This is a genomic window from Pseudomonas sp. LAP_36 (genome assembly GCF_019456785.1).
Taxonomy (GTDB): Bacteria; Pseudomonadota; Gammaproteobacteria; order Pseudomonadales; family Pseudomonadaceae; genus Aquipseudomonas; species Aquipseudomonas tritici.
Genome location: NZ_JAHZMS010000003.1, coordinates 1 through 114,652, shown reverse-complemented (window position 1 = coordinate 114,652; position 114,652 = coordinate 1). Strand labels below are relative to the sequence as shown.

Here is a 114,652-nt window from a genome sequence, read left to right as displayed (position 1 = left end):
TCAAGGAAGCCCAGGAGCCTGGCTTCAAGGTCTACCAGCAACAGGTGATCGACAACGCCCAGGCCATGGCCGAGGTGTTCATCAAGCGCGGCTACGACGTAGTGTCCGGCGGCACCGACAACCACCTGTTCCTGGTCAGCCTGATCCGTCAGGGCCTCACCGGTAAAGAGGCAGACGCTGCTCTCGGACGCGCCCACATCACCGTCAACAAGAACGCCGTGCCGAATGACCCGCAGTCGCCGTTCGTGACCTCGGGCCTGCGCATCGGCACCCCGGCGGTGACCACGCGCGGTTTCAAAGTGCCGCAGTGCATCGAACTGGCGGGCTGGATCTGCGACATCCTCGACAACCTCGGCGACGCCGATGTCGAGGCCAACGTGGCCAAGCACGTGTCTGCCCTGTGCGCTGATTTCCCGGTTTATCGCTGAGCGCGGTTTTGGAGTAATGACTATGCAACGCTACTCAGGCTTCGGCCTCTTCAAGCACTCACTCAGCCACCACGAAAACTGGCAGAAGATGTGGCGCACGCCGACCCCTAAAAAGGTCTACGACGTAGTCATCGTCGGCGGCGGCGGGCATGGTCTGGCGACCGCTTACTACCTGGCCAAGGAGCACGGCATCACCAACGTGGCCGTGGTCGAGAAAGGCTGGCTGGGCGGCGGTAACACCGCGCGCAACACCACCATCGTGCGTTCCAACTACCTGTGGGACGAGTCGGCGCACCTTTACGAACACGCGATGAAACTGTGGGAAGGCCTGTCCCAGGACCTGAACTACAACGTGATGTTCTCGCAGCGCGGCGTGTACAACCTGTGCCACACCCTGCAAGACATCCGTGATTCCGAGCGCCGCGTCAGCGCCAACCGCCTCAACGGCGTGGACGGCGAGCTGCTCAACGCCAAACAGGTAGCGGACGAGATCCCGTACCTCGACTGCTCGAAAAACACCCGCTACCCGGTCCTCGGCGCCACCGTGCAACGTCGCGGCGGCGTGGCCCGCCACGATGCCGTGGCCTGGGGCTTCGCCCGCGCGGCTGACGCGCTCGGTGTGGACTTGATCCAGCAGACCGAAGTGATCGGCTTCCGTAAGGAAAACGGCGTGTGCATTGGCGTGGAAACCAACAAGGGCTTTATCGGCGCCAAGCGCGTCGGTGTGGTCACGGCCGGTAACTCTGGGCACATGGCCTCGCTGGCCGGTTTCCGCCTGCCGATCGAATCCCATCCGCTGCAAGCGTTGGTGTCGGAGCCGATCAAGCCGATTATCGACAGCGTGATCATGTCCAATGCCGTGCACGGTTACATCAGCCAGTCCGACAAGGGCGACCTGGTGATCGGCGCCGGTATCGACGGCTACAACGGCTACGGCCAGCGCGGTTCGTACCCGGTGATCGAGCACACCATCCAGGCCATCGTCGAGATGTTCCCAGTGCTGTCCCGCGTGCGCATGAACCGCCAGTGGGGCGGCATCGTCGACACCACGCCGGATGCGTGCCCGATCATCTCCAAGACACCGGTTCCGAACATGTTCTTCAACTGCGGTTGGGGCACCGGTGGTTTTAAAGCGACTCCGGGCTCAGGCAACGTGTTTGCCGCCAGCCTCGCCAAGGGTGAAATGCACCCGTTGGCTGCACCTTTTTCCATCGACCGTTTCCACAACGGTGCGTTGATCGACGAACACGGCGCTGCGGCCGTCGCCCACTAACAGGAGAAATTCCCTATGTTGCATATCTTCTGTCCTCACTGTGGCGAACTGCGCTCCGAAGAGGAATTCCACGCGTCCGGCCAAGCGCACATCCCGCGCCCGCTGGACCCGAACGCCTGCACCGATGAAGAGTGGGGCGACTACATGTTCTTCCGTGACAACCCGCGCGGTCTGCACCACGAGCTGTGGATTCACGCCGCCGGTTGCCGCCAGTATTTCAACGCCACACGCGACACCGTGACCTACGAAATTCTTGAAACCTACAAGATCGGCACCAAGCCGCAATTCACCGCCAAGGCTGCTGGAGAGAAGGTATGAGCCAGACCAATCGCCTGTCCAACGGTGGCCGGATCGACCGCAATAAAGTCCTCACGTTTACCTTCAACGGCCAGAGCTACAAAGGCTTTGAAGGCGACACACTGGCCGCGGCCTTGCTCGCCAACGGCGTCGACATCATCGGCCGCAGCTTCAAGTATTCGCGCCCACGCGGCATCTTTGCCGCGGGCGCCGAAGAGCCGAACGCGGTGCTGCAGATCGGCGCCACCGAAGCCACCCAGATTCCCAACGTGCGCGCCACGCAACAAGCGCTGTACCAAGGTTTGGTCGCCACCAGCACCAACGGCTGGCCAAACGTGAATACCGACGTGATGGGCATTCTCGGCAAGGTCGGCGGCAAGCTGATGCCACCGGGTTTCTACTACAAAACCTTCATGTACCCGCAATCGTTCTGGATGACGTACGAGAAGTACATCCGTAAGGCGGCTGGCCTTGGCCGCTCGCCGACCGAGAACGACCCGGACACCTACGACAACTTCAACCGTCACTGCGACGTGCTGGTGGTCGGCGCAGGCCCTGCGGGTTTGGCCGCTGCACTGGCTGCTGCGCGCAGCGGTGCACGTGTGATCATCGCCGATGAGCAGGAAGAGTTCGGTGGTTCGCTGCTCGACTCGCGCGAAAGCCTCGATGGCAAACCCGCTACTGATTGGGTTGCCAGCGTGATCGCTGAACTCAAAGCCCTGCCGGACGTGGTGCTGCTGCCCCGCGCTACCGTCAACGGTTATCACGACCATAACTTCCTGACCATCCACGAACGCCTCACCGACCACCTCGGTGACCGTGCGCCGATTGGCGTGGTGCGTCAGCGTATTCACCGTGTGCGTGCCAAGCGTGTCGTCCTCGCGACCGGTGCGTGCGAGCGTCCATTGGTGTACGGCAACAACGACGTGCCGGGCAACATGCTGGCCGGCGCAGTTTCCACCTACGTGCGCCGCTACGGCGTGGCACCGGGCAAGAAACTGGTGCTGTCGACCAACAACGACCACGCCTATCGCGTTGCGCTGGACTGGCTCGACGCCGGCCTGCAAGTGGTGGCCGTGGCCGATGTGCGCCATAACCCACGCGGCGCGCTGGTTGAAGAAGCCCGTGCCAAAGGCATTCGCATCCTCACCGGCAGCGCCGTGATCGAAGCCCGTGGCAGCAAGCATGTGACCGCTGCCCGCGTGGCCGCGATTGATCTGAAAGCACACAAAGTCACCAGCCCAGGCGAATGGCTGGACTGCGACCTGGTGGCCAGCTCCGGCGGCTACAGCCCGGTGGTCCACCTGGCCTCACACCTGGGCGGCAAGCCGACCTGGCGTGAAGATATCCTCGGTTTTGTACCGGGCGAAGCACCGCAGAAACGCGTGTGCGTCGGCGGTATCAACGGTGTCTACGGCCTTGGCGATTCCCTGGCGGATGGTTTTGAAGGCGGCGTGCGCGCGGCCAGCGAAGCCGGTTTTGCGCCGGTGGAAGGCACACTGCCAAAAGCTCTGAGCCGCCTGGAAGAACCGACGCTGGCTGTTTACCAAGTGCCGCACGACAAACCCACCGCACGGGCGCCAAAGCAATTTGTCGACCTGCAAAACGACGTGACTGCCGCCGCCATCGAACTGGCGACCCGCGAAGGTTTCGAGTCGGTTGAGCACGTCAAACGCTACACCGCGCTGGGCTTCGGCACCGACCAGGGCAAGCTGGGTAACGTCAACGGCCTGGCGATTGCCGCGCGCTCGCTGAACGTGACCATCCCGCAGATGGGCACCACCATGTTCCGCCCGAACTACACGCCGGTGACGTTCGGCGCGGTGGCGGGCCGTCACTGTGGGCACATCTTCGAGCCGGTGCGCTACACCGCGCTGCAAGCCTGGCACGTGAAAAACGGCGCCGAGTTTGAGGACGTCGGCCAGTGGAAACGCCCCTGGTATTTCCCGCGCAATGGTGAAGACCTGCACGCCGCAGTAAAACGTGAATGCCTGGCCGTGCGCGACAGCGTTGGTCTGCTCGATGCGTCGACCCTCGGCAAGATCGATATCCAGGGCCCGGATGCCCGCGAGTTCCTCAACCGCATCTACTCCAACGCCTGGACCAAGCTCGATGTGGGCAAGGCGCGCTATGGCCTGATGTGCAAGGAAGACGGCATGGTCTTCGACGACGGCGTAACCGCCTGTCTCGCCGACAACCACTTCCTGATGACCACCACCACTGGCGGCGCCGCCCGTGTGCTGCAATGGCTGGAAATCTACCAACAGACCGAGTGGCCAGACCTCAAGGTGTACTTCACCTCGGTCACCGACCACTGGGCCACCATGACCCTGTCCGGCCCCAACAGCCGCAAGCTGCTGGCCGAAGTGACCGACATCGACCTGGACAAGGACGGCTTCCCGTTCATGACCTGGAAGGAAGGCCTGGTCGGCGGGGTACCGGCTCGCGTGTTCCGGATTTCGTTTACCGGTGAGCTGTCGTACGAAGTCAACGTGCAGGCCGACTACGCCATGGGCGTGCTGGAAAAAATCGTCGAGGCCGGCAAGAAGTACAACCTGACCCCGTACGGCACCGAAACCATGCACGTACTGCGGGCCGAGAAGGGCTTCATCATCGTCGGCCAAGACACCGACGGTTCGATGACCCCGGACGACCTGAACATGGGCTGGTGCGTAGGCCGCACCAAGCCATTCTCGTGGATCGGCTGGCGCGGCATGAACCGTGAAGACTGCGTGCGTGAAGAGCGTAAGCAGCTGGTTGGGCTCAAACCGATCGATCCGACCGTTTGGCTGCCGGAAGGCGCGCAGCTGGTGTTCGATCCGAAGCAGTCGATTCCGATGAAGATGGTGGGTCACGTCACCTCAAGTTATGCGCACAACTCCCTGGGTTATTCGTTTGCCATGGGCGTGGTGAAGGGCGGCTTGAAGCGCGTCGGCGAGCGGGTCTTCTCACCGCAGGCGGATGGCAGTGTGATCGAGGCGGAGATTGTGTCTTCGGTGTTCTTCGACCCGAAAGGCGATCGTCAGAACATCTGATCGACGGCATCGCAGGCAAGCCAGCTTCCACACTTGAATGCATTCACCCTTCAAGAATGTGGGAGGGGGCTTGCCCCCGATGACGTCAGTAGCCGCACAACAGAATTCAGGAAAGGTGCTTTATGACAGCAGCCAACGTTTACCAACAACGCCCCACTACCGGCGCCAAGGCCGAGTCGTCGCTGCACCATGCCGACCTCGCCAGCTTGGTCGGCAAGGGCCGCAAGAACGCCGGTGTGACCGTGCGTGAAAAGAAACTTCTCGGCCACCTGACTATCCGCGGCGACGGCCATGACGCTGCTTTTGCCGCCGGCGTGCACAAGGCTCTCGGTATTGAGCTGCCAGCCGCTTTGACGGTGATCGTCAAAGGCGAAACCAGCCTGCAATGGCTCGGTCCGGATGAGTGGCTTTTGATCGTGCCAAGCGGTGAAGAATTCGCCGCCGAGCAAAACCTGCGTGCCGCCCTGGGTGACCTGCATATCCAGATCGTCAACGTCAGCGGCGGCCAGCAGATCCTTGAGCTCAGCGGCCCGAACGTGCGCGAGGTGCTGATGAAGTCCACCAGCTACGACGTGCACCCCAACAATTTCCCGGTGGGCAAGGCAGTGGGCACGGTGTTCGCCAAGTCGCAACTGGTGATCCGCCACACCGCTGAAGACACCTGGGAGCTGCTGATTCGTCGCAGCTTCTCGGATTACTGGTGGTTGTGGTTGCAGGATGCCTCGGCTGAATTCGGTCTGAGCGTCCAAGCCTGAGGAGTGACCCATGAGCCGCGCACCTGATACATGGATTTTGACCGCCGACTGCCCCAGCGTGCTCGGCACGGTGGACGCGGTCACCCGCTACCTGTTCGAGCAGGGCTGCTACGTTACCGAGCACCACTCGTTCGATGATCGGCTTTCCGGGCGATTTTTTATTCGCGTCGAATTTCGCCAGCCCGACGGTTTTGACGAGCAAGGTTTTCGCGATGGCCTGGCCTCTCGCGGTGAAGCCTTTGGCATGATCTTCGAGCTGACGGCGCCGAACTACCGGCCAAAAGTAGTAATCATGGTCTCAAAGGCCGATCACTGCCTGAACGACCTGCTGTACCGCCAGCGTATCGGTCAACTGTCGATGGACGTGGTGGCGGTGGTGTCCAATCACCCCGATCTGCAACCTTTGGCCGACTGGCACCAGATTCCCTACTACCATTTCCCCCTCGACCCCAACGACAAACCGTCCCAGGAGCGTCAGGTGTGGCAGGTGGTGGAAGACACCGGCGCCGAATTGGTGATCCTTGCGCGCTACATGCAAGTGCTGTCACCGGAGTTGTGCCGCAAGCTGGATGGCAAGGCCATCAATATCCATCACTCGTTGTTGCCGGGGTTCAAGGGCGCCAAGCCGTATCACCAGGCGTACAACAAGGGCGTGAAATTGGTTGGCGCCACGGCGCATTACATCAACAACGACCTGGATGAAGGCCCGATCATTGCCCAGGGTGTGGAGGTGGTGGATCACAGTCACTACCCCGAGGACTTGATTGCCAAGGGGCGTGATATTGAAGGGCTGACACTGGCCCGTGCAGTGGGGTATCACATTGAGCGAAGGGTGTTCTTGAACGCCAATAGAACTGTGGTGCTCTGACTGACGCTATCGCAGGCAAGCCAGCTCCCACATTGGGAGTATGTAAACCCAATCAAATGTGGGAGCCGGGCTTGCCCGCGATGAGGCCCTCACTAGCAACGCAAAAACAGCATCTGTACCCGAGCACTTAAACGCGCTGCCCACCCAACGGGCAACGCGGTTCCATAAAAACAACAGCGAGGTGAAAGCATGTCTGGTAATCGTGGTGTCGTGTATCTCGGCAACGGCAAGGTCGAAGTACAGAAAATCGACTATCCCAAAATGCAGGACCCCCGTGGCAGGAAGATTGAGCACGGCGTCATTCTGCGCGTGGTCTCCACCAATATCTGCGGCTCCGACCAACACATGGTGCGCGGCCGTACCACTGCCCAGACCGGCCTGGTGCTTGGTCATGAAATTACCGGTGAAGTGATCGAGAAGGGCAGCGACGTCGAGAACCTGAAGATCGGCGACCTGGTTTCCGTTCCCTTCAACGTCGCGTGCGGCCGTTGCCGCTCATGCAAAGAACAACACACCGGCGTGTGCCTGACCGTCAACCCGGCCCGTGCCGGTGGCGCCTACGGCTACGTCGACATGGGCGACTGGACCGGCGGCCAGGCTGAATACGTGCTGGTGCCGTACGCCGACTTCAACCTGCTGAAACTGCCGGACCGCGACAAGGCCATGGAGAAAATCCGCGACCTGACGTGCCTCTCCGACATCCTCCCGACCGGCTACCACGGCGCCGTCACTGCCGGTGTTGGCCCTGGCAGCACCGTCTACATCGCCGGCGCTGGTCCGGTCGGCCTGGCCGCTGCCGCTTCTGCACGCCTGTTGGGCGCTGCGGTGGTGATCATCGGCGACGTCAACCCAATCCGCCTGGCCCACGCCAAGGCACAAGGGTTCGAGATTGCCGACCTGTCCACGGACACTCCGCTGCACGAACAGATCGCTGCGCTGCTGGGTGAGCCGGAAGTGGATTGCGCCGTCGACGCCGTAGGCTTCGAAGCGCGCGGCCACGGCCATGAAGGCGTCAAGGCGGAAGCCCCGGCCACCGTACTCAACTCGCTGATGGGCGTAGTGCGCGTGGCGGGCAAGATCGGTATCCCGGGCCTCTACGTAACTGAAGACCCGGGCGCCGTGGATGCCGCTGCGAAAATGGGCAGCCTGAGCATTCGCTTCGGCTTGGGCTGGGCCAAATCCCACAGCTTCCACACCGGCCAGACCCCGGTGATGAAGTACAACCGCGCTCTTATGCAGGCGATCATGTGGGACCGCATCAACATTGCCGAGATCGTGGGCGTGCAGGTGATCAGTCTGGATGACGCGCCACGCGGGTATGGCGAGTTCGATGCGGGTGTGCCGAAGAAGTTTGTGATTGATCCGCATAAGCTGTTCAGCGCGGCATAACGTTCAAGGCTGAAAAAAATGGCGACCCGGAGGTCGCCATTTTTTATGGGTCACTGATGGTTGAAAGTCGCAGATAGGGATCGGCCACCTCACCGTTTTTGATCAGGCGCTTGCCACCGTAGTCGCAATAGACCTTGCCGTTGCGCTCACTGAACTCCTCGGCCTTGAGCGCGTATTCCGGGTCCAGATAGTCGTCCTTGGTGGCTGCCGTTTGCCCTGTCCACGCCTTGTCGTTGGTCGTGGCAGTGTACTGACAACCCTTGCCATAGGGCGCCGGAAGGTCAGGGTCTGTATAGGGTTTGGATTGAAGGTCGCGAGTGGCCGGGCATTGGTCGAGGCCCGTGGCCTGGTGCGGTGAGGCCTGGTCTCGCGTGCGAGAATGCAGGTTGTTGATTGCGCTGAAGACAGCATAAAAATTGGGTATCAATCCGATCATGATCGTTACAGCTCCTTGTTTTGTGGCCGAGCCTCTCCGTTGAAAGTGAATGGGAAGGCTGCCTTGAGTGGGCTGTCTGGATGGATGAGTTCCGCCACAACCTGGTCCGCTGACTGTGGGTTTGTGGGCGGTAACTGTAGGAATGTCTCGGTAGCGTTTTTCACCGATGCGTAAATGAGCACTTGGCAACTTCCATGGCTTCGCAATACGTGCCTTTCCAATCGCCTATCGGGAGAAGGTTCCAATGGAAGACAGGTTTGAGCGTGACCGAAAAGCTCGCGTCGTTGTTCATTGGCCCTTTGTAGGTGCAGGTGACGGATTGGTCGGTTGCATCGTAGCGGGCATCGTGAAACGTCGAATCAATAAGGTACGACGCTGTCGCCTGCGGGTTTGCGCCTACCCAGGTGCGACCATCGGGATATGACGCTTCATAGCGGTAACCTCCATTGGCCATCTCCGTTTGTTTGATGTCTTGGATCGGCGGGCAGGTGGAAGTCGCCGCGTGGGTACTGTCCATCAGTGACACCATGGCTAACACGCCTGCAAGCAGTGCACTTTTCATAGCCCACCTCCTGTGGGGCGTGGAAGGCCCTATGCTGCAGGTGGTGTGCGGGCGGCAGCTACTGTTAGAAGTGACAGTGATTTAGAAGAAATCGAGATTAAGGTGCGGTTTTTTATTGCCAGATATGAAAAAACGACGCGCGTACAGGTGATCAGCCTGGATGACGCACTACATGGTTTGCGTGTCAGCGATTGGCCAGAGCGCCTTGGTACACCGTCGGGCCGGTTGGCTGCTTGCTCAACGATCCACCCTTGGTCTCCGAGCTCACCATCAATTCCACTGGCTTGCGAATGCTGGCTTGCTGGCGTGGGTTCAATCCAATGATGCCCTTGCCATCTTCCGGTAACAGCCCCAGGGAAACCGGTGCGCCGTCTTCTGGCATGGCCCACAGTTCCAGGCTTCGGTCGGGTTCAGGCGCCGCCGCGGCAATGGGTTCAACTTCGAGGTAATCCTTGTGCGCCATGACCTGCGCTGCTGGCTGCTGGGTGGTGGTCACCAGGGTCGCGGCGGATTTGACGGTGTCCTGAGTGTAGAGCGCGCCGCCGAGCCCGGTGACGATGGCCACGCACACGCCGATGAACACGCGCGGGCGGCTCCAGAACGGGGGTTTTTGTTCAATCACTTGGGGGCGGCTGGCGCTCATACGGCTGTTCCTGGCATTTTTTGAATTCATTCCATGGACTGCCACCCTGCCATTGGGTTCCTCGGCCGGCCCGGAACAATGGGCTGGATGCCCAGTCAAACGCCTGCTTTCACCCCTACACCCAGAGGTTGTTTCGATGAAGATTTCACGCGGTTTCGCCCTTTCCTGCCTGATGACCCTGGCAGCCGGCCCGGTGCTCGCCGCAGGTTTCAGCCTTGGCGACGCGGCCAATGCCATTTCCGGTATGCAGGGTGGCAACAACAAGGCTGCCGCTGCCGCACCGTCTTCCGAGACGGCCGGTTTGCTGAGTGCATTGACCTCTCAACTGAACATCACCCCCGAACAAGCGGTCGGCGGCACTGGCGCCATGCTGGGCCTGGCCAAGAACAAGCTGAGCGGGAATGACTACTCGCAACTGGGCAATAGTGTGCCGGGCCTCGACCAGTTGTCGGGCAACAACGCATTGGGCAGCCTCGGGGCCTTGAGCGGGATGCTCGGCCAGGCCGGTGGCAGCAAGACCAGTGGCCTCGACGGCCTGCTGGGTAACGTGAAGAACACCAATGACCTGAACACCGCGTTCAGCGCCCTGGGCATGGACAGCGGCATGGTTAGCCAGTTTGCGCCGGTAATCCTGCAATACCTCGGCGGGCAGGGTGCCAACAGTTCCTTGCTGGGCAAGTTGGCCCAGGCGTGGGGTACTGGCAGCTAACGACTTTGTGCGCGCAGTTGTTCGATGCGCGCATCCTTCTCCTTCCAGAGCTGGTTTACCCAGTTCTGGACGGTCTGGCGAAAGGCCGGATCGTTCTCGTAATCCCCTTGCCACAATGCCGGGTCCAGCTCACGGGTACGGATATCGATGATCACCTTTGGCACTGCGCCACTGATCAAATCCCAGAACCCAGGGATTTTTTGCTGCGGATAGACAACCGTCACGTCGAGTACCGCATCCAGCTGTTCTCCCAGGGCTGCCAGCACAAACGCCACGCCACCCGCCTTGGGTTTGAGTAGCCGGGTAAACGGCGAATCCTGTTGCCTACGCTTGGCTTCGGTGAACCGCGTGCCTTCCAGATAATTGACCACCGTCACTGGCTGGCGCTTGAACAGCTCGCAAGCCTCTTTGGTGATCTTTAAATCCTGCCCGGCCAGTTCCGGGTGCTTGGCGAGGAATGCCTTGGTGTAGCGCTTCATGAACGGATAATCCAGCGCCCACCAGGCCAGGCCGAGGAAGGGCACCCAGATCAGCTCTTTTTTCAGGAAGAATTTGAAGAACGGCGTGCGACGGTTGAGGGCTTGGATCAGCGCCGGAATATCCACCCAGGATTGGTGGTTGCTGATGACCAGGTAGGAGGTATCACCGCGCAGGTCTGCGCCACCGCGAATGTCCCATTGGGTCGGGATGCACAGCGCGAAGATCAGCTTGTCGATCTCGGCCCAGGTTTCGGCGATCCACATGACCGCCCACGACATGGCGTCACGAGCGCGACCAGGGGCCGCCACCTTGAGCAGGGCAAACACCATCAGCGGGCCGATCAGGACCAGGGTGTTGAGCAATAACAGCAATGAGACAAAACAGCCGGTGAGCAGGCGGCGCATAAGCAACTCTTGCAATCGTGTGGGCGGGTCATGATAAGCAGCTTGAGTCTAGAGGCCAAATCGCAAATGGCCGGACGAATGTTTCACAATGTGCCGGGTATGCTGGGACGAGCTAACTAAGTGCTGCCTTTGCGGTCTAGAATCCGCCTACTTCTTTCCGAGGAAATCACTTCGTGAAACTGCTCCTTGCCTCCCTCGCCCTGGCTGCCCTGCCTGTCATGGCCGCCGAACCGACCCTTTACGGTCGCTACGAATACATCCAATTGCCGGAGATCGGCGAAACCTTCAAGGCCAAGATGGACACCGGCGCGTTGACCGCCTCGCTGTCGGCGCGTGATATCGAAACCTTCACCCGTGATGGCGACGACTGGGTGCGCTTCCGCCTCGGCGGCAAGGATGCCTCCAACAAAGTCTACGAACACAAAGTCTCGCGCATCAGCAAGATCAAGAGCCGCGCCGACGAAGACGAGGACAAGGATGAAGCCAGCGTGGCCAAGCGCCCGGTGATCGACTTGGAAATGTGCCTGGGCAACGTCAAGCGTACCGTCGAGGTTAACCTCACCGACCGCAGCAGCTTCAACTACCCGTTGCTGATCGGTGCCAAGGCCCTGCGTGAATTCGGCGCTGCGGTAAATCCGGCCCGTCGTTACACTGCTGACAAACCGGACTGCTGACGGAACACCATGGCGCATATCCTGATTGTCGAAGACGAAGCGGCGATAGCCGACACGCTGATATTCGCCCTGCAAGGCGAGGGCTTTACCACCACCTGGCTGAGCCTTGGCCAGGAGGCGCTGGCCCACCAGCGCCAGACGCCGGCTGACCTAGTCATCCTCGACATCGGCCTGCCGGACATCACGGGGTTCGAAACCTGCAAGCAACTGCGTCGCTTCAGTGAAGTACCGGTGATGTTTCTCAGCGCGCGGGATGGCGAGATCGACCGCGTGGTGGGGCTGGAGATCGGCGCCGACGATTATGTGGTCAAGCCCTTCAGCCCTCGGGAGGTGACCGCGCGGGTCAGGGCGATCCTCAAGCGGATTGGCCCAGGGGCTGCGCCCACGGTGTTCCAGGTTGATCTGGAACGCATGCAGATTGCTTATCGCGGCCAGCCCTTGAGCCTGACGCGCCATGAATTCCGCCTGCTGCAGAGCTTGCTGGAACAACCTGAGCGTGTCTTCAGCCGCGAGCAATTATTGGACGCGGTCGGTGTGGCGGCGGATGCCGGCTACGAGCGCAATATCGACAGCCATATCAAAAGTCTGCGCAGCAAATTGCGCAGCGTGGCTGCCGATGCCGAGCCGATCCAGACCCATCGCGGCCTCGGCTACAGCTACAGCCCGAGCAATAGCTGATGCGCCTGGGGCTGCGGATTTTCCTGGTGTATGCGCTGTTTATCGGCCTCACCGGCTACTTCGTGCTCAGCACTGTCATGAAGGAAATCCGTCCCGGTGTGCGCCAGTCCACCGAAGAAACCCTGGTGGACACCGCCAACCTGCTGGCCGAGATACTGCGCGATGACGTCAAGAACGGCACCCTCGGCCAAAGCCACTGGCCGGCCTTGCTCAAGGCCTACGGCAGTCGCCAGCCGGGCGCGACCATCTGGGGTCTGCCGAAAAACCAGGTCAACCACCGCATCTATGTGACCGACGCCAAGGGCACCGTGTTGCTCGACTCCACGGGCGACGCGGTGGGCCAGGACTATTCCAAGTGGAACGACGTGTACCTGACCCTGCGCGGTGAATACGGCGCCCGGTCCACTCGCAGCGCAGCGGATGACGCCACCTCGTCGGTGATGCACGTGGGCGCGCCGATCCGTGACAACGGCCAGATCATCGGCGTGGTCACCGTGGCCAAACCGAACAGCTCATTGCAGCCCTATGTCGACCGCACCGAGCGGCGCCTGCTGTGGTACGGCGCGGGCCTGGTGATTCTGGGTCTGCTGCTGGGCGCACTGCTGTCGTGGTGGTTGAGCGCCGCGCTGCGCCGGTTGACGGCTTATGCCGAAGCGGTCAGCGAAGGCCGGCGTGCCGAGTTGCCGCATTATAGGGGCGGCGAACTCAAGCAGTTATCCACCGCCGTGGAGCACATGCGTACGCAGTTGGAGGGCAAGGCCTATGTCGAACATTACGTGCACACCCTGACCCACGAATTGAAAAGCCCGTTGGCGGCGATACGCGGCGCGGCGGAGTTGTTGCAGGGCGATATGACCCGCGAACAACAACAGCGTTTTGTCGGCAACATCGACAGCGAAAGTGCGCGCCTGCAGCAGTTGATCGAGCGCTTGCTGAACCTGGCGCAAGTCGAGCAACGCCAAGGCCTGGAAGAGCAGGCGAGTATCCCGTTGGCCGCGATGGTCGATGAGGTCATCAAGGCCCAATGCGCGCGCATTGAAGGCGCCCAATTGTGCGTTGAACAGACGATTGCGGCGGATGTGCAGGTGTGTGGCGAGCCCTTCCTGCTGCGTCAGGCCTTGGGCAATCTGCTGGACAACGCCCTGGACTTCACACCGCCCGGTGGCCAGTTGAAATTCAGCGCGCAGACGCGTCACAACGACGTGCAGGTGAGTCTGTTCAACCAGGCCGCGCCGATTCCCGACTACGCGCTGCCACGCTTGAGCGAGCGTTTCTACTCACTGCCACGCCCGGCCAGCGGGCGCAAAAGCACCGGCCTGGGCCTCAACTTTGTCGAGGAAGTGATGAAGCTGCACGGCGGCGCGTTGCAGATCGGCAATGTGCAAGGCGGCGTGCAAGTGGTGCTGCATCTCCACACAGTCTCCACATTGCCCACATAAATCCCCCACACATGCTGCCCAGACTCTCCCCATCAAAACAGGGAGAGACCCATGAACCGCAGCCTGCTTTTCAAACTTGGCGCGATTGCGCTACTGATCCTGCTGTTGCTGATTCCGTTGCTGATGATCAACGGCATCATCAGTGACCGCCAGCAATTGCGCGACGGCGTACTGATGGACATCGCCCGCAGCTCCAGCTATGCCCAGCGTCTCACCGGCCCGGTGATGGTGGTGCCGTATCGCAAGACCGTGCGCGAGTGGAAGCTCAATGAAAAGCTCAACAAGCGCTACGAAGTCATCCGCGAAGAGCGTGGTCGTCTGTATTTCCTGCCGGATCGTTTTGAGCTCGACGGCAAAGTGCAGACCGAACTGCGTGCGCGGGGTATCTACCAGGCGCGGCTGTTCCATGCCGATAACCGCATCAGCGGGCGTTTCGAGCTGCCTGCGCAGTTGGGGATCACCGAGAGCTTTGCCGATTACCGTTTTGAGCCGGCATTTCTGGCGGTGGGTATCAGCGATATTCGCGGCATTGAAAACGCATTGAAGCTTGAGCTGGGCAGCCAGCAGCTGGAGTTCGAACCGGGCTCCCAGGTCGACTGGCTCGGTGAGGGCGTTCACGTGGCGCTGCCGGAGCAGGACACTAAAAAGCCCTACGTGGTGGATTTCGCCTTTGACCTGCGCCTGCAAGGCACCGAGCAACTGCAAGTGGTGCCGGTGGGCAAGACCAGCCAAGTGTCACTCGCGTCCAACTGGCCGCACCCAAGCTTTATCGGCAACTTCCTGCCGGCGCAACGCGAGATCAGCGACAAAGGCTTTAGCGCCAACTGGCAGACTTCATTCTTCTCCACCAACCTCGAGCAAGCCCTGCAGACCTGCCTGGACGGGCAAGGCTGTGACGACTTCAACAACCGCAGCTTCGGCGTGAACTTCATCGACCCGGTGGACCAGTACCTCAAGAGCGACCGTGCGATCAAATACGCGTTGCTGTTTATCGCCCTGACCTTTGCCGGTTTCTTCCTGTTCGAAGTGCTCAAGAGCCTGGCGGTGCACCCGATCCAGTACGCCTTGGTGGGCTTTGCGCTGGCGTTTTTCTACCTGCTGCTGTTGTCGTTGTCCGAGCACATAGGCTTCGCCATGGCCTACCTCATCTCCGCCAGTGCCTGTGTGTTGTTGATTGGTTTCTACGTGTGCCATGTGCTGCGCAGCGTGGCCCATGGGTTGGGTTTCTCGGCGGGGTTGGCGGCGTTGTATGGCTTGTTGTACGGGCTGTTGAATGCCGAAGATTATGCGTTGCTGATGGGGTCGTTGCTGCTGTTCGGCTTGTTGGGCACGGTGATGGTGCTGACGCGCAAACTGGACTGGTATGGCGTGGGCAAGCGCAAAGCGGCCGAGCCACTGCAGTTTGACCTGGAGGCAGTGCAATGATCGGGTTGCGCGAGGACCAGCAAATGAAGGCGAGGATGGTCGACTTCCTCAATAACGCCGCCGCACAATGTGGGAGCGGGCTTGCTCGCGAAGGCGGTATGTCAGCCACAGATGTTTCAACTGAGCCACCGCATTCGCGAGCAAGCCCGCTCCCACAGGGGAATGACGGTGAATCTTAGATGGGCGGCTGGGTGTCCAGCATCGAAGGCCGCTGGCTGACTTCGGCGTACCACGCGGCAAGCTGCGGGTTATCCGAGCGCCATTGCATATCCGGATGACGGAAATCCAGGTAACCCAAGGCGCAGGCCACGCTGATGGCGGCGATGTCGAAGTGGCTGGTCAGTTCGGCGATCGCATCCGCTTCTAACTCAGCGAGGCTGCGACGGATCTTGTTGCGCTGCTCATCGAGCCATTGGCCCCAGTGTTTTTCCGCTGGGCGCAGCGCGGTCTCGTAACGCACCAGCACGGCGGCATCCATGATGCCGTCGGCCATCGAGGCCAGGGTCAGGCGGCGCCAGCGGGCCGAGCCGTCGCGAGGGATCAGCGGGTTGCCGACGTGCTGGTGGTCGAAGTAATCAAGGATCACCCGGCTGTCGTGCAGCACCGTGCCGTCGGCCAGGCGCAGGGCCGGGATCTTGCCCACCGGGTTGCCTTGCACCACGTGGGCGTCCGGGTTGACCGGGGTCGGCATGCACCCGTGCAGGGCCACGCGATCTTGCTGGCCGGTTTCGGCCAGCAGCACACGCACCTTGCGCACGAACGGTGAAGCAGAGTTGTGGAACAGGGTCATGCTGGGAGCGGACATGGGCATTCCTCAAGATGGGCAGTGGCTAGCCTAGAGGGTTGCAAGACGGCTGGCGAGGCCCTTAGCCGCGCCGTTTGAACAACGCGTACACGCCTATAACTGCTGGCAGCCCTAAACCCACCCAACTGAGCGAATCCCACAGCCCATCGCCGAGCAACGCCGCAAACAACCCGGCGGCGCTGAGCACGCCAATCCCCAGGGGAATGCCAAACACCTTCCAGAAATTCGACCGGCGCGGCTTCATGCCTTGCCCGCCTTGCGCCGCACGATCCACAAATAAATCCCGCTCACCAGCACGATGATGGTCAGCACATCCAAGACGGCCCAGAGGATTTTCATCGGCATGCCGCCGTAGTCGCCAAAGTGCAGCGGTTGGGACATGCCCATGGCGTCCATGTACCACGGCCGTTCGGCGATGGCGGTGACGGCCAGGGTACTGGCGTCGATCAGCACCGGTGTGAGCAAGTGCGACGTCAGGTGGGTGCTGCCCTTCATGAACACCGCGTAGTGGTGCTCACTGGAAAAGCGCGTGCCGGGGAAGGCGATAAAGTCCGGCTGCATGCCTGGCGCAGCCTTTGCTGCGATGGTCAGTAACTCGGTGGCCGGGGCGCGTTGGGTCAGGGGGGGCGCGCTTTTATAGGGCTCGATCATCGCGCTGAGGCTGTCCTGGCGCCAGGCGGCGATGATCAGGTCGGCGCAGGCGCTGATCACGCCGGTCACGCCCACCACCAGTGCCCAGGTCAACGTGACCACACCGATCAGGTTATGCAAGTCGAGCCAACGCAGACGGGTGGACTTGTCCTGGCGCACGGTGGCGAATGTCAGGCGGCGCATGAACGGCAGGTACAGCACCGTGCCGGAGATAATCGCCAGCACAAACAGAATGCCCATGAACGCCAGCAGCAACTTGCCTGGCAGACCGGCAAACATATCCACATGCAAACGCAACAGGAACAGGGTGAACCCACCGTTGGCCGCCGGGGTTTCCACCGCTTCACCGGTGCGCGCATCCAGCATGAAAGTGTGCGACGAGTTGGGTTCGGTGCCGGCGGTAGCGGCCATGATTGCGATCACGCCGTTCTGGTCGTCTTCGTCCCAGGCCAGGTACTGCATGGCTTCGCCGGGGCGATGAGCCTGAGCTTTAGCCACAAGCTGCTCGAGGTTGAGCCGTGGCGTATCGGCGGGCATCTGCGCCAGTTCAGGCTCATTGCCCAGCAGGTGGTCGATCTCATGGTGAAACACCAGCGGCAGGCCAGTCAGGGCGAGCAGCAGCAGGAATACCGTGCAGATCAGGCTGGTCCAAGTGTGGATGAAGGACCAGCGGCGGATGGTCTTGCTTTTCATTTTCTAACCTTCAGACACACCCAAGCCGCTCAAGGGAGCGGCCTGGTTGTTGGCTCAGCCGATTACCACTGGTAGGTGGCGCTGGCGACTACGCTGCGTTGGTCGCCGAAGTAGCAGTAGTTGCCGTCACAGGTGGACAGGTAGTCCTTGTTGAACAGGTTGGTGGCGTTCAGTTTTACCGATGCACCTTTGAGACTGTTGTCCAGGCGGCCCAGGTCGTAATGCACCGAGCCGTCGAACACGGTGTAGGCGTTGGCTTTGCCCAACCAGGTGTTGGCCTGGTCGCCGTAGGTGTTGCCGGTGTAGCGCGCACCGAAGCCAATACCGAAGCCATCAAGCGGGCCGGTGTGCCAGGTATAGTCCGTCCAAAGCGAGGCTTGCTGGTTGGGCATCAGTGTCAGTCGGTTGTCTTTGTAAATGCCTTTTTGCACCTCGGATTTCGCCAAGGTGTAGGCGGCGATGACCTTGAGGTTCTCTGTGACGTCAGACACCGCTTCCAGCTCCAGGCCCTTGACCTTCACTTCGCCGGTCTGGCTGTTGATTTGCTGGCCCCCGGCGCCGAGTGTGGTCACCTGGACATTTTTCTGCGTCAGATCGTAGACCGCTGCGCTCAGCAGCGTGTTGGAGCCGGGCGGCTGATACTTGACACCCATCTCCCATTGTTGGCCTTCCGTCGGTTTAAACGTCTTGGTGGCAGTTGTATCTGCGTTGCTCGCCGGCTGGAAGGATTCTGCGTAGGACAAGTACGGTACGAAGCCCGAGTCGAACACATAGCTCAGTGCTGCGTTGCCACTGAAGTGCTTGATGCGGTCAGTGTTGGTCGCATCGCTGTCGTTGAAGTAGGTAGTGCCCTGATGCACCCAGTCTTCACGGCCACCCAGGGTCAAGCGCCACTTGTCCAAGGCCATCTGGTCCTGCACGTAGAGCCCAGTCTGGACGGTTTTCTGGTTGTAGTCGTAAAAAGGCCGGACGCCGGTTGGGCGTAGAGTCGGCTGAGTGTTGATCGGGTTAAAGATGTTGATGTTTGACGCTGTACCGTAAATCGCGCGATAGGACGTGTCGGTGCGTTGATGATCCAGCCCCAGCAGCAGGGTGTGGGTGATGTCGCCCGTGGCGAAGTCAGCCTGGAAATTGTTATCCACCGCGAACTGGCCAATGCTTTCGTTAACATTGGTGGTAGACCGGCTGATATCGCCTGCTGCATTAGCTTGGGAGAATGCATAGGAGCCCACGGTCAACTGCTGGAAGTCCAGTTCCGACTTGGTGTAACGCAGGTTCTGTTTGAACTGCCAAGTGTCGTTGAAGCGATGCTCAAACGCATACCCCAGCGCGTAGTAGGTGCGGTCATAGAACTCGTAATCCGGATCACCCAGGTTCTTATGGTGTGACACTTCGCCCAGCGACGATTTGATCTTCGTGCCCTGGATCGGCATGAACTGGCTGGTTGTACCCGTATCGTCACGCGTGAACTGCGAGAGCAGTGTCAGCTTGGTGTCGGTGTCGATGTTCCAGGTCAGGCTCGGCGCAATGTTGTAGCGCTTGTTGTCGATGTGGTCGACTTGGGTGCCCGCATCGCGTACCACACCGCTGACGCCATACAGGAACTGGCCTTCATCATCGATCTTGCCGGTGCTGGCGAAGTTGATCTGGCGGTAGTTGTCACTGCCGTATTGCACTTGGATGGCATGACTGGACTCTTCGCTGGGACGCCGGCTGACCATGTCCAGCAGGCCGCCCGGTGGCGTCTGGCCGTACACCGATGAGGCCGGGCCGCGCAGCAGGGCAAGGCGGTCGAGGTTCCAGGTTTCGGCTTTCGGGTTGGCGTACACACCGCGTGGCAGCGGCAGGCCGTCGAGGAACTGGGTCGGTTCGAAACCGCGCACGCGCATCCAGTCGTAGCGGGTGTCGCTGCCGTAGCTGGCAGACACGATGCCCGGCATGTATTTGACGGCGTCATCCAGGTTCTGCACGTTGCGGTCCTGCATCTGCTCGCGGGTGGCGACAGAGATCGAGCGCGGCGCTTCAACCAGCGCAGTGTCGGTCTTGGTGCCGGCGGCAGTGCGCGTGGCCAGATAGCCTTGCACCGGGCCCCAGGCACTTTCCTGGCTGCCGTCTTGGCCAGTGATGTTGGTGACCGGCAGCGCCATCACGCCCTCCGGAATCGCCACCAAGGTGTAAGTCCCCGCGCTGCTCTGCTCCAGTTGCAACCCCGTCCCACGCAACGCTTCACGCAGCGCACCCGGCGCATCGAACTGGCCCTGGACCGGTGCCGAGGTCTTGCCGGCGGCGAGCGCCGGGCTGAGGGTCAGCGCCAGGCCGCCCTGGCTGGCGATCTGGTTCAGGGTGCTGGCCAGTGGCGCCGCCGGCAGGTTGTAAGCACGCACGCTGGACGCCTGCTCGGCGGCGATCAGCACAGTGCTGGTCAGCGGGGCGCTGAGGGCGATGGCCACGGCTAACAGGCTGGGGCGCAACAAGGTGTCTAGGGTGCGGGACATAGGGCGGCTCCTGAATGGAAATATTTCTCAATTGCTTAGGTGCCGAACGAGAATCGAAAAGTGATAGGGCGGGGTGAAAATATTTTTCCAGGGTGTTCTTGAGGGCCTCATCGCAGGCAAGCCAGCTCCCACCTTGGAATGCATTTCAACGGTGGGAGCTGGCTTGCCTGCAATAGCGATAGCACGGGCACCGCGAACCTAAGGCTTGCCCTTCACCGTCACCCACCACGGCGTGTGCTGCTCAATCTGCACCGGCAACGTCGGCAGCAGCGCATTCAGCGCCAGCGTGGTGTCGTGCAACGGGAAACTGCCGGTGATACGCAAGTCGGCCACATCTTTATCCACACCCAGGTAACCGGTGCGGTAGCGGCCGAGCTCCTCGACCACATCCCCCAGGCGGGCGTTGTCGACCACCAGCATGCCGCGGGTCCAGGCGTCGGTGGCGGGGGTGACAGCCAGCAGCGGGCCGAGGCCGTCGCTGCGCATCAGCACTTGCTGGCCTTCCTTGAAGATCTGTTCCTGGTGCAGTGCCTCAGGCTGTGCGGCCACGGCGGACTGCAACACGCTCAAGCGCGTGGCGTCGTCTTCACGCTTGACGATAAACCGCGTGCCCAGCGCCCGCAGGCTGCCGTCGCGGGTTTGTACATAGAACGGGCGCGCATCGTTGTGGCCGGTCTCGACGAGGATCTCGCCTTCCTGCAACACAATCAGCCGGCGTTTCTGATCAAAACGCACGTCGATAGCACTGTGGGTATTGAGGTTGATCAGCGTACCGTCCGCCAGCTTCAGCGTGCGCTGCTCACCGGTGGCGGTACGTTGGTCGGCCAGCCAATAGTGGATCGGCACATAGCGCTCACCGGCAAACAACGCCACGCCAATGACCAGTGCAATGCTCGCCAAGCCGCTGCCCAACTTGCGCACGCGCTGGCGAATGCCTTCCCGCGATTGCAACAACGCCACCCGCGCCGGGCCCGAAGCGGCGCTGAAACGCTGGTCGAGCATGCCCAGCTGGCGCCACGCGCGGGCGTGTTCGTCATTGCTGGCCAGCCATTTGCTGAACTCTTCGCGCTCAATAGCGCTGCCGTCTCCTGAATCAAGGGACAGTTGCCAGGCAATGGCTGCATCCAGCACACGGGCCGAGACCGGTCTGGAACCGTTCACAGCGGCTCGCCATACAGGGCGATGTAGCACTGGCGAATACCCTGGGCCAGGTACTGGCGCACCCGCGGCACGGACACGCCAAGGCGCTGGGCGATTTCTGCATGGCCCATGCCGTCGAGGCGGTTATAGAGGAAGGCGGCGCGGGCCTTGCTCGACAGCTTGCCGAGCAGGCGGTCGATGGCCTTGAGGTCTTCGAGGATCAGTTGCTGCTCTTCCGGCGAGGGGTGCTCGCTTTCCGGGATCAGCATCAGTTCGGTGAGGTAGGCCTGTTCCAGCGCGGCGCGGCGGAAGTAGTCGAACAGCAAGCCCTTGGCGATGGCGACCAGGAACGCCCGAGGTTCGCGGGGTTCGCGCAGCTCGTCACGGCCCAGCAAGCGCATGAACGTGTCCTGGCTCAGGTCTTCGGCGCGGCTTGGGCAGGCCACGTTGCGTCGAAGCCAGGCCAGCAGCCAGCCACGATGGTCGCGATACAACGCGCCAACAAGCTCACTGTGTGGGTTCTGGACCGACGACAAGGCATCACCGAATAAACAAGAGGTTTAAACTAACGAGAATTATTCGCGATTGTGTCAGAGCCGTGGGGTGGGTGCAATTGGCGTCTGTCGGGAGATGGTATTAAAACGATGGCGCGTGTTTACGCCGCTTCCATTGGCTCAAGCGCTCTTGCAGCGTGTGGGGGGTGTCGATCTGTTGCTGGCGTGCGCGGCTGAACAGGATGAGCATCAGCTCCGCCGTGGCCAGGGCATCGGCGCTGGCATGATGGCGCTCGCCCACGTGCAGGTTGAAGTGGTTGATCCAGTCGTCCAGCCCGGCTTCGCGTATATGCGCCTCGGGGCACAGCAGCGGGGCGATGTCGGCCACATCAAGAAACGGATGCGTCAGGCGGTAACCCAGACTGTCCTTGAGCGCCCGACACAACATGTGTTGATCGAACGGTGCGTGGAAGGCCAGCAATGGGCTGTCGCCGACAAACGCCATGAAGTCCAGCAACGCCTCGGCCGGGTCGCTGCCGGCAGCAATGGCACTGGGGCCGAGGCCGTGGATCAATACGCTGGGGCTGAGTTTGGTGTCGGCGCGTTGCAGCGTGCGCTCGAACAATTGAGAAAAGTCCACCGCGCCGTCTTCGATCACCACCGCACCGATGGACAGCACCTGATCACGGTTAAGGTTCAGGCCGCTGGTTTCCAGGTCCACCACCACCCAGCGCTGACAGCGCAAGGAACCGCCGCCCAGCGCGGTGGGCTTGCGCAGTTGCTCCAGGCGTTTTTGTTGCGCGGTATCCAGCCCAGGCTTTTTCGTACGCAGCCAGCTGAACAGGCTCACAACTGATACCGCAACGTCAGGCTGCTTTGCAGGCGTTGAGCCTGGCGCAGGGACTCACGCAGGATGCGCCGGTCCAGGTGGTTGAGGCTGTCCGGGTCGACGCGGTTGGAGTACGGCTGGTTCTCGCGGGTTTGCAGTTGGTGCTGCTGCATGCGGGTTTGCTGGATGAAGTGGTAGGCCTCTTCATAGGCGGCGCCGTCCAGGGGCTCGATCACTTCCTTGACCACCAGTTGGCGCAAGCGCTCCAGGGTGTTATTGGCGTGGATGCCGTTGGCCAGGGCCAGCAGGCGCGCGCCGTCGACAAACGGCGTCAAGCCTTGCACCTTGAGGTCGAGGGTGGCTTTTTCGCCGCCTTTACGCGTCAGCACAAACTCGCGGAAACGTCCCACAGGCGGCCGCTGGCGCAACGCGTTCTCAGCCAGCATGCGTTGAAACAAGCGGTTATCCGCGACCTGGTCAAGAATGCCCTGGCGCAATTGCTCGCAACCGCGCTCATCGCCCCACACCACGCGCAGGTCGAAATAAATGCTGGAGCCCAGCAGATTCTCCGGCGTCGCCTCGCGAATGAAGGCTGCAAACCGCCGCGCCCATTCCGCCCGCGACAGGCAAAGCTCTGGATTGCCGGCCATGATGTTGCCCTCGCACAGGCTGAACCCGCACAACGCCAGGCTCTGGTTGATCTGCTGTGCCAGCGGCAACAGGCGACCACGGATCTGCGCCGCTTCGGCGATGTCCTTGGCATCGAACAGAATGCCGTTGTCCTGGTCGGTGTACAGCGTCTGCTCGCGACGACCTTCGCTGCCAAAACACAACCAACTGAATGGCACGCCGGGGTCGCCTTTTTCAGCCAGCGTGAGTTCGATCACCCGGCATACGGTGTGATCGTTAAGCAGCGTAATGATGTGGGTGATCTGGGTAGACGACGCGCCATGGGCCAGCATGCGTTCGACCAACTGGCCGATCTCGCCGCGAATCGCCACCAGGTTTTCCACGCGTGGCGCGTTACGGATGGTGCGCGCCAGGTGCACCAGGTCCACCCGTTGCAGGGAAAACAGATCGCGCTCGGACACCACGCCACACAGGCGTTGGTCTTTGACCAGGCACACGTGGGCGATATGCCGTTCGGTCATGGCGATGGCGGCGTCGAAGGCGCTGTGGTCCGGGGTCAAGAAGAAGGGCGCCTGGGTCATGTGGCCTTCGATGCCCTGGGTGAAGTCGCTGGTGCCATCGGCCACCACTTGGCGCAGGTCGCGCAGGGTGAAAATTCCCAGGGGCGCCTGGCCCTCATCGACGATCACAATGCTGCCCACCTGTTGTTCGTGCATCAGCGTCACCGCCTCGCGCAGCGGCGTGGTTGGGCTGCACATCACAGGGTGGCGCATGGCCAATTCGCCGAGGCGGGTGTTCAGTGAGTATTGAGTGCCGAGGGTTTCCACGGCTTTTTGTTGAACCTGTTGATTAACCGTGTCCAACAGGCTGCTGACGCCACGCAGGGCGAAGTCGCGAAACGGACTGGAAAGCGCGAACAGTTTGATAAACGCCGGTTTGTTCAGTTGCAGGCAGAAGGTGTCTTCGGCCGCCTTGTGCTCGGTGCGGGTTGCCCGTTCACCTAACAGTGCCGCGAGGGGAAAGCACTCGCCCGTCGCGATTTCAAACGTGGTTTCTGCGCTGTCCGGGCGCTCACCCACGACCCTGCCCTGCTTGACGATATAAAAATGTTCAACCGGCCCGCCCGACGGTTTAAGGATGCTGTCGCCGGGGCCGTAAAAGCGCAGCTGGCACTGTTCCACCAAAAACGCCAGGTGTGCGTTTTCCATTTGGTTGAAGGGCGGGAAGCGCTGCAAGAACTGCAGGGTGCCGTGAATGTTCTGCAACACAGCAGTTTTCCCCGCCTGGGCGAAGGCATCAGCTTTACTCATAACAGTGGCCGCGTTTTTTGTCGTTATCGTCCCTCATGGTCGACTCCCGCGCGGCGGGTGCCCATTGGACGTAAGTCTAGGTCGATACAGACCGCACAAACCTAGGGAAAAACCTTACATGACTATCGTCCAAACCCCGTAGAACGCCCACTAGTCAAACTTTCCGACGAAGTGCACATTGTTCGACCCTCCTGTGATGTCTGACGTCTGAGCGGAGGGGATTGATGAGAACTGCTGAGAACCGTATGTCCGACCACGATATTTTAAGCGATGCCGAGCGCGAGGCGCTGAGCGCCGTGATGCTGGAGCCTGATTTACCGCCACAACGCGTTTTGATTGTTGACGACGACAAGGACGCGCGTGAATTGTTGGCGGAGATCCTGGGGCTGGACGGTATTCGCTGCATGACTGCCGACAGTGGTGAGGCGGCGTGGGATTTATTGAAGTCCAGCAGCTCCATTGGATTGTTGATCACCGATCTGCGCATGCAGCCGAGCAGCGGCCTGGAGCTGATCAGGCAGGTACGCGAATCCACTCGCGCGGCTTTGCCGATCATCATCATGTCGGGGGACGCGGAAGCGCCGGATGTGATCGATGCGATGCATTTGAGTGTGGTGGACTTTTTGCTGAAGCCGATTGATAGCGTGAAGTTGGCGAAATTAGTGAAGCGGGAGTTGGGGATGGGGCAGTAGGGACCGTTGGTCGAGACTGTCATTTATGACCGTAGGCGTTAAGAGGGAATTTTTGTTCAGTGGTCTGGAGAGCATTGTGTGATGACCGTGCCTCGAAACCCTATGAACAGGAGTTTGTCATGAGTACTGAGCCATTATTGATTTGGCCGTTTTGAAAAAAGCCCTGATCTTACGACCAAGGCTTTTCATATCCGCGATTAATTACAGACCATTCCTGGCCTTGAACTCCCGCCGCCGACGATGCAACACCGGCTCGGTATATCCATTTGGCTGCTTGGTCCCTTCAACCACCAACTCCACCGCCGCCTGGAACGCGATATTGCTATCGAAATCCGGCGCCAACGGACGGTACAACTTGTCCCCCGCATTCTGACGGTCCACCACCGGCGCCATGCGCTTGAGGCTTTCCATCACCTGATCCTGAGTGACGATGCCGTGGCGCAGCCAGTTAGCGATGTGCTGGCTGGAGATGCGCAGGGTGGCGCGGTCTTCCATCAGGCCCACATCGTTGATGTCCGGCACTTTCGAGCAGCCGACGCCCTGGTCGATCCAGCGCACGACATAGCCAAGGATGCCTTGGGCATTGTTGTCCAGCTCGTTGCGGATTTCTTCGTCGGACCAATCGGTATTGCTGGCCAGAGGAATCGTCAGGATGTCGTCCACCGAGGCGCGCTCGCGCTTGGCCAGCTCGGCCTGGCGGGCGAAAACGTCGACCTTGTGGTAGTGCAACGCGTGCAATGCGGCTGCCGTTGGCGACGGCACCCAGGCAGTGTTGGCACCGGCCAGTGGGTGGGCGATTTTCTGTTCGAGCATCGCGGCCATCAGGTCGGGCATGGCCCACATGCCTTTACCGATCTGCGCGCGACCTTGCAGGCCGGTGCTCAGGCCGATATCGACGTTCCAGTTCTCGTAGGCGCCGATCCATTTTTCCGCCCTCATCGCGGCCTTGCGCACCATCGCGCCGGCTTCCATGGAGGTGTGGATTTCATCGCCGGTACGGTCGAGGAAGCCGGTGTTGATAAACACCACACGCTCGCTGGCCGCCTTGATACAGGCCTTGAGGTTGACCGTGGTGCGGCGCTCCTCGTCCATGATCCCGACTTTCAGCGTGTTGCGCGGCAGGTTCAGCACCTCTTCGATGCGCCCGAACAGCTCGTTGGTGAACGCCGCTTCTTCGGGGCCGTGCATTTTCGGTTTAACGATGTACACAGAGCCGGTGCGGCTGTTCTTGCGGCTGCTGTTGCCGTTGAGGCTGTGGATCGCGGCCAGGCTGGTGAGCAGGCCGTCGAGGATGCCTTCCGGCACTTCGTTGCCGTTTTTGTCGAGGATCGCGTCGATGGTCATCAGGTGACCCACGTTGCGTACGAACAACAGCGAACGGCCGTGCAGGGTCACGTCCTTGCCATCCACGCCAGTGTAGACGCGGTCGGCGTTCATGGTGCGGGTGAAGGTCTTGCCGCCCTTGGCTACTTCTTCGGCCAGGTCGCCCTTCATCAGGCCGAGCCAGTTGCGGTAGATCACCACCTTGTCATCGGCATCGACGGCGGCGACGGAGTCTTCGCAGTCCATGATGGTGGTCAGCGCGGCTTCCATCAGCACGTCTTTGACGCCGGCGGCATCGGTCTGGCCGACCGGGGTGCTGGCGTCGATCTGGATTTCGAAGTGCAGGCCGTTGTGTTTCAGCAGGATCGCAATCGGCTCAGCCGCAGGGCCTTGGAAACCGATCAACTGCGCGTCGTCACGCAGGCCGCTGTTGCTGCCGCCCTTGAGGCTGACGATCAGCTTGCCATCGGCAATCTTGTAGCCGGTGGACTCGGCGTGGCTGCCGGCGCTGAGCGGGGCGGCCTCATCGAGGAAAGCGCGGGCGAAGGCGATGACCTTGTCGCCGCGCACTTTGTTGTAGCCCTGGCCCTTCTCGGCGCCATCGGCTTCACTGATGGCGTCGGTGCCATACAGCGCGTCATACAACGAACCCCAGCGCGCATTCGAGGCGTTTAGTGCGAAGCGCGCATTCATCACCGGCACGACCAACTGCGGGCCGGCCATGCGGGCGATTTCGTCATCGACGTTTTGGGTTGTGGCCTGGAAGTCTGCAGCTTCTGGCAGCAGGTAGCCGATGTCTTGCAGGAAGGCTTTGTAGGCCACCGGGTCGTGAGCCTGGCCGGCGTGGGTCTGGTGCCAGGTATCGATGCGCGCCTGGAAATCGTCGCGTTTGGCGAGTAGGGCTTTGTTCTTCGGTGCCAGGTCATGGATGACCTTGTCGGCACCGGCCCAGAACTGGTCGGCAGTGATGCCCGTACCGGGAATGGCTTCGTTGTTCACGAAGTCGAACAGGACTTTGGCGACCTGCAGGCCACCGACTTGAACGTGTTCAGTCATTGCTTGCCTCACTCTGCGGAGCTAATGCGCTTTTTCAGATTTTCATTATGTAGTGCACGGTTGGGCATACTACATGATGACTTGCGGTTGTGAAAATTAGACTAAATACGTCGTTTAGCGACCCACTTTGGTCGTACGGTCACAGCGGAGAATCGGATGTTCTCAAAAAACTATTGGATTGTTCCAGATAAATATAAAAATGGTACACGATTTGTTTTCAAGGGCTTCCGGGTCCACCTTGTAGATTGAATTCCAGAGGGCTTTGCCATGGACCATCTTGTACTCACAATTATCGCCGCCGACAAACCCGGGCTGGTTGAACGCATTGCGCAGAACATCGCCGCCCACGGCGGCAACTGGCTCGAAAGCCGCATGGCGCACATGGCCGGGCAGTTTGCCGGGATCCTGCGGGTCAGTGTGCCGGCGGAGAGCCGTCAGGCTTTGGTGGGCGCGCTCGAGGATTTATCCACACACGGCATTCGCGTGCTGGTGGGTGAGGGCAGCACTGGCCAGGCTTCAGCATCCAAATCGATTGTGATGACGCTGGTGGGTAACGACCGTTCGGGCATCGTGCGCGAGATCACGGCGCTGCTGAGCCAGCAGGGGGTCAACCTGGCGAGTCTGAGCACTGACGTTCGCCCGGCTCCCATGAGCGGTGACCCGTTGTTCACTGCCGAGGCGCTGTTGCAGGTGCCGACAGCATTATCCCTGGATGTATTGCAGTTATCCCTGGAAACCCTGGCGGATGACCTGATGGTGGAGCTGCACTACGAGGAATAATCTTTCCACGAGGTTATGCATGGAAATCTTGCATGGGCCTGTGGATAACCTGTAGAGACCCGGCGCCAGGCCAGACCGGCCGGGCTTCTCCGTAAACTGAGTAAAAAACGAGCAGTTTCAAGGGGTTGTGCACAAATGGCGGGGATCAGGTTGTGGATAACCTTGGGATGGGTGTCTGCAAGTCACGCCGACCGTGCCTTGCAGAGGTTTGTACGTTATTTGATCAGCGTTTGCGCACGCTCAGCCAGATATCCACGCTGTACACCACCAGGCCCGCCCAGATGAAGGCGAAGGCAGTCAACGTGCTCGGCGCCAGGTGTTCGCCGAACAGCAGCACGGCTTCCAGCAGCACCAGCGTCGGCGCCACATACTGCAGGAAGCCCAGCGCGGTGTAAGGCAAATGCCGTGCGGCGGCGTTGAAACACACCAGCGGGATCAGCGTCACCGGGCCCGCAGCTACCAGCCACCAGGCTTCTGAGGTGCTCCAAAACGCCAGCTGCGCACTGTGGGCCGTTGGGTTGAACAGCAGCCATGCGAGAGCAATGGGCACCAGCATCCAGGTTTCTACCACCAGCCCCGGCAATGCTTTCACCGGCGCCTGTTTACGGATCAATCCGTAAAAGCCAAAGGTCAACGCCAGCACCAGCGACACCCACGGCAAGCTGCCCACCTGCCACACCTGTTGCGCCACACCCGCTGCAGCCAGCCCGACGGCGACCCATTGCAGACGGCGCAGGCGTTCACCCAGGATCAGCATGCCCAGCAGCACATTGACCAGCGGGTTGATGTAGTAACCCAGGCTCGCTTCCAGCATGCGCCCCGTATTCACCGACCACACATACGTCAGCCAGTTGGCCGCAATCAGCGAACCGCTGAGGGCCAGGATCGCCAGGCGCTTGGGGTTGTCACGCAGTTCGCGGAACCAGCCGGGGTGTTTCCACACCATCAGCAGCAAACCGCCGAACAGCGCTGACCACAGCACGCGGTGCACGATGATCTCGGCGGCGGGTACGCTGGCGATGGCTTTGAAGTAGAGCGGGAACAGACCCCAGATGACATAGGCGCTCAGGCCTAGAATGTATCCCTTGCGGGGGTTGGCGGCTTGCATGCGGAATCCTTGCTTAGGCAGCTAACAAAGCGCAATTGTAGGGATATTTCTCAGGCATTGGGATCTGCTTTCTGTGGGAGCCCGGCTCCCACAGAGAAGCCGTCAGAAGAGTTTCAGGGGTTCTTCGTTCAGGGCCGAGAGTTGTTCGCGCAATGCCAGCACCTGGTCGCCCCAATAGCGCTCACTGCCAAACCAAGGAAAACTGTGGGGAAACGCCGGGTCATCCCAGCGCCGTGCCAGCCAGGCGCTGTAGTGCATCAGGCGCAGGGCGCGCAACGGTTCGATCAACGCCAGTTCGCGCGGATCGAAGTCATGGAATTCCTGATAGCCGTCCATCAATTCCGACAACTGTCCCAGACATTCCTGACGGTCTCCGGCGAGCATCATCCACAGGTCCTGCACCGCCGGGCCCATGCGGCAGTCATCCAGGTCGACAATATGGAACATCTCGTCACGGCACATCATGTTGCCGGGATGGCAATCGCCGTGCATGCGGATGTTCTTGTGCGGCGTGGCCGTGTACACCTCTTCCACGCGTTTGAGCAGGTCGCGGGCCACGGACTCGTAGGCCGGCAGCAGGCTCTTGGGAATGAAGTTGCCTTCCAACAGCGTGGTGAGGGAATCGTGACCGAAGTTCTTCACGCCCAAGGCTTCACGGTGTTCGAACGGGCGGGTGGAACCCACCGCATGCAAACGGCCAAGCAGTTGCCCAAGGCGATACAGCTGATCCAGATTGCCCGGCTCCGGTGCACGGCCGCCACGGCGTGGGAACAAGGTGAAGCGGAAACCGGCGTGTTCGAACAGGCTTTCGCCATTGTGGATCAGTGGTGCCACCACCGGCACTTCGCATTCGGCCAGTTCGAAGGTGAAACGGTGTTCTTCAAGGATCGCCTCGTTCGTCCAACGCTGTGGGCGATAGAACTTGGCGATCAACGGTTCTGAGTCTTCGATGCCCACTTGGTAGACGCGGTTTTCGTAGCTGTTGAGCGCGAGAATGCGCGCATCGCTGAGGAAGCCGATACTTTCGACAGCGTCGAGCACCAGGTCGGGGGTGAGTGTTTCAAACGGATGGGCCATGCGAACTCCTGCGCGCAGCAGGTCGCCGCGTCCGGCCGGGTATGGTAACGCACACGGCTTGAGATAGGGGGCGGCAGTGCAGACGCCATCGCAGGCAAGCCAGCTCCCACATTTGGTCCGTGTCAGTCATGACAACGCGGTCAAGTGTGGGAGCTGGCTTGTCTGCGATGAGGCCCTATCAGGCGCCGACGATACCGCCGTCATCCCGTCGAATCGCCATCACTGACGAACGCGGCTTGCCATTCGGCAGGTGCTCCGGCCAGGTGGAGCCGCCGGTCTCACCCGGATGCTGAATCCCCACAAACAACGTTTTCTGATCCGGCGAGAAGCTGATGCCCGTTACTTCACAGGCCACAGGGCCAACCATGAAACGACGGATTTCCCCGGTGGTCGGGTCAGCGCAGAGCATCTGGTTATTGCCCATCCCCGCGAAATCACCCGCGTTGCTGTAGTCGCCATCGGTCAGAATCCACAGCCGCCCGGCCTTGTCGAAACCCAAGCCATCAGGGCTGTTGAACATATTTTGCGGGTTGATATTCGACGAACCGCCCTTCGGCGTGCCGGCGTGAACGCCAGGGTTGCCGGCCACCACAAACAGGTCCCAAGTAAATGCCATGCTGGCGTGGTTATCGGCGTCGGCTTTCCAGCGCAGGATCTGGCCGTAGACGTTTTTCTCACGGGGGTTGGGGCCGCCGACGGGCTGGCCGTCTTCACCGCGCTTGGCGTTGTTGGTGAGGGTGCAATAGACCTGGCCATCGGTGGGGCTGACCACGATCCATTCCGGGCGGTCCATGCGCGTGGCTTTCACCACACTGGCGGCGAGGCGTGCGTGGATCAGCACTTCGGCCTGGCTGTTGAAACCGCTGCTGGCGTCGATGCCGTTTTTGCCATGGGTCAGCTCGACCCACTGGCCCTTGCCTTTGGGGTGGTCGGCATTGCCGTCGCCCGCGTCGAAGATCGCCACGTACAGGGTGCCGTGGTCGAGCAGGTCTTTGTTGGCCTTGGGGTTTTTGTGGTTGATCTTGTCGCGGCTGACGAACTTATAGATGAACTCACCGCGCTCGTCGTCGCCCATGTACACCACGGCGCGGCCGTCGCGGGTTTCAGCGAGGGCGGCGTTCTCGTGTTTGAAGCGGCCCAGCGCGGTGCGCTTGGCAGGGGTGGATTGCGGGTCGAACGGGTCGATTTCCACGACCCAGCCATGGCGATTGAGCTCGTTGGGGTTCTTGGCCAGGTCAAAGCGCGGGTCGTGCTGGTGCCAGTTGATGTCTTTGCTGGCGGCGACGGCGCCGTAGCGTTTCTGCCCGGCATCAAACGTTTGCTGTGGGTTGCTGCTGCCAAAGCAGTCGGTGAAGTTCTCTTCACAGGTCAGATAAGTGCCCCACGGGGTTTTACCGTTGGCGCAGTTCTGGAATGTACCAAGGGCTTTCTTGCCGGATTTGTCGGCGCTGGTTTTCAGCCATTCGTGACCGGCGGCGGGGCCGCTCAGGCGGATCGGCGAGTTGCCGTGGATGCGTCGGTTGTAGCGCGAGTCCTGCACGAACTGCCAGGTGTCGCCCTTGCGCCGCACTTCGATCACCGAAACGCCTTCGCTGGCCAGCGCCTTGCGCACGTCTTCGGCCGATTGCGGCGCGCCGCCGTGGGCGAAGAGATAGCGGTAGTTGGTGTATTCGTTGTTGATCGCCATCAGCGCGCGGTTGTCGTCGCCGGGGAAGGCGAACAGGCTCATGCCGTCGTTGTTGTCACCGAACTGCTGTTCCTGAGCTTTTGCCGTGCCGTTACCGGACGGGTCAAACGCCGGCGCGCTCTTGCTCAACGGCTGGCCCCAGCTGATCAGCACCGACGCGCTGTAGCCCGGCGGCAAAGTGATAGCGTCGCTGGTAGCGGCGGCGATGCTGGTAAAGCCCAGCAGCGGGCTGGCGGTGGCGGCGTTGACGGCCAGGGCGCTGCGGGTCAGCAGGTTGCCGCCCAGGAACATCGCGGCACCGCATAAAGCACCGGCGCCGATGAAACGGCGACGGGTGAGGCCGACCATCTGTTCAAGGTCGGTGGCTTGGTTTTCTTCTAATAGGCTCATCTCAGGCTCCCTGCGGTTTTTGCAGACACCTTAAGGAGCGGGCGTGACGAAATTGTTGCAGTTAAAAGAAGGTGGCGACTTACACCGGTGTTCCCAGCAGCACATTGCTCGGCGCGAACTGCACCTGGATCGCCTGGCCTCTGGCGGCGCCGATGGCGTTGAGTGCGTCGGGCTGCGCCAGGGCGCATAGAACCTGGCCGTTGGGCAGCACGATGCGGACTTCGCTGGGGCCGTCGTCGGCCTCGAGAATGGCGTCGACGGTGCCGCTCATGCAATTGTGTCCAGTTGTTGCGGAATCCTCGGGCGCCAGCAATTCCAACCAGCCCGCCTTGATCAGCGCAACCACTTCCACGCCAGTTTCCAGCTCCAGTCGCTGCGTGCTGTCGTGGGTGATTTGCGCATCCAGGGTCAGCCCGCCAGCCAGTTGCAGGCGCACCAGATCATTGCGGCCATGTTGCTCGATGGCGATGACTTGACCATGCAGTTGATTACGCGCGCTGGTGCGCAGCATCAAGCGGCCGAGCAGATTGAAGTCACTGGCGGCTTCATCAGAGCCCAGTACTTCGGCTTGTAACACTTGCAGGCGCTGGTAAAGACGCAACACGCGCTCACCCTCGGCCGTCAGCTTGGCACCGCCGCCGCCCTTGCCGCCGACGCTGCGTTCCACCAGCGGTTTTTGCGCAAGGTTGTTCAACTCGTCGATGGCATCCCATGCCGCCTTGTAACTCAAACCAGCGCTTTTCGCCGCGCGAGTGATGGAGCCCTGTTCGGCGATATGCGCCAGCAAAGCAATGCGCTGGGGGCGACGGATGATGTGCTGGCTGAGGGAGGCTGGCAGAGACATGTGGGTACGCTTCGATGAGATGGGCAGAACGTTGCGGGCAAGGTTGGCTGGAGTCAAGTCAGCTGCCCGGTTTGGGCGTGCGCGCCAGGCAGTACACATCGACCTGTCGCGCGCCGGCCTTCATCAACAGCTGCGCCAGGCTGTGGGCGGTGGCGCCGGTGGTGAGTACGTCGTCCACCAAGGCAAAGTGCCGGCCTTGCACCTGGGCGCCGGGTGCCAGGGCAAAGGCGCCGAGCAGGTTGCGTTTACGGGTCTTGGCGTCGAGGGCTTGCTGGGCGACCGTATCATGAGGGCGTAACAACAGATGTTCATCGTGGGGTAGGTTCAGCTCGCTGCTGAGCCAACGCGTCAGCATCAAGGCCTGGTTATAGCCGCGCTCGCGCAGGCGTTTGCGCGCCATGGGCACCGGCAGCAAACAATCCGGGCGTGTGAGTTCAGTGTTGTCCAGGCGGTGTTGCAGGTGTTGCGCCAATAGTCGCGCGAGCATCTGACCGAAGGGCCAGCGCGCCTGGTGTTTGAAGCGGCTGATCAGGCTGTCGATGGGAAAGCTGTAGGTCCAGGGGGCGATCACCTGTTTAAAGGCCGGTGGTTGTGTCTGGCATTGGCCGCATATCAAACCCTCCATCGGTAGCGGCAGGGCGCACACGTCGCAGTGTTCCAGCAGCCAGGGCAGCTCGGTTTCGCAGACGTTGCACACACAATGGGTGGATTCTGTCGCTTCATCGCAGATTAAACAGGTTTGTACGGTTTTTAACCAGATGTAAACCTGGTGTTTGTGCTCTGGTTGACAGTGCATGAATCTTCCTTAAATATGCCGAGCATCCGTGTCGTGCCTGTGGGTATTGCCCTTCCCACAGCGTTTGCCAAAGCATAATCAAGGAATCGCCCATGAGCGCCAGCACCACCGCCACTTTGCGTCACGATTGGTCCCTCGCCGAAGTCAAAGCGCTGTTCGTGCAGCCGTTCAATGACCTGTTGTTCCAGGCGCAGACCGTGCACCGCGCGCATTTCGACGCCAACCGTGTGCAAGTGTCGACGCTGCTTTCGATCAAAACCGGCGCCTGCCCGGAAGATTGCAAATATTGTCCGCAGTCGGGCCACTACAACACTGGCCTCGAAAAAGAAAAGCTGATGGAAGTGCAGAAGGTCCTCGAAGAGGCCGCTCGCGCCAAAGCCATCGGCTCGACGCGTTTCTGCATGGGCGCCGCCTGGAAGCACCCGTCGGCCAAAGACATGCCCTACGTGCTGCAGATGGTCAAAGGCGTGAAGGCCATGGGCCTGGAAACCTGCATGACCCTCGGCCGTCTCGACCAGGACCAGACCGAAGCCCTGGCCCAGGCCGGCCTCGACTACTACAACCACAACCTCGATACCTCGCCGGAGTTCTACGGCAGCATCATCACTACCCGCACCTACAGCGAGCGTCTGCAAACCCTGGCTTATGTGCGTGATTCGGGAATGAAGATCTGCTCCGGTGGCATCCTCGGCATGGGCGAGTCCCTCGACGACCGCGCCAATTTGCTGATCCAACTGGCCAACCTGCCGGAGCATCCGGAGTCGGTGCCGATCAACATGCTGGTGAAGGTCGCCGGTACGCCGCTGGAAAACGCCGAGGATATCGACCCTTTCGACTTCATTCGCATGCTCGCCGTGGCGCGGATCCTGATGCCGCAATCCCACGTGCGCTTGTCGGCCGGCCGTGAGGCGATGAACGAGCAGATGCAGGCCCTGGCGTTTTTCGCCGGTGCCAACTCGATTTTCTACGGCGACAAATTGCTGACCACCGCCAACCCGCAGGCTGACAAGGACATGCAACTGTTCTCGCGCCTGGGCATCCTGCCGGAAGCGCGGGAAGAGCACGCGGATGAAGTGCACCAGGCGGCGATTGAGCAGGCGCTGGTCGAGCAGAAGAGCAGCGAGCAGTTCTATAACGCAGTGGTTTGATGCCTATCTCTCTATTGGAATGCAATCCAGTGTGGGAGCTGGGTTGCCTGCGATAGCGGTCTTTCAGGCACATTGATGCTGAATGTGCCACCGCCATCGCAGGCAAGCCAGCTCCCACATTGAGACTGTGCTCATCCAGCTATATCCGAGGCCAGCATGTCTTTTGATCTCGCCGCGCGCCTCGCTGCCCGCCGTGCCGAACATCTTTACCGCCAACGCCCCTTGCTCCAGACCCCCCAAGGCCCGGAAGTGGTGGTGGACGGCCAGCCGCTGCTGGCGTTTTGCAATAACGATTACCTGGGCCTGGCCAATCACCCGCAGGTGATCGAAGCCTGGCGCGCCGGTGCGTCCCGTTGGGGCGTCGGCGGTGGGGCTTCGCACTTGGTGGTCGGGCATGCCACGCCGCACCATGAACTGGAAGAAGCCCTGGCGGACCTGACCGGGCGCCCGCGCGCGTTGCTGTTTACCACCGGCTACATGGCCAACCTCGGCGCAGTCACGGCGTTGGTGGGGCGGGGCGACACGGTGCTGGAAGACCGGCTTAACCACGCCTCGCTGCTGGATGCCGGCCTGCTGTCCGGTGCGCGCTTCAATCGCTACCTGCATAACGATGCCGATAGCCTGGCCAAGCGCCTGGAGAAGGCGACCGGTAATACGCTGGTGGTCACCGACGGTGTGTTCAGCATGGACGGCGACCTGGCGGATTTGCCCGCGCTGGCCCGTGCAACCAAGGCCAAAGGCGCCTGGCTGATGGTGGACGACGCCCACGGTTTCGGCCCTTTGGGCGCCCACGGCGGCGGGATCGTCGAGCATTTCGGCCTCAGCCAGGACGACGTGCCGGTGCTGGTCGGCACCCTCGGCAAGGCCTTCGGTACGGCGGGGGCCTTTGTGGCCGGCAGCGAAGAACTGATCGAAAGCCTGATCCAATTCGCCCGGCCCTACATCTACACCACCAGCCAACCGCCCGCCCTGGCCTGCGCCACCTTGAAAAGCCTGGAGCTGTTGCGTACCGAGCACTGGCGGCGCGAGCACCTCAACAACCTCATTCGCCAGTTCCGCCAGGGCGCGGAGCAGCTCGGCCTGGACTTGATGGACAGCTTTACGCCGATCCAGCCGATCCTGATTGGCGACAGTGCCAAAGCCATGCGCCTGTCGCACATGTTGCGCGAACGCGGCTTGATGGTGACCGCGATCCGCCCACCTACCGTGCCGGCCGGCAGCGCGCGTTTGCGCGTGACTTTGACGGCAGCCCACAGCGAGGCGCAGGTGCGGCTATTGTTAAATGCATTGGAAGAGTGTTTCCACTTGTTAGGCGCCTCGGAGCCCAGCCATGCGTGATCGACTGATACTACTGCCCGGCTGGGGCCTTGGCGTATCGCCGCTGGAGCCTTTGGCCGCCGCCTTGCAAGGCCTGGACGAGCACCTGCGGGTGCAGATCGAGCCGTTGCCGGCGCTGGACGCCAGTGACCTGAATGAATGGCTCGACGAACTCGACGCCACGCTGCCGGACAACGCCTGGCTGGGCGGTTGGTCGCTGGGTGGCATGCTGGCTTCGGAGCTGGCGGCGCGACGCGCAGAGCGCTGCTGCGGCCTGCTGACCCTGGCCAGCAACCCCTGTTTCGTTGCCCATGACGGCTGGCCGAGCGCGATGCCCGCCGAGACCTTTGACGCCTTCCTCGCCGGCTGCCATGCCGACTCCCAAGTCACCCTCAAACGCTTCGGCCTGTTGTGCGCAAAGGGCGCGGAAGATCCACGCGGGCTGTCGCGCCTGCTGGTCAGTGGTGCGCCGAACACGCCTTCGAGTGTGTTGATGCCCGGGCTTGAGTTGCTCGCCCAACTCGATACGCGCGACGCTTTGCTGGCTTTCCGTGGCCCGCAGCTGCACCTGTTTGCCGGTATGGATGAACTGGTACCGGCCGAAGCCGCCAGCGCCCTGCTGGCCCTGCTCCCCGATGTTGAAATCGGCCTGATTGAACAGGCCGGCCACGCTTTTCTTCTGGAAGACCCCCACGGTGTAGCGGGGGCCATCCAGGCCTTTTTGCATGAGTGCGTCGATGACTGATTTATCCCACGCCCCGTTGCCGGGTGGCTTGCCGAACAAGCGCCAGGTGGCGGCCTCCTTTTCCCGTGCGGCGGCCAGTTACGATAGCGTTGCCGAGTTGCAGCGGGCGGTGGGCAGCCAATTGCTGACGCGTCTGCCAGCAGGCATTGCGCCTCAACGCTGGCTGGACATGGGCTGCGGCACCGGTTATTTCAGCCGTGTGTTGAGTGAACGGTTGCCCGCCAGCCAAGGCGTGGCGCTGGATATCGCCGAAGGCATGCTCAAGCACGCGCGGCCGTTGGGTGGCGCCGGACATTTCATTGCGGGGGACGCCGAGCGTTTACCGCTGCAAGACGCCAGTTGCGGGCTGATCTTCTCCAGTCTGGCGGTGCAATGGTGCGCGAACTTCGAGGCGGTGCTCAGTGAGGCCTATCGTGTGCTGCGACCGGGGGGGGTGTTGGCGTTTGCCAGTCTTTGCGTGGGCACCCTGGAAGAACTGCGCGAAAGCTGGCGCGCCGCGGATGGCTTGGTCCACGTCAACCGCTTTCGCACCTTCGAGGCTTATCAGCAGCGGTGCGCGGCCAGTGGCCTGCGAGTAGTGAGCCTGGAGCGCCGCCCCCATGTGTTGCACTACCCGGACGTACGCAGCCTGACCCACGAGCTGAAAGCGTTGGGCGCGCACAACCTCAACCCCGGCCGGCCGGGAGGCTTGACGGGGCGTGCGCGGATTGTTGCACTGGTGCAAGCGTATGAGCAGTTCCGTCAGGCCCAGGGCCTGCCGGCGACTTACCAAGTGGTGTATGCCGTACTGGAGAAACCGCTATGACTGCCGCTTACTTCATCACCGGCACCGACACCGATGTCGGCAAAACCACCATCGCTGCAGGCCTGCTCCATGCAGCCCGACAAGCCGGCAGAAGCACCGCCGCCGGCAAACCGGTAGCCTCCGGCTGCCAGGTCACCCCCAAAGGCTTGCGCAACGCCGATGCATTGGCACTGTTGGCCGAATGCTCATTGCCCCTGAGTTATGCCGAGGTCAACCCGGTGGCATTCGAGCCGGCCATCGCGCCCCATCTGGCGGCGCGGGAGGCGGGTGTCTCGCTCACCGTTCACTCTTTGCTCAAACCTATGCAGCAGGTTCTGGCCAGGCAAGCGGATTTCACCCTGATCGAAGGCGCCGGCGGATGGCGTGTGCCATTGGCCGATCAGGCGAATTTGTCGGACCTGGCCATGGCGCTCAAACTGCCCGTGATCCTGGTGGTGGGCGTGCGGCTAGGGTGCATCAGCCATGCCTTGCTTACCGCCGAAGCCATCGCGCGAGACGGTTTGCAGTTGGCCGGGTGGGTGGCGAATATCATCGACCCCAAGACCTCCCGTCTGGAAGAAAACCTCGCCACCTTGGCAGAGCGGTTGCCTGCGCCATGCCTGGGCCGTGTGCCGAAACTTAAGCATGCGGGGGCTGAAACGGTGGCGGAGTACCTGCAATTAGACCTGCTTGACTGATTTTGGCTATCGCTAAGGCATTATGCCATTAGGGTTTTTGTCGGGCGTTTTGTGGGCAACTCTGCTTCAATCACCGCTCACGATTCTCTAAAGGCAGGCTTACGCCATGGAAATCTCTGGAAGCAGCGCGTTTTACTCGGGGCTGAGTACTATTCAGGCCGGGCAGAACCGTGTCGACCAGGCTGCGGGCAAGATTGCCAGCGCCGCGACGACCCAGCCATCGGATGCGCAAAGCGACCGTCTGCAAGCCAACGACCGCGCCCAGCCGTCCAACTCGGCCAGCAACATGGTGGAGATGGCCCAAGGCAAGTTCCAAGTCGAGCTCGGCGTAAAAGTCGCCAAGGCTTCGGATGAAATGCTCGGCACGTTGATCGATACCTACGCTTAACTCCCTCTAGCAAGGTATGCCGGCTCTTATGTGGGAGCTGGCTTGTCGGGTCGCCGCATCACTGCGATAGCATCTACCCAGTTATCCTGATACACCGCGGCGCCTGTATCGCAGGCAAGCCAGCTCCCACATTTGCCCTGCGTTCTCCTTTTGAACTTCTACTCTCTTCTAATCATGTGGCGTCTTGCCGCAAGCGTTGCCGTGCGCGCCATTGACCCACGTCATGACAAACGGCATCCGGACGACGCTTGACATCCCTAGGTGGTAAACGTATGTTTCAAACACCTGTTTGACCGCCACAACACATCCACGCGGTTGTTCATTCCAGATACATCAGCAGAGGTTTATCGCTATGCCTGACTACAAGGCCCCCTTGCGTGATATTCGCTTCGTTCGTGACGAACTGCTCGGCTATGAAGCGCACTATCAGAGCCTGCCGGCTTGCCAGGACGCTACCCCGGACATGGTTGACGCCATCCTTGAAGAAGGCGCCAAGTTCTGTGAGCAAGTGCTGGCACCGCTGAACCGCGTGGGCGACATCGAAGGGTGCACCTGGAGTGAGTCAGGCGTTAAGACCCCTGCTGGTTTCAAAGAAGCCTACAAACAATTCGTTGAAGGCGGCTGGCCAAGCCTGGCCCACGACGTGGAGCACGGTGGCCAAGGCCTGCCGGAGTCCCTGGGCCTGGCAGTCAGCGAAATGGTTGGCGAAGCCAACTGGTCGTGGGGCATGTACCCGGGCCTATCCCACGGTGCGATGAACACCATTTCCGAGCACGGCACCCCTGAGCAGCAAGAGGCCTACCTGACCAAACTGGTGTCGGGTGAATGGACCGGCACCATGTGCCTGACCGAGCCACACTGCGGCACCGACCTGGGCATGCTGCGCACCAAGGCCGAGCCTCAGGCTGACGGTTCCTACAAAGTCTCCGGCACCAAGATCTTCATCTCGGCCGGTGAACACGACATGGCCGACAACATCGTCCACATCGTACTGGCCCGCCTGCCGGACGCACCGGCTGGCACCAAAGGCATCTCGCTGTTCATCGTGCCGAAATTCATGCCAAACGCCGATGGTTCGGTGGGTGAGCGCAACGCAGTGACCTGTGGCTCCCTGGAACACAAGATGGGTATCCACGGCAACGCCACCTGCGTGATGAACTTCGACGCGGCCACCGGTTTCCTGATCGGCCCGGCGAATAAAGGTCTGAACTGCATGTTCACCTTTATGAACACCGCTCGCCTGGGCACCGCGCTGCAAGGCCTGGCCCACGCCGAGATCGGCTTCCAGGGCGGCCTGAAATACGCCCGCGACCGTTTGCAAATGCGCTCGCTGACTGGCCCGAAAGCGCCGGAAAAGGCCGCTGACCCGATCATCGTGCACCCAGACGTGCGCCGCATGCTGCTGACCATGAAAGCCTTCGCCGAAGGCAACCGTGCGATGGTGTACTTCACCGCCAAGCAAGTGGACATCGTCAAATACGGCACCGACGACGAAGCCAAGAAACAGGCTGACGGCCTGCTGGCCTTCATGACCCCGATCGCCAAGGCGTTCATGACCGAAGTCGGTTTTGAGTCTGCCAACCACGGCGTACAGATCTACGGCGGCCACGGCTTCATCGCCGAGTGGGGCATGGAGCAGAACGTTCGCGACAGCCGCATTTCGATGCTGTACGAAGGCACCACCGGTATCCAGGCGCTGGACCTGCTCGGCCGTAAAGTGCTGATGACCCAGGGCGAAGCGCTCAAGGGCTTCACCAAGATCGTGCACAAGTTCTGCCAGGCCAACGAAGGCAACGAGGCCGTTCAGGAGTTTGTTACTCCGCTGGCCGCGCTGAACAAAGAGTGGGGCGAGTTGACCATGAAGGTTGGCATGGCCGCGATGAAAGACCGTGAAGAAGTGGGTGCTGCCTCGGTGGACTACCTGATGTACTCCGGTTATGCGTGCCTGGCTTACTTCTGGGCCGACATGGCGCGCCTGGCTGCCGAAAAACTGGCTGCCGGCACCACCGAAGAGGCGTTCTACACCGCCAAGCTGCAGACCGCGCGCTTCTACTTCCAGCGAATCCTGCCGCGTACCCAGACCCATAAAGCCACCATGCTGTCGGGCGCCAACAACCTGATGGACATGAAAGAAGAAGACTTCGGCCTGGCTTACTAAGCCTCACCGGGTTCACTTTCACAGCCGCTGCTCCGTGACAGGAGCAGCGGCTTTTTTGTGCGCGATAAAAAACCGCAGCACAGCACTCAGGGATTGCTGCCGGCTGCCGTTACAGTGATGGCAATGTGATACATGCACGACGGGTTGTGCTTAACTGTCCGGGTAGAGGCACATTGCCATTATTTTTTGCGGGTCGGAGTTTTACCCTTGTCGCGCGTGTCCGCTGTCAGTTTCAGTCATTTCCTCCCTTCGTTACTGCTGTTGCTGGCCGGGCTCTCGGCTGCATATATCAAAGACCTCAGCGTTTTCTTCACGTCACTGTTCAATGTGTTGCCGACCTTGGTGCTGTTGCTCGGCGGTTCGTACTGCGCGGTGTACCGCCGTCAGCGTGAACTGTTCCTGATGATCACGGTGTATATCGCCTACTTCCTGCTCGATACCCAGACCGACTTCTACCGCGACCACGGCCGCGTGCGCGAAGACGCGGCCGTGGTGTTTCACCTGTGCTGCTTGTTGCTGCCGTTGTTGTTCAGCATTTACGCGCTGTGGCAGGAGAAGACCCACCTGTTCCGTGATTTCGTCGCCCGTGGCGCTGTGTTGCTGGCGATAGGCAGTGTGGCGCTGGCACTCGAGCAGAGTTTCCCCGTGGCGGTGCTGAACTGGCTGGCGGAGATTCGCTGGCCCGTGCTGCATGGCGCCTGGATGAGCCTGATCCAATTGTCGTATCCGATGTTCCTGATCGGCTTCCTGACCCTGGCCGCACAGTACTGGTACCAGCCGCGCCCGCTGCACGCCGCGCAACTGGTGGGTTTGCTGGGGTTGTTCTGGATGTTGCCGCAGACGTTCATCCTGCCGTTCACCCTGAATATCATGTGCAGCCAGGTGATGCTGATGATCGCCGCTGGCGTCGCCCACGAGGCCTATCAAATGGCCTTCCGCGATGAGCTGACCGGCTTGCCGGGACGACGTGCGCTGAACGAGCGTATGCAGCGATTGGGGCGCAACTATGTGCTGGCGATGAGTGACGTCGACCACTTCAAGCGCTTCAACGACACCCATGGCCATGACGTCGGCGACCAGGTGCTGCGCCTGGTGGCAAGCAAGCTGTCCAAGGTCAACGGCGGCGGGCGCGCCTACCGGTATGGCGGTGAAGAGTTTGCCGTGGTGTTCGCCGGCAAGACGGTGGAGGAATGCTTGCCGCACCTGGAAGAAATCCGCGAGATCATCGCCGATTACGCTATCAAATTACGCAACCTGGACCGCCCTCAAGACGACCACCAAGGCCGTCAGCGGCGGGCGGGCAGTGGCGCCTCGAGTGTTTCGGTGACCATCAGTATCGGCGTGGCCGAACGCCAGGCTGAGCAGCGCACACCGGAGGAAGTCCTCAAGTCTGCCGACCAAGCGCTGTACGCTGCCAAGGGCGCCGGGCGTAACTGTGTGGTCGCGGCTGGCCAGACTCGCCGTGGCGCGGTGCGGGAAAGCGCTGCCGGTTGAGTAATGGTGCTGTATTCAGCAGCCCTACAGTGATTGTCGAGGGCCGTGGCCGGCAGTAGGTTTAAACCATCTGCTGCCGGAGACATCGCCATGCCTGACTACAAAGCTCCCCTGCGCGACATGCGCTTTCTGATCGACAACGTATTTGATTTCCACGGCCACTACGTCGCGTTGGGAGCAACCGACGCCAGCCCGGACATGGTCAATGCGATCCTCGAAGAAGGCGCCAAATTTTGCGAGAACGTGCTGTCGCCGCTCAACCGCAGCGGTGATGAAGAAGGCTGCCATTTCGACAATGGCGTCGTCACCACGCCGAAGGGCTTCAAGGAAGCCTTCGCCCAGTACGTGGAAGGTGGCTGGCACGGTGTGGCGGCGGACCCGGCGTTTGGCGGCCAAGGCTTGCCGCAGTCGCTGGGCCTGGTGCTCAGCGAAATGATCGGCTCCAGCAACACCTCCTGGGGCATGTACCCAGGGCTGACCCACGGCGCAATGTCGGCGATCCATGCCCATGGCACCGCCGAGCAAAAAGATACGTTCCTGAACAAACTCACCGCCGGCGAATGGACCGGCACCATGTGCCTCACCGAAGCCCACTGCGGCACCGACCTGGGCCTGATCAAGACTCGCGCCGTGCCCCAGGCGGACGGTAGCTATGCGGTTACCGGCAGCAAGATCTTCATCTCGGCCGGCGAACACGACATGAGTGCCAACATTATCCACTTGGTGCTGGCCAAGCTGCCGGATGCGCCGGCGGGCACCAAGGGCATCTCGCTGTTTATCGTGCCCAAGTTCCATGCCGATTCCGGCGAGCGCAACGCGGTGCACTGCGGCTCCATCGAACACAAGATGGGCATCAAGGCCTCGGCCACCTGTGTGCTGAATTTCGACGGTGCCAGAGGTTTCCTGATCGGCGAGGCGAACAAAGGCCTCAACTGCATGTTCACCATGATGAACCATGCGCGCCTGGGCACCGGCATGCAGGGCCTGTGCAATGGCGAGGCAAGCTTCCAGGGGGCGATCAAGTACGCCAACGATCGCTTGCAAATGCGCTCGCTGACCGGCGCCAAGGCTCCGGAAAAAGCCGCCGACCCTATCATCGTGCACCCCGATGTGCGCCGCATGTTGCTGACCATGAAAGCCTTCAACGAAGGCAACCGCGCGCTGACCTACTTCACCGCGCAATTGCTCGACACCGCACACCTGAGCAGCGACGCCGCCCAACGCCAGGACGCCGAAGACCTGTTGGCGTTCCTCACGCCCATCTGCAAAGCCTTTATGACCGATACCGGGTTGGAGGTGACCAACCACGGCATGCAGGTCTTCGGCGGCCACGGTTACATCCGCGAATGGGGCATGGAGCAACTGGCCCGCGATGCGCGGATTGCGCCGATCTATGAAGGCACCAACGGCATCCAGGCCCTCGACTTGCTGGGGCGCAAGGTGCTGGGCAGCCAGGGCAAGTTGCTGCGCGGGTTTACCAAAATCGTGCACAAGTTCTGCGCCGCGCATGCCGAGCATCCGCAACTCAGGGCCTATGTAGCGCAGCTCAATCAACTGAACGGGGAATGGGGCGAACTGACCACCCAGGTCGGTATGGCCGCGATGAAGAACCCCGATGAAGTCGGTGCGGCGGCAGTGGATTACTTGATGTACAGCGGCTACGTGGTGCTCGCTTACCTGTGGCTGCGCATGGCGATTGCTGCCCTTGACCAGCAAGACGCTTATTTCGCCAAGGCCAAGCTGGCCACTTGCGACTTCTACTTCAAGCGCCTGCTGCCGCGTACTGCCACGCACCGCGCGGCGGTGGAGGCGGGCAGCGAATGCCTGATGAGTCTGCCTGCGGAGGCATTTGCGCTGTGATGACTTAAAAATACCTATCAGTCACAAGTGGACCCTATGTGTCTGAAAAGTTGTTCGGGTACACTCGGAGCCTGTAAAACCGATCCTACCGAATCACTTTTCACGTTCTTACGAGGTTTGCCATGGCTGATTACAAAGCGCCGCTGCGTGATATGCGCTTCGTCCTCAACGAAGTCTTTGAGGTCGCCGACACGTGGGCCCAATTGCCGGCATTGGCAGACACCGTTGACGCCGAAACCGTAGAGGCCATCCTCGAAGAAGCCGGCAAGGTCACCGCCAAATCCATCGCCCCGCTCAGCCGCGGTGGCGATGAACAAGGTTGCCGCTGGGACAACACCGCGGTGTTTACGCCGGACGGTTTCCCGCAGGCCTACAAAACCTACGCCGAAGGCGGTTGGGTTGGCGTAGGCGGCGACCCTGCCTTCGGTGGCATGGGCATGCCCAAGGCCGTGTCAGCCCAGGTCGAAGAGATGATCAACTCGTCAAGCCTGGCATTCGGTTTGTACCCGATGCTGACCTCCGGCGCCTGCGTGTCGATTGCCACGCACGCCGGCGAAGCACTCAAGGCCGCCTACCTGCCGAAGATGTATTCCGGTGAATGGGCAGGCTCCATGTGCCTGACCGAATCCCATGCCGGTACCGACTTGGGGATGATCCGTACCAAGGCGGAGCCGCAGGCGGACGGTTCCTACAAAGTCAGCGGCACCAAGATCTTTATCACCGGTGGCGAACACGACCTCACCGACAACATCATTCACCTGGTGCTGGCCAAACTGCCGGATGCGCCGGCCGGTCCCAAGGGCATTTCGCTGTTCCTGGTGCCGAAGTTCATGGTGAATGCCGACGGCAGCCTGGGCGCACGCAACCCGGTGAGCTGTGGCTCGATCGAGCATAAAATGGGGATCCAGGCGTCCGCGACCTGTGTGATGAATTTCGACGAAGCCGTGGGTTTTCTGGTGGGCGAACCGAACCGTGGTCTGGCGGCGATGTTCACCATGATGAACTACGAGCGTTTGGGTGTGGGTATCCAGGGCCTGGCATCCGGCGAGCGCTCTTACCAGAATGCCATTGAATACGCGCGTGACCGCTTACAAAGCCGTGCGCCGACCGGCGCGCAGGCCAAGGACAAAGCGGCTGACCCGATCATCGTGCACCCGGACGTGCGCCGCATGCTGCTGACCATGAAGGCTGCGAATGAAGGCGGGCGTGCCTTCTCCACCTACGTGGCGACGCAACTGGATATCGCCAAGTTCAGCGACGATGCCGCGGCCCGCGAACGTGCGGATAACCTGGTGGCGTTGCTGACCCCAGTGGCCAAGGCGTTCTTGAGCGACCTGGGCCTGGAAACCACGGTGCTTGGCCAGCAGGTGTTTGGCGGCCACGGCTACATTCGCGAGTGGGGCCAGGAGCAACTGGTGCGCGATGTGCGCATCACCCAGATCTACGAAGGCACCAACGGCATCCAGGCGCTGGACCTGATGGGGCGCAAGATCGTCGGCAGCGGCGGGGCGTTCTACACCTTGTTTGCCGATGAGATCCGCGCGTTCATTGCCTCGGCCGGTGCCGAGCTGGCTGAATTCACCACACCGCTGAGCGCGGCGGTGGATAACCTGGATGAACTGACCGCCTGGGTCCTGGATCGCGCCAAGACAGACCCGAATGAAATCGGCGCGGCGTCCGTTGAGTATTTGCATGCATTTGGATACATGGCCTACGCCTATATGTGGGCGCGCATGGCCAAGGCGGCGCTGGGCAAGGAGTCTGAAGAAGACTTCTACGCCAGCAAGATGGGCACTGCGCGCTTCTACTTTGCGCGCCTGTTGCCACGTATCCATTCGCTGAGTGCGTCGGTAAAAGCCGGCAGCGAATCGCTGTTTCTGCTGGATGAAGCCCTGTTCTAAGGGAATGGAGGGCGTGTAAGCATTCTCTTACATGACGTGCTGCTATTCGTCCTCTATCGCCATATTGGATCCACGGATAATCTACTTCACATGGACGTCGCGCAGGAAGCGCAAAGCAACAACACGGACACGTAGGATTCTGCCAGGACGGCGGAGTGAAATGGATGTCAGGGAAACAGTCTGCAAAGCCCCGCTTCGGCGGGGTTTTCTTTTGCCTGCGAAAAAGTCATGCCGGTGCCTGCGGTGCATTCATCACGTCTTCCAGCAAGGTGCGCAGTAACGCCATTGTCGCTTGCTGACGTTGCACGTCGCGACACACCAAGCCCACTTTCAGCGGCACCCTGGGTTCACTCAAGGGTTTCCACAACAGCGACTGGCTGTTGTGTTCGTCCTGGGAACGCCCTGGCAGTACTGTCGCAAGCTTTGTGTGAGGCAAGCTGTCGAGAATCCCCACCATGGTATTGAGCTCGGCCTGCACTTGCGGGCGACGGCCGAGGTTGGCCAGTTGGCCCTGCCAGATCTGCCTCACCTGGAACTCCTCGCCCAGCAGCAACATGGGTAACTCCGCCGCCTGTTTCAGCGAAACCTTCTTGAATTCCCGCAGGGGATGATCCTCCGGGAGGACCACCTTCAATTCGTCTTCATACAACAACACGCCGTGCAACCCCGGCTGGCGGGGCGGCAGGTAGCTGATACCGATGTCCAGCGAACCGTTGAGCAGGCGCCGTTCAATTTCAATCCCGGTCAACTCGTAGATCTGCACCACCAAGTGCGGCTGGGCCTTGCGCACGCGCTCGAGCATCTGCGGCACCAGGCTGGTGTGCACGGTTTGCAGCACACCGATAGCCAACGTGCGCATTGCCTGGCCCTTGAAGTTACGCAACGCCTCGACCGCCTGTTGCAAGCCATCAATCAGCGGCAGGGCATGGTTGTACAGCGTGTGCGCCGCCAGTGTCGGTAATAGCCGCTTGCTGCTGCGCTCGAACAGGCTCACATCGAGGTTCTGTTCCAACTGGCGAATCTGCTGGGACAGTGCCGGTTGGGAGATCGACAGGCGTTCCGCAGCACGGCCTACGTGGCCTTCCTCATACACCGCGACGAAATAACGCAGTTGCTTGAAATCCATAAGGCTTACTTATCGAAAAAGCTGAAAAAACGAAATGGCCGGTGGCCCCCGAGCCGCCTAGTCTAGCGCCTATTCGCAGGGCTTACAGGGCCGGATCGGGCAATGAACAGTGTTTATGTTGATGGCGTTTACATAGGCAAGGCTAACAATCTTCAACCAGGTTACACGGCGAGTACCGACCAAGGTCCGGTTGCCAAAGGGGGTGGCTTGTGAACCTGTTCACTCTGCGCCGCCCCGTGCCGAGCCTGGACGACCTGATCCTCGACGCCCCGCGCGACAGTCTTTCCAGCGCCGCTCTGATGCCCACGGTGGCCCGGCCGCCTCAAGTATTTGTGCGCGGCCAAGGCTCCTGGTTGTGGGACAGCGACGACCGTGCCTATCTGGATTTCAGCCAGGGCAGCGCCGCCAACAGCCTCGGCCACAGCCCGCAAGTGTTGATCAAAGCGCTGGCCGACCAGACTCAGACACTGATCAACCCTGGCAACGGCCTGCACAACCGTGCCCAACTCAACCTCGTCGACCGCCTGTGCCATCGCACCGGCAGCGATCAGGCGTACCTGCTCAACAGTGGTGCGGAAGCCTGCGAAGCCGCGATCAAACTGGCGCGCAAGTGGGGCCAGCTGTATCGCGGCGGTGCCTACCGCATCATCAGCGCCAGCAGTGCCTGTCACGGTCGCAGCTTCGCGGCAATGTCGGCCTCGGCGGGTGCCTTAGAAAACCGTTTCGAACCGCAGTTGCCGGGCTTCAGCCATGTCCCCTTCAACGACTTGCCAGCCCTGCACGCCGCAGTCGACGCGCAAACCGTCGCGATCATGCTCGAGCCGATCCAGGGCGAAGCCGGGGTGATTCCCGCGACGGAGCACTATCTCAAAGGTGTAGAACGTTTGTGTCGCGAACTGGGGATCCTGCTGATTCTCGACGAAGTGCAAACCGGCATTGGCCGCTGCGGCACGTTGCTCGCCGAACAGCAATACGGCGTCCGCGCCGACATCATCACCCTTGGCAAAGGCCTGGGCGGCGGCGTCCCCCTCGCAGCGCTGCTGGCACGCGGCAAAGCGTGCTGTTTTGAAGTGGGCGAGCTGGAAGGCACCCATCATGGCAATGCGCTAATGGCCTCGGCGGGGTTGGCGGTGCTCGATACGGTGCTGCAACACGGTTTTCTGGAGCAAGTGCGTGAGTCCGGCGTCTATCTCGGCGAAGGCCTCGCCCGCCTGGCCTACCGCTACGACCATGGACAACTGCGCGGCGATGGCCTGATGTGGGGGCTGATGTTGTCGGATGATTGCGCAGATGCTGTCGTAAAAGCAGCACTGCACGAAGGGCTGATCCTTAACGCCCCACAACCCAACTGCCTGCGATTCACTCCTGCTTTAACCGTGAGCAAAAGCAACATCGACGAAATGCTCCTGCGCCTGGCCCGCGCCTTCTCCCGCGTGCGCACCGCGCAACTGCAATGCCGCAAGGGCATCGCCGTTTAACCCCCTATTTTCCTGAACCGTCTCGCGGCATACGCGGCGCCTCCGGCCTGATTATTTTGGCTGGGGGCATTTTTTTGGTTCTTCATTTCAAGATGGCTCAACGCCAGAATCCACTGAACCCTCACGAACGCCCAAGGTCGATTAGCTACACGGCTCGCACGAGCCGATTTTTTGGAGCTTACCCATGGACATCATTCGTATCATCATCGCCATTCTGCTGCCGCCACTGGGTGTGTTCCTGCAAGTGGGTCTCGGCGGCGCGTTCTGGCTGAACATCCTGCTGACCCTGTGCGGTTACTTCCCTGGCGTTATCCACGCGGTGTACATCATCGCCAAGCGCTGAGGCCGTCAGCCTTTTGCGATGAGCCGTGAGTTGCGCTCATTGCGAAAGGCCAGCTGCTCGATGGTCTGGGTGGCGTGTTCGGCTTCTTCCCGCGCCTGCAGGATGATGCCGTGCTGATCAGACTTGCTGCACACCGGGTCGGCATTGCTCGCATCCCCCGTGAGCATGAAGGCCTGGCAACGGCATCCGCCAAAGTCCTTTTCCTTTTCATCGCAGGAACGGCACGGCTCGGGCATCCAGTCGTAGCCGCGAAAGCGGTTGAAGCCAAACGAGTCGTACCAGATGTGCTGCATGCTGTGGTCACGCACATTGGGAAATTGCACCGGCATCTGTCGGGCGCCGTGGCAGGGTAGGGCGGTGCCGTCTGGCGTGACTGTCAGAAAGATACTGCCCCAGCCGTTCATGCAGGCTTTCGGACGCTCCTCGTAGTAATCCGGGGTGACGAAGATCAGCTTGCATGGGTGGCCTTCGGCTTCCAGCTTGGCGCGGTATTCATTGGTGATGCGTTCGGCGCGCACCAGCTGTTCCCGGGTCGGCAGCAACCCCACACGATTGAGCTGCGCCCAGCCGTAGAACTGGCAGGTGGCGAGTTCGACAAAGTCCGCTTCAAGCGCAATGCACAACTCGATGATGCGGTCGATCTTGTCGATATTGTGCCGATGGGTGACGAAGTTCAGCACCATCGGGTAGCCGTGGGCTTTCACCGCACGGGCCATTTCCAATTTTTGCGCGAAAGCTTTTTTTGAGCCGGCCAGCAGGTTGTTCACCTGTTCGTCGCTGGCCTGGAAACTGATCTGGATATGGTCCAGGCCAGCCTTCTTGAAATCGCTGATCTTCTGCTCGGTCAAGCCGATGCCGGAAGTGATCAGGTTGGTGTAGAAACCCAACTTGCGCGCCTCGGCGATCAGTTCGGCGAGGTCCTGGCGCACCAGCGGCTCACCGCCGGAAAACCCCAGTTGTGCGGCACCCATCTCGCGAGCCTCACGAAACACCTTGATCCACTGCTCGGTACTCAGCTCCTTGCCCTGCTCGGCAAAATCCAGCGGGTTGGAGCAGTACGGGCACTGCAACGGGCAGCGGTAGGTCAGTTCAGCCAGCAGCCACAGCGGCAGGCCGATGGCTGGCTTCTCAGGCAAGGGTGATCCAGTGCTCAGCACGGGCGACCTCCATGAATTGCTCAATGTCTTCGCCGAGCTCGGGCACGCCGGGGAATTGTTTATCCAGCTCGGCGATGATCGCGGCCACGTCGCGCTCGCCGTCGATCAAACCACCAATCAGTGCGGCGCTGTCGTTGAGCTTGATCATGCCCTCGGGATACAGCAGCACATGGCCTTTTTGCGCAGGCTCGTACTGGTAACGATAGCCCTGGCGCCAGGTGGGTTTTTTGCTGCGATCAAAGCTCATAGGGCGATCCCTTTATGCCACACCCGCTGCTCGGTGACGCTGTGATACGGCGGGCGTTTCAGTTCATAGGCCATGCTCATGGCATCCAGCATGCTCCACAGGATGTCCAGTTTGAACTGGAGAATTTCCAGCATGCGCGCTTGGCCTTCACGGGTGGTGTAGTGCTGCAGGGTGATCGCCAAGCCGTGCTCCACGTCGCGCCGGGCCTGGCCCAGGCGGGTGCGGAAATACTCATAACCGGCTGGGTCGATCCACGGGTAATGCTGTGGCCAACTGTCGAGGCGCGACTGGTGGATCTGCGGCGCAAACAGCTCAGTCAATGAACTGCTGGCGGCCTCCTGCCAACTGGCACGGCGGGCGAAGTTGACGTAGGCATCCACCGCAAAACGCACGCCGGGCAACACCAGTTCCTGGGAGCGCAGTTGGTCCGGGTCGAGGCCGACTGCTTGGCCCAGGCGCAGCCAGGCTTCGATACCGCCGTCCTCACCCGGTGCGCCATCGTGGTCGAGCAGGCGCTGGATCCACTCGCGACGGATTTCACGGTCCGGGCAGTTGGCCAGGATCGCGGCGTCCTTCAGCGGGATGTTCACCTGATAGTAGAAACGGTTGGCGACCCAGCCTTGGATCTGCTCGCGAGTGGCGCGCCCTTCATACATCGCCACGTGGTACGGGTGATGGATATGGTAGAAGGCGCCCTTGGCGCGCAGGGCTGCTTCAAATTCGGCGGGCGTTAGCGGTGCGTCAGTCATATTGTCTGCTCCTACAATTCAATGCTCATGCCGTCGTAGGCCACTTCGACATTGCGCCGCACCAATTCCGCTCGCTCGGGGGAGTCTTCATCGAGGATCGGGTTGGTGTTGTTGATATGGATAAGCACCTTGCGCTGCTCGGGCAATTGCTCCAGCACCTCGAGCATGCCACCGGGGCCGTTCTGTGCCAGGTGGCCCATCTCGCGGCCGGTGCGGGTGCCAACACCACGGCGCTGCATTTCATCGTCATCCCACATCGTGCCGTCCACCAACAGGCAGTCGCTGCCGGCCATGATTTCCAGCAGTGGCGCGTCGACCTTGCCCAGCCCTGGGGCGTAGAACAGTTTGCCGCCGGTGCGCAGGTCTTCGACGATCAGGCCGATATTGTCACCGGGGTGGGGGTCGAAACGGTGCGGCGAATAAGGCGGTGCGGCGCTGCGCAGTGGCAGCGGGGTGAAACGCAGGTTGGGGCAGGCCGGGATGCTGAAGCTGGCGTCCAGCTCGATGCGGTTCCAGGCCAGGCCGCCGTTCCAGTGGGTCAGCATGGTGAACAGCGGGAAGCCGGTGCTCAGGTCTTCATGGACCATGTCGGTGCACCACACCTGGTGCGGACAACCCTCGCGCAGGCTCAACAGGCCGGTGGTGTGGTCGATCTGGCTGTCCATCAGGATGATCGCGCTGATGCCGGTGTCACGCAGGCCGCGGCCCGGTTGCATCGGCGCGAAACCCTGGAGTTGCGCGCGGATATCCGGCGAGGCATTGCACAGCACCCAGTTCACGCCATCGTCGGAGATCGCAATGGATGACTGGGTACGCGCTTGCGCCCGCAGGCTGCCATCGCGGAAACCAGCGCAGTTCACGCAGTTGCAGTTCCACTGCGGGAAACCACCGCCGGCGGCGGAACCTAAGATCTGGACAAACATGGTCGCTCCATCAAGCTCAAAACAAAAACGCCCCGGGCGAACCGAGGCGTTGTATTACCCAGCGGATTAACGGCTGGCGAAGTACATGGTGACTTCGAAACCGATGCGCAGATCAGTGTAAGCAGGTTTGGACCAAGTCATGTTCTTACTCCTACGAAGGGATGGGACGTTCACTACCAAGTAATACATATAGTCCACCTCCAGTCGGAGATGTTCAGAGGTGTGCGTGGGAATGTTACGCAATTATTTTCAAGTTAGCGCTGTCTTGGTGGAAAAAGCCTTTTGCAGGGGCGGCAATGATCAGTCTGCCGCTTGCCAGGTCGCCGAGATGCGCGCGCCGTTGGCGACGCAGCGCCAGCCGCCTGTGGCGTCGTTCAATTGCTGGGCGGCGTGCTGCAGCATTTCGCGGGAACAGGCTTGGATCCTGGATTGAAGCTGCTCCAGGTAACCCGACGAATGGCCAGCCAGATGGGCATGCCAGAGCAGGTCTGCAGCTTGAGCGTTGGGCAGTGCCTGGGCTGAAAACTGTTGCGCCAGATCCAGGTTGCCGAGGTCGTCGCAGCCATTGATCAGTGCTGGCAGTTGCGCCAGGAAGGTTTGCAGGTGATCTGCGATGCCTTCCAGGGAAACGCTGGGGGACTGTACGCCGAATAGCAGGCCGGTCTGGCCGTTTATCTGTCGGATGCCGCTGAACACGGCGTAGCCGATTTGCAGTTCTACCCGCAGCTTTTGGTAGAACGGCCCTTGGAGCAGATGGCCGAGCAGTCGCCACGCGGCTTCGTCTGCCAGGGATTGGCTGGGTGTTGGGCAAAACAACAGCAACGCAGCTTCGTCAGAGCCGATTTTCACCTCATGCCACACGCGTTGACCGCTGAGGGACGGGAGTACTTGATCGAGGCTCGCAGGCTGCCCTGGCAAGCGGGCCGCTGCTGTTTTGATTGCGGATTCATACGTCGCGGGGAAACCCATCCCCAGGCCTTTCCAACGTGCGGTGGCCCACGATTCAGAACGAGGAGTGCTGGCGGAGCAGCAAGCGGGCAGGGCCTTTAGCAACTCTCGAATGGCGATCATCGGCGGTGAGACAGGTTGCGCCTCTTGCGGTTGAGTCAGACTCTGCGCCAAAACCTCCAGCACGGCGGGTATGGGTTCCAGCAGCCCTATCATTTTTACCAGCGCGTCATTGCCCAGGCTTTCGAACGACAATTCGACACCCGCCTGACGCGCATTTTCACACAACGCCTGCAATGCGCTCTCCAGGCCGGTGGGGGCCGACTGCCATTGCACATACAGGGCACCTTCACCACTGTCGTCCGCCAGCGCCTGGCTGAAGTTCAATGCCGACACCTCCCGACGCCCGCGGGAGCGATCCTGGGCGAAGGTGCGCAACCCCCGGTGGGCGCTGGTCTGGCCGCGAATCAGGCCGGCGCGTTCTTCCTTGACTGATGGTCGTAGGAACGGGTTGTTCGGCGGCAGTTGCCAAGTGTGCGCGGAGGGCGGCAGGCGCAGGGAATCAAGCATGGTTTTGAGGGCGACGACATCCTGTTCCGAAAGCGCCTCGCTGTCGTGTCTAGCCAATGCCAGCGCGCCTTGGACCTGTTGTTGGCGAACTGCCAACAGTGCGAATTCTTCCCGCAGAGAGGTCCAATCGCTCTGTGCGAAAAAGCTTAGCCAGTCGTGCAGCAACGTCTCTATTTGCGTAGCCGATTTATCTTGGCCGCTGAGCGTAAAGTCGATATCCAAAACGGCTTGCCCGGCGAAGTGATAAAGCACCGACGCCTGCAGTGCACTCGCCAGTTGTCGCGTTTTCAGTTCATCCAGTAACCCGCCGGGTGCCGAGGCGTTAAGCCAGGTACAGAGAAAATCCAGCGCTTCACGCGGCGCGTCACACGTGATGACGTGGTGCAGGTGGTTATTGGCGATGTGCTGATAGCTCCGCGCTTGCCCCTCCATCAATGCAGGTGGCGCGGGTTGTGGGCGTAGCGGTCCTGAGGTCAGTTGTTCACTGAACCGCTGTGCCAGGGTTTTCAGTTCTTCCAGCGGCAGTGGGCCGGCCAGGCTCAGCGTCATCTGCCCGCTTTGATAGAAATGCGCGTGGAATTCCCGCAATGCCTGCTGAAATGCCTCACGCTCCACCGGCAAGCTGTCACGGTTGCCTGCATGAAAACCCCGCAGCGGATGGTCCGCGGCCAGGCCTTCCAGCAACGCGATCTGCTGCTGCGCCCCTGCATCCTGGGACCAGGCGACGAACTCTGCGTGCAACACCTCGCGTTCGCGTAGCTGATCCTCCAGCGCCAAGCGTGGTTGGGACAGCATGTCTGCCAAGCGCTCCAGGCCACCGGTAAACGTTGACGCCGGCAGCTCAAAGAAGAACGCCGTGGAGCGCGCACGGGTGCTCGCATTGACTTGGCCCCCATGACGTTGCACGTAGGCCATCAACCCCTCTGTGGTGGGAAAACGCTCGGTGCCGAGAAACAACAAATGTTCCAGAAAGTGCGCCAACCCCGGCCAGGCCAATGGCACGTCATGGCTGCCGGCCGACACCCGCAAAACGGCAGCGCAACGCTTCAAACGCGGGGCATGATGCAAGGAAACCCGCAAGCCATTGGCCAGGGTCAGGTGAAGGTGATGAGGGTGGGCCGGCGCAGGCATGGGCACTTCCGAAACATAGGAAGTGGCTATGTTAACAAACCGCTACCCAACCCGCCGGGTCAGGGCTTGTACAGCGCGCTGTACAACTCGGGGCGGCGGTCTTGCAGATAGTGATTGGCGGCGCGCGCATTGATGATCGATTGGCGCTCCAGCGTACCGACAATCAAGGCTTCATCCAGGCCAGCCTGGGCTATACGCTCGCCGTTCGGTGCAGCGATGCTGCTTTGCCCGCAGTACTGGATCTCGCCTTCGTGCCCGCAGTAATTGGCGTAGGCCACATAACATTGGTTCTCGAAGGCCCGCGCCCGCACGGTGACATCGGCCACAAAGTCGAACGGCACCATATTGGCGGTAGGCACCAGTATCAACTCGGCACCAGCAAGGGCCAGGCGCCGGGTGTTTTCCGGGAACTCCAGGTCGTAGCAGATCAGGAAGCCAAGCTTCCACCCATTCAATTCCACCAGCGGGAAATCGTCGTCGCCGGCACTGAACATCGAGTGGTCCAAATCGCCAAACAGATGCGTCTTGCGGTAGTTGCACAGGCGCTGGCCGTGGGCGTCGATCAACTGCACGGTGTTGTAGATCTGGCCGTCCTCGGCACGTTCCGGGTAACCGTACAAGATTGCCAGCCCGGCGGCTTTGGCCAGTTCGGCAATCGCCTGTGCGGACGGCCCGTCTTGCGCTTCAGCTAACGCGCCCACCGCTTCAGCGCCGATGTTGTAGCCGCTGAGAAACATCTCCGGCAGCACCAGCACATCGGCGCCGGACGCTTCATGCGCCAGTTGGTGCAGGCGCTTGAGGTTGCCGGCCACGTCCAGCGGCAGTGGTGGGCATTGGTACAGGGCAACGCGCATGCTCAGCTCCTTATTCGGCCAGGGCGATCGGCCCGATTTCGTCGAACACATCACCAGGCCCTGGGTTTTCCGGATGAGTACTGCCGCCGAAGTGGGTCATGATGCCCCATACCGCGTTCAATGAGGTTTGCACCGCGCCTTCGACCCAGGCCGGGGTCCAGGAAACGTCGTCACCCGCGATAAAAATCCCACGTTGCTCGGCGGGCATGTCCTTCTGCATGAAGTGCGCATACATACGCTGGTTATAGCGATAGTGGCCGGGCAATGCACCTTTGAAGGCACCGAGGAAATGCGGGTCGGCTTCCCAGGACACCGTGATCGGGTCGCCGATGATGCGTGCCTTGATGTCGACTTTCGGGTAGATCTTGTTCAGCGCGTCGAGGGCCAGTTTCACGCGTTTATCGATGGGCTGCGGCAGCATCTTCAGCGCATCGCTCATCCACGAGTAAGACAGGCAAATCACACCCGGCTTATCGTCACCATTGTCGAACAGATAAGTGCCACGGGTCAGGCGATCCGTGAGGGTCATGCTCATCAGGTCGCGGCCGGTTTCCGGGTCTTTGTCTTTCCAGAACGGGCGGTCAACCATCACGAAAGTTTTTGATGACTGCATGTAGCGGGTGCGGTCCAGGGCCATCCACATCTTTTGCGAGAACAGGGTTTCGTCGCATTCGATCTGGGTGGTCAGCAGCCAGCTTTGGCACGTGGTGAGCACGGCGGCGTATTCGCGGGTGTCACCGTAATTGTCGGTGACGGCAAAGCGGCCATCGGCGGCGTGTGCGATGCGTTTCACCCCGGCCCGCGGCGCACCACGGTGCAACGAACTGAGGCTGGTGCCGGCCGGCCAGTGGGCGCAACGCTCCGGCACATGGCGCCAAATGCCCATCGGCACCTGGGCCACGCCGCCGACGACCAAGTGTTGGTGATCGTCGCAGTTGGTCATCACCACGCGGAAGATTTCCAGCATCGAGTTGGGGAAGTCCGAATCCCAGCCGCCAGTGCCGAAACCGACCTGGCCGAATACTTCGCGATGGTGAAACGACAACTTGGCGAAAGCCTTGGAAGTGGCAACGAAGTCGTAGAAGGTGCGGTCGTCCCACAGTGGTACCAGCTTATTCCACAGCGCTTTGAGGCGTGGCACGTCACGGTCGCGGATGGCTTGCTGGATATCGCCGAACTGCGAGCCGGCTTCCAAGGCGTCGGCCCAGGCGTCGGCGACTTCTTGAAACAGTGCAGGAAGATCGGACAGTTTTTGTGCGTAGTGAGTCTGGCCTTCCAGGTCAATCACCGTGCTGCCGGAGGCTGGGGTCAGCGGGTTGGGGAAGGGTTTGGTTTCCAGGCCGAGTTTGTCCACGTAGTGGTAGAACGCGGTGGACGACACCGGGAAGCGCATGCCACCCAGCTCGGCGATGATGCCTTCGGCGCCTTCGAAGGCTTGGGAGCGCAGGCGGCCGCCCATTTTCGAAGCTTCATACACCACCGGCTTGAGACCCAGTTTCATCAGTTCGTAGGCGGCAACCAGGCCAGCGATCCCTGCGCCGACGATCGCCACTTCGGCGCCATGGTTGGCGACGGGAATGCTGCCCAGGCCGGCCGGGTGCTCGATCCAGTCATCAAAGGCAAACGGAAAATCCGGGCCAAAGATGGTGATGGGTTTCTTACCGTCTGCAGGGTGGCGATTGGTCTTGCTGATGGTGCTGGACGGAATGCTCATGGCTGACCTTACTGGCGACTGGGCGGACGTGGCCCGCTGAGTATAGGAAAAGATGGCAGCCAGTTTAGGGAGCGTAGCGTTCGTTAATAAGACGCAAAGTGTCGTCGGATTGGATTGTTTTTAGTCATAATGACGAAGTTGGTGGTCAAATTGGCTGTCCGCGATCCAATTTGTTACTCAAGATGATTGAGGTCGTGGTTTTCTCCACGCCGTCCACACTGCCGATCTGGTCGAGTAATTGGTCCAACTGCTCCGGCGAGTCAGTGCGAAGCCAGGCCACGTAATCGAACTCGCCACTGACCGCGCACAATTGTTGCACCTGCGCGATGGCACTCAGCCTGCGTAACACTTCTTTACCCGAGCGTGCCTGCACGGTGATGCCAACATACGCCTGCAAACCACCATCCACCACCCGCTGGCCGAGACGCACACCATAACCGGTGATCACCTGGGTTTTCTCCAGGCGCGCCAGGCGCGACGTTACCGTGGTGCGCGCGATGCCGAGCTGCCGGGCAAGCATGGCCACGCTTTCGCGCGCGTTGATTTGCAGGGCGGCTATTAGCTGGCGGTCGATTTCATCTAGGGCGGGCAAGGGGGGGCTCCGATAAGGGCGGCGATGGGAGCATATTACAGTCTTCCAGACACACAAAAGCCGCGCATTGCGCGGCTTTCTAGTTTGGTGGGCCCAGTAGGACTCGAACCTACGACCAAGGGATTATGAGTCCCCTGCTCTAACCAACTGAGCTATAGGCCCTCAGTAGGTCGCGGATTATAGCGATGGTTTCCCCGCTGTGCTATCCGAAAAATCCTCAATGCTCATACGAAGAAAAGTCGCGGCAAAAAGCTCGGGCGGTAGCGGCAGGCTGACGATGTAGCCTTGCATCTGTTCGCAGCCTTCGGCAGCCAGGAAGGCTTGCTGTGCGGGGTTCTCCACGCCTTCGGCGATGATGGTGAATTGCATGCTGTGGCCCAGGGCGATAATGGCGCGCACGATCGCTGCGTCGTGGGGGTCGTCGGGCAGGCCGCGGACGAAGGATTGATCGATCTTGAGGAAGTCCAGCGGCAGGCGTTTGAGGTAGCTGAGGGATGAATAGCCGGTGCCAAAATCATCGATGGCCAGTTGTACGCCCAAGTCTTTGAGCTGGTGCAGTACCTCCAGCGCTTCTTCGGCCTGGCTCATGATGAAGTTCTCGGTGATCTCCAGTTGCAGGCAGCCTGGGTCGAGCCGGTAGTCGCGCAATAGCTGTTCGATGCGAGCCAGCAAGCCGGGGTGACGCAGTTGGGCGCCGGCCAGGTTGACCGACAGGGGGCCGAATTCGTCGAAAGTGCCTTGCCAGGCATGCATTTGTCGGCAGGCCTGTTCCAGCACCCAGTCACCGATCTGCAGGATCATGCCGTTCTCTTCGGCGAGGGCAATGAAGTGTTCGGGCGGCACGTCGCCAAAGGTGGGATGGCGCCAGCGGATCAGCGCTTCGGCGCCGATCAGTGCTTGAGTATTCAGGCTCAGTTTTGGCTGGTAGTACAGGGTCAGTTCATCGCGCTCGATGGCGCGGCGCAGTTCATGTTCGAGTGCCACGCGTTCGTTGGCCTGCGCAGTCAGGTCGCGGGTATAGCTTTCGACCCGGTTACGTCCCTTGGCCTTGGAGCGGTACATCGCAGCGTCGGCATTTTTGACCAGCGTCGCGACGTCGGTACCGTCCTGCGGGTACAGGCTGGTGCCGATGCTGGCGCTGATGAAGAACTCGTGTTCACCTGCCTGGAAGGGTGGGGTGAAGCAGGCCAGCAGTTTATTGGCCAGGTATTGGGCATCGCTGGGGTGCTGCAAGCCGGGGAGCAGGATGATGAATTCGTCGCCGCCCAGGCGAGCAACGGTGTCGATGTCGCGCAGTTGTTCCTTGAGGCGCACCGCGATGTCCTTGAGCAGCAAGTCGCCGATCGGGTGGCCGAGGCTGTCGTTGATGTGTTTGAAGCGGTCCAGATCGAGAAACAGTACGGCGCCCTGTTTGCCGGTTTCTTGATGCCCATTGAGGGCGGCCTGCAGTCGGTTTTCGAACAAAGTGCGGTTGGGCAGGCCGGTCAATGGATCGTGATGCGCCTGGTAATCTAGGCGGGCCTGGGCCAGTTTGAGGCTGGAGATGTCGGCAAACACCGCGACGAAGTGCGTGATCAACTGATCGCGATTACGCACTGCGCTGATCGTCAGCCAGCTGGGGTACAGCTCGCCGTTCTTGCGTCGGTTGGAGATCTCGCCCTGCCAATGCCCTTGAGTTGTCAGTTGGTGCCACATCGCCGCGTAGAAGGCGCTGTCATGCAGGCCGGAGGCGAGCAGGCGCGGCGTATGGCCAAGGGCTTCGGCCTCGCTGTAGCCGGTTATCTCGGTGAAGGCGCGGTTGACGGCGCTGATGTTCTGCCGGATATCAGTGATCAAGACGCCTTCGGCCGTGCTCTCGAACACCGTGGCGGCCTGTTGCAGTTTTTCCTGCATCAGTTGGCGTTCGGTGATGTCCCGCGCAATGGTCAGCATGCAGTCGTCGTCGCCGATAGGCAGCGGGCGGCTGGACAATTCGCACAGGCGAATCTGCCCATCGTTGCGACGAATATGGCAGATGAAATCACGCACAAAGCCATCGCGCTGCATCAGTTCCAGCATGTCTTTGCGTTCGTTGAGGTCGACCCAGATGCCCAGGTCCAGGGTTGATTGGTCGAGGGATGTTGCGCTAGTGAACCCCGTGATTCGGCTGAAACCATCGTTCACTTCAATCAACAGTCCATCATGCTGTCGGCTCAGCAGCAAGCCGTCGGGGGAGGCGTGGAAGGCCTTGGCGAATTTCTCTTCGGAGGTTTGCAGTTGTTGCTGGGTTTCCTTGAGTTGAGTGATGTCTCGCACCGCCACCACGATGGCCTCGGTGGTGTCCAATTGGAACGGCTCGGCGGAAATCAGCCCGGTGAAGGCTTGGCCATTGCTGCGCAGAAAGGGCATTTCGAGATTGCGGATGCTGGTGGTCTGCACCTGTTGCAGCAGGTCGGGGCCGACACCCTGGATGCCCCAGATATTCAGTTCGGTGGCGGTTTTGCCGACGACCTGTTGCGCCGTCAGGCCAATCTGGTCTTCGAACGCCTTGTTCACCTCCAGCAAGCAGCCATCAGACAGCCGTGCGATCACTAGCATGTCTGGGCATTGCTGGAACACCGAGGCAAATTTTTGCTCGGACAGTTGCAAGGCTTCTTCAGTGCGCTTGGCCTCGCTGATATCGATCATCAAGCCGCGCAGTACGGGCTCATGGCCGTGCTCAATCAGGCTGACGATGTCGCGCACCCATAAGCAGCGCCCGTCGGCGGTGATCACCCGGTAGTCGATGCTGTGGTCGCGATTGGCGCGGGTTTCCCGGTAGCAGTAGGCCTCGGTGCGGGTCAGGTCGGCGGGGTGAATGATGTTGCGCCAGAACCCCGGGATCAGCCAGTGGGCACGCGGATAACCCAGTAATTCCTCCGCGTGGGGCGAAACATAGCTGTAGGTGAAATCGGTGATACTGGCTTCCCAGGCGATGGCGGACAGGCTTTCCACCAAGCCGCGGTAGTGATATTCGCTGCTGCGCAGTTCCTGTTCGAGGGCGCCGCGGCGGGAAATTTCCGAACTGAGCCGGCGGTTGATCCGAATCACCACGGCCAGCACGGTACTCAGCAACAGTACCGCAGGCAGGCCGTAAGTCAGCAGATCCCTCCAGAAGGTGCGGTGATCGGTAAGGCTGCCAACCCAATGTTGTTGGATCGCATCGGTTTCTTCCGGGCTGAGGTCGGCCAGTACCTTATCGAGGATGCCCACCAGTACTTTGTTGTCGCGCGGTACGCCCATCGCCAGTTGGTAGCGGTAGGGCGTTTCACCGCTGACGTACAAACCGTCGAGCTTGAGTTGGCGCAGGTTCCAGACACTTGAGGCCAGGTCGCCGACCACCGCATCCACCTCATCGGTGGCCAAGGCTTGCAGGGTCGAGCTGACATTCGGCATGGCCACCAGATTGAGGTCGGGATGGTGGGTGCGGAGCAACTCATGGGGCGCGTAGTTTTCCACCACGGCAATCTTCAATCCGTAGAGGTCCTTAAGGGTGCGTGGTTTCGCGCCGCCTTCGTGGGCCAGGATGACGATGGGGAAATCAAGGTACGGGCGGGTAAACGCCATGTAGCTCTGGCGTTCCGGCGTGGACATGATGCCAGGCAGCAGGTCGATTTGGTTGTTCCGGGCCAGCTCCAGCACGGCGCCCCAGTTCGCCGGCTCGATCAACTTGACTCGCACGCCGAGGCGATCCTGGATCAGGCGCACGTAATCCGCCGCCAGGCCTTGGTAGCGGCCATCTTCGTCACGGTATTCAAAGGGTGGCCATGACGCGTCCACTCCCAGGCGCAACTCCTGATGGTCCGCCAGCCAGCCGCGCTCATCATCGCTGAGACTCAACGCGCCAGCCGTTGCGGTCCAGGTCAGCAGCCACAGTAAAAACACAGCCGGCAGTCTGGGCATAACGGTCTCGTTATGGCACGGGGAATGTTTCGAGTGTAGACGGGCATTACGGGGGGAGGGGTGTTGCGGAAGGTTTTATCGATACAAAACAAAACCCCCGGCCTGGGCCGGGGGTTCTGGTATCACTCGTCGAGGAAGGAGCGTAGATGCTCGCTTCGCGTCGGGTGGCGCAACTTGCGCAGCGCCTTGGCTTCGATCTGACGGATCCGTTCACGGGTCACGTCAAACTGCTTACCGACTTCCTCAAGGGTGTGGTCGGTATTCATGTCGATGCCGAAACGCATGCGCAGTACCTTGGCTTCACGAGCAGTGAGGCCGGAGAGTACGTCACGAGTCGCTTCTTTAAGGCTCTCAACGGTGGCGACATCGATTGGCGACTGCATAGTCGAGTCTTCGATGAAGTCACCCAGATGGGAGTCTTCGTCATCACCAATCGGCGTTTCCATGGAGATCGGCTCTTTAGCGATCTTCAATACCTTGCGGATTTTGTCCTCAGGCATTTCCATGCGTTCGCCCAGCTCTTCCGGGGTCGGTTCACGACCCATTTCCTGCAACATCTGCCGGGAAATGCGGTTCAGCTTGTTGATGGTCTCGATCATGTGCACCGGAATACGGATGGTGCGGGCCTGGTCGGCGATCGAGCGAGTGATCGCCTGACGGATCCACCAGGTGGCATAAGTCGAGAATTTGTAGCCACGACGGTATTCAAACTTGTCCACAGCCTTCATCAAGCCGATGTTGCCTTCCTGGATCAAGTCGAGGAATTGCAGGCCACGGTTGGTGTACTTCTTGGCGATGGAAATCACCAGACGCAAGTTCGCTTCGACCATCTCTTTCTTCGCGCGGCGGGCCTTGGCCTCACCGATCGACATGCGACGGTTGATGTCCTTGATCTCGGCAATCGTCAGACCGGTTTCGGTCTGCAGTGCGATCAGCTTTTGCTGGCAGCGAATGATGTCCGGCTGCAGGCGACCAATGGCTTCGGCGTATTTGCCTTTGCCTTTGGCGAGGCCGTCGGACCAGCTTTCGTCAACTTCGTTGCCCGGGAACTGGCGCAGGAAGTCGGCACGCGGCATGCGCGCATCACGGACACAGAGCTGCATGATCGCACGCTCTTGTGCACGCAGACGCTCAAGGGCACTGCGAACACGCTCAACCAGGCCTTCGAATTGCTTCGGTACCAGCTTGATCGGCATGAACAGTTCGGCCAGCGCCACCAGCTCGGCAATGACCAGCTTATTGCCGCGACCGTGCTTTTTCAGCGCCTTGCGGGTGATTTCCATTTGATCGGAAACCGCACCGAAACGCTGGGCAGCCACGATCGGATCCGGACCGCTTTCAACTTCATCTTCGTCGTCGCTGCTGGCTTCAGCATCGTCGTCTTCGGAATCGTCGTCGGCTTTCACCGCTTTCGGGTCGACAGGCGGCGGCACTTCGGCGGCAGGCGGCGCAATGCCGTCGTCCGGGTCGATGTAGCCACTCAGCACGTCGGACAGGCGACCACCTTCGGTGGTGACGCGGGTGTACTCGGAGAGAATATGGTCAACCGTGCCAGGGAAGTGCGCGATTGCGCCCATCACTTCACGGATGCCCTCTTCGATACGCTTGGCGATTTCGATTTCGCCTTCGCGTGTCAGCAGCTCGACGGTACCCATTTCACGCATATACATGCGCACAGGGTCGGTGGTACGACCGATATCGGTCTCCACAGCAGCCAGCGCGGCAGCAGCTTCTTCAGCTGCAGCCTCGTCGGTATCGGCGTCCGCCAGCATAAGAGAATCCTTATCTGGCGCAGCTTCGAATACGTTGATCCCCATGTCGTTAATCATGCGGATGATGTCTTCCACCTGCTCTGGATCTGAAATATCCTCAGGCAGGTGGTCGTTGACCTCCGCGTAAGTCAGGTAACCCTGCTCACGACCGAGAACGATCAACTCTTTGATACGAGACTGCTGTTGCGCTTTTCCGGACATAACACCCTATCCACTGAAGGTCTTGGCGGGCAAAAAACAAGCCGAGGATTATACCCGAGCTATGACCTCACACGCCAGCTGAGGTCGGGTTTGATGCGGAAACATTCTGTTTTAAGAGGTCGCGCATCTGTTTTGCTATCTGAATTTGCTCTTCAGCCGATAATCCAGGCTGCCTTGCTCTCTTGATGAGTTCATCGAGGGTCTGCGTGTGCTGACCCGCGGATAACCTAGTAATGGTGTCTAAAAACTGTTGTTCAAGGTTATCGCCGTCAATTAGCCACTCCTTTTCCGCGAGGGCTTTCAATAGGCGGCCTTGCTCGGTGCCATGCCAGCGAGCCATCAGCTGAATTGAGTTTAGCTTAGGATTTTTCTGTACCGCCTCGATCAAGGCGATCAGAACCTGAGCATAGGTGTTGCTCGCATTGGCAAAATGGTCGGCGCTCTCGACCTTGCCCGCCAGTTGCGGGTGATGGATGAGCGTACGCAACGCAATGAGCGTTGGCGCTTCAACGGCCACAGGCGTTCGCGGGGCGAAGGCCTCATCGCGATCGCCGCGCTTGCCGTTCTTGCTCCAGGGTTTGTTGTCCCATTTCTTGCCGCCGGCGCCGGGCTTCTTCGGTGTCCACTCCTGCTGGGGCGTGTAGGCCTCCTGCGGTTGGTGGAAGTCGGCGTAGTCGGGCATGGCGTCGTAATCCATGCCTGGGTCATAGGCCGGCGGCGCCTCCTGCGGTGCGTTGTGCACCAGCTGGCTGACGGCTTCGCCGCTCAGCCCAGTAATTTCCAGCAGGCGCATGCGCATCAGTGATTTCAGGTTGGCGCCTGGGACTTTATCGATCAACGGCGCCGCGAGGGTGGCCATGTGTGCCTTGCCTTCGAGGGAGCGCGGGTCGGCCTCTTCGGTCAGTTGCTGGAAAAAATAGTCTGCCAGGGGCTGTGCATGTTGATTGATGCGCGCGCGGAACGCGTCGGTGCCTTCGGAGCGCACCAAGGTGTCCGGGTCTTCGCCTTCAGGCAGGAACAGGAAGCGTGCGCGACGCCCATCCTGCAGGCTCGACAGCGTTGCCTCAAGCGCGCGCCAGGCGGCGTTGCGGCCGGCCTGATCGCCGTCAAAGCAGAACAGTACGCTGGGCACCACGCGGAACAGGCGTTTCATGTGTTCTTCGCTGGTGGCGGTGCCGAGTGTGGCCACGGCGTTGCGCAGGCCCTGTTGGGCGAGCGCGATCACGTCCATATAGCCTTCAACCACGATGATCTCATCGAGGTTGCGGTTGTTCTTGCGCGCCTCGAACAGGCCGTAGAGTTCCTGGCCTTTGTGGAATACCGCGGTTTCCGGGGAGTTCAGGTACTTGGGCTTGTCATCTCCCAGTACTCGACCACCAAAGGCGATGATGCGGCCACGGCTGTCGCGGATCGGGAACATCACGCGGTCGCGAAAGCGGTCATAGCGTTTGCCGGTTTCGGCGTTTTCAACCAGCAGGCCGGCGTCGATCATGGCTTTTTGCTGGAGGGTATCGCTGCTCAGGTGCTTGTACAGGTTGTCCCAGCCGGGCGGGGCGAAGCCGAGGCCGAAGTCACGGGCGATTTCACCGGTGAGGCCGCGGCCCTTGAGGTAATCGACGGCGGCCTTGCGCTGCGGATGGCTTTTAAGTGCCTGACGGTAAAAGTCGGCAGCGGCGGTCAGCAGCGGGTACAGCGGCGAATCGGTGGGTTGCCGCGGTTTGTGCGGTCGGCCGCTTTCTTCGCGAGGGATTTCCATGCCGGCGGCTTTCGCCAGGTCCTCGATCGCCTGGGGGAAATCCAGGTTGTCGTGGTCCATGAGAAAGCCCAGGGCGTTACCGCCTGCGCCGCAACCGAAGCAGTAGTAGAACTGTTTGTCGGGGCTGACGCTGAACGATGGGGTTTTCTCTTTGTGGAACGGGCAGCAGGCGGTGTAGTTCTTGCCGGCTTTTTTCAGCTGCACGCGCGAGCTGACAACATCGACGATGTCGGTGCGGTTCAGAAGGTCGTCAATAAAGCTCTGGGGAATCAGCCCGGCCATGGCGTTCTCGTCATCACTGCGTGTAAATGAGGGCCCGCTAAGTGCTCAAGCGCACGTATCGTCTGGCTCGATCATCGGTTGTCTGCTTGGGCTTTCAGGAAGTGTATCTGCCGATGGTTCACTGACGTTAATTTCAATCAGGTTTTCGGCATGGAAATGTTGCCCCGGCCTCCGGTCTTGGCCAATGGCGGGCCTCGGAAGCGCATTGTCGGGCACAGTCGATACAGTTGATCGCCTGCTTGAATAATAAGTGTGCGCGTCAGTAGCCTTGTTAGGCTCGTCAGAAGAGACGTGCACCGCTGGCAAAAGAGCCAGTCCTGACGTGTGAAGCAGTTGTCTCGGTCGCATGTGCGGCGTCAACAGTGAAGCATCAAGCGATATCCGCAAATGCCATTAGCCCGGCTGAGGGCCGGGCTTGGCAGAAGCTTGCTACGGACGTCTGTGTATTAGTACAGACGAACGGCGCGGCGCTGTTCGCGCTGAACTTTCTTGGCGTGACGCTTAACAGCGGCTGCTGCTTTACGCTTACGCTCAGAAGTTGGCTTCTCGTAAAATTCGCGGCTACGAACTTCAGCCAGTACACCGGCTTTTTCGCAGGAGCGCTTGAAACGACGCAGAGCTACGTCGAAGGGTTCGTTCTCTTTAACTTTGACGGCTGGCATCCAGAGCTACCTTCTTTCATTACCGGGATCAACGTTCTCGTCGCAAAAAATTCGCGGCTGAGGTCGTCGGTTTTTAAGGGTTGCGGATGTTAACCCCTCATTGCCCGGAATGCAAAGCCTCTGATCGAAAACCGCTAGTCGGGAGGGGGAGTGGCGACTATTATGCGCGCCTTCGAATCTAGCCTCTACAAGGCGCAAACCCATGCTAGTACTGGGACTTGAAACCTCCTGCGACGAAACCGGTGTCGCACTTTACGACAGTGAACGCGGGCTCTTGGCCGATGCGCTGTTCAGTCAGATCGACCTGCACCGCGCCTATGGCGGCGTGGTGCCGGAGCTGGCCAGCCGTGATCACGTCAAACGCATGCTGCCCCTGATTCGCCAGGTGCTGGATGAGGCCGGCTGCGTGCCGACCGAGATCGACGCGATCGCCTACACTGCTGGCCCCGGATTGGTCGGAGCCCTGCTGGTTGGGGCCTCTTGCGCCCAGGCGCTGGCTTTTGCCTGGGGCATTCCAGCCCTTGGTGTGCACCACATGGAAGGCCATTTATTGGCGCCCATGCTGGAAAAAACACCACCAGAGTTCCCGTTCGTCGCTTTGTTGGTTTCCGGCGGCCATACGCAGCTGGTTCAGGTGGATGGAATCGGCCAATACACCCTTTTGGGTGAATCCCTGGATGACGCCGCCGGTGAAGCGTTCGACAAAACTGCGAAGATGATGGGCCTCAATTATCCCGGCGGTCCGGAAATCGCCCGTCTTGCCGAAAAAGGTGTTGCCGGCCGTTATACCTTCCCACGCCCGATGTGCGATCGGCCTGGCCTGATGTTCAGTTTCAGTGGTTTGAAAACCTCTGCGCTGAACACCTGGCAGCAAAGCGTCAGCGCCGGGGACGACAGTGAGCAAGCCCGTTGCGACATCGCGCTGGCGTTCCAGCAGGCCGTGGTAGAGACTTTGACCATCAAGTGCAAGCGCGCCCTGAAACAGGCGGGCATGAAGCGCCTGGTAATCGCAGGCGGCGTCAGTGCCAACAAGGCTTTACGCACGTCACTGGAAAAAATGCTCGGCGAGATGAAGGGCGACGTGTTCTACGCGCGGCCAGAGTTCTGCACCGACAATGGCGCGATGATCGCCTATGCCGGTTGCCAACGCTTGCAGGCGGGTCAGCACGAAAGCCTGGCGATCAGCGTGCAGGCGCGCTGGCCGATGGAGCAGTTGTCGCCGCTCTAGGGCCGCAACGTGAGCCGGGCTCATCGGACGTATTTAAAAATGCCGTTCGCGCCCGGCAAACAGGTCGCGTAAATTGCCCCGGTGGCGCCAGACGATCAGCAGTGTCAGTGCGCTCATCGGCAACAACGCCGCCGGTTCTTGCCAGGCCAATAGCGGCAGGGTGAGCGGGGTGGCGATCAGCGCGGCGAGTGAGCTGGTGCGGGTCAGGTAGAACGTCAGGAGCCAGGCAAGTACGGCCAGCAATGCCGCCGGTGGGTAAATCCCCAGCAGCATGCCGGCTGCCGTTGCGACGCCTTTGCCACCGCGAAAGCGGAAGTACAGTGGAAACAGATGGCCGAGGACGGCGCATACACCGATCCAGGCCTGTTGTTGCAGGGTAAGGCCGGCGAGGCTGGCGATCAGCACGGGCAGCAAGCCCTTGCACACGTCGCCCAGCAGCGTGAGTACGGCGAGTTTCTTACCGGCCAGGCGCAACATATTGGTGGCGCCGGCATTGCCTGAGCCACTCATTCGCGGATCGGGGTTTCCCGTCAGGCGGCTGAGCAAAATGGCGAAGGACAGCGAGCCGAGCAGGTAGGCGAGGATCGCCAGTGACCAAAACATGCTAACTATTCCGGGCGAGGACGCCCTGATTCTAACGGGGCATTGCGCCCTTGTCGTGCTGCGGAGAAGAGTGCTTGGACAGAGTGTTTATCGAAGGCCTGGAAGTCGACACCGTCATCGGGGCCTACGACTGGGAACGCGGAATCCGCCAATGCCTGCGCCTGGACCTGAGCTTCGCCTGGGATAACCGCCCGGCCGCCGCCGGTGACGACCTGACCTTGGCACTGGATTACGCCAGCGTCTCCGCGCGCATCCAGGCGTTTGCCGAACAATCCCAGTACCAGTTGGTGGAAACCTTTGCCGAACGCCTGGCGCAAGTGCTGATGAGTGAGTTCCAGATTCCCTGGTTGCACCTCAAGTTGACCAAGCCCGGCGCCGTGCCGGCTGCCAAGGGCGTGGGCGTGGAGATCGAGCGCGGATGTCGCTAACTCAGGTATACCTTGGCCTAGGCAGCAATATCGAGCGCGAATCCCATCTACGCGCCGGCCTTGACGCGCTGGCGAGCTTTTTGACGGATGTGCGCTGCTCGCCAGTGTTCGAAAGCCAGCCGGTGGGCATCAAGAGCGGTCCGTTTTTCAATCTGGTGGTATCGGCCTACACCGACCTGCCGCTGATGGAACTGGATCGCCGGTTGAAATTCATCGAAGCCGACAATGGCCGCTATGCGCCGGACCGCAAGGGCCTGCCGCTGGATATCGATGTGCTGCTGTATGGCGAGCTGGTGGGTAACTTCGATGGCTTGGTCCTGCCGCGTGCAGAGATCCTGAAAAACGCGTTTGTGCTGTGGCCGCTGTCGTTGATGGCGCCAGAGCGCGTGCACCCTGAGGTGGGCAAGACCCTGGCTGAGTTATGGCGCAATGCGCAAATTGACCAGGTGCTCGCGCCTGTCGGGTTTGAATGGCAAGGCCAGCAACTCACCCCAGACGCACTCTTATAGGCGCCGAGCTTCCTGTGGCGAGGGAGCAAGCGCCCTCGCCACGGATGGGCAGCGTCTAGAGAATGGGCTGTTCTTTGTAGGCCTTCAACGCCTTAAGCCTTTCGCGCTTCAGCGCCTCACCCAGTTCCGGGCCTTTGAAGCCCTTCTCCAGCAAGGGCGCGACGGCCACTTCGCGCGCCACCTTCGCCGCCCCGCGCAAATAATCCGCCTGTGGATAACTTCGCTGCTCCAGGCCTTTTCGGCCTCGGGCATCCATCTCGCAGGCGACCACAAATTCTTCAAAGCGCTGCGGCCGACGGTACACATCGAAACTGTGCAGCAATTCCAGCAACGTCGAGGCTTTCAACTCCAGCGCCCGATGGCCGTGGGTGTGATATTGGCCCACCAGCAGCGCCAGCTCCTGGCAGTCCTTCGGTACTTTGAAGCGTTCATTGACAGCCTTGATCAGCTTCAAGCCGGTGTGTTCGTGAGCAATATGCTGCGGCAGCTTATCCGCCGGCGTCAGACCCTTGCCCAAGTCATGCAGTAGGCAGGCCCAGCGCACGGTCAGCGGCTGTTTGTGCACGGCGGCTTGTTGCAGCACGCTCAAGGTGTGGATGCCGGTGTCGATTTCAGGGTGATGGGCTTCGGGTTGCGGTACGCCGAACAGTGCATCGACCTCGGGCATCAAGGTTTTCAATGCATCGCAGTCGCGCAGTACTTGGATAAACACCTGGGGCTGGTCTTCCATCAGCGCGCGGGAGATTTCTTTCCAGCTGCGCTCAGGTGTCAGCGCTTCCAGTTCGCCGGATTCGCTGAGTTGACGCATCAGCGCCAGGGTTTCCGGCGCGACCGTAAAACCCAGGTGCGCGTAACGTGCAGCAAAGCGCGCAACGCGGAGCACTCGTAGCGGATCTTCGGCGAACGCCGGGGAAACGTGGCGCAGAATGCGCGCTTCAAGATCATGTTGGCCGTGATAAGGGTCGGTCAAATGACCGTCATCGTCTTCCGCCATGGCGTTGATGGTCAGGTCGCGACGGATCAGGTCTTCTTCCAGCGTCACTTCTGGGCTCGCATGAAACACAAAGCCGCCATAACCCCGGCCACTCTTGCGCTCTGTGCGGGCAAGGGCGTATTCTTCACCATTTTTCGGGTCGAGGAACACGGGGAAGTCAGCGCCGACGGGTTTGAAACCCTTGGCCAGCATCTCTTCGGTGGTCGCCCCCACGACGACGCGGTCAACATCGGTGACCTTGATGCCCAGCAGGCGGTCACGCACGGCACCGCCGACTTTGTAGATTTTCATGAAAAAGCCTCCATTAGCAGCACAGGATACCGCCTGTGCCTGGCCAATGGAGGCTTTGCTGTTTCAGAGATGAACGACGGCCAGGTCCAGTCGGCCGTAGTCGTTGTCGCCATGCTCGCTGCGCGGCGGTACATGGTGAGTCTTCATCACTTGGTCGCCCTGCAGGGTTTCTAAATGAATGTCGAAGCCCCATAGGCGGTGCAGGTGCTTGAGTACTTCCTCGGTGGATTCGCCCAGGGGTTTGCGGTCATGTTGCTGATGGCGCAAGGTCAACGAGCGATCGCCGCGCACATCGATGCTGTAGATCTGCACGTTCGGCTCGCGGTTGCCCAGGTTGTACTGCGCCGCCAGCGTTTCGCGGATGGTGCGGTAGCCGGGCTCGTCGTGGATGGCCGGTACCACCAGGTCATCCTTGAGGTCGTCATCCATGATGCTGAACAGCTTGAGGTCCCGAATCACTTGGGGTGACAGGTACTGCAGGATAAAACTCTCGTCCTTGAAACTGCTCATGGCGAACTTGATGGTGGACAACCAATCGGTGCCAGCGATTTCCGGGAACCAGTGGCGGTCTTCTTCGGTAGGGTGTTCGCACATACGCCGGATATCGCGGTACATGGCGAAGCCCAGTGCGTAGGGGTTGATACCGCTGTAGTACGGGCTGTCGAACCCCGGCTGGAACACCACGCTGGTGTGGGAGGTGAGGAACTCCATCATGAAACCGTCAGTGACCAGGCCTTCGTCGTACAGATCGTTCATTAGCGTGTAGTGCCAGAACGTCGCCCAGCCTTCGTTCATCACTTGGGTCTGGCGCTGTGGATAAAAGTACTGGGCGATCTTGCGCACGATGCGCACGATTTCCCGTTGCCACGGTTCCAGCAGTGGTGCGTGTTTTTCCAGAAAGTACAGGATGTTTTCCTGAGGTTCGGCGGGGAAGCGCGCATTGTCCTTGTCGCTGTTTTTACCGGCACGTTTTGGAATAGTGCGCCACAGGTCGTTGATCTGCTTTTGCAGGTGTTCCTCGCGTTCCTTCTGGCGCAGGCGTTCTTCTTCGGCGGAAATCGGGTAGGGGCGTTTGTAGCGGTCGACCCCGTAGTTCATCAGCGCATGGCAGGAGTCGAGCAAGTCTTCCACCGCATCAATGCCGTGGCGTTCCTCGCATTGCATGATGTACTGCTTGGCGAACACCAGGTAATCAATGATTGAGCTGGCATCGGTCCAGGTGCGGAACAGGTAGTTGCCCTTGAAGAAGCTGTTGTGTCCGTAGCAGGCGTGTGCGACCACCAGCGCCTGCATGCAGATGGTGTTTTCTTCCATCAGGTAGGCAATGCACGGGTCGGAGTTGATCACGATCTCGTACGCCAGGCCCATCTGGCCTCGGGTGTAGGACTTCTCGGTACTGAGAAAGTGTTTGCCGTAGGACCAATGGTGATACCCCAACGGCATGCCGACCGAGGCGTAGGCATCCATCATCTGTTCCGCGGTGATCACTTCGATCTGGTTGGGGTAGGTATCCAGGGCATAACCCGCCGCGATGCGGCTGATTTCCCGGTCATAGGCCTGGATCAGTTCAAAGGTCCACTCGGACCCCGTGGATATGGGTTGGCGCTTATGCTCTTTTTTGGCGGTCATGTCACTAACCTGCGCTGGAAGAGTTCACGGAAGACCGGGTAGATATCGCCGGCCGAGACCAGTTGCTGTTGGGCGAATGTGTCGGCAAAGGCTTCGCCAATGCGCTCGTATTCGAACCACAGGGCCTGATGCTCACGGGGGGTGATTTCAACGTAAGTGTAGTACTGCACGAAAGGCATGATCTGGTTGATCAGAATGTCGCGGCAGATGGGCGAGTCGTCGTTCCAGTTGTCACCGTCCGAGGCCTGGGCCACGTAGATGTTCCACTCGTTGGCGGGGTAGCGTTCGGCCATGATCTCCTGCATCAGCTTCAAGGCACTGGAGACGATGGTCCCGCCCGTTTCCCGTGAATAGAAAAACTCCTCCTCGTCGACCTCCCGCGCGCTGGTGTGATGGCGGATGAACACTACGTCGATCTTGTCGTAGTTCCGCTTGAGAAACAGGTAAAGCAGGATAAAGAAGCGCTTGGCGATGTCCTTGGTGGCCTGGGTCATGGAGCCGGACACGTCCATCAGGCAGAACATCACTGCCTTGGAGCTGGGGTTGGGTTGTTTGACCAGCAAGTTGTATTTCAAGTCAAAGGTGTCGAGAAATGGTACGCGGTGAATACGTGCGCTGAGTTTCTCGATTTCCGCCTCTATTTCCTGGATATCGCCGAAGTTGTCCGGTTCTTCACGCTTCAGTCGAGCCAGCTCTTCCTTGGCGTCCCTGAGTTTGGCGCGGCTGCTGCCTGACAGGGCGATGCGCCGCGCATGGGCCGAGCGCAGGGTACGGATGATATTGATGCGGGAAGGGTTGCCCTCGTTGCTGATCCCGGCGCGAACGGTCTTGAAGGTGTCGGTGCCGGTCAAGTTGCGCTTGACCAGATTAGGCAGCTCCAGGTCCTCGAACATGAATTCGAGAAATTCCTCCTGGGTAATCTGGAACACGAACTCATCCATGCCTTCGCCGGAATTGCCCGCCTTGCCAGGGCCTTTACCGCCGCCACCGCCTTGTGGGCGCTGGATGTGCTCACCGGTGGTGAACTCCTTGTTGCCCGGATGCACGACGGTCTGTTTGCCGCCCCGGCCGTGGTGCAGCACCGGTTCGTCGATGTCCCGTCCGGGAATGCTGATTTGCTCGCCATGCTCCATATCCGTGATGGAGCGGCGGCTGACGGCCTCCTCGACGGCTTTTTTGATGTGGTCACGGTAACGCCGCAGGAAACGCTGGCGGTTTACCGTGCTCTTGTTCTTGCCATTGAGGCGTCGGTCGATCACATAGCTCATGGGGAGCCCTCCGGGCAGCTTCACGTTACAAGCTTCAAGCCGCGAGCTGGAAGCTTAGAGACAAGCGGTCAGCTGCCAGGCCTGGGGCCCGGCAGCGCACGCCTGTCGCTGCCTTACTGCGATTTGCGAACCCGCAGGTACCACTCGGAGAGCAGCCGTACCTGTTTGTCGGTGTAGCCGCGCTCGACCATTCGTGTGACGAAGTCGTTGTGCTTTTGCTGATCCTCCTTGCTGGCCTTGGCGTTGAAGCTGATGACCGGCAGCAGATCCTCCGTGTTGGAGAACATTTTCTTCTCGATGACCACTCGCAGCTTCTCGTAGCTGAGCCAGGTCGGGTTCTTGCCATTGTTGTTGGCCCGGGCGCGCAGCACGAAGTTGACGATTTCGTTGCGGAAATCCTTCGGATTGCTGATGCCGGCCGGTTTTTCGATTTTTTCCAGTTCCTCGTTGAGGGCGACGCGGTTGAGGATCTCGCCGGTTTCCGGGTCGCGGTATTCCTGGTCCTGGATCCAGAAGTCGGCGTACAGCACGTAACGGTCGAAGATGTTCTGGCCGTACTCGCTGTAGGACTCCAGGTACGCGGTCTGGATTTCCTTGCCAATGAATTCAATGTAGCGCGGCGCCAGGTACTCCTTGAGGAAGCGCAGGTAGCGCTCGCGGGTTTCCGCCTGGAATTGCTCCTGTTCGATCTGCTGTTCCAGCACGTAAAGCAAGTGCACCGGGTTGGCAGCGATTTCGTGGGGGTCAAAGTTGAAAACCTTGGACAGGATCTTGAACGCGAAGCGCGTCGACAGGCCGTTCATGCCCTCGTCCACACCCGCCGTGTCGCGGTATTCCTGGATCGACTTGGCCTTGGGATCGGTGTCCTTGAGGTTTTCGCCGTCGTACACGCGCATCTTCGAATAGATATTCGAGTTCTCCGGTTCCTTGAGGCGCGACAGCACGGTGAACTGGGCGAGCATCTTCAGGGTGTCGGGGGCGCAATGGGCCTTGGCCAGGGAGCTGTTGAACAGCAACTTGTCGTAGATCTTGATTTCATCGCTGACGCGCAGGCAGTACGGCACCTTGACGATGTAGATCCTGTCGATGAAGGCTTCGTTGTTCTTGTTGTTACGGAAGGTGTGCCATTCCGATTCGTTGGAGTGGGCCAGCAGGATCCCGGTGAACGGAATCGCGCCCAGCCCTTCGGTGCTGTTGTAGTTGCCTTCCTGGGTTGCGGTAAGCAGTGGGTGCAGCACCTTGATCGGTGCCTTGAACATCTCCACGAACTCCATCAGGCCCTGGTTGGCCCGGCACAGTGCGCCTGAATAGCTGTAGGCGTCGGCGTCGTTCTGCGGGAATTCTTCGAGTTTACGGATATCGACCTTACCCACCAGTGCCGAGATGTCCTGGTTGTTCTCGTCACCCGGTTCGGTCTTCGCCACGCCGATCTGGTTGAGGATGGACGGGTAGAGTTTCACCACGCGGAATTGGCTGATGTCACCACCGAATTCGGCCAGGCGCTTGGTGGCCCAAGGCGACATGATGGTGTTGAGGTAACGGCGCGGGATGCCGAAGTCTTCTTCGAGGATTGCGCCATCTTCCGTGGCGTTGAACAGGCCCAGGGGCGATTCGAAGACCGGTGATCCCTTGATGGCGTAGAAAGGCACCTTCTCGATCAGTTGTTTGAGCTTTTCGGCCAGGGACGACTTACCGCCGCCGACGGGGCCCAGCAGGTAGAGGATCTGTTTCTTCTCTTCCAGGCCCTGGGCGGCGTGGCGGAAGTAGGAGACGATCTGGTCAATGCATTCTTCCATGCCGTGGAAGTCTTCAAAGGCCGGATAGCGGCGGATCACCTTGTTGGAGAATATTCGCGACAGCCGCGAGTTGTTGGCGGTTTCCACCAGCTCCGGCTCGCCAATTGCCAGTAGCAGGCGTTCGGCGGCAGACGCGTAGGTGCTGCGGTCCTGTTTGCACAGCTCGAGATACTCTTGCAGCGTGAGTTCTTCTTGCTGTGTGGACGCGAAGCGTTGTTGGAAGTGGCTAAAGATACTCATGACGTCGTCACCTCGCTCGATACGTGGAGCCGACGCCGGATCAATCAGTCGATGCTGGCAGACATTGGCAGACGCCAATGACTGTTTTCCCCCCAAACACCCTGAAACACTACCGATGACCCGCACGCCGGTGTACCGGCTCTCCCCTGATTCGGATGGCCTGCGCTTAAGGATAGTTCGGAATCGGAGAGGTCAAGGCGCGATGCGCAATTAGTTTGGCTGCGCCGTTCGTCAGAAACGGCGCGAGCCCAAGCGTCACGCGGGGTAGCGGGGTTTGAAAAAAATTATTGCGAATTGCCTGAAGAAATTTCCGCAGGATAAGTCGCGCGCCACAGTTCAAAGCCACCGTCCAGGCTATAGACGTCGGAGAAGCCCTGGCTGATCAGATAGGCTGCTGCACTCTGGCTGGAGTTGCCGTGGTAGCACGCCACGATCACGGGCGCGTCGAGGTCGGCGGCACGGATAAAATCGGCGATGTTGACGTTGTCCAGGTGCTGGGCGCCGCGGATGTGGGCCGCCAGATAAGTCGGCTGGTCACGGATGTCGACCACTACGGCGCCTTTTTCGCGCAGGGCCTGGGCTTGTTCGGGAGGGATACGTTTGAATTCGCTCATGGCGGGCTCCTAGGGCTTGGCGGTGATAGGTTGGGGCGATTCGCACTGGCAGCTCTGGCGCTCGCCGGTATCGATATTCATCAGGGTCATGGCGCCGCCCCACACGCAACCGGTGTCTAGGGCGAACACGCCGGGCTCATCGCATTTGCCCTCAAGGGCCGCCCAGTGACCGAAAATGATCTGGGTGTCGCGGGCCTTGCGGTCCTTGTGCGCGAACCAGGGTTTGTAGCCTGGCAATGCGGTGTCGGCGCCTTCCTTGCTTTTGAGGTCCAGCTTGCCCTCGGCGGTGCAGAAGCGCATGCGCGTGAAGTAGTTTGTGATCACCCGCAGGCGCGCAACGCCGGTGAGATCGTTGTCCCACTTCACTGGCTCGTTGCCGTACATGCCGTCGAGGTAGGCGGTGTACAGGTTGTCATCGGCCAGGGCGCTTTCGACTTCCGCGGCGCACTTGAGCGCTTTCTTCAGTGTCCACTGGGGCGGGATGCCAGCATGGACCAAGGCCATATTGCGGCCTTCGTCGTAATGCAGGATTTTTTGCCGGCGAAGCCAGTCGAGCAACTCGGTGCGATCCGGTGCTTCGAGGATTTCCCGCAGGGTATCGCCCTTTTTCAGACGCTCAATGTTACGGCCGGCCGCGAGCAGGTGCAGGTCGTGGTTGCCCAGTACGCACACCAAGGAATCGCGCAGGCTATATAAGTAGCGCAACGTCGCCAGGGACTCGGGACCGCGATTGACCAAGTCACCGACCAGCCACAGGCGATCTTTCGCTGGGTCGAAGGCTACGCGGTCAAGCAGGCACTTGAGGGGCTCCAGGCACCCTTGCAGGTCTCCGACCGCGTAGGTCGCCATCAGTGCAGGGCTCCGGGCACGGCGAGGCGGAAGGGCGGGATGATGGCGTCGAACAATTTACCGTCGGTGGCCTTCATCTGATAGGAGCCCTGCATGGTGCCGACTTTGGAGGTCATCACCGTGCCGCTGCTGTAGGTGTGGCTCGCGCCGATGTCGATCAGCGGTTGCTGGCCTACCACGCCTGCGCCGCGTACTTCCTCGACCTGGCCGTCACCGTCGGTGATCACCCAGTGGCGGGACAGCAGCTTGGCCGGCACCAGCCCGTTGTTTTTCACCGTGATGGTGTAGGCAAAGGCGAAGCGGTTTTGTTCAGGTTGCGATTGATCCGCCAGGAAGCGGGTGACGACGCTGACGTCGATCTGGTAGCGAGGATCGGACATGCAAGAGGCCTTAAAAGCAAAAGCGGAGGACAGCAGATGCGGGTCAGTCTAGGCCAAGAACGGGGCACTAGGCCAGACATGGTGTCTGGCCCAGGTACGGCCGGCTTCAGTCCGCGGCTGGCGCAGGCTGGATGGCAAGCTGGTCGGCCAGGCGCACGAACGCCGCCAGGTCCAGTTGCTCGGGGCGCAGGCTGCCGTCGACGCCAGCAGCTTCGATTTCAGCGGTGCTCAGCAGGTTCTTGAGTGTATTGCGCAAGGTTTTGCGGCGCTGGTTGAACGCTTCGCGCACGACTCGCTCCAGCAATTTGTGATCCTTGGCCGGGTGGGGCAGCACGGCGTGAGGCACCAGGCGCACGATGGCCGAGTCGACCTTCGGCGGTGGGTTGAACGCGCCGGGCCCGACGTTGAACAGGTGTTCGACGCGGCAGTGGTACTGAACCATGATTGACAAACGACCCCAATCACCACCACCAGGCCCTGCAGCCAGGCGCTCGACCACTTCCTTTTGCAGCATGAAGTGCATGTCGCGGATGATCCCGGCGTTGTTCAGCAGGTGGAAGATCAGCGGCGTGGAGATGTTGTAGGGCAGGTTGCCCACCACCCGCAGGCTATTGGGCGCTGCGTTGAGGCTGTTGAAGTCGAACTTCAGTGCATCGCCCTGATGCAGGTTGAAGTTGGGCTTGTCGGCGAACTGCTGGTTGAGGATCGGGATCAGGTCCTTGTCCAACTCAACCACATCCAGTTGGCCGCCACTGTTAAGCAGGCCTTTGGTCAGTGCGCCCTGGCCCGGGCCGATTTCCAGCAGGCGGTCTTCGGGCTTGGCATGGATAGAGCGCAGGATACGGTCGATCACGCCAGCGTCGTGCAGGAAGTTTTGCCCGAAGCGCTTACGCGCCCGGTGTTGGTAATGCTCGGTCATATACGGGTCTCGGCCATCTGATAGGCGGTTTCCAGGGCCACGTGCAGGCTGCCGGTATCGATCTTGCCGCTGCCCGCCAGGTCCAGGGCGGTGCCATGGTCGACGGACGTCCGGATGATCGGCAGGCCCAGTGTCACGTTGACGGCGGCGCCGAAGCCTTTGTATTTAAGCACCGGCAGCCCCTGGTCGTGGTACATCGCCAGCACTGCATCGCAGTGCTCCAGATATTTGGGGGTAAACAGAGTGTCCGCAGGCAGTGGGCCACGCAGGTCCATGCCTTCTTGGCGCAGACGCTCCAGGGTTGGTTCGATGATGTCGATTTCTTCATGGCCCAAGTGGCCGCCTTCACCCGCGTGGGGGTTGAGCCCACAGACCAGGATGCGCGGCTGGGCAATGCCGAATTTCTGTTGCAGGTCGGCATGCAGGATGCGCGTCACACGCTCCAAACGTTCGGCAGTGATGGCGTCCGCAATCTCACGCAGGGGCAGGTGCGTGGTCACCAGGGCGACTCGCAGGCCGCGCGTGGCCAGCATCATGACGACTTGAGCGGTGTGGGTCAGCTCGGCAAGGAATTCGGTATGGCCGGAAAAGGCGATGCCAGACTCATTGATCACGCCCTTGTGCACTGGGGCGGTGATCATGCCGGCGAAGTCGCCGTCGATGCAGCCTTGCCCTGCGCGAGTCAGGGTTTCCAGCACGAACGCCGCATTGGCCTTGTCCAGTTGCCCGGCCACTACCTTGGCCTGCAGCGGGGTGTCCCACACATACAGGCTGCCGGCGGGAGCGGGCAGGTCGGGCCAGTAACCCGGCGCCACGTCCAGCAAATTGACGGCCACACCCAGCTGCGCGGCCCGCTCGAGGAGCAGGTCACGGCTGGTAATGGCGATCAGGGGGTGTGGCTGGGATTGCGAGGCGAGCAGCAGGCACAGGTCAGGACCAATGCCGGCCGGCTCGCCGGGTGTCACCGCGAAACGCTGGGGTTTCACTGAGTAGCCTGGTCGGTGCCTGTTTGCTCGGCGCCTGGCAGCTTGTTCTCAACGTAGGCTTCATCGCGGATCTGACGCAGCCAGGTTTGCAGCTCTTCGTCGTATTTGCGGTTACGCAATACGTTCAGTGCTTGTTGCTCGCGGGCCTGGTTGGTGTTGTCGGTGGCGCGACGGCCAAGGACTTCCAGCACATGCCAGCCATATTGGGTCTTGAACGGCTTGGACAGCACACCTTGCGGAGTATCGGCCATCACTTGCTGGAACTCTGGCACCAAGGCTTTCGGGTCGATCCAGTTCAGGTCGCCGCCGTTGAGGGCAGAACCCGGGTCTTCCGAGAAGCTTTTGGCCAGGGTGGCAAAGTCTTCACCGCTTTCGATGCGGTCATAGATCTTCTGGGCCAGTTCCTTGGTTTGCGCTTCGGTGCGGATTTCGCTTGGTTTGACCAGGATGTGACGAACATGTACTTCGTCTTTCAGTGAGGTCTCGCCACCGCGTTTTTCCAGCAACTTGAGAATGATGAAACCGCCTGGGGTACGGGCTGGTTGAGTAATGCCACCCACTTCCATAGCGCTCAGCTCGCGGTCGAACGGAGGCGGCAATTGAGCGGCTTTACGCCAGCCCATGTCACCGCCTTCGAGGGCGTTGTCGCTGCCGGACTGGGCGATCGCCATTTGGGCGAAGTCGGCACCGGCCTTCAAGCGATCATAAATAGCCTGGGTTTTAGCGGCGGCTGCATTGAGCTGCTCGGAGTTGGCGCTGTCCGGTGTCGGGATCAGGATGTTGGCCAGGTGCAGTTCTTCGGAAAGCTGCATCTTGCCCAGGTCCGACGCCAGGAAGTTCTTCACTTCCTGCTCGGACACTTGAACCCGCTCGGCGACACGGCGCTGACGCACACGGCTGATGATCATTTCACGGCGGATCTGGTCACGGGCGTCCTCATAGGACAAACCGTCGTGGGCCAGGGCTGCACGGAACTGGTCAATGCTCATGTTGTTGCGCTGGGCAATGGTGCCTACCGCCTGGTTCAGTTCTTCGTCCGAAATACGGATGCCGGAACGATCACCGATCTGCAATTGCAGGTTTTCGACGATCAGGCGCTCCAGAACCTGTTGGTCCAGGACGCTGGTCGGTGGCACGCCACCGCCACGCTTGGCGATGGTTTGCTGGACTTCCTTGACGCGTTGGTCCAGTTGGCTCTGCATGATCACGTCGTTATCGACGATGGCCACTACCTTATCCAGCTGTTGAACCGCAGCGTGTGCCGATGCGGTCCCCAGGAACAGCGCGCCCAGCACTAGCGGGCGCAGACAATCAGAAAGCTTGGTTTTCACGTTCACGATAACCTTCAATGCCTTTGTCGAGGAAGCTCTCTACCTTGGCGCCGGTCAGGCCGCCGAGTCCTTTAAGGACGATCTGGAGGAAGAGCCCGTGGTCACCCTTTTCGTTAAGCGGGGCGATCTGGCTGTATTCGTCGTTGGAAACCCAGTAACGGTTGATGAGGCGCAGTTTCCAGCAGCAGTTGTCGTACTCGAAACCACCGAAGGCTTCCAGGGTACGGTTGCGGGCGTAGTCATACTGCCAGCGGGTGATCAGGTTCCACTGAGGAATGATCGGCCACATCATCGAGAAGTCGTGTTGTTGGATTTTGTAGTAATCCTTCACGTAGTTCGCGTCGCCTGGCTGGCCGTAGTCACCACCGAACTGCCATTTGCCGGTCAGCTGGTTGTAGACGACCTGGTCGTTACGATAGCGATAACCGACGTTGATGATCTTGTTCGGGTTGTCTTCCGGCTGGTAGTGAAGCATCGCGCTGCCGGAACGAGGACTGTGTTCTTCTGTGTCCCAGTTGTAGTCGGCCGTGGCGCGCCAATCGCGGTTGAAGCGGAACTCGTAGTCCAGGGCGACTGGCGATACGTCCGACTGTGCATCGGCACGGTCGGAGGCCAGGATGCCCGGCAGTTGAACTTCACGATCCTTGAAGTACAGCGCCTGGCCCACGGATACGCGCTGGCGCTCGAAACCGTTGTCTTCGATCCAGCGGCTGGTCAAGCCCAGCGACAGCTTGTTCTCGTCGCCGATACGGTCGGAGCCGCTGAAACGGTTGTCGCGGAACAACGACGCGTAGCTGAACGAGTACTCGCTGGTGTCGAAGACCGGGATGTCCGCCTGGTCCTTGTTCGGCACGTACAGGTAGAACGCACGCGGCTCGAGGGTCTGGCGATAGTCTTTGCCGAACCAGTTGGTATTGCGGTCGAAGTACAGGCCGCTGTCGACGCTGGCCACCGGAACCGCACGGTCCTGGGAGCTTTTGAAGGTGCCGCCCGCGTACGGGTTGGCTGCGGTTGCTGCAGCCTGATCCGCAACGATCTGGTTCTTGCCGATGTTGTCCAGGTCCAAGTCGTACTTGGTGTACACGTACTTGAGCTTCGGCGTGACGAAGCCGTAGGTCCAGTTCATCGGGTATTCAACGGCCGGCGCCACGTTCAGGCGGGTACCGTTGGCACGGGTCAGGCCACGGACGTAGGTGTCCAGGCGACGCTCGATGTCCCCGTTTTCATTGGTGAAGTTGCCGTTCTCCAGGTCGCGGTCGAAGCGTACGGCTTCGGTCTCGTAGCTGAAGTTCAAGCCACCTGGATGGTACGGCAGAGTACCGTTGAAGGTGATCTGCGGCAGGCGGTCATACGGGGTGACCTGGGAAATCGTTGCCAGCTGGTAGGCCTGCAGGTTCAAGCGAGCCTGGAAGGTGTCGCCGCGATACGTCACGGAGCCTTGCTGGTTGACGTAGTCGCGACTCTCGACGCCTTCCTGGTAGGACTTGAGGTCCTGGAAGTAGTAAGGATCGCTGATCGTTGTGTAGTCGACCTGGGTCATTACACGCGAATCCAACCCGCCCTGGTGTTGCCAGTTGAGCATGTAGCGGGTTTTCTCGTAATCGGTCTGACGCTTGCGCTCGTCGTTGTCGTCGTTCAGGTATGCGCCGCCGAACTGGCCTTCGCTGGACTTGGTGAGGTAGCGGAATTCGCCTTCCATCATCATGCCGCGCTTGGTCATGTATTGCGGGTACAACGTGGCGTCGTAGTTCGGCGCCAGGTTGAAGTAGTACGGCGTAACCAGGGTAAAGCCGGTTTCGCTGCCGCTGCTGAAGCTCGGTGGCAGGAAGCCGGATTGACGACGGTCGTCGATCGGGAAATAGATGTAAGGGGTGTACAGGATCGGGATGTTCTTGATCCGCAACGTCGCGTTGGTAGCCGTACCGAAGCCGGTGGCCGGGTTCAACGTGATGTTGTTGCCTCGCAGCTGCCAGGCGTTGCTGTCTGGCTCGCACGTCGTGTACGTACCGTCCTTGAGACGGATGATCGCGTTTTCGGCACGCTTGGCGTACAGCGCGTTACCGCGGATACGTGACTTGTGCAGCACGTATTCGGCGTTGTCGATTTGGGCCGCGCCGGTGTCGAGTTGCACTTCGGCATGGTCGCCGACGATCAGTGCACCGTTGTCGCGCAGACGGACTTTGCCATTCAGCTCGCCACGGTTCTCGGCCTGGTACAGGCTGGCTTCTTCGGACTCCAGCTGCATGCTGCCTTGGCGCATGACGACGTCACCGGCCAGGGTCGCGACTTGCGACTCCTGCTCGTAACGCGAGGCTTTGGCACCGATGAAGGTGGGCGCATCGCTCTTGTTCGTCTTGTCGTTCATGCCAGGACGAATCGGCTCGATGTACGCACCGCCGCAGTACGGGCCGGTTTCGGCCAACTGTGCGGCGGTCAGTTTGTCGCGCGGTACCCAGTCCAGGTGGCTGTAGTCGGCGCTGCGCGAGCGCAGGCCACGGCCCTTGGAATCGGTGACCAGTGCGGTCTGCGGCACGGCCTCGGCTTTGCCGCCAGCATCGGCTTGCGCCGTGCTGTTGGCGGAGCTGACGGCTGCGCCGTCATGCACCGGGCGTGGTGGCAGAGGGGCTGCGGCGGTTTTCGGCGCGCAATCCCAGGCACCCGAAGCAGAGACTGAGCAGTCATACTGTTCCGCGGCGACCACGAATGAGGTGGCGAAGGGTTGCAAGGCCAGCAGACTGCCGGTTACCAGCAACGGAAATTTTCTACGAAACGCGGGGGATTTCAATGCCATCTTATTAGTCCGGGCTTCCTGCGTGCCATCTGCCCGCGGTTTGGGCCGCACGCCTCTCGATGGTCTGAAAAAGATGCGTGATAATAAAGCATGCCCCGCTTGACGGCTAGCGCCGTCGGAGACCCTTGTAATGCCCGAGCAAGATCTACGTTTACAACAGCTGGAAGTCTGGCTGGATGAGCAGTTGCCGATCCTTTTCAACGCTCAAGGCTGGGGTGCCGTACCCCCGGCCACATTGACCGCGGCCAGCAGCGACGCGAGTTTCAGGCGCTATTTCCGTTGGGAAGGTGGCGGTCATACATTCGTGGTAATGGATGCGCCCCCCCCCCAGGAAAACTGCAAACCTTTCGTCGATATCGCACATTTGCTGGCGAAGTCAGGGATAAATGTTCCAAAAATTTATGCAGAAGATTTGCCGCGAGGCTTTCTTTTGCTCAATGACCTGGGCAGAAAAACCTATCTGGACGTGATTGACGACAAAAACGCCGACCCCTTGTTTGCCGAAGCCATCGATGCCTTGCTGGCTTTCCAGCAGTTGCCGATGGACGCGCCATTGCCAAGCTATGACGTTGCTCTGCTGCGCCGTGAGCTCGAATTGTTCCCGGAGTGGTACGTGCGTCGCCATCTGGGTATCGAACTCGATACGCAACAGCGGGCGCTCTGGCAGCGCGTCAGTGACCACCTGATCAACAGTGCCCTGGCGCAGCCGAAGGTGCTGGTGCACCGCGACTATATGCCACGCAACCTGATGATCAGCGAGCCGAACCCCGGCGTGCTGGATTTTCAGGACGCGGTCTACGGCCCGGTGACCTACGACATCACCTGCCTGTTCAAGGACGCCTTCCTCAGTTGGCCCCAGGCCCGCGTGCGGGAATGGCAGCGCGGCTATTGGGAGCGCGCGGGACGACTGGGCATCCCGGTGCAGGCCGATTTCGACGACTTCCTGTGTGCCAGCGACCTGATGGGCGTGCAGCGCCACCTCAAGGTGATCGGTATTTTCGCACGCATCTGCCATCGCGACGGCAAGCCACGCTACCTGGCCGACGTGCCGCGCTTCTTTGCTTATATAGAAGCGGTATTGGCGGATCGCCCGGAGTTGAGCGAACTGGGTGAATTGCTGGCCAGCCTGCGCCCACCTGCCGAGGCAAGCGTATGAAGGCGATGATCCTGGCCGCAGGCAAAGGTGAGCGGATGCGTCCGCTCACGTTGCACACGCCCAAGCCGCTGGTGCAGGCCGGCGGCAAGCGTCTGATCGAGTATCACTTGGAGGCGTTGGCCAAGGCCGGCTTCACTGACATCGTGATCAACCATGCCTGGCTCGGCCAGCAGATTGAACATTATCTGGGGGACGGCGCGCAGTTTGGCTTGCGCATCCGTTACTCCCCCGAGGGCGAGCCGCTGGAAACCGGCGGTGGGATTTTCCAGGCATTGCCGTTGTTGGGCGACGAACCCTTCCTGGTGGTCAATGGCGATATCTGGACCGACTACGACTTCACCCAACTCAAGCGACCGCTCAAGGGCCTGGCCCATCTGGTGATGGTCGACAACCCGGCGCATCACCCTTCAGGTGGCGATTTCTACCTTGATCAAGGTTTGCTTCATGATGCTGCGGCCGGTGCCGATAACCTGACCTTCAGTGGCATTTCAGTGCTCGACCCCAAGCTGTTCGCGGGTTGCAGTGCGGGTGCCTTCAAGCTGGCGCCGCTGTTGCGGGCGGCCATGGCTAAAGGTCTGGTAACGGGGGAACACATGGCGGGACGCTGGATTGATGTCGGCACGCTGGAGCGCCTGGCGCAAGTCGAAACCCTGCTGACAGCGGGGCAGTAACATGCTGTGGCCAGGGACGCTGATCGGCGCGGGGGCTGGCTTTGCCATAGCCAGTATTCCGGGGGCCTTGTTGGGTGCGCTGTTGGGGCAGGCGCTGGACCGTCGCCTGCAACTGCAAAGCTGGGCGCAGTTGCGCGAGCGACTGGGCGGGCGCCCGGCGTTGCGTAATGACGAGCTGTTGTTTGTGTTGCTGGGGCGTTTGGCCAAGAGCAATGGGCGAGTGGTGGACGGACATATTCAACAGGCGCGTCAGGAGATGCGCTCGCTGGACATGACCGAGTCAGCCCAGCGTCGTGCCATCGCAGCGTTCAATCGTGGCAAGGCCGGCTCCGATCGGGTGCGCCGCTATTTGCGTGTGCTCAAGGCGCAACCCCATGCGGCGGAAGGGGTATTGCGCGCGTGCTGGCGCATGGTCTGGGCAGACGGCAAGGCCGATGACGCCGAGCGTGACTTGATCGACCTGTGGGGCAAATGGCTGGGCTGGACGCCGCAACAGCTCCAGGCGCTGGCCGCCGACTACACACCGGAGCGTAAGCCGCTGGTCAGTCGTGGGCCCACCTATCAGGACGCGCTGCGCTTGCTGGGTGTGACGGCCACCACCGAACCGTCGGTGATCAAGCGCGCTTATCGCCGCCTGCTCAGCCGCCATCACCCGGACAAGGTTGCCGGCAGTGGCGCGAGCGCTGCGCAAGTGCATGAAGCCACCGAGCGCACGCGCGAACTGCACAATGCCTATGCATTGATTCGCGAACGGCGGGATTTTCGCTGATTATTTTTGCGTGAAAAACCGATCTACTGTGGGCGCTGGCTTGGCTGCGATAGCGGCGGGTCAGCAAAGCCTTTGGCACTGATAGCCCGCCATCGCAGGCAAGCCAGCTCCCACATTTCGACCGGGTTGCCAATCCGGTTTCAGTCAGCTGTCGCCTGCGGGCTCAACCACCCGCGAATCCGTCGATACAACTGCTCCTGCTCAGCCGCGCTGTTGCCGGGCAAGGCTGTCAACGACACCTGTTTATAACCGTCATTCTTCAAACGCTTGGCCGCCTGGGCGCGGGCCAGGGCGTTTTTGCGTAACTGCGGGTCATCTTGATAGAACACATCGGCGGTCGGCAGCTTCAGGCCGGGGGCCAGCTGCTGGATGTCCGGATGGCGCCCGGTTGGCGTCTGCGCCGCGACCATGACGAACTTCTGCACTTGGGACGGCTGCTTCTCGCTCAAATAACGCGCCGCCCACCAGGCGCCGGTGCCATGGCCGACCAGCACCACACTGCGCGCGCTCTGGGTCTGGGCGAAGGCCACGGCAGCGTCGATGCGGGCAAAAATGCGCGAAGCATCGGTTTTGTCCTGCTCATCGGACCCAGGAACCACTGCCGGGTCAGTGCCCTCGGCCTCAGCGCTGGCAGCCTGTTCGATGGGTTTGTCGGCGGTGCTCGCTTCCTTGCTGCTGGTATCGACGGTGGCCTTGGGCGCTTCCATCACGCGCGGCGGCAGGGTATCCACGCTCACGTCCGGCAACGACAGGCTGAGGCTACCCCAGTTGGCATCCGGCAATTTGTGCCGCAACGGACTGATCGCTTGCGGCCAGTCAGCATTCTCGCCGGCGCCCGGTACGATAATCACCACGCCTTCGGGTTCGGCACTGTTGGCCGGTTTCCACAGGGCGAGGAATGAATCGCTGCCTGCCTGCAATTGTTGCTGCTCCTGTTGCGGGATTTTGCGTTCCAGGGCGCTGGCTTCTGCGAGGCTGCGCTCAGGCAAAGGCTGGCGCTCGACGGGTTTTTCTGCGGCAGGCTCAGGGGCGTCAGCGGCCTGTACAGAAAAGGCACTGGTAAAAAGCAGCGACAGGCACAATGCTGGCAGTGCCGAACGGTGGAAAAAGGGCATCGTTAATTCCCGGCCAGAAGTGATTCCAGCAGCCTAATGGGTTGGTCAGTGTTTGTCAGTGATGTGAGACGTGGATCATGGGTTTTCGCTGTCTGCTGGTTATCGGCTGTTTGTGCCTTGCCTTGATGGCAAACGCCGCCCCTGCGCCCGCCGTTCCCCAGGCGCAGCTTGATGTGCAGCAACGCGAATGGCTGGCCCAACACCCGGAGCTGCGGGTGGGCCTGGTGTTGCAGGCACCTTACGCGCAATACGATCGGCGTTTGCAGCGGCTGTCCGGGGCCAATGTCGAGTTGATGCAAGGGTTGGCCAAGGCGCTGAACATCGAGCTGACGTGGCGTAACTTCCCCAATCAGGAGCAGTTGGAGGCCGCCGTACGCGACGGCGAAGTGGACATCGCCCCCGGCCTGCAACAAACCCCTGCCGGTTTGCGTCTGTGGTTGTTCACCGACCCTTATATGCGCGTGCCGCAGCACATTGTCGGTATCCGCGATGGCGGTGGGGCCGTGGAGTTGGAAAAACTCGATGAGCAATCCCGCGTCGCCGTGCGCATGCCCAGCGCCGTGGCCGATTACCTGCGCAGCACCTATCCCGGCCTCAACCTGCAAGGCGTGCCCATGGAGCGCCAGGCTCTGCAGTTGCTGGTGAGCCAGCAGGCACGCTACGCGGTGGTGGACGAAGCGCAATTGAGCCGTTTGTCCGGCGAAGCGGAATTCGCCGGGCTGGCGGTGGTGGGCGATATTGGCCTGCCGCAATTGCTGCGGGTGGCTACGCGGCGGGAATGGCCAGAGTTGGCCAGCATCATGGAAAGCGCCTTGCGCGCCATCCCAGCCCGCGACCTGGACCAACTGCACAGCCGCTGGCTGCAACCCAAATACCCACACCTCACAGAATCCCCAGGACTGTGGCAAAACCTAAGCCTGTTGCTGAGCTTGTTGTTGCTCGCCAGCCTGGCCACTGTGTTCTGGCAGCGTCGCCAGCAGCGGGTGCTGGAACACGGCTTGCTGGCCGCCCGCGAAGAAAGCGCGGCCCGCGCCGCCGGTGCCGAAGCCTTGCGCTTGACGCAGTTTTCCATCGACCAAAGCACTGTCGGCATCCTCTGGGTCAACTGGGACAGCCATGTGCGCTACGCCAATCGGGCGGCCGAAAGCATGCTCGGCTACGGCCCCGGTGCGTTGATCGAGCGGCCGTTGGTCGACCTTGATCCAAGCCTGCATATGGACCGCTGGCTCAACCTGTGGAAGCGCGCGCGGGCCAGCGAAGACGGTCCGCAGAATTTCGCCACCGATTGCCTGCGTGCAGACGGCAGCATCCTGCCGACAAACGTGTCCTTGAGCTTCCTGCGTTTTGCCGAGGCCGAATACCTGGTGGTCTACCTCAACGATGTCACTGAGCTACGCCGTACCCTGGCGGCCTTGCTGCAAAGTGAAGCGCAATTGCGCGAGCTGTCCGCCCACCTGGAAACCGTGCGCGAAGAAGAAAAGGCGCGCATCGCCCGTGAGGTGCACGACGAACTTGGGCAAATGCTCACGGTGCTCAAGCTCGAGACCTCAATGTGCGAGCTGAGCTATGCGCAACTCGACCCTGGTTTGCATGATCGCTTGAACAGCATGAAGCGCCTGATCGCGCAGCTATTCCAACTGGTGCGCGATGTGGCGACGGCGCTGCGCCCGCCGATTCTCGATGCCGGCATTGCCTCGGCCATCGAATGGCAGGCCCGGCGCTTCGAAGCCCGCACGCAAATTCCCTGCCTGGTACAAGTCCCGGATAACCTGCCGGCCCTCAGCGATGCCAAGGCCATTGGCCTATTCCGGATCCTGCAGGAGGCGCTGACCAATGTGATGCGTCATGCCCAGGCGCATACTGTGGAGCTGACCCTCGCCGTCGAGGGCACCGATTTGCGGCTGACCATCAGCGACGATGGCGTCGGTTTCGTCCAGGCCCAGGGGCGCCCGGTGTCGTTTGGCCTGGTGGGCATGCGCGAGCGGGTGCTGATCATGGGCGGGCAACTGAGCCTGGACAGCGAATTGGGGGAGGGCACCACCCTGAGTGTCACGGTGCCGTTGGATGCATAACACCAAGAGGAAGTCCCTGTGATCCGCGTACTGGTAGCTGAAGACCACACCATCGTTCGTGAAGGCATCAAGCAATTGATCGGCCTGGCCAAAGACCTGTTGGTCGTTGGCGAAGCGAGCAATGGCGAGCAACTGCTGGAGACCTTGCGCCATGTGCCGTGTGAAGTGGTGTTGCTGGATATCTCAATGCCTGGCGTCAACGGCTTGGAGGCGATTGCTCGCATCCGTGCGCTGAACAATCCGCCGGCGATCCTCGTGCTGTCGATGCACGACGAAGCGCAAATGGCCGCCCGTGCCTTGAAGGTCGGCGCCGCGGGTTATGCCACCAAGGACAGCGATCCGGCGCTGTTGCTCACGGCGATTCGCAAGGTGGCGGCCGGTGGGCGTTATATCGACCCGGACCTGGCCGACCGCATGGTTTTCGAAGTCGGCCTCACCGATACCCGGCCGCTGCACTCGCTGCTGTCGGAGCGCGAGTTCTCGGTATTCGAACGCTTGGCCCAGGGCGCCAACGTCAACGACATCGCCCAGCAGTTGGCGTTGAGCAGCAAGACCATCAGCACCCACAAGGCGCGGTTGATGCAAAAACTCCATATCACTTCGCTGGCTGAACTGGTGAAGTACGCCATGGAGCACAAGTTGTTGTGATGACATGCCTGTTTGCGACTACCGGTGAGAGGCGCTGAACCCATTCCCGGCGCATGGCGCCGTTGCACTGTCCCATCCCCGCCATCGGTGTAGGGCGATCCCTACCCCAAACCTTCCATCCGGCTGATGCGATTCTCTCCTGGCCCCCGATTTCCGGGGGGGCGCGCCTGGACTACGCTTGTCTCACAGCAGTCCAAAATACAAAGGTGCGGGTATGAGCGAGGTGGATTCAAATGATGTGCTGGTCAGCTTTCGTGGCGTGCAGAAGAGCTACGACGGCGAGAACCTGATCGTCAAAGACCTCAACCTGGAGATTCGCAAGGGCGAGTTCCTCACCTTGCTCGGGCCTTCCGGTTCGGGCAAGACCACCAGCCTGATGATGCTGGCCGGCTTTGAAACGCCGACGGCAGGCGAGATCCAGCTGGCCGGGCGCTCGATCAACAACGTGCCGCCGCACAAGCGCGACATCGGCATGGTGTTCCAGAACTACGCGCTGTTCCCGCACATGACCGTCGCCGAGAACCTGGCGTTCCCGCTGTCGGTGCGCGGCTTGAGCAAGACCGATATCAGTGAGCGGGTCAAACGCGTGCTGAGCATGGTCCAGCTCGACGCCTTCGCCCAGCGCTACCCGGCGCAACTCTCCGGCGGCCAGCAACAGCGCGTGGCCCTGGCCCGTGCGTTGGTGTTCGAGCCGCAACTGGTACTGATGGACGAACCTCTCGGCGCCCTCGACAAGCAACTGCGCGAACACATGCAGATGGAGATCAAGCACCTGCACCAGCGCCTCGGAGTGACCGTGGTGTACGTGACCCACGACCAAGGCGAAGCGCTGACCATGTCCGACCGCGTGGCGGTGTTCCACCAGGGCGAAATCCAGCAGATCGCCTCGCCGCGCACCTTGTACGAAGAACCGAAGAACACCTTTGTTGCCAACTTCATCGGCGAGAACAACCGCCTCAATGGTCGCCTGCACAGCCACACCGGCGAGCGCTGCGTGGTGGAGCTGGCACGTGGCGAGAAGGTCGAGGCACTGGCGGTCAACGTCGGCCAGATCGGCGGCCCGGTGACCCTGTCGGTGCGCCCGGAACGCGTCAGCCTCAATGGTTCCAGCGAAAGTTGCGTCAACCGCTTCTCTGGGCGGGTGGCGGAATTCATCTACCTGGGCGACCACGTGCGTGTGCGCCTGGAAGTCTGCGGCAAAGCCGATTTTTTTGTGAAACAACCGATTGCCGAGCTGGACCCAGCATTGGCGGTCGGCGACGTGGTACCGATTGGCTGGCAAGTCGAGCACGTTCGCGCACTCGACCCACTTCTAGAGGCGAATTGATCGCCCCCATGGCTTCACCAACCCTGCACGTGGAGAGAACAACAATGTTGAGATCCCTTAAATATTCAGCCCTGGCCTTGAGCTTGATGGGCGCGACACAGGCCATGGCAGGCCCGGACCTGACCGTCGTGTCCTTTGGTGGCGCGAATAAGGCCGCTCAGGTCAAGGCTTTCTACGCACCGTGGGAGAGCGCGGGCAACGGCAAGATCGTCGCCGGTGAGTACAACGGTGAAATGGCCAAGGTCAAAGCCATGGTCGACACCAAGAGCGTGTCCTGGGACCTGGTGGAAGTGGAATCCCCGGAGCTGTCCCGTGGCTGCGACGAGGACATGTTCGAACCGCTGGACCCGAAACTGTTCGGCAATACCGCCGACTACGTGAAGGGCGCCATTCAGCCTTGCGGCGTGGGCTTTTTCGTATGGTCGACCGTGCTGGCCTACAACGCTGACAAACTGATCTCCGCGCCAACCAGTTGGGCGGATTTCTGGGACACCAAGAAATTCCCCGGCAAGCGTGGCCTGCGTAAAGGCGCCAAGTACACCCTGGAATTCGCTTTGATGGCCGACGGCGTCGCGCCGAAGGACGTCTACAAAGTGTTGGCCGGCAAAGATGGCCAGGACCGTGCGTTCAAGAAACTCGACGAACTCAAACCGTCGATCCAGTGGTGGGAAGCGGGTGCACAACCGCCGCAATACCTGGCCTCGGGTGACGTAGTGATGAGCTCGGCCTACAACGGTCGCATCGCCGCTGTGCAAAAAGAAAGCAACCTGAAAGTGGTGTGGAACGGCGGCATCTACGACTTCGACGCATGGGCCATTCCTAAAGGCCTGGCCAAGGACCGTGCCGAAGCAGCGAAGAAATTCATCGCGTTCTCGGTGCAACCGCAGCAGCAGAAGATCTACTCGGAAAACATCGCCTACGGCCCGGCCAACACCCAAGCCGTACCGTTGCTGGCCAAGGACATCCTCAAGGATATGCCGACCACCCCGGAGAACATCGCCAACCAGGTGCAGATCGACGTGAGCTTCTGGGCGGATAACGGTGAGCAGCTCGAGCAGCGCTTCAATTCCTGGGCTGCCAAGTAACACCGCCTGCTGTGGTGGATAGGCTTGTTGTAGTGAGCGGGCTTGCCCCGCGCTGGGCTGCGAAGCAGCCCCAAACCAGGCACTGCATTCTGTCTGACGGAAAGCGGTGACTGTAATAGGGGCTGCTTCGCCGCCAGCGCGGGGCAAGCCCGCTCACTACAAATCAGAGCCCAGCCATAGGTGTAGTCTTTTTTCAGATTTTCGGAGTCAGCCATGGCCATCGCCGTTCCCTCGAACGAGGTCAACAGCCCCACCCTCAAGCAGCGTCTTGCGCGTGCCGAGCGGCTTAACCGCTGGAAGGCCCAGGCCTTGATTGCGCCGCTGGTGCTGTTTTTGCTGCTGGTGTTCCTGGTGCCGATCGTTGCGCTGCTCTACAAAAGCGTGGGCAACCCGGAAGTGGTGGGCGGTCTGCCGCGCACCGTGGTGGCGGTGACGGCCTGGGATGGTCGCGGCCTGCCGGGCGAGCCGGTGTACCAGGCCCTCAGTGAAGACCTGGGCGAAGCGCGCAAAAACCAGACCCTGGGCGATCTGTCCAAGCGCCTGAACATGGAACTGGCCGGCTACCGCAGCCTGCTGACCAAAACCGCGCGGGCGCTGCCGTTCAGCGAAACGCCGGCCTCTTATAAAGAAGCGTTGGAAAACCTCGACGAACGCTGGGGCGACCCGGCGTACTGGCAGGCGATCCGGCGTAACACCAGCAGCCTGACGCCGTTCTATTTGTTGGCGGCCGTCGATCACCGTATCGATGACCTCGGCGAAGTGGCGCCGGCCACGCCAGACCAAGCGATCTACCTGGACATTTTTGCGCGCACCTTCTGGATGGGCCTGGTGATCACCACCATCTGCCTGCTGCTGGCTTATCCCTTGGCCTATTTGCTGGCCAATTTGCCGGCGCGTAAAAGCAACTTGCTGATGATCCTGGTGTTGCTGCCGTTCTGGACCTCGATCCTGGTGCGGGTAGCGGCATGGATCGTACTGCTGCAATCCGGCGGCCTGATCAACAGTGCACTGATAGGCATGGGCCTGATCGATACACCTCTGGAACTGGTATTCAACCGCACCGGGGTCTACATCTCCATGGTGCACATCCTGCTGCCGTTCATGATCTTGCCGATCTACAGCGTGATGAAGGGTATTTCGCCCACTTATATGCGTGCAGCGATTTCCCTGGGCTGCCATCCGTTCGCCAGCTTCTGGCGCGTGTACTTCCCGCAGACCTACGCCGGCGTGGGCGCCGGTTGCCTGTTGGTGTTCATCCTGGCAATTGGTTACTACATCACTCCGGCGCTGCTCGGCAGCCCGAACGACCAGATGGTCAGCTACTTCGTGGCGTTCTACACCAACACCAGCATTAACTGGGGCATGGCGACGGCGTTGGGCGGCTTGCTGCTGCTGGCGACCGTGGTGCTGTACCTGATCTACAACCGGCTGGTGGGCGCCAGTCGCCTGCGCCTGAGCTAAGGAGACCTTGCGATGCTGAGCCCTTATATGTCGCCCGTTGAGCGGGTCTGGTTCTACAGCTTGCGGATCCTCTGCGGCTTGATCCTGTTGTTTTTGATACTGCCGGTGCTGGTGATCATCCCGCTGTCGTTCAACAGCGGCAGTTTCCTGGTGTACCCGCTGCAAGGCTTCTCGCTGCAGTGGTACCACGACTTCTTCGCCTCGGCCGAGTGGATGCGTGCACTCAAGAACAGCATCATCGTTGCGCCAGCGGCCACGGTGCTGGCCATGGTGTTCGGCACCTTGGCAGCGATTGGCCTGACCCGTGGGAATTTCCCCGGTAAGGCGCTGGTTATGGCGCTGGTGATTTCGCCGATGGTGGTGCCGGTGGTGATCATTGGCGTGGCCAGTTACCTGTTCTTTGCGCCACTGGGCCTGGGCAACAGCTTTTTCTCGCTGATCGTGGTGCACGCGGTGTTGGGCGTGCCATTTGTGATCATCACCGTGTCGGCGACCTTGCAGGGGTTCAACCATAACCTGGTGCGGGCGGCGGCCAGTCTCGGTGCTTCGCCATTGACCGCGTTTCGCCGGGTGACCTTGCCATTGATCGCACCAGGGGTGATTTCCGGGGCGCTGTTTGCTTTCGCTACTTCGTTTGATGAGGTGGTGGTCACGCTGTTTCTCGCCGGCCCCGAGCAAGCGACCCTGCCGCGCCAGATGTTCAGCGGCATCCGCGAAAACCTCAGCCCGACGATTGCTGCTGCGGCGACCTTGTTGATTGCCTTCTCGGTGTTGCTGTTGCTGACCCTGGAATGGCTGCGTGGGCGAAGCGAGAAACTGCGTACTGCGCAGGTCTGATGCCACACAGAAATCAAAATGTGGGAGCGGGCTTGCTCGCGAACGCGGTGTGTCAGCTAAACATTTAGTGACTGACAGACCGCATTCGCGAGCAAGCCCGCTCCCACATTGGTTCTGTGTCTATTCAGTTGCTGAATGCAAGACAACCAGCCTCAATCAGCTACTCTTGTCCCAGCCCATTTCCGAATAAGAGGCCGCGCACATGAGTACTTCCTCATTCAAGATCGCCCATAAACTGCTGACCGGCGCGGGCGCCATCGAACAACTGGCCTTTGAGCTCACGCGCCTGGATGTGGATAACCCGCTGATCGTCACCGACGCCGCGCTGGTCAAGTCCGGCACCGTGGCGTTGGCACTCGAACACCTGGGCGAACGCAGCTATGAAATCTTCGACCGCGTGCTGCCGGACCCGGAAATCGCCATTGTCGAAGATTGCATGCGCGTCTACCGCGACGGCGGGCATGACGGCTTGATCGGCCTGGGCGGCGGCAGTGCCATCGACATTGCCAAAAGCGTGGCCGCCTATGCCGGCTACCACGGCGCCCTGGCGGACTTGTTCGGCGTCGACCAGGTACCGCGCAAGGGGCCGCCGCTGATCGCGATTCCCACCACAGCCGGCACCGGCTCGGAAGTCACCAATGTGGCGATCCTCTCCGACAAGGTCGCGCAGCTGAAAAAGGGCATCGTCAGCGATTATCTACTGCCGGATGTGGCGCTGATCAGCCCGCAAATGACCCTGACCTGCCCGCGCAGTGTCACCGCCGCCAGCGGCGTGGATGCGCTGGTGCATGCCATTGAATCCTACCTGTCGCTGAACGCCTCGCCGATTACCGATGCATTGGCCATTGGCGCCATCAAGCTGATTGCCAACGCGTTGCCCAAGGCCTACGCCAACCCGGCCAACCTGCAGGCCCGCGACGACATGGCCACCGCCAGCCTGATGGCGGGCATGGCCTTTGGGAATGCCGGGGTCGGCGCGGTGCATGCATTGGCGTACCCGCTGGGTGGACGTTTCAATATCGCCCATGGCGTGAGCAACGCGCTGTTGCTGCCCTATGTCATGCACTGGAACAAGTTGGCCTGCGTGGAGCGCATGCAGGACATTGCCCAGGCCATGGGCGTGAATGTCACGGGGTTGAGCGTCAACGATGCCGCCGACCAAGCCGTCGAGGCAATGACGCGGCTGTGTGCCGCTGTCGAGATCCCGGCGGGGCTCCACAGTTTCGGGGTGCCTGAGGACGCCATCCCGGCCATGGCTGTTGAAGCGGCGGGGATTGAACGGCTGATGCGCAACAACCCGCGCAAGCTCAGCGCAACCGATATCGAGAAAATCTATCGGGCCGCGTACTAGCCATTGAGCCAGGTCACGGTGCGCGCGGCAAAGCATGAGGTATACAATGCGCGCCATCGTGATTTAGCTCAAAAAAGGTGCGTCATGCAGCCCTTCGTCATTGCTCCATCGATTCTCTCCGCCGATTTCGCCCGCCTGGGTGAGGAAGTGGACAAGGTGTTGGCCGCCGGTGCCGACTTCGTACACTTCGATGTCATGGACAACCACTACGTGCCCAACCTGACCATCGGCCCGATGGTCTGCGCCGCGCTGCGCAAGTACGGCATCACTGCACCCATTGATGCACACCTGATGGTCAGCCCGGTGGACCGCATCATCGGTGACTTCGTGGAAGCCGGCGCGACCTACATCACTTTCCACCCGGAAGCCTCGCTGCACGTCGACCGTACCTTGCAACTGATCCGCGAAGGCGGCTGCAAGGCGGGCCTGGTGTTCAACCCGGCCACCCCGCTGGACGTGCTCAAATACGTGATGGACAAGGTCGACATGGTCCTGCTGATGAGCGTCAACCCAGGCTTCGGCGGGCAGAAGTTCATCCCCGGCACCCTCGACAAACTGCGCGAAGCCCGTGCGTTGATCGACGCTTCTGGCCGTGACATCCGCCTGGAAATCGACGGCGGGGTCAACGTCAATAACATCCGCGAAATCGCAGCGGCTGGCGCCGACACCTTTGTGGCCGGCTCGGCGATCTTCAACGCGCCGGACTACCAGGAAGTCATCGCCAAGATGCGCGCCGAATTGGCGCTGGCACGTCCGTGAGTGGCTTTGAGCAACTGTTCCCCGGCAAATTGCCACGGCTGGTGATGTTCGATCTGGACGGTACCTTGATCGACTCGGTGCCCGACCTGGCTGCGGCGGTGGACGAGATGCTGCTCAAGCTGGGACGCAAGCCCGCCGGGATCGAGTCGGTGCGCGAGTGGGTGGGCAACGGCGCGCAGATGCTGGTGCGCCGTGCGTTGGCCAACAACATTGATGCCCAAGGGGTGGATGAGGTGGAGGCCGAACACGCCCTGGAACTGTTCAACGCCGCCTATGAAGACGGCCACGAACTGACCATGGTTTACCCCGGCGTGCGCGACACCCTCAAGTGGCTGAGCAAGCAGGGCGTGGAAATGGCCCTCATCACCAACAAGCCGGAACGCTTCGTCGCGCCGCTGTTGGACCAGATGAAAATCGGCCGGTATTTCCGCTGGATCATCGGTGGCGATACCTTGCCGCAGAAAAAACCCGACCCGGCGGCGCTGTTTTTCGTGATGAAAATGGCCAATATCCCGGCCTCGCAGTCGCTGTTTGTGGGTGATTCGCGCAGTGATGTGCTGGCGGCAAAGGCCGCGGGCGTGCAGTGTGTGGCCCTCAGTTACGGCTACAACCATGGGCGGCCGATTGCCGAAGAGTCGCCTTCATTGGTAATTGATGACCTGCGCCTGTTAATCCCCGGTTGCTTGGGAGCGGGCGCTGAGATAACGTTGCCCGATACCGATCCGTCCCCTTCTGGAAATTCCATCGTGGTGGTCACTCGCAAACTCTGGATGAAAGTCATCAAGGCCCTGGCCCGCTGGCGTTGGCGCGCCTGACTGATCCTGGCCGCGCTATGCGGCACGTTTGCATACCTGACTGTTAGACCCTCAAGCCACGAGGCACATCATGACCCGCGAAGAATTCCTGCGTTTGGCCGCTGCCGGCTACAACCGCATTCCCCTGGCCTGCGAAACGCTGGCCGACTTCGACACGCCGCTGTCGATCTACCTGAAACTGGCCGACGAGCCCAATTCCTACTTGCTCGAGTCCGTACAGGGCGGCGAGAAGTGGGGCCGTTACTCGATCATCGGCCTGCCGTGCCGCACCGTGCTGCGTGTGCACGACCATCATGTGAGCATTACCCATGATGGCGTCGAGATCGAAAGCCACGATGTAGAAGACCCGCTGGCGTTCGTCGAGGCGTTCAAAGCGCGTTACAACGTGCCGACCATCCCGGGTCTGCCGCGTTTCAACGGTGGCCTGGTGGGTTACTTCGGTTACGACTGTGTGCGTTACGTGGAAAAACGCCTGGGCAAGTGCCCGAACCCGGATCCATTGGGTGTCCCGGACATTCTGCTAATGGTCTCCGACGCGGTGGTGGTGTTCGACAACCTCGCCGGCAAAATGCACGCGATTGTGCTCGCCGACCCGGCCCAGGCCGACGCTTTCGAGAGCGGCCTGGCCAGCCTCGAAGCGCTGCTGGAAAAACTGCGCCAGCCGATCACCCCGCGTCGCGGCCTGGACCTCAGTCGTCCACCGGCAGCCGACCCGGTTTTCCGCTCCAGCTTTACCCAGGATGACTACGAGCGCGCCGTCGATACCATCAAGGAATACATCCTCGCCGGTGACTGCATGCAGGTGGTGCCGTCGCAACGCATGTCCATCGACTTCAAGGCCGCGCCGATCGATCTGTATCGCGCATTGCGCTGCTTTAACCCGACGCCGTACATGTACTTTTTCAACTTTGGTGACTTCCACGTGGTGGGCAGTTCGCCGGAGGTGCTGGTGCGCGTCGAAGACAACCTGATCACCGTGCGCCCGATCGCCGGGACGCGCCCACGTGGCGCGACTGAAGAGGCGGATTTGGCGCTGGAAGAAGACCTGCTGAGCGACGACAAGGAAATTGCCGAGCACCTGATGCTCATCGACCTGGGCCGTAACGACACCGGGCGCGTCTCGGAAATCGGTTCGGTCAAGCTCACTGAGAAGATGGTGATCGAGCGTTATTCCAACGTGATGCACATTGTGTCCAACGTCACCGGCGAGCTGAAAGCCGGCTTGACGGCGATGGACGCACTGCGCGCGATCCTGCCGGCGGGCACCTTGTCGGGCGCGCCGAAGATCCGTGCGATGGAAATCATCGACGAGTTGGAGCCGGTCAAGCGCGGTGTCTACGGCGGCGCCGTGGGGTATTTCGCCTGGAACGGCAACATGGACACGGCCATTGCAATCCGCACGGCCGTGATCAAGGACGGGGAGCTGCACGTGCAGGCCGGTGGCGGGATTGTCGCCGACTCGGTGCCGGCCCTCGAATGGGAAGAAACCCTGAACAAGCGCCGCGCGATGTTCCGCGCCGTTGCGCTGGCTGAACAGACCCCCAATTCTTGAGGTTTCCCCATGTTACTGATGATTGATAACTACGACTCCTTTACCTACAACGTTGTGCAGTACCTGGGTGAGCTCGGTGCCGAGGTCAAGGTAGTGCGCAACGACGAACTGACCGTGGCTGAAATCGCTGCGCTGAATCCGGAGCGCATCGTGGTGTCGCCAGGCCCCTGCACGCCGACCGAGGCGGGTATTTCCCTCGAAGCGATCAAGTATTTCGCCGGCAAGCTGCCGATCCTGGGCGTGTGCCTGGGCCACCAGTCCATCGGCCAGGCGTTTGGCGGTGACGTGGTGCGCGCGCGCCAGGTGATGCACGGCAAGACCAGCCCGGTGTTCCATAATGACGTGGGTGTGTTTCACGGGCTGAACCTGCCGGTGACGGTAACCCGCTACCACTCGTTGGTGGTCAAGCGTGAAACCCTGCCGGAGTGCCTGGAACTGACCGCCTGGACCCAGCTGGAAGACGGCTCGGTCGACGAGATCATGGGCCTGCGCCACAAGACACTGAATATCGAAGGGGTGCAATTTCACCCCGAGTCGATCCTGACCGAGCAGGGCTACGAGCTGTTCGCTAATTTTCTCAAGCAGAGCGGCGGCACGCGCTAAGGACTTTCCATGGATATCAAGACTGCCCTGAGCCGTATCGTCGGCCATCTGGACCTGAGCACCGCTGAAATGAGCGATGTGATGCGCGAGATCATGACCGGTCAATGCACCGATGCGCAGATCGGCGCCTTCATGATGGCAATGCGTATGAAGAGCGAGAGCATCGACGAGATCGTCGGCGCCGTGTCGGTGATGCGCGAGCTGGCGGACAAGGTTGAGCTCAAGACCCTCGACGGCGTGGTCGACGTGGTCGGCACCGGCGGTGATGGTGCCAACATCTTCAACGTGTCGACGGCCGCATCGTTTGTGGTCGCGGCGGCCGGATGCACCGTGGCCAAGCACGGCAACCGTGCAGTGTCTGGCAAGAGCGGCAGTGCCGACTTGCTGGAAGCTGCCGGCATCTACCTGAACCTGACGCCGGTCCAAGTGGCGCGTTGCATCGATAATGTCGGCATCGGCTTCATGTTTGCCCAATCCCACCATGGCGCAATGAAACACGCTGCTGGCCCGCGCAAGGACCTCGGCCTGCGCACCCTGTTCAACATGCTCGGCCCGCTTACGAATCCGGCCGGTGTGAAGCACCAGGTGGTGGGCGTATTCAGCCAGGCGCTGTGCCGGCCGTTGGCGGAAGTGTTGCAGCGCATGGGCAGCAAGCATGTGCTGGTGGTGCATTCCAAGGATGGCCTGGACGAATTCAGCCTGGCGGCACCGACCTTCGTGGCGGAGCTCAAAGATGACCAAGTCACAGAGTACTGGGTCGAGCCGGAAGATTTGGGCATGAAGAGCCAGAGCCTGCACGGCCTGGCAGTGGAAAGCCCGGCGGCGTCCCTCGAGCTGATCCGCGATGCCTTGGGGCGTCGCAAGACCGAGAATGGTCAAAAAGCCGCTGAGATGATCGTTTTGAATGCTGGCGCGGCACTTTATGCAGCCGACCATGCCTATAGTCTTAAGGAAGGGGTCGCCTTGGCCCACGATGCGCTGCACACCGGCCTGGCTCGCGAGAAGCTGGAAGAGCTGGGAGCATTCACCGCGGTATTCAAGATGGAGAATGAAGGATGAGTGTGCCAACCGTTCTGGAAAAGATCCTGGCGCGCAAGGCTGAAGAAGTCGCCGAGCGCCGCGCCCGAGTGAGCCTCGCCGAACTGGAAGCTCAGGCAAAGATCGCTGATGCGCCGCGTGGCTTCGCCAATGCGCTTATCAAGCAGGCCAGGGAAAAGCAGCCCGCCGTCATTGCTGAAATCAAAAAGGCTTCGCCCAGCAAGGGCGTGATTCGCGAGATCTTCATTCCTGAAGACATTGCCAAGAGCTATGAGAAGGGCGGGGCCACCTGCCTGTCAGTACTGACCGATATCGACTACTTCCAGGGTTCCGACCTGTTCTTGCAGCAAGCCCGCGCCGCGTGCAAGTTGCCGGTGATCCGCAAGGACTTCATGGTCGACCCGTACCAGATCGTCGAAGCCCGTGCGTTGGGCGCTGACTGCGTGTTGCTGATCGTTTCCGCCCTGGATGACGTGAAGATGGCCGAACTGGCGGCCGTGGCCAAAAGCGTCGGCCTGGATGTGTTGGTGGAAGTGCACGACGGCGATGAGCTGGAACGCGCACTTAAAACCCTCGACACACCGCTGGTGGGCGTCAACAACCGTAACCTGCACACCTTCGAAGTCAGCCTGGAAAACACACTGGACCTGCTGCCGCGAATTCCGCGCGACCGATTGGTGATCACCGAGAGTGGCATCGCCAACCGTGCTGATGTGGAGTTGATGGAGATCAGTGGTGTGTATTCGTTCCTGGTGGGTGAGACCTTCATGCGTGCCGAGAACCCTGGGGCGGAGTTGCAGCGTCTGTTCTTCCCGGAGCGTGGTGTGGCGGTCAGTGGTTCGACATTAGACTGACGTGAACACGGTCAGGATTTGAAGTGCGGTCTAAATGTGGGAGCTGGCTTGCCTGCGATAGCATCACCTCGGAGTAACTGAAGGACCGAGGTGCCTGCATCGCGGGCAAGCCCGGCTCCCACATTTGGTTTTGTGTTTACCTAGGGATATAGGTGTTTGATGGCTAAGCCGGTGTCGATGACTGTTGAAGCTGGGCTGGCCGCCGAGCAAGCCTTGCTGGCAGCCGTTTGCGCTGGTGAGCAGGAATTCGGCCTGCTGTTCTGGCAACCCAGCGATCAAGCCTTGGTGATGCCGCGTCGTTTAAGTCGGCTGCCGGCGTTCGAAACCGCTAGCCAGGTTTCGGCCGCCGCCGGTTGGCCTGTATTGCTACGCGAGACCGGTGGTGAGCCGGTGCCGCAATCAAGTGCCACGGTCAATATCGCCCTGGTCTACGCGCCACCGCGCAGCGAGGGCGATCAGAACCGCATCGAAACCGGCTACTTGCGTTTATGCCAGCCGATCTGCGACTTGCTGATCGAGCTGGGTGGCGACGCCTCTGTCGGCGAAATCGACGGGGCATTTTGCGACGGTCGCTACAACGTCAACCTTAACGGCCGCAAAATGGTCGGCACCGCGCAGCGCTGGCGCCAAAGCGGTGGCCGCCCGGTGGGGTTGGTGCACGGTGCCTTGTTGCTGGATAACGACCGGGATGCGTTGATCGCGGCGGTCAACCGCTTCAACGAAGCCTGCGGTCTCGAGCAGCGGGTTCGCGCCGACAGCCATATCGCTCTGCACGAAGCCTTCCCAGCACCGGATGCGATCAGCCGGCTGGATACCTTGTATCGTCAAATGCTGGCCAGCGTCCTGCCGGGTTAACGGGTGCCGAACACCACCATCGTCTTGCCTTTGACGTGCACCAGACTGCGCTCTTCCAAGTCCTTGAGCACGCGACCGACCATCTCCCGTGAACAGCCGACAATGCGCCCGATTTCCTGGCGTGTGACCTTGATCTGCATGCCGTCGGGGTGAGTCATGGCGTCGGGCTGTTTGCACAACTCCAGCAGGCAGCGCGCTACTCGGCCGGTGACATCAAAGAATGCCAGGTCGCCGACCTTGCGCGTGGTGTCACGCAGGCGCTGGGCAATCTGCCCGCTGAGGGCGTAGAGGATGTCGGGATCCTGCTGGGCCAGTTCGCGGAATTTGGCGTAGCTGATCTCAGCCACTTCGCACTCGATCTTGGCACGCACCCAGGCGCTGCGTTTCTGTTCCTTGCCGGCTTGTTCGAACAGCCCCAGCTCCCCAAAAAAATCTCCGGTGTTCAGGTAGGCGATGATCATTTCGCGGCCGTCTTCATCCTCGATCAGAATGGTGACCGAGCCTTTGATAATGAAGAACAGTGTTTCTGAACGTTCGCCGGCGCAGATGATGTTGTGCTTGGCCGGATGGCGACGGCGCTGGCAGTGCATCAACAGTTTGTCGAGATTCTTGATCTTGGATATGGGAGTAAGGGCAACCATGGTTGTATCCCGAAAAAACTGCGCGAGGTAGTTGGAGTTGTTGTATTCGTCGGTATCGGCATTGATACACGTTGTATAAATGGTGGCGATGCGCCACTCATTTGGCGCCAGCTTAACAGACACATCCTGTCTCGATTAGCTCATTTTCAGCGCAAACCCTGCTATTGATCGCTTTTGCGTGAAACGCTGACGCGTGCGGGCCCTGTGCTAAGCTGGCGACCCTTTTTTAGCAGTGGAGTCTGGGCGATGAAGGCACGCATCCAATGGGCGGGCGAAGCCATGTTCCTCGGTGAGTCGGGCAGTGGCCACGTGGTGGTCATGGACGGCCCGCCGGAAGCCGGTGGCCGTAACCTGGGCGTACGCCCGATGGAAATGCTCCTGCTCGGTGTAGGCGGTTGCAGCAATTTCGACGTGGTCAGCATTCTGAAAAAGTCTCGCCAGGCCGTGGAAAGCTGCGAAGCCTTCCTGGAAGCCGAGCGCGCCACCGAAGATCCCAAGGTCTTCACCAAGATCCATATGCATTTCGTGGTGAAGGGCCGGGCGTTGAAGGAAGCCCAGGTCAAGCGTGCTATCGAGCTGTCGGCTGAGAAGTACTGCTCGGCATCGATCATGCTCGGCGCGGCCGGTGTGGCCATCACCCATGATTACGAAATCATCGAATTGGGCTGATCGCTCAATCGGCAGGCAAAAAGAAAGGGCGCTGTGACGGCGCCCTTTTTTTGGCCTGGATTTTATACGCTTAGATACGATAGGTGCTTTTGGTCATGACCTTGGCCAAGAGGCTCATGCCTAACCTCACCGGCGCCGGGAAGCGGAAACCGCCAGCATCCAGTGCGCTTTCGGCGTGGTGTTCTTCATCGATACGCATCTGCTCAAGAATCGCCCGGGACTTTTCGTCTTCGGCCGGCAGTTGTTCCAGATGCTCATCCAGATGCTTGCACACCTGACGCTCGGTCGCCGCGACAAAACCCAGGCTGACCTTGTCGCTGATCAGTCCGGCAGCAGCGCCGATACCAAACGACAAGCCATAAAACAGCGGGTTCAGCACGCTGGGATGGCTGCCGAGTTGGCGAATGCGCTGCTCGCACCAGGCCAGGTGATCGATTTCCTCTTCGGCGGCATGTTCCATGGCGGCGCGTACCTGCGGCAACTTGGCGGTCAGCGCCTGGCCCTGGTACAGCGCCTGGGCACAGACTTCACCGGTGTGGTTGATGCGCATCAGGCCGGCGACGTGGCGGGTCTCGGTCTCACTCATCTGTGCGTCGGGACGCACGATGGCGGGCGAGGGGCGATACGGTTGGCCGCTGAATGGCAGCAGCGTGCGCATGGCCGTGTCGGCTTGCAGCAACAAACGGTCAATCGGCGAGTAGTGACGTTGGGTAGTCATGCTGACCTCCGGGAAGAATCTCGGCGGCCAGTTTACCGCAAGAGAGGGGGAAGCGTTTGCGCCGCGTCAAGGGCATGGGGTCGCAGCCTGGGGCACGACCCTTGCTCGAGGGCCGATCAGCCCGGCGGCCAGTTCATCTGGCGCTGACCCAGCACGTGCATATGGATGTGATAAACGGTCTGCCCGCCGTCTTCGTTGCAGTTCATCACCACACGAAAACCTTTTTCGCAGCCTTGCTCAACGGCCAGGCGCTGGGCGGTGAACAGAATATGGCCTGCTAGGGCTTTGTCGTCTTCAGTCAGGTCGTTCAACGTGCGGATAGGTTTCTTAGGAATGACCAGAAAATGCACGGGTGCCTGCGGTGCAATATCGTGGAAGGCCAGGACCTGGTCATCCTCGTAGATAATCTTCGCGGGTATTTCTCTGTTGATGATCTTGGTGAACAGAGTATCCACAGCTGTTTCTCCATTATGAATGTGCAGGGTGAGTGTACTCAGCCGGTCAGCGCGGGCAATAGGCCTTGTTAATGGCACCGGCGATCTTGCGGGTCAGCCATCGGGGGCTGAAACGTGGGCTGAAGGCGATCCAGCGGTTGCGTCGGCCGGGAATGATGATGGCTTTGTTCTTTTCCAGGGCGCGCACGGTATAAAGCGCCACTTCTTCGGGGCTCATCAGTTGTTGGCTGCCGTCGAGCTTGGCGGTGTCCATTTGCGCGGTGCCGAAGAATGCGGTGCGTGTCGGGCCGGGGCAGAGGACCGAGACCTTGATGCCGCAGGTCTTCAATTCTTCGCGCAGACCTTCGGAAAAGTGCAGTACGTAGGCTTTGCTGGCGTAGTAGGTGCTCATCCACGGGCCTGGCTGGAATGCCGCGACGGACGCCACATTGAGAATCTGCCCGCCGCCTTGCAGGGCCATGGTGTTACCCAGGGCATGGCACATACGGGTCAGGGCCAGGATGTTGACCTCCATGAGGTCCTGCTCGGTCATCCAGTCCTGAGCCAGGAAGGGGCCGCTGGTGCCGATGCCGGCGCAGTTCACCAGCAAGTCGATCTGCCGTTCGCCTTCTTCAAGCTCCAGCAGGAACCCGGACAAGCGCAGTGGCTCGCCCAGGTCGCAGGCCCGGAACAGCACCTCGACACCGAAGCGTTGAGTCAATTCGATTGCAATGCTTTCCAACTGATCACGCTGGCGGGCCACCAGAATCAAGCTGCGGCCGCGACGGGCCAGCGCTTCGGCCAAGGCCAGGCCGATGCCGCTGGAGGCGCCGGTGATCAGAGCGTAACGGGTCATGCCTTTCTCCATCGCACCACCGCCGCGCCTGTGACAAAGGCATCACAGGCCGGGGCGTTTCTTTACTGTTCTGGAGAGTCTACAGGTTCGCCCGCTTCGTCAGCACTTTGCGCTTCGTCTTCTTCTACGGCCGTGGCTTGGTCGGCATCTTCATCGGCGGTGATGGAGCTGCTTTCGTAGCTGCTGTCCATGTTGGCTTCGAGTTGGTTCAGGTAACCGTTCATGCCCAGGGTCACCACGATGGCGAGCATGACTGGGATAAACGCCAACCACAGCGTGGCCAGGACTTTTACCGCCGTGGAGTTGCGGGGTGGTGGCGCGCCGTATTGATTGGCGCCTGCATTCCCTGGCAATACCAGCAACAGGATCGGGAAGACGCTGTTCACCAGCGGTACCAGGTTGAGGAAATACAGCCAGCCTGACCACCCCAGATCGTGCAGGCGCTGCACACCGATTTGTACACTGACCCACACAAGCGCAACAAACAACGCGAGACCCAGCAACACCCCAAGGATGGTACCTGCGGTTGGCGAGGCGGTGGCTACCGCAAAGCTGACGGTGCTGATGATGCCACCCGCGACCAGCATCGCTAGGGTCAACACCAGGGTCCAGGCGAGATACCGCAGTCGCCCGATGCGCCCGTGGATAGTGAAGACTTTAAGAGTGGAATACTCCGGCAGGTTTTCACCTACGGCAGCGCGCGGCGGTGCATAGGGTGAAGCGGCCGGGCGGGAGAAGTCGGAAGCGCCGGAATCCGTCTCATGGGTTTCGGCGAGGCTGAAGGCTACGGGTTGTTCGGCTTCGATGCGTGCGTCGACCCCGGCGTTTTTCAGCGCGGTGAGGTAGGTTTCCGCATCCGGGCGCGACAGGTCACGTTTGAGCGCAACCGGGCGGCCGGTGAAGAGCTTCTCGATGGCTTCAACTTCGCTCTTGAACAGCTCGGCCAGGTTCAGTTTGGCCGTGGTGCTTTCGACACCCGGGAGCAAGGCCCCATCAAACACAATCTTGAAACGGTTGTCGCTCATGCGGGCTTCCTTGTCACTTGTTCAGGGAGGTGGTGCAGGCCCGCTCAATTGGCGGGACTTGCGGTTGGGTCAGCGTGGCCAGCGCAGTTGAGCGGCCTGTTCGCGTGCCTTGCGGTATTCGGCATCGAGGCGCGCAACCAGTTCATCGACGCTTGGCAAATCATCAATTTCACCGACGCCTTGGCCGGCAGACCATACAGTCTTCCATGCTTTAGCCTCGTCGCTCAACGGTTTGAGCTTGGAGCCGAAATTGACTTCGCCTTTGCCTTGCAGGGCTGCGAGGTCGAAACCGGCGTTTTCCAGGCTCTGGCGCATAAAGCTGGCGGGGACGCCGGAGACAGCAGGAGTGTGCACGATGTCGGCGGCGCGCGATGTGAGCAGCATCTCTTTATAGGCATCCGGGGCATGGCTTTCGGTGGTACCGATAAAGCGAGTGCCGAAATAGGCCAGGTCGGCGCCGAGCAGTTGGGCGGCGAGCATCTCGTGCCCGTGGTTGAGGCAGCCGGCCAGCAGTAGTGTTTTGTCGAAGAACTGGCGAATCTCGGCGATCAGTGCGAAGGGGCTCCAAGTGCCAGCATGGCCGCCGGCACCTGCAGCTACGGCGATCAGGCCATCCACGCCGGCTTCGGCCGCTTTCTCAGCGTGGCGCCGAGTGGTGACGTCGTGGAACACCAGGCCACCGTAGCTGTGCACGGCGTCTACCAATTCCTTCACAGCGCCCAGGCTGGTAATGACGATCGGCACTTTGTGTTCAACGCAGATCGCCAGGTCTGCCTCCAGGCGCGGGTTGCTGTTGTGCACGATCAGGTTGACGGCGTAGGGCGCAGGATTGTCCAGCGCTGCCAGGCCCGCTTCGATTTCCTCCAGCCATGCCTTGAACCCGCTGCTTTCGCGTTGGTTAAGCGCCGGGAAGCTCCCGACCACCCCATTGCGACAGCACGCCAGGACCAGTTGCGGGTTGGAAATCAGAAACATCGGCGCAACCACGACGGGCAGGCGCAGACGTTGTTCAAGCAGAGCGGGCAGCGACATTGGAGGTACCCCGGGTAATTGAAGTTAGAACGGTTTGACCACGACCAAAATTACGATAGCCAGCAATATCAGAACGGGTACTTCGTTGAACCAGCGATAAAAGACATGGCTGCGGGTGTTTTCGCCACGGGCGAAACGTTTTACCTGCGCACCGCACATATGGTGGTAGCCGATCAGCAACACCACCAGCGTCAGCTTGGCGTGGATCCAGGCGCCCGATTGAAAGATGCCAGGGTTAAGGGCGATCAGCCAGATACCGAATACCAGGCTGGCCACCATCGCCGGTCCCATGATGCCGCGATACAACTTGCGCTCCATGACGCTGAAGCGTTCCTTGCTGACGGTGTCCTCGCTTTGGGCGTGGTAGACGAACAGGCGTGGCAGGTAGAACAGCCCGGCAAACCAGCAGACGATGCTGACAATGTGGAAGGCTTTGATCCATAGATAGAGCATTTCTAGTTATTCCCAGGTTCACGGTAACTGAAGATAGTAGTGGCTCATGCGCCCGTACGTCACGTTGACGGTTGTCGCAGGACGATACGGCCCCTATTATCGACGGCTTTCCAGTGGTTCGTTGAGGGCAGGTTTATGGTCAAGGTCGGTATCGTCGGCGGCACGGGTTACACCGGTGTCGAATTGCTGCGTCTGTTGGCTCAACATCCGCAAGCTGAGGTGGTGGTCATCACCTCCCGATCCGAGGCCGGCCTGGCCGTGGCCGACATGTATCCGAACCTGCGAGGCCATTACGATGGCCTGGCGTTCAGCGTTCCGGACATCAAGACCCTGGGTGCCTGCGACGTGGTGTTCTTCGCCACCCCTCATGGTGTTGCCCATGCCTTGGCCGGTGAGCTGCTGGCCGCGGGCACCAAGGTGATCGATCTGTCGGCGGATTTCCGTTTGCAGGACGCTGATGAGTGGGCCAAGTGGTATGGCCAGCCTCACGGTGCGCCGGAATTGCTGAAAGAGGCTGTCTATGGCCTGCCGGAAGTCAATCGTGAGCAGATCAAGCAAGCGCGTTTAATCGCGGTACCGGGTTGCTATCCGACAGCGACTCAGCTGGGTTTCCTGCCATTGCTGGAAGCTGGGTTGGCGGACGCTTCGCGCTTGATCGCAGACTGCAAGTCGGGCGTGAGCGGCGCTGGTCGTGGCGCGGCGGTCGGTTCGCTTTACTCCGAGACGGCGGAAAGCATGAAGGCCTATGCGGTAAAAGGGCATCGTCACTTGCCGGAAATCCGCCAGGGGCTGCGTCGCGCGGCCGGTAAAGACGTGGGCCTGACGTTCGTACCGCACCTGACGCCGATGATTCGCGGCATTCACTCTACGTTGTACGCAACGGTGGTTGATCGCTCGGTAGACCTGCAGGCGCTGTTCGAAAAACGTTATGCCAACGAACCGTTCGTCGACGTTATGCCCGCCGGCAGCCATCCGGAAACCCGCAGCGTGCGCGGCGCCAATGTGTGCCGGATTGCCGTGCATCGTCCGCAGGATGGCGATCTGGTCGTGGTGCTGTCGGTGATCGATAACCTGGTCAAGGGCGCGTCGGGCCAGGCGGTGCAGAACATGAACATCTTGTTTGGCCTGGATGAGAAGCTGGGCTTGTCCCACGCAGGCATGCTGCCTTAACGCTGTTCAGCGGTTAAGCAAAAGGCCCGTGATCGGGCCTTTTGTGTTTTTAATGGCGGCAGCGCAGATTGATATACCGTAACAATAGTTGACCGCTTTTCTAGGAGAAGCGGATAATGCCCGCCATTACGCATATGGCGGCGGTACGCCGGGAGATTATCAGCATGAGCGTTGAATCCTTCACCCCCACGGCTTTGCAATTCACCCACGGTGCTGCGCACAAGGTGAAGAGCCTGGTCGATGAAGAGGGTAATGATCGCTTGAAGCTGCGCGTATTTGTTACGGGCGGCGGTTGTTCAGGGTTTCAGTACGGTTTTACCTTCGATGAAGATGTAGCCGATGATGACACCATCGTTGAGCGCGAAGGCGTGAGTTTGGTCGTGGACCCGATGAGCTTCCAATATTTGGCAGGCGCCGAGGTGGATTATCAGGAAGGTCTGGAAGGTTCGCGTTTCGTGATCAAGAACCCTAACGCTACCACCACCTGTGGTTGCGGGTCTTCGTTCTCGATCTGATCGACAGGGCATGCAAAAACGCCGCTTGGCTGTGATAGGCCAAGCGGCGTTTTGCTGTCTGCGGATCCTGGAAGCGGTCAGGCAGGGTAGATCGCGCCCAGTACCCGAAGCCCGCGTGCACCGGTGACGCTGGGGCGGTTGGCGGCAATGCCTTCAAGGCAGCAATGGGCCAGCCAGGCGAAGGCCATGGCTTCTACCCAGTCGGGGTCCACGCCGTAGGTGGCGGTGCTGCTGACCTGGGTTGATGGCAACAACGCGGCCAGCCGACTCATCAGCGTGGCGTTGTGAGCGCCGCCACCACACACCAGCAGCGTTTCTGTCTGGGGCTGGGCGGACTGTAGGGAATCGACAATGGTCAGGGCGGTCAGCTCCAGCAGCGTGGCCTGCACATCCTCAGGCTCGAAAGCGGGTAAGTGGCCGAGGTGTTGGTGCAGCCATCCCAGGTTGAACACTTCGCGCCCGGTGCTTTTAGGGCCCTTGGTCACGAAGAATGGGTCACTGAGCAAGTCGTTGAGTAGTTGAGGCTCTACTTTGCCGCTCGCCGCCCACTGTCCATCACGATCAAAGTGTTCGCCGCGTTGTTGGTGTATCCATGCATCCAGCAGGACATTGCCTGGGCCGCAGTCGAAGCCGGCTACAGGTTTGCCGGTCTCGATCAGGCTGAGATTGCTGAAACCTCCCACATTCAATACCGCGCGGTTACCGGTGTGTTCACCGAACAGTGCTTCATGGAATGCAGGCACCAGCGGGGCGCCCTGGCCGCCGGCGGCAACATCACGACTGCGGAAGTCGCTGACCACGGTGATACCCGTCAGCTCGGTGAGCAGGGCTGGGTTGCCGATTTGCACGGTGAAGCCCCGGGCGGGTTCATGGCGGATGGTCTGGCCATGGCTGCCAATTGCGCGAATGTCCTGAGGCTTGAGGTTTTGTTGATCGAGCAGCGTGTGAATGCCTTGAGCAGCAAGACTCACCCAGTTCTGTTGGGCAATGGCTGAACGGGCGATCTCATCTGGGCCGCTGGCGCACAGAGCAAGCAACTCCGCGCGCAGGGTTTCCGGCATGGGAATGTAGTGCGTGGCGATCAGCTTGATCGCCGGATCTTGCTCGATCAAGGCAATGTCCAGTCCATCGAGGCTGGTCCCGGACATCACGCCTAAATAGAGCGCCATACCTTAACGCTTCGCCGAAGCCAACAGGGTGGAGCGCTCCTGGTCCATGCGTGCCATCAATGGCTGGCTCTGTTGCATGAAGCGTGCACGCTCGGCCTTGGCGATCGGGTCGGCCATCGGCAGCTTCTGGCCGAGCGGGTCGACGTGTACGCCATTGACTTGGAACTCATAGTGCAAGTGCGGCCCGGTAGAGAGGCCAGTGGTACCGATATAGCCGATCACTTGGCCTTGCTTCACGGTGCCGCCGGTTTGCACACCCTTGGCAAAGCCTTGCATGTGGCCATACAGCGTACGGTAGGTGTTGCCGTGCTGGATGATCACGGTATTGCCGTAGCCACCACGACGGCCGGCCAGCAGCACTTTGCCGTCGCCTGCTGCCTTGATCGGCGTGCCACGTGGCGCGGCATAGTCGACGCCTTTGTGGGCGCGGATTTTGTTCAGAATTGGATGCTTGCGACCCATGGAGAAACGCGAGCTAATGCGAGCGAAGTCTACCGGAGTACGGATGAAGGCCTTGCGCATGCTATTGCCGTCGGCGGTGTAGTAGCTGCTATTGCCTTGCTTGTTGGTGTAGCGCACGGCGGTGTAGGTCTTGCCGCGGTTGGTGAAGCGTGCGGAGAGGATGTTGCCAGTGCCGACCACTTTGCCGTTGGCGACTTTCTGCTCGTAGATCACATCAAATTCGTCGCCTTGACGGATGTCCTGTGCGAAGTCGATGTCGTAGCCAAACACACTGGCCATGTCCATGGTCATGCTGTGGGACAGTCCGGCGCGGGCGGCAGATTGCGACAGGGAGCTGTTGATCACGCCGTGAACGTAAGCGGAGCGCATCACCGGTTTGGTGGTGATGCGGTTGAAGGCAAAGCCCTTGGCGCCTTTGGTCAGCGTGATGCTTTCAAGGTCGCTGACGGTACTGTGGAGGTTGTTGAGCTGGCCGTCGGGGGTCAGTTCGAATTCAAGTTTTTGACCGCGTTTGAGCTGGGTGAATTGCTTGGCTTGTTTGTCGCTTGCCAGTACGTCGTTGACGGTAGCGGCAGGCAGGCCGACTTTCTCGAACAGTGTCGAAAGTGTATCGCCCTTACCCACGATGACTTCGCGGTGCTGAGGACTCTTGGCCACCTCAACAGTCGGCGCAGACTGCGTCGCGGCAGCTTGCTGTGTGTCTTCCGGGCTGTTTTCTATCTGGGCGAACGGTGAGTCGGCGGGTGCATTTGTGGCTTGTTGCGCGTCGGAAGCGTCTTGATCTTGTGTCAGTTGTTCAACTGGACTTTCCAGGTCAAGGCTCAGGGATGTTCGTTTGGCTTCTACGTCACTGGAAGGGAATACCAGGAGTGCCAGGCTGAGAAGGGCGGCGATGCCACTTGCGGCGAGCAAGTGGGTCTTCGGGTAAAGCGGCGGCGCTTTAGACGGTTCAGTGGTCATAGGTAATTTTGACTTTGAAGATGAAATGGAAAAGATGAATGACATGATGAAGATGAAATAACTGTATAAAATATAACCAAATCATCTGTGGCGCAAGCTCGCGAACGCTGGGCTTGCTGAACGGTGTCCGTTCGCAGGGCAAAACTTGTAATTAGTCCCTGATCTTGTATGGTTGGTTCCCTTTTGAATCTGAGCCTTGCGGGTCTGTTATGAAGTCGGTTGAAGAGCAGCTAGCGCTGATAAAACGTGGTGCGGAAGAACTGTTGGTCGAAGCTGAGCTGATCGAAAAGCTCAAGCGTGGTCAGCCCCTGCGTATTAAGGCTGGCTTTGATCCGACCGCGCCGGATCTGCACCTGGGTCACACCGTGCTTATTAATAAGCTGCGTCAGTTCCAGGAGCTGGGGCATCAGGTCATCTTCCTTATAGGTGATTTCACCGGGATGATCGGTGACCCAAGTGGCAAGAGTGCCACGCGCCCGCCGTTGACCCGTGAACAGGTACTCGATAACGCCGAGACCTACAAGACACAAGTATTCAAGATTCTTGATCCGGCCAAGACCGAGGTGGCGTTCAATTCCACTTGGATGGATCAGATGGGGCCGGCGGACTTCATTCGCTTGACCTCCCAGTACACCGTTGCGCGCATGCTTGAGCGTGATGACTTCGACAAGCGTTACTCCACCAACCAACCGATCGCTATTCATGAGTTCCTCTATCCGCTGGTTCAGGGCTACGACTCGGTAGCGTTACGTGCTGATGTTGAGCTGGGTGGTACTGATCAGAAATTCAACCTCTTGATGGGGCGTGAACTGCAGCGTGCGTATGGGCAGGAGGCTCAGTGCATTCTGACCATGCCGTTGCTGGAGGGGTTGGATGGCGTCAAGAAGATGTCCAAGTCCCTGGGTAACTATGTCGGTATCCAGGAAGCGCCGGGTGTGATGTACGGCAAGCTGGTTTCGATTCCTGATGCGCTGATGTGGCGCTACTTCGAGTTGCTGAGCTTCCGCTCGATGGACGAGATCAACGCGCTGCGTGCTGAGGTAGAGGCGGGCGCTAACCCGCGTGACGTGAAAATCAAGCTGGCGGAAGAGATCGTTGCGCGCTTCCATGGTGAAGAGGCTGCGGCCAATGCTCACCGTGCGGCGGGTAACCGTATGAAGGATGGCGAGCTGCCGGATGATCTGCCGGAGATTGAGCTGTCCGCAGCCGAGGCGATGCCGATCGCTGCTGTCCTTAATAAGGCGGGCTTGGTGAAGAACTCGGCGGTTGCGCGTGATCTGTTGGGTTCCGGTGGTGTGCGTATAGATGGTGAGGTTGTAGATCGAACCTTTATATACGAGCTGGGCGCTACCCACGTTTGCCAGGCTGGAAAGAAGGCATTTGCGCGTATTACGCTTAAATCCGAATAAACCTGAAATTAAGTGTTGACGGCGATTTATATCTGTCTATAATTCGCCCCACTTCCGGCGCAGTCGAAACGGAAAACTCCTTGGTAAACAAAGAGTTATGC

Annotated in this window: 104 protein-coding genes and 1 tRNA gene (1 of these 105 cut by a window edge); 50 read left to right on the top strand and 55 right to left on the bottom strand. The window is 60.5% G+C overall.

Annotated features, from left to right (window positions below; translation table 11 throughout):
* From glyA to fdhA, 7 genes are all read left to right on the top strand, one after another.
* On the top strand, window positions 1-428 hold the 3' portion of the coding sequence (glyA, locus tag JBO08_RS11590; protein ID WP_065871850.1) for a serine hydroxymethyltransferase. Its footprint begins 826 nt before the window's first position; 428 of the gene's 1,254 nt are visible here — the last part of the coding sequence; its start codon lies off the left edge, out of view; its stop codon occupies window positions 426-428.
* Window positions 429-450: 22 nt separating this feature from the next.
* On the top strand, window positions 451-1,701 hold the full coding sequence (locus JBO08_RS11585) for a sarcosine oxidase subunit beta (protein ID WP_010207084.1): 1,251 nt from the start codon (window positions 451-453) through the stop codon (window positions 1,699-1,701).
* A 15-nt stretch (window positions 1,702-1,716) separates the two neighbouring features.
* Window positions 1,717-2,019 carry a sarcosine oxidase subunit delta gene (locus tag JBO08_RS11580; protein ID WP_065880153.1) on the top strand — a complete coding sequence of 101 codons (303 nt, stop codon included), beginning with the start codon at window positions 1,717-1,719 and terminating at the stop codon, window positions 2,017-2,019.
* On the top strand, window positions 2,016-5,033 hold the full coding sequence (locus tag JBO08_RS11575; RefSeq protein WP_065891363.1) for a sarcosine oxidase subunit alpha: 3,018 nt from the start codon (window positions 2,016-2,018) through the stop codon (window positions 5,031-5,033). Before JBO08_RS11580 ends, JBO08_RS11575 begins: the two co-directional genes overlap by 4 nt.
* Window positions 5,034-5,155: 122 nt before the next feature.
* Window positions 5,156-5,788 (top strand): sarcosine oxidase subunit gamma, encoded by a 633-nt coding sequence (locus tag JBO08_RS11570; protein WP_065891364.1) that lies wholly within the window; start codon window positions 5,156-5,158, stop codon window positions 5,786-5,788.
* A 10-nt stretch (window positions 5,789-5,798) separates the two neighbouring features.
* Window positions 5,799-6,656, top strand: a complete 858-nt coding sequence (gene purU, locus JBO08_RS11565; RefSeq protein ID WP_065871846.1) for a formyltetrahydrofolate deformylase — start codon at window positions 5,799-5,801, stop codon at window positions 6,654-6,656.
* A 189-nt stretch (window positions 6,657-6,845) separates the two neighbouring features.
* A complete protein-coding gene (gene fdhA / locus JBO08_RS11560; protein WP_049711206.1) occupies window positions 6,846-8,045 on the top strand; it encodes a formaldehyde dehydrogenase, glutathione-independent in 1,200 nt (399 codons plus the stop codon).
* 43 nt (window positions 8,046-8,088) lie between these two features.
* On the opposite strand, the gene JBO08_RS11555 is transcribed toward fdhA, so the two are convergent.
* From JBO08_RS11555 to JBO08_RS11545, 3 genes are all read right to left on the bottom strand, one after another.
* Window positions 8,089-8,481 carry a hypothetical protein gene (locus tag JBO08_RS11555; protein ID WP_065891365.1) on the bottom strand — a complete coding sequence of 131 codons (393 nt, stop codon included), beginning with the start codon at window positions 8,479-8,481 and terminating at the stop codon, window positions 8,089-8,091.
* A 160-nt stretch (window positions 8,482-8,641) separates the two neighbouring features.
* Window positions 8,642-9,043 (bottom strand): DUF3757 domain-containing protein, encoded by a 402-nt coding sequence (locus JBO08_RS11550; protein ID WP_065871844.1) that lies wholly within the window; start codon window positions 9,041-9,043, stop codon window positions 8,642-8,644.
* 184 nt (window positions 9,044-9,227) lie between these two features.
* Entirely contained in the window at window positions 9,228-9,686 is a 459-nt protein-coding gene (locus JBO08_RS11545; RefSeq protein WP_065871843.1) for an anti-sigma factor domain-containing protein, read from the bottom strand.
* Window positions 9,687-9,822: 136 nt separating this feature from the next.
* On the opposite strand from JBO08_RS11545, the gene JBO08_RS11540 reads away from it, so the two are divergent.
* The gene (locus JBO08_RS11540) at window positions 9,823-10,395 is read left to right on the top strand and encodes a DUF2780 domain-containing protein (protein WP_065871842.1); all 573 of its coding nucleotides are present in this window, start codon (window positions 9,823-9,825) and stop codon (window positions 10,393-10,395) included.
* On the opposite strand, the gene JBO08_RS11535 is transcribed toward JBO08_RS11540, so the two are convergent.
* Window positions 10,392-11,279, bottom strand: coding sequence for an acyltransferase (locus tag JBO08_RS11535; protein ID WP_065871841.1), 888 nt, complete (start codon window positions 11,277-11,279; stop codon window positions 10,392-10,394). The genes JBO08_RS11540 and JBO08_RS11535 overlap by 4 nt on opposite strands.
* A gap of 173 nt (window positions 11,280-11,452) precedes the next feature.
* Here JBO08_RS11535 and JBO08_RS11530 point away from each other — a divergent pair, with 173 nt between their 5' ends.
* From JBO08_RS11530 to creD, 4 genes are read left to right on the top strand one after another with little or no spacing between them, the layout of a single operon-like run.
* Window positions 11,453-11,953: an ATP-dependent zinc protease gene (locus JBO08_RS11530; RefSeq protein ID WP_065880150.1), complete on the top strand. Its 501-nt coding sequence runs from the start codon at window positions 11,453-11,455 to the stop codon at window positions 11,951-11,953.
* Between the two features lie 9 nt (window positions 11,954-11,962).
* Complete coding sequence (gene creB / locus JBO08_RS11525) at window positions 11,963-12,631, top strand: two-component system response regulator CreB (protein WP_065871839.1); 669 nt, start codon at window positions 11,963-11,965, stop codon at window positions 12,629-12,631.
* On the top strand, window positions 12,631-14,070 hold the full coding sequence (gene creC, locus JBO08_RS11520) for a two-component system sensor histidine kinase CreC (RefSeq protein WP_065891366.1): 1,440 nt from the start codon (window positions 12,631-12,633) through the stop codon (window positions 14,068-14,070). Before creB ends, creC begins: the two co-directional genes overlap by 1 nt.
* A 51-nt stretch (window positions 14,071-14,121) precedes the next feature.
* On the top strand, window positions 14,122-15,495 hold the full coding sequence (gene creD, locus JBO08_RS11515; RefSeq protein ID WP_220074741.1) for a cell envelope integrity protein CreD: 1,374 nt from the start codon (window positions 14,122-14,124) through the stop codon (window positions 15,493-15,495).
* Between the two features lie 175 nt (window positions 15,496-15,670).
* On the opposite strand, the gene JBO08_RS11510 is transcribed toward creD, so the two are convergent.
* From JBO08_RS11510 to JBO08_RS11475, 8 genes are all read right to left on the bottom strand, one after another.
* Window positions 15,671-16,300 carry a glutathione S-transferase family protein gene (locus JBO08_RS11510; RefSeq protein ID WP_220074742.1) on the bottom strand — a complete coding sequence of 210 codons (630 nt, stop codon included), beginning with the start codon at window positions 16,298-16,300 and terminating at the stop codon, window positions 15,671-15,673.
* 61 nt (window positions 16,301-16,361) lie between these two features.
* Window positions 16,362-16,544: a DUF4175 domain-containing protein gene (locus JBO08_RS11505; protein WP_220074743.1), complete on the bottom strand. Its 183-nt coding sequence runs from the start codon at window positions 16,542-16,544 to the stop codon at window positions 16,362-16,364.
* Window positions 16,541-17,644, bottom strand: a complete 1,104-nt coding sequence (locus JBO08_RS11500; protein WP_065871833.1) for a PepSY domain-containing protein — start codon at window positions 17,642-17,644, stop codon at window positions 16,541-16,543. Before JBO08_RS11500 ends, JBO08_RS11505 begins: the two co-directional genes overlap by 4 nt.
* Window positions 17,645-17,706: 62 nt before the next feature.
* Window positions 17,707-20,139, bottom strand: coding sequence for a TonB-dependent siderophore receptor (locus JBO08_RS11495; protein ID WP_220074744.1), 2,433 nt, complete (start codon window positions 20,137-20,139; stop codon window positions 17,707-17,709).
* Between the two features lie 198 nt (window positions 20,140-20,337).
* Entirely contained in the window at window positions 20,338-21,300 is a 963-nt protein-coding gene (locus JBO08_RS11490) for a FecR domain-containing protein (protein WP_065871831.1), read from the bottom strand.
* Window positions 21,297-21,815 carry an RNA polymerase sigma factor gene (locus JBO08_RS11485; RefSeq protein WP_065871830.1) on the bottom strand — a complete coding sequence of 173 codons (519 nt, stop codon included), beginning with the start codon at window positions 21,813-21,815 and terminating at the stop codon, window positions 21,297-21,299. The genes JBO08_RS11490 and JBO08_RS11485 overlap by 4 nt, the downstream gene beginning before the upstream one ends.
* A gap of 100 nt (window positions 21,816-21,915) precedes the next feature.
* Window positions 21,916-22,623, bottom strand: coding sequence for a PolC-type DNA polymerase III (locus JBO08_RS11480; protein ID WP_220074745.1), 708 nt, complete (start codon window positions 22,621-22,623; stop codon window positions 21,916-21,918).
* On the bottom strand, window positions 22,620-24,542 hold the full coding sequence (locus tag JBO08_RS11475) for a putative nucleotidyltransferase substrate binding domain-containing protein (protein WP_220074746.1): 1,923 nt from the start codon (window positions 24,540-24,542) through the stop codon (window positions 22,620-22,622). Before JBO08_RS11475 ends, JBO08_RS11480 begins: the two co-directional genes overlap by 4 nt.
* A gap of 245 nt (window positions 24,543-24,787) precedes the next feature.
* On the opposite strand from JBO08_RS11475, the gene JBO08_RS11470 reads away from it, so the two are divergent.
* Window positions 24,788-25,234: a response regulator gene (locus tag JBO08_RS11470; protein ID WP_065871827.1), complete on the top strand. Its 447-nt coding sequence runs from the start codon at window positions 24,788-24,790 to the stop codon at window positions 25,232-25,234.
* A gap of 201 nt (window positions 25,235-25,435) precedes the next feature.
* Here JBO08_RS11470 and JBO08_RS11465 read toward each other — a convergent pair whose 3' ends face one another.
* Entirely contained in the window at window positions 25,436-27,613 is a 2,178-nt protein-coding gene (locus JBO08_RS11465; RefSeq protein WP_065871826.1) for a malate synthase G, read from the bottom strand.
* A gap of 267 nt (window positions 27,614-27,880) precedes the next feature.
* Between JBO08_RS11465 and JBO08_RS11460 the strand changes: the two genes are divergently transcribed.
* Window positions 27,881-28,393, top strand: a complete 513-nt coding sequence (locus tag JBO08_RS11460; protein WP_065871825.1) for a glycine cleavage system protein R — start codon at window positions 27,881-27,883, stop codon at window positions 28,391-28,393.
* A 223-nt stretch (window positions 28,394-28,616) separates the two neighbouring features.
* Here the strand turns inward: JBO08_RS11460 and rarD are convergent, their stop codons facing one another.
* From rarD to JBO08_RS11435, 5 genes are all read right to left on the bottom strand, one after another.
* Window positions 28,617-29,501, bottom strand: coding sequence for an EamA family transporter RarD (gene rarD / locus JBO08_RS11455; RefSeq protein ID WP_065871824.1), 885 nt, complete (start codon window positions 29,499-29,501; stop codon window positions 28,617-28,619).
* Between the two features lie 102 nt (window positions 29,502-29,603).
* Window positions 29,604-30,578: a serine/threonine protein kinase gene (locus JBO08_RS11450; protein ID WP_065871823.1), complete on the bottom strand. Its 975-nt coding sequence runs from the start codon at window positions 30,576-30,578 to the stop codon at window positions 29,604-29,606.
* Window positions 30,579-30,756: 178 nt separating this feature from the next.
* Window positions 30,757-32,655: a PhoX family phosphatase gene (locus JBO08_RS11445; protein ID WP_220074747.1), complete on the bottom strand. Its 1,899-nt coding sequence runs from the start codon at window positions 32,653-32,655 to the stop codon at window positions 30,757-30,759.
* A gap of 79 nt (window positions 32,656-32,734) precedes the next feature.
* A complete protein-coding gene (locus JBO08_RS11440) occupies window positions 32,735-33,499 on the bottom strand; it encodes a TOBE domain-containing protein (RefSeq protein ID WP_220074748.1) in 765 nt (254 codons plus the stop codon).
* Between the two features lie 58 nt (window positions 33,500-33,557).
* Entirely contained in the window at window positions 33,558-34,295 is a 738-nt protein-coding gene (locus JBO08_RS11435) for a ComF family protein (protein ID WP_220074749.1), read from the bottom strand.
* A 92-nt stretch (window positions 34,296-34,387) separates the two neighbouring features.
* Between JBO08_RS11435 and bioB the strand changes: the two genes are divergently transcribed.
* The 10 genes from bioB (at window position 34,388) to JBO08_RS11385 (ending at window position 46,788) form a co-directional block, all read left to right on the top strand.
* Window positions 34,388-35,443 carry a biotin synthase BioB gene (gene bioB / locus JBO08_RS11430; RefSeq protein ID WP_016977842.1) on the top strand — a complete coding sequence of 352 codons (1,056 nt, stop codon included), beginning with the start codon at window positions 34,388-34,390 and terminating at the stop codon, window positions 35,441-35,443.
* Window positions 35,444-35,599: 156 nt separating this feature from the next.
* The gene (bioF, locus tag JBO08_RS11425; RefSeq protein WP_220074750.1) at window positions 35,600-36,781 is read left to right on the top strand and encodes an 8-amino-7-oxononanoate synthase; all 1,182 of its coding nucleotides are present in this window, start codon (window positions 35,600-35,602) and stop codon (window positions 36,779-36,781) included.
* Window positions 36,774-37,505 (top strand): alpha/beta fold hydrolase, encoded by a 732-nt coding sequence (locus JBO08_RS11420; RefSeq protein ID WP_065871817.1) that lies wholly within the window; start codon window positions 36,774-36,776, stop codon window positions 37,503-37,505. The genes bioF and JBO08_RS11420 overlap by 8 nt, the downstream gene beginning before the upstream one ends.
* Window positions 37,498-38,310 (top strand): malonyl-ACP O-methyltransferase BioC, encoded by an 813-nt coding sequence (gene bioC, locus JBO08_RS11415; protein WP_065871816.1) that lies wholly within the window; start codon window positions 37,498-37,500, stop codon window positions 38,308-38,310. The genes JBO08_RS11420 and bioC overlap by 8 nt, the downstream gene beginning before the upstream one ends.
* Window positions 38,307-38,987, top strand: coding sequence for a dethiobiotin synthase (gene bioD / locus JBO08_RS11410; protein WP_065871815.1), 681 nt, complete (start codon window positions 38,307-38,309; stop codon window positions 38,985-38,987). The genes bioC and bioD overlap by 4 nt, the downstream gene beginning before the upstream one ends.
* A gap of 106 nt (window positions 38,988-39,093) precedes the next feature.
* Window positions 39,094-39,375 (top strand): pyrroloquinoline quinone biosynthesis protein PqqE, encoded by a 282-nt coding sequence (locus tag JBO08_RS11405; RefSeq protein ID WP_065871814.1) that lies wholly within the window; start codon window positions 39,094-39,096, stop codon window positions 39,373-39,375.
* A 352-nt stretch (window positions 39,376-39,727) separates the two neighbouring features.
* Window positions 39,728-41,533, top strand: coding sequence for a phenylacyl-CoA dehydrogenase (locus JBO08_RS11400; protein WP_065871813.1), 1,806 nt, complete (start codon window positions 39,728-39,730; stop codon window positions 41,531-41,533).
* A gap of 207 nt (window positions 41,534-41,740) precedes the next feature.
* Window positions 41,741-43,027, top strand: coding sequence for a diguanylate cyclase (locus tag JBO08_RS11395; RefSeq protein ID WP_065871812.1), 1,287 nt, complete (start codon window positions 41,741-41,743; stop codon window positions 43,025-43,027).
* A 90-nt stretch (window positions 43,028-43,117) separates the two neighbouring features.
* A complete protein-coding gene (locus tag JBO08_RS11390) occupies window positions 43,118-44,887 on the top strand; it encodes an acyl-CoA dehydrogenase C-terminal domain-containing protein (RefSeq protein WP_220074751.1) in 1,770 nt (589 codons plus the stop codon).
* Between the two features lie 122 nt (window positions 44,888-45,009).
* Complete coding sequence (locus tag JBO08_RS11385; RefSeq protein ID WP_065871810.1) at window positions 45,010-46,788, top strand: acyl-CoA dehydrogenase C-terminal domain-containing protein; 1,779 nt, start codon at window positions 45,010-45,012, stop codon at window positions 46,786-46,788.
* A gap of 226 nt (window positions 46,789-47,014) precedes the next feature.
* On the opposite strand, the gene JBO08_RS11380 is transcribed toward JBO08_RS11385, so the two are convergent.
* Window positions 47,015-47,914 (bottom strand): LysR family transcriptional regulator, encoded by a 900-nt coding sequence (locus tag JBO08_RS11380; RefSeq protein WP_065871809.1) that lies wholly within the window; start codon window positions 47,912-47,914, stop codon window positions 47,015-47,017.
* 209 nt (window positions 47,915-48,123) lie between these two features.
* Between JBO08_RS11380 and JBO08_RS11375 the strand changes: the two genes are divergently transcribed.
* Together JBO08_RS11375 and JBO08_RS11370 are read left to right on the top strand one after the other, a co-directional pair.
* Entirely contained in the window at window positions 48,124-49,392 is a 1,269-nt protein-coding gene (locus tag JBO08_RS11375; protein WP_065871808.1) for an aspartate aminotransferase family protein, read from the top strand.
* A gap of 184 nt (window positions 49,393-49,576) precedes the next feature.
* Window positions 49,577-49,735: a YqaE/Pmp3 family membrane protein gene (locus tag JBO08_RS11370; protein WP_049711246.1), complete on the top strand. Its 159-nt coding sequence runs from the start codon at window positions 49,577-49,579 to the stop codon at window positions 49,733-49,735.
* Window positions 49,736-49,740: 5 nt separating this feature from the next.
* Here JBO08_RS11370 and pqqE read toward each other — a convergent pair whose 3' ends face one another.
* From pqqE to rpsU, 14 genes are all read right to left on the bottom strand, one after another.
* Complete coding sequence (gene pqqE / locus JBO08_RS11365; RefSeq protein WP_065871807.1) at window positions 49,741-50,871, bottom strand: pyrroloquinoline quinone biosynthesis protein PqqE; 1,131 nt, start codon at window positions 50,869-50,871, stop codon at window positions 49,741-49,743.
* Window positions 50,864-51,139 carry a pyrroloquinoline quinone biosynthesis peptide chaperone PqqD gene (gene pqqD, locus JBO08_RS11360; RefSeq protein WP_046069808.1) on the bottom strand — a complete coding sequence of 92 codons (276 nt, stop codon included), beginning with the start codon at window positions 51,137-51,139 and terminating at the stop codon, window positions 50,864-50,866. The genes pqqE and pqqD overlap by 8 nt, the downstream gene beginning before the upstream one ends.
* Complete coding sequence (pqqC, locus tag JBO08_RS11355; RefSeq protein WP_065871806.1) at window positions 51,136-51,888, bottom strand: pyrroloquinoline-quinone synthase PqqC; 753 nt, start codon at window positions 51,886-51,888, stop codon at window positions 51,136-51,138. Before pqqC ends, pqqD begins: the two co-directional genes overlap by 4 nt.
* Window positions 51,889-51,899: 11 nt before the next feature.
* Window positions 51,900-52,811, bottom strand: coding sequence for a pyrroloquinoline quinone biosynthesis protein PqqB (gene pqqB / locus JBO08_RS11350; RefSeq protein WP_065871805.1), 912 nt, complete (start codon window positions 52,809-52,811; stop codon window positions 51,900-51,902).
* Window positions 52,812-52,877: 66 nt separating this feature from the next.
* The gene (gene pqqA, locus JBO08_RS11345) at window positions 52,878-52,952 is read right to left on the bottom strand and encodes a pyrroloquinoline quinone precursor peptide PqqA (protein ID WP_003194766.1); all 75 of its coding nucleotides are present in this window, start codon (window positions 52,950-52,952) and stop codon (window positions 52,878-52,880) included.
* Between the two features lie 159 nt (window positions 52,953-53,111).
* Window positions 53,112-55,460 (bottom strand): pyrroloquinoline quinone biosynthesis protein PqqF, encoded by a 2,349-nt coding sequence (gene pqqF / locus JBO08_RS11340; RefSeq protein WP_065871804.1) that lies wholly within the window; start codon window positions 55,458-55,460, stop codon window positions 53,112-53,114.
* Window positions 55,461-55,519: 59 nt separating this feature from the next.
* The gene (locus JBO08_RS11335) at window positions 55,520-56,314 is read right to left on the bottom strand and encodes a carbon-nitrogen hydrolase family protein (protein ID WP_065871803.1); all 795 of its coding nucleotides are present in this window, start codon (window positions 56,312-56,314) and stop codon (window positions 55,520-55,522) included.
* Window positions 56,315-56,324: 10 nt separating this feature from the next.
* Entirely contained in the window at window positions 56,325-58,007 is a 1,683-nt protein-coding gene (locus tag JBO08_RS11330; protein ID WP_065871979.1) for an NAD(P)/FAD-dependent oxidoreductase, read from the bottom strand.
* Window positions 58,008-58,173: 166 nt separating this feature from the next.
* On the bottom strand, window positions 58,174-58,620 hold the full coding sequence (locus JBO08_RS11325; RefSeq protein ID WP_065871802.1) for an Lrp/AsnC family transcriptional regulator: 447 nt from the start codon (window positions 58,618-58,620) through the stop codon (window positions 58,174-58,176).
* An 85-nt stretch (window positions 58,621-58,705) separates the two neighbouring features.
* Window positions 58,706-58,782 (bottom strand) — tRNA-Ile (locus JBO08_RS11320).
* 15 nt (window positions 58,783-58,797) lie between these two features.
* Complete coding sequence (locus JBO08_RS11315) at window positions 58,798-62,541, bottom strand: bifunctional diguanylate cyclase/phosphodiesterase (protein ID WP_065880136.1); 3,744 nt, start codon at window positions 62,539-62,541, stop codon at window positions 58,798-58,800.
* Between the two features lie 122 nt (window positions 62,542-62,663).
* Complete coding sequence (gene rpoD / locus JBO08_RS11310; protein ID WP_065871800.1) at window positions 62,664-64,514, bottom strand: RNA polymerase sigma factor RpoD; 1,851 nt, start codon at window positions 64,512-64,514, stop codon at window positions 62,664-62,666.
* Window positions 64,515-64,581: 67 nt separating this feature from the next.
* Window positions 64,582-66,552: a DNA primase gene (gene dnaG / locus JBO08_RS11305; protein WP_065871799.1), complete on the bottom strand. Its 1,971-nt coding sequence runs from the start codon at window positions 66,550-66,552 to the stop codon at window positions 64,582-64,584.
* 446 nt (window positions 66,553-66,998) lie between these two features.
* Window positions 66,999-67,214, bottom strand: a complete 216-nt coding sequence (rpsU, locus tag JBO08_RS11300; protein ID WP_002551877.1) for a 30S ribosomal protein S21 — start codon at window positions 67,212-67,214, stop codon at window positions 66,999-67,001.
* A 202-nt stretch (window positions 67,215-67,416) separates the two neighbouring features.
* On the opposite strand from rpsU, the gene tsaD reads away from it, so the two are divergent.
* The gene (gene tsaD / locus JBO08_RS11295) at window positions 67,417-68,442 is read left to right on the top strand and encodes a tRNA (adenosine(37)-N6)-threonylcarbamoyltransferase complex transferase subunit TsaD (protein WP_065871797.1); all 1,026 of its coding nucleotides are present in this window, start codon (window positions 67,417-67,419) and stop codon (window positions 68,440-68,442) included.
* A 33-nt stretch (window positions 68,443-68,475) separates the two neighbouring features.
* Here tsaD and plsY read toward each other — a convergent pair whose 3' ends face one another.
* The gene (gene plsY / locus JBO08_RS11290) at window positions 68,476-69,045 is read right to left on the bottom strand and encodes a glycerol-3-phosphate 1-O-acyltransferase PlsY (protein WP_065871796.1); all 570 of its coding nucleotides are present in this window, start codon (window positions 69,043-69,045) and stop codon (window positions 68,476-68,478) included.
* Between the two features lie 74 nt (window positions 69,046-69,119).
* Here plsY and folB point away from each other — a divergent pair, with 74 nt between their 5' ends.
* Window positions 69,120-69,473: a dihydroneopterin aldolase gene (folB, locus tag JBO08_RS11285; protein WP_032883867.1), complete on the top strand. Its 354-nt coding sequence runs from the start codon at window positions 69,120-69,122 to the stop codon at window positions 69,471-69,473.
* Window positions 69,464-69,982: a 2-amino-4-hydroxy-6-hydroxymethyldihydropteridine diphosphokinase gene (gene folK / locus JBO08_RS11280; protein WP_065909925.1), complete on the top strand. Its 519-nt coding sequence runs from the start codon at window positions 69,464-69,466 to the stop codon at window positions 69,980-69,982. Before folB ends, folK begins: the two co-directional genes overlap by 10 nt.
* Before the next feature lie 55 nt (window positions 69,983-70,037).
* On the opposite strand, the gene JBO08_RS11275 is transcribed toward folK, so the two are convergent.
* The 11 genes from JBO08_RS11275 to JBO08_RS11225 all read right to left on the bottom strand — a co-directional run bounded on the left by JBO08_RS11275 (window position 70,038) and on the right by JBO08_RS11225 (window position 84,070).
* Window positions 70,038-71,267 (bottom strand): multifunctional CCA addition/repair protein, encoded by a 1,230-nt coding sequence (locus tag JBO08_RS11275; protein WP_220074752.1) that lies wholly within the window; start codon window positions 71,265-71,267, stop codon window positions 70,038-70,040.
* 63 nt (window positions 71,268-71,330) lie between these two features.
* Window positions 71,331-72,896 (bottom strand): SpoVR family protein, encoded by a 1,566-nt coding sequence (locus tag JBO08_RS11270; RefSeq protein ID WP_220074753.1) that lies wholly within the window; start codon window positions 72,894-72,896, stop codon window positions 71,331-71,333.
* Window positions 72,893-74,164: a YeaH/YhbH family protein gene (locus JBO08_RS11265; protein WP_220074754.1), complete on the bottom strand. Its 1,272-nt coding sequence runs from the start codon at window positions 74,162-74,164 to the stop codon at window positions 72,893-72,895. Before JBO08_RS11265 ends, JBO08_RS11270 begins: the two co-directional genes overlap by 4 nt.
* Window positions 74,165-74,277: 113 nt before the next feature.
* A complete protein-coding gene (locus tag JBO08_RS11260) occupies window positions 74,278-76,200 on the bottom strand; it encodes a PrkA family serine protein kinase (RefSeq protein WP_003194732.1) in 1,923 nt (640 codons plus the stop codon).
* A gap of 284 nt (window positions 76,201-76,484) precedes the next feature.
* The gene (gene glpE / locus JBO08_RS11255) at window positions 76,485-76,814 is read right to left on the bottom strand and encodes a thiosulfate sulfurtransferase GlpE (protein WP_065871790.1); all 330 of its coding nucleotides are present in this window, start codon (window positions 76,812-76,814) and stop codon (window positions 76,485-76,487) included.
* A gap of 9 nt (window positions 76,815-76,823) precedes the next feature.
* Window positions 76,824-77,663, bottom strand: a complete 840-nt coding sequence (locus JBO08_RS11250; protein ID WP_065871789.1) for a symmetrical bis(5'-nucleosyl)-tetraphosphatase — start codon at window positions 77,661-77,663, stop codon at window positions 76,824-76,826.
* Entirely contained in the window at window positions 77,663-78,043 is a 381-nt protein-coding gene (gene apaG / locus JBO08_RS11245; RefSeq protein ID WP_049711262.1) for a Co2+/Mg2+ efflux protein ApaG, read from the bottom strand. Before apaG ends, JBO08_RS11250 begins: the two co-directional genes overlap by 1 nt.
* Window positions 78,044-78,149: 106 nt before the next feature.
* Entirely contained in the window at window positions 78,150-78,962 is an 813-nt protein-coding gene (rsmA, locus tag JBO08_RS11240) for a 16S rRNA (adenine(1518)-N(6)/adenine(1519)-N(6))-dimethyltransferase RsmA (RefSeq protein ID WP_065891382.1), read from the bottom strand.
* The gene (gene pdxA / locus JBO08_RS11235) at window positions 78,959-79,948 is read right to left on the bottom strand and encodes a 4-hydroxythreonine-4-phosphate dehydrogenase PdxA (RefSeq protein ID WP_065909917.1); all 990 of its coding nucleotides are present in this window, start codon (window positions 79,946-79,948) and stop codon (window positions 78,959-78,961) included. Before pdxA ends, rsmA begins: the two co-directional genes overlap by 4 nt.
* The gene (locus JBO08_RS11230) at window positions 79,945-81,285 is read right to left on the bottom strand and encodes a peptidylprolyl isomerase (RefSeq protein ID WP_065871786.1); all 1,341 of its coding nucleotides are present in this window, start codon (window positions 81,283-81,285) and stop codon (window positions 79,945-79,947) included. Before JBO08_RS11230 ends, pdxA begins: the two co-directional genes overlap by 4 nt.
* A complete protein-coding gene (locus JBO08_RS11225) occupies window positions 81,260-84,070 on the bottom strand; it encodes an LPS-assembly protein LptD (RefSeq protein WP_065909915.1) in 2,811 nt (936 codons plus the stop codon). The genes JBO08_RS11230 and JBO08_RS11225 overlap by 26 nt, the downstream gene beginning before the upstream one ends.
* A gap of 130 nt (window positions 84,071-84,200) precedes the next feature.
* On the opposite strand from JBO08_RS11225, the gene JBO08_RS11220 reads away from it, so the two are divergent.
* From JBO08_RS11220 to JBO08_RS11210, 3 genes are read left to right on the top strand one after another with little or no spacing between them, the layout of a single operon-like run.
* Window positions 84,201-85,226, top strand: coding sequence for an aminoglycoside phosphotransferase family protein (locus JBO08_RS11220; protein ID WP_220074755.1), 1,026 nt, complete (start codon window positions 84,201-84,203; stop codon window positions 85,224-85,226).
* Window positions 85,223-85,897 carry an N-acetylmuramate alpha-1-phosphate uridylyltransferase MurU gene (gene murU, locus JBO08_RS11215; protein WP_065871783.1) on the top strand — a complete coding sequence of 225 codons (675 nt, stop codon included), beginning with the start codon at window positions 85,223-85,225 and terminating at the stop codon, window positions 85,895-85,897. The genes JBO08_RS11220 and murU overlap by 4 nt, the downstream gene beginning before the upstream one ends.
* A gap of 1 nt (window position 85,898) precedes the next feature.
* Complete coding sequence (locus tag JBO08_RS11210; protein ID WP_065871782.1) at window positions 85,899-86,666, top strand: TerB family tellurite resistance protein; 768 nt, start codon at window positions 85,899-85,901, stop codon at window positions 86,664-86,666.
* Between the two features lie 140 nt (window positions 86,667-86,806).
* Here JBO08_RS11210 and JBO08_RS11205 read toward each other — a convergent pair whose 3' ends face one another.
* Window positions 86,807-87,781, bottom strand: coding sequence for an alpha/beta hydrolase family protein (locus tag JBO08_RS11205; protein WP_065880132.1), 975 nt, complete (start codon window positions 87,779-87,781; stop codon window positions 86,807-86,809).
* Between the two features lie 77 nt (window positions 87,782-87,858).
* Here JBO08_RS11205 and JBO08_RS11200 point away from each other — a divergent pair, with 77 nt between their 5' ends.
* The 14 genes from JBO08_RS11200 (at window position 87,859) to JBO08_RS11135 (ending at window position 103,038) form a co-directional block, all read left to right on the top strand.
* Window positions 87,859-89,853, top strand: coding sequence for a histidine kinase (locus JBO08_RS11200; RefSeq protein ID WP_065880131.1), 1,995 nt, complete (start codon window positions 87,859-87,861; stop codon window positions 89,851-89,853).
* Window positions 89,854-89,871: 18 nt separating this feature from the next.
* Window positions 89,872-90,501 carry a response regulator transcription factor gene (locus JBO08_RS11195; RefSeq protein WP_049711271.1) on the top strand — a complete coding sequence of 210 codons (630 nt, stop codon included), beginning with the start codon at window positions 89,872-89,874 and terminating at the stop codon, window positions 90,499-90,501.
* Window positions 90,502-90,715: 214 nt separating this feature from the next.
* Window positions 90,716-91,828 (top strand): ABC transporter ATP-binding protein, encoded by a 1,113-nt coding sequence (locus tag JBO08_RS11190; protein WP_065880130.1) that lies wholly within the window; start codon window positions 90,716-90,718, stop codon window positions 91,826-91,828.
* A 44-nt stretch (window positions 91,829-91,872) separates the two neighbouring features.
* A complete protein-coding gene (locus tag JBO08_RS11185; RefSeq protein WP_065880129.1) occupies window positions 91,873-92,913 on the top strand; it encodes an ABC transporter substrate-binding protein in 1,041 nt (346 codons plus the stop codon).
* A gap of 213 nt (window positions 92,914-93,126) precedes the next feature.
* Window positions 93,127-94,374, top strand: coding sequence for an ABC transporter permease (locus JBO08_RS11180; RefSeq protein WP_065880128.1), 1,248 nt, complete (start codon window positions 93,127-93,129; stop codon window positions 94,372-94,374).
* A gap of 12 nt (window positions 94,375-94,386) precedes the next feature.
* Window positions 94,387-95,211: an ABC transporter permease gene (locus tag JBO08_RS11175; RefSeq protein ID WP_003176462.1), complete on the top strand. Its 825-nt coding sequence runs from the start codon at window positions 94,387-94,389 to the stop codon at window positions 95,209-95,211.
* Window positions 95,212-95,413: 202 nt separating this feature from the next.
* A complete protein-coding gene (locus tag JBO08_RS11170) occupies window positions 95,414-96,562 on the top strand; it encodes an iron-containing alcohol dehydrogenase (protein ID WP_065871775.1) in 1,149 nt (382 codons plus the stop codon).
* An 84-nt stretch (window positions 96,563-96,646) separates the two neighbouring features.
* On the top strand, window positions 96,647-97,321 hold the full coding sequence (gene rpe, locus JBO08_RS11165; RefSeq protein WP_034101050.1) for a ribulose-phosphate 3-epimerase: 675 nt from the start codon (window positions 96,647-96,649) through the stop codon (window positions 97,319-97,321).
* Complete coding sequence (locus tag JBO08_RS11160; protein WP_065881617.1) at window positions 97,318-98,136, top strand: phosphoglycolate phosphatase; 819 nt, start codon at window positions 97,318-97,320, stop codon at window positions 98,134-98,136. The genes rpe and JBO08_RS11160 overlap by 4 nt, the downstream gene beginning before the upstream one ends.
* Before the next feature lie 70 nt (window positions 98,137-98,206).
* The gene (trpE, locus tag JBO08_RS11155; protein ID WP_065871773.1) at window positions 98,207-99,688 is read left to right on the top strand and encodes an anthranilate synthase component I; all 1,482 of its coding nucleotides are present in this window, start codon (window positions 98,207-98,209) and stop codon (window positions 99,686-99,688) included.
* Between the two features lie 9 nt (window positions 99,689-99,697).
* A complete protein-coding gene (locus tag JBO08_RS11150; RefSeq protein WP_049711280.1) occupies window positions 99,698-100,291 on the top strand; it encodes an aminodeoxychorismate/anthranilate synthase component II in 594 nt (197 codons plus the stop codon).
* 9 nt (window positions 100,292-100,300) lie between these two features.
* Entirely contained in the window at window positions 100,301-101,350 is a 1,050-nt protein-coding gene (gene trpD, locus JBO08_RS11145) for an anthranilate phosphoribosyltransferase (RefSeq protein ID WP_049711281.1), read from the top strand.
* Window positions 101,347-102,183, top strand: coding sequence for an indole-3-glycerol phosphate synthase TrpC (gene trpC, locus JBO08_RS11140; protein WP_065871771.1), 837 nt, complete (start codon window positions 101,347-101,349; stop codon window positions 102,181-102,183). Before trpD ends, trpC begins: the two co-directional genes overlap by 4 nt.
* 159 nt (window positions 102,184-102,342) lie before the next feature.
* Window positions 102,343-103,038, top strand: coding sequence for a lipoyl protein ligase domain-containing protein (locus tag JBO08_RS11135; protein ID WP_065881616.1), 696 nt, complete (start codon window positions 102,343-102,345; stop codon window positions 103,036-103,038).
* Here JBO08_RS11135 and crp read toward each other — a convergent pair.
* Window positions 103,035-103,679, bottom strand: coding sequence for a cAMP-activated global transcriptional regulator CRP (crp, locus tag JBO08_RS11130; protein ID WP_065871978.1), 645 nt, complete (start codon window positions 103,677-103,679; stop codon window positions 103,035-103,037). The two genes, JBO08_RS11135 and crp, sit on opposite strands and share 4 nt — an antisense overlap.
* A 246-nt stretch (window positions 103,680-103,925) precedes the next feature.
* Between crp and JBO08_RS11125 the strand changes: the two genes are divergently transcribed.
* Window positions 103,926-104,348: an OsmC family protein gene (locus tag JBO08_RS11125; protein ID WP_005792019.1), complete on the top strand. Its 423-nt coding sequence runs from the start codon at window positions 103,926-103,928 to the stop codon at window positions 104,346-104,348.
* Window positions 104,349-104,418: 70 nt separating this feature from the next.
* Here the strand turns inward: JBO08_RS11125 and coq7 are convergent, their stop codons facing one another.
* The 6 genes from coq7 to hemJ form a co-directional block, all read right to left on the bottom strand.
* Window positions 104,419-105,066, bottom strand: a complete 648-nt coding sequence (gene coq7, locus JBO08_RS11120) for a 2-polyprenyl-3-methyl-6-methoxy-1,4-benzoquinone monooxygenase (RefSeq protein WP_065871769.1) — start codon at window positions 105,064-105,066, stop codon at window positions 104,419-104,421.
* Window positions 105,067-105,182: 116 nt separating this feature from the next.
* Window positions 105,183-105,521 carry a histidine triad nucleotide-binding protein gene (locus tag JBO08_RS11115; protein WP_003194682.1) on the bottom strand — a complete coding sequence of 113 codons (339 nt, stop codon included), beginning with the start codon at window positions 105,519-105,521 and terminating at the stop codon, window positions 105,183-105,185.
* Window positions 105,522-105,567: 46 nt separating this feature from the next.
* Window positions 105,568-106,356: an SDR family oxidoreductase gene (locus tag JBO08_RS11110; RefSeq protein WP_065871768.1), complete on the bottom strand. Its 789-nt coding sequence runs from the start codon at window positions 106,354-106,356 to the stop codon at window positions 105,568-105,570.
* A 62-nt stretch (window positions 106,357-106,418) separates the two neighbouring features.
* The gene (locus JBO08_RS11105; protein WP_065871767.1) at window positions 106,419-107,381 is read right to left on the bottom strand and encodes a DUF805 domain-containing protein; all 963 of its coding nucleotides are present in this window, start codon (window positions 107,379-107,381) and stop codon (window positions 106,419-106,421) included.
* 69 nt (window positions 107,382-107,450) lie between these two features.
* The gene (locus JBO08_RS11100) at window positions 107,451-108,413 is read right to left on the bottom strand and encodes a nitronate monooxygenase family protein (RefSeq protein WP_065871766.1); all 963 of its coding nucleotides are present in this window, start codon (window positions 108,411-108,413) and stop codon (window positions 107,451-107,453) included.
* Window positions 108,414-108,437: 24 nt separating this feature from the next.
* Window positions 108,438-108,866: a protoporphyrinogen oxidase HemJ gene (hemJ, locus tag JBO08_RS11095; RefSeq protein ID WP_065871765.1), complete on the bottom strand. Its 429-nt coding sequence runs from the start codon at window positions 108,864-108,866 to the stop codon at window positions 108,438-108,440.
* A 135-nt stretch (window positions 108,867-109,001) separates the two neighbouring features.
* Here hemJ and argC point away from each other — a divergent pair, with 135 nt between their 5' ends.
* Both argC and erpA read left to right on the top strand, forming a co-directional pair.
* On the top strand, window positions 109,002-110,036 hold the full coding sequence (gene argC / locus JBO08_RS11090) for an N-acetyl-gamma-glutamyl-phosphate reductase (RefSeq protein WP_065871764.1): 1,035 nt from the start codon (window positions 109,002-109,004) through the stop codon (window positions 110,034-110,036).
* A gap of 164 nt (window positions 110,037-110,200) precedes the next feature.
* Window positions 110,201-110,551, top strand: coding sequence for an iron-sulfur cluster insertion protein ErpA (erpA, locus tag JBO08_RS11085; protein WP_003176443.1), 351 nt, complete (start codon window positions 110,201-110,203; stop codon window positions 110,549-110,551).
* A 77-nt stretch (window positions 110,552-110,628) separates the two neighbouring features.
* Here the strand turns inward: erpA and JBO08_RS11080 are convergent, their stop codons facing one another.
* Window positions 110,629-111,720, bottom strand: a complete 1,092-nt coding sequence (locus JBO08_RS11080; protein ID WP_065891387.1) for an anhydro-N-acetylmuramic acid kinase — start codon at window positions 111,718-111,720, stop codon at window positions 110,629-110,631.
* A 3-nt stretch (window positions 111,721-111,723) separates the two neighbouring features.
* Window positions 111,724-113,142 carry a peptidoglycan DD-metalloendopeptidase family protein gene (locus JBO08_RS11075; RefSeq protein WP_065871762.1) on the bottom strand — a complete coding sequence of 473 codons (1,419 nt, stop codon included), beginning with the start codon at window positions 113,140-113,142 and terminating at the stop codon, window positions 111,724-111,726.
* A 209-nt stretch (window positions 113,143-113,351) separates the two neighbouring features.
* Here JBO08_RS11075 and tyrS point away from each other — a divergent pair, with 209 nt between their 5' ends.
* Window positions 113,352-114,551 (top strand): tyrosine--tRNA ligase, encoded by a 1,200-nt coding sequence (gene tyrS / locus JBO08_RS11070; protein ID WP_065881612.1) that lies wholly within the window; start codon window positions 113,352-113,354, stop codon window positions 114,549-114,551.
* Window positions 114,552-114,652: the final 101 nt, after the last annotated feature.

Excerpts from the sequence above, each read along its gene's own strand:
- JBO08_RS11585 (WP_010207084.1), top strand. The coding sequence starts at position 451 with ATGCAACGCTACTCAGGCTTCGGCCTCTTCAAGCACTCACTCAGCCAC.
- JBO08_RS11550 (WP_065871844.1), bottom strand. The coding sequence starts at position 9,043 with ATGAAAAGTGCACTGCTTGCAGGCGTGTTAGCCATGGTGTCACTGATG.
- trpC (WP_065871771.1), top strand. The coding sequence starts at position 101,347 with ATGAGTGTGCCAACCGTTCTGGAAAAGATCCTGGCGCGCAAGGCTGAA.
- JBO08_RS11265 (WP_220074754.1), bottom strand. The coding sequence starts at position 74,164 with ATGAGCTATGTGATCGACCGACGCCTCAATGGCAAGAACAAGAGCACG.
- JBO08_RS11370 (WP_049711246.1), top strand. The coding sequence starts at position 49,577 with ATGGACATCATTCGTATCATCATCGCCATTCTGCTGCCGCCACTGGGT.
- JBO08_RS11335 (WP_065871803.1), bottom strand. The coding sequence starts at position 56,314 with ATGCGCGTTGCCCTGTACCAATGCCCACCACTGCCGCTGGACGTGGCC.
- JBO08_RS11260 (WP_003194732.1), bottom strand. The coding sequence starts at position 76,200 with ATGAGTATCTTTAGCCACTTCCAACAACGCTTCGCGTCCACACAGCAA.
- JBO08_RS11580 (WP_065880153.1), top strand. The coding sequence starts at position 1,717 with ATGTTGCATATCTTCTGTCCTCACTGTGGCGAACTGCGCTCCGAAGAG.
- tsaD (WP_065871797.1), top strand. The coding sequence starts at position 67,417 with ATGCTAGTACTGGGACTTGAAACCTCCTGCGACGAAACCGGTGTCGCA.
- bioC (WP_065871816.1), top strand. The coding sequence starts at position 37,498 with ATGACTGATTTATCCCACGCCCCGTTGCCGGGTGGCTTGCCGAACAAG.
- JBO08_RS11205 (WP_065880132.1), bottom strand. The coding sequence starts at position 87,781 with ATGCCCTTTTTCCACCGTTCGGCACTGCCAGCATTGTGCCTGTCGCTG.
- JBO08_RS11470 (WP_065871827.1), top strand. The coding sequence starts at position 24,788 with ATGTCCGACCACGATATTTTAAGCGATGCCGAGCGCGAGGCGCTGAGC.
- JBO08_RS11405 (WP_065871814.1), top strand. The coding sequence starts at position 39,094 with ATGGAAATCTCTGGAAGCAGCGCGTTTTACTCGGGGCTGAGTACTATT.
- creB (WP_065871839.1), top strand. The coding sequence starts at position 11,963 with ATGGCGCATATCCTGATTGTCGAAGACGAAGCGGCGATAGCCGACACG.
- bioB (WP_016977842.1), top strand. The coding sequence starts at position 34,388 with ATGAGCGCCAGCACCACCGCCACTTTGCGTCACGATTGGTCCCTCGCC.
- JBO08_RS11390 (WP_220074751.1), top strand. The coding sequence starts at position 43,118 with ATGCCTGACTACAAAGCTCCCCTGCGCGACATGCGCTTTCTGATCGAC.
- JBO08_RS11465 (WP_065871826.1), bottom strand. The coding sequence starts at position 27,613 with ATGACTGAACACGTTCAAGTCGGTGGCCTGCAGGTCGCCAAAGTCCTG.
- JBO08_RS11200 (WP_065880131.1), top strand. The coding sequence starts at position 87,859 with ATGGGTTTTCGCTGTCTGCTGGTTATCGGCTGTTTGTGCCTTGCCTTG.
- rpoD (WP_065871800.1), bottom strand. The coding sequence starts at position 64,514 with ATGTCCGGAAAAGCGCAACAGCAGTCTCGTATCAAAGAGTTGATCGTT.
- rarD (WP_065871824.1), bottom strand. The coding sequence starts at position 29,501 with ATGCAAGCCGCCAACCCCCGCAAGGGATACATTCTAGGCCTGAGCGCC.
- JBO08_RS11100 (WP_065871766.1), bottom strand. The coding sequence starts at position 108,413 with ATGTCGCTGCCCGCTCTGCTTGAACAACGTCTGCGCCTGCCCGTCGTG.
- pqqF (WP_065871804.1), bottom strand. The coding sequence starts at position 55,460 with ATGCCTGCGCCGGCCCACCCTCATCACCTTCACCTGACCCTGGCCAAT.
- JBO08_RS11080 (WP_065891387.1), bottom strand. The coding sequence starts at position 111,720 with ATGGCGCTCTATTTAGGCGTGATGTCCGGGACCAGCCTCGATGGACTG.
- pqqD (WP_046069808.1), bottom strand. The coding sequence starts at position 51,139 with ATGAGCTTTGATCGCAGCAAAAAACCCACCTGGCGCCAGGGCTATCGT.
- JBO08_RS11105 (WP_065871767.1), bottom strand. The coding sequence starts at position 107,381 with ATGAGCGACAACCGTTTCAAGATTGTGTTTGATGGGGCCTTGCTCCCG.
- dnaG (WP_065871799.1), bottom strand. The coding sequence starts at position 66,552 with ATGGCCGGGCTGATTCCCCAGAGCTTTATTGACGACCTTCTGAACCGC.
- JBO08_RS11380 (WP_065871809.1), bottom strand. The coding sequence starts at position 47,914 with ATGGATTTCAAGCAACTGCGTTATTTCGTCGCGGTGTATGAGGAAGGC.
- rpe (WP_034101050.1), top strand. The coding sequence starts at position 96,647 with ATGCAGCCCTTCGTCATTGCTCCATCGATTCTCTCCGCCGATTTCGCC.
- JBO08_RS11175 (WP_003176462.1), top strand. The coding sequence starts at position 94,387 with ATGCTGAGCCCTTATATGTCGCCCGTTGAGCGGGTCTGGTTCTACAGC.
- tyrS (WP_065881612.1), top strand. The coding sequence starts at position 113,352 with ATGAAGTCGGTTGAAGAGCAGCTAGCGCTGATAAAACGTGGTGCGGAA.
- erpA (WP_003176443.1), top strand. The coding sequence starts at position 110,201 with ATGAGCGTTGAATCCTTCACCCCCACGGCTTTGCAATTCACCCACGGT.
- JBO08_RS11220 (WP_220074755.1), top strand. The coding sequence starts at position 84,201 with ATGCCCGAGCAAGATCTACGTTTACAACAGCTGGAAGTCTGGCTGGAT.
- JBO08_RS11540 (WP_065871842.1), top strand. The coding sequence starts at position 9,823 with ATGAAGATTTCACGCGGTTTCGCCCTTTCCTGCCTGATGACCCTGGCA.
- purU (WP_065871846.1), top strand. The coding sequence starts at position 5,799 with ATGAGCCGCGCACCTGATACATGGATTTTGACCGCCGACTGCCCCAGC.
- JBO08_RS11270 (WP_220074753.1), bottom strand. The coding sequence starts at position 72,896 with ATGACCGCCAAAAAAGAGCATAAGCGCCAACCCATATCCACGGGGTCC.
- JBO08_RS11185 (WP_065880129.1), top strand. The coding sequence starts at position 91,873 with ATGTTGAGATCCCTTAAATATTCAGCCCTGGCCTTGAGCTTGATGGGC.
- JBO08_RS11435 (WP_220074749.1), bottom strand. The coding sequence starts at position 34,295 with ATGCACTGTCAACCAGAGCACAAACACCAGGTTTACATCTGGTTAAAA.
- JBO08_RS11275 (WP_220074752.1), bottom strand. The coding sequence starts at position 71,267 with ATGAAAATCTACAAAGTCGGCGGTGCCGTGCGTGACCGCCTGCTGGGC.
- JBO08_RS11150 (WP_049711280.1), top strand. The coding sequence starts at position 99,698 with ATGTTACTGATGATTGATAACTACGACTCCTTTACCTACAACGTTGTG.
- JBO08_RS11555 (WP_065891365.1), bottom strand. The coding sequence starts at position 8,481 with ATGATCGGATTGATACCCAATTTTTATGCTGTCTTCAGCGCAATCAAC.
- JBO08_RS11445 (WP_220074747.1), bottom strand. The coding sequence starts at position 32,655 with ATGAGCCTATTAGAAGAAAACCAAGCCACCGACCTTGAACAGATGGTC.
- JBO08_RS11135 (WP_065881616.1), top strand. The coding sequence starts at position 102,343 with ATGGCTAAGCCGGTGTCGATGACTGTTGAAGCTGGGCTGGCCGCCGAG.
- bioD (WP_065871815.1), top strand. The coding sequence starts at position 38,307 with ATGACTGCCGCTTACTTCATCACCGGCACCGACACCGATGTCGGCAAA.
- pqqC (WP_065871806.1), bottom strand. The coding sequence starts at position 51,888 with ATGACTGACGCACCGCTAACGCCCGCCGAATTTGAAGCAGCCCTGCGC.
- crp (WP_065871978.1), bottom strand. The coding sequence starts at position 103,679 with ATGGTTGCCCTTACTCCCATATCCAAGATCAAGAATCTCGACAAACTG.
- JBO08_RS11495 (WP_220074744.1), bottom strand. The coding sequence starts at position 20,139 with ATGTCCCGCACCCTAGACACCTTGTTGCGCCCCAGCCTGTTAGCCGTG.
- JBO08_RS11475 (WP_220074746.1), bottom strand. The coding sequence starts at position 24,542 with ATGAGTAAAGCTGATGCCTTCGCCCAGGCGGGGAAAACTGCTGTGTTG.
- JBO08_RS11510 (WP_220074742.1), bottom strand. The coding sequence starts at position 16,300 with ATGTCCGCTCCCAGCATGACCCTGTTCCACAACTCTGCTTCACCGTTC.
- JBO08_RS11440 (WP_220074748.1), bottom strand. The coding sequence starts at position 33,499 with ATGTCTCTGCCAGCCTCCCTCAGCCAGCACATCATCCGTCGCCCCCAG.
- JBO08_RS11110 (WP_065871768.1), bottom strand. The coding sequence starts at position 106,356 with ATGACCCGTTACGCTCTGATCACCGGCGCCTCCAGCGGCATCGGCCTG.
- fdhA (WP_049711206.1), top strand. The coding sequence starts at position 6,846 with ATGTCTGGTAATCGTGGTGTCGTGTATCTCGGCAACGGCAAGGTCGAA.
- JBO08_RS11210 (WP_065871782.1), top strand. The coding sequence starts at position 85,899 with ATGCTGTGGCCAGGGACGCTGATCGGCGCGGGGGCTGGCTTTGCCATA.
- JBO08_RS11545 (WP_065871843.1), bottom strand. The coding sequence starts at position 9,686 with ATGAGCGCCAGCCGCCCCCAAGTGATTGAACAAAAACCCCCGTTCTGG.
- trpD (WP_049711281.1), top strand. The coding sequence starts at position 100,301 with ATGGATATCAAGACTGCCCTGAGCCGTATCGTCGGCCATCTGGACCTG.
- JBO08_RS11505 (WP_220074743.1), bottom strand. The coding sequence starts at position 16,544 with ATGAAGCCGCGCCGGTCGAATTTCTGGAAGGTGTTTGGCATTCCCCTG.
- rpsU (WP_002551877.1), bottom strand. The coding sequence starts at position 67,214 with ATGCCAGCCGTCAAAGTTAAAGAGAACGAACCCTTCGACGTAGCTCTG.
- glpE (WP_065871790.1), bottom strand. The coding sequence starts at position 76,814 with ATGAGCGAATTCAAACGTATCCCTCCCGAACAAGCCCAGGCCCTGCGC.
- pqqB (WP_065871805.1), bottom strand. The coding sequence starts at position 52,811 with ATGTTTGTCCAGATCTTAGGTTCCGCCGCCGGCGGTGGTTTCCCGCAG.
- JBO08_RS11250 (WP_065871789.1), bottom strand. The coding sequence starts at position 77,663 with ATGGCGACCTACGCGGTCGGAGACCTGCAAGGGTGCCTGGAGCCCCTC.
- JBO08_RS11170 (WP_065871775.1), top strand. The coding sequence starts at position 95,414 with ATGAGTACTTCCTCATTCAAGATCGCCCATAAACTGCTGACCGGCGCG.
- JBO08_RS11500 (WP_065871833.1), bottom strand. The coding sequence starts at position 17,644 with ATGAAAAGCAAGACCATCCGCCGCTGGTCCTTCATCCACACTTGGACC.
- plsY (WP_065871796.1), bottom strand. The coding sequence starts at position 69,045 with ATGTTTTGGTCACTGGCGATCCTCGCCTACCTGCTCGGCTCGCTGTCC.
- JBO08_RS11460 (WP_065871825.1), top strand. The coding sequence starts at position 27,881 with ATGGACCATCTTGTACTCACAATTATCGCCGCCGACAAACCCGGGCTG.
- JBO08_RS11075 (WP_065871762.1), bottom strand. The coding sequence starts at position 113,142 with ATGACCACTGAACCGTCTAAAGCGCCGCCGCTTTACCCGAAGACCCAC.
- murU (WP_065871783.1), top strand. The coding sequence starts at position 85,223 with ATGAAGGCGATGATCCTGGCCGCAGGCAAAGGTGAGCGGATGCGTCCG.
- coq7 (WP_065871769.1), bottom strand. The coding sequence starts at position 105,066 with ATGACTACCCAACGTCACTACTCGCCGATTGACCGTTTGTTGCTGCAA.
- JBO08_RS11190 (WP_065880130.1), top strand. The coding sequence starts at position 90,716 with ATGAGCGAGGTGGATTCAAATGATGTGCTGGTCAGCTTTCGTGGCGTG.
- trpE (WP_065871773.1), top strand. The coding sequence starts at position 98,207 with ATGACCCGCGAAGAATTCCTGCGTTTGGCCGCTGCCGGCTACAACCGC.
- rsmA (WP_065891382.1), bottom strand. The coding sequence starts at position 78,962 with ATGACCGAGCATTACCAACACCGGGCGCGTAAGCGCTTCGGGCAAAAC.
- argC (WP_065871764.1), top strand. The coding sequence starts at position 109,002 with ATGGTCAAGGTCGGTATCGTCGGCGGCACGGGTTACACCGGTGTCGAA.
- JBO08_RS11450 (WP_065871823.1), bottom strand. The coding sequence starts at position 30,578 with ATGGCCCATCCGTTTGAAACACTCACCCCCGACCTGGTGCTCGACGCT.
- JBO08_RS11385 (WP_065871810.1), top strand. The coding sequence starts at position 45,010 with ATGGCTGATTACAAAGCGCCGCTGCGTGATATGCGCTTCGTCCTCAAC.
- hemJ (WP_065871765.1), bottom strand. The coding sequence starts at position 108,866 with ATGCTCTATCTATGGATCAAAGCCTTCCACATTGTCAGCATCGTCTGC.
- bioF (WP_220074750.1), top strand. The coding sequence starts at position 35,600 with ATGTCTTTTGATCTCGCCGCGCGCCTCGCTGCCCGCCGTGCCGAACAT.
- creD (WP_220074741.1), top strand. The coding sequence starts at position 14,122 with ATGAACCGCAGCCTGCTTTTCAAACTTGGCGCGATTGCGCTACTGATC.
- JBO08_RS11180 (WP_065880128.1), top strand. The coding sequence starts at position 93,127 with ATGGCCATCGCCGTTCCCTCGAACGAGGTCAACAGCCCCACCCTCAAG.
- JBO08_RS11420 (WP_065871817.1), top strand. The coding sequence starts at position 36,774 with ATGCGTGATCGACTGATACTACTGCCCGGCTGGGGCCTTGGCGTATCG.
- JBO08_RS11575 (WP_065891363.1), top strand. The coding sequence starts at position 2,016 with ATGAGCCAGACCAATCGCCTGTCCAACGGTGGCCGGATCGACCGCAAT.
- creC (WP_065891366.1), top strand. The coding sequence starts at position 12,631 with ATGCGCCTGGGGCTGCGGATTTTCCTGGTGTATGCGCTGTTTATCGGC.
- JBO08_RS11535 (WP_065871841.1), bottom strand. The coding sequence starts at position 11,279 with ATGCGCCGCCTGCTCACCGGCTGTTTTGTCTCATTGCTGTTATTGCTC.
- apaG (WP_049711262.1), bottom strand. The coding sequence starts at position 78,043 with ATGTCCGATCCTCGCTACCAGATCGACGTCAGCGTCGTCACCCGCTTC.
- JBO08_RS11225 (WP_065909915.1), bottom strand. The coding sequence starts at position 84,070 with ATGGCATTGAAATCCCCCGCGTTTCGTAGAAAATTTCCGTTGCTGGTA.
- JBO08_RS11570 (WP_065891364.1), top strand. The coding sequence starts at position 5,156 with ATGACAGCAGCCAACGTTTACCAACAACGCCCCACTACCGGCGCCAAG.
- folK (WP_065909925.1), top strand. The coding sequence starts at position 69,464 with ATGTCGCTAACTCAGGTATACCTTGGCCTAGGCAGCAATATCGAGCGC.
- JBO08_RS11400 (WP_065871813.1), top strand. The coding sequence starts at position 39,728 with ATGCCTGACTACAAGGCCCCCTTGCGTGATATTCGCTTCGTTCGTGAC.
- JBO08_RS11315 (WP_065880136.1), bottom strand. The coding sequence starts at position 62,541 with ATGCCCAGACTGCCGGCTGTGTTTTTACTGTGGCTGCTGACCTGGACC.
- JBO08_RS11125 (WP_005792019.1), top strand. The coding sequence starts at position 103,926 with ATGAAGGCACGCATCCAATGGGCGGGCGAAGCCATGTTCCTCGGTGAG.